Here is a 115,343-nt window from a genome sequence, read left to right on the forward strand (position 1 = left end):
TATTTAGCAGGTGCAACGGTACTTGTCCTGCTTTCAGTCCTTGTCTCTGTTTTGATTACCCCCTCTGCGGGCGTGCTCTTCTTTGCCTTCGGTCTGGTTCCTGGTATTGTGGTTGTCATGGGCCGGCGATTTTCAGAAGGCAGATCTGAGAGCAGGGAAAGTGCGGGACCGGATGACGCAGAGTTCAGATTCCGGATGAAGCAACTGGCTGACGCGGAACGGCTTGATAAAGCAAAACAACAGGCAGCAGAAGAAGCCGGCCATGGACGTGATCAAAGAGAGCGGGAACTTATCGCCTGGCTGAATGACCGGGGATATAAAGGTATTGCCCCTGATTTTGCAGAAGAAGCCGTTCGACTGGAAGGTGAAGCACGGATACTGCTTGACAAGATCCGGACGCTTGAAAAAAGAATCACGGAGAGGCTCGGGGAGCACCGGCTTTTTGAATCTGAGAAATCAGACCTGACCGGACGGCTTGGCCTTCCTGAAGGGGATATTACTTTTCTCGAGCAGATTCTTGACAGGGAAAAGAAAAAGGGCAGTCGTATTGATGAACTGAAACGAAACAGGATGTTATATGTCAAACAGAAAGAGCGCCTGCTTTCCAAGCTGGAAAAACTGACAGCGGCTGCCCATGATCTGTTCGAAAAAGCAGGTGCCGAATCGGAGGAACAGTTCCTTCAGGCAGCGGAGAAGCATGTTCATCACCGTGAATTGCAGAAAGAAAAAGAGAAAAAACATCTGGACATGATCGAAACTGCAGGTTCCGAAGAACAGCTGAGGATTTATATTGACGCTCTTGACAGTGGAAAATGGGCTGATACCTCGGAGGAGAGTTTTCGGGATCAGACGGAAGAAATCGACAGTCGGCTCAAAAAAGCGAGAGCGGATCTGATTGCAGGACAGGCCGAGCGTCAGAGCCTTGTGGCGGATGACACTTACCGGGACACTCTGGACCATTATGAAGCACTGCGTACGGAAGCCGGCGAAAAAGCGCGGAAATGGGCCTCTCTGCGCATGGCACAATGGGCAATCAGGAAAGCAAAAGACCTGTACCGGAAAGAGCGCCTGCCCGGGGTGCTGGATCAGGCAGGCCGGTATTTTAACTATATTACTTCAGGAAAATATAAAGCGCTGCGCCTTGAAGATTCCGACGGATTCATCGCTGTACAGGATGACGGAAGCCCTGTACGCGCAGAACAGCTCAGTCGCGGGGCCGCAGAACAACTGTATCTTTCTCTGCGGTTTGCCCTGACAGATGCCTTTAGCGGGCGGGAAACCCTGCCTCTGATCATCGACGAAGGTTTCGCAGAATTTGATGCCCTGAGAACCAGACGGGTTTACCATCTGATTGAGAAAATGGCACAAAAACGCCAGGTGATTCTGTTTACCTGTCATCAGTCTGCATTTCTGCATGACCATCCGGAATACGTTATTTCGCTCTCTAAAGAGGTCCCGACGATATGAAACAGGGGCGTCCTCATGATATAATTTATGAAAGAAAAGCGTAAATAATGAACGAACAGGGACGGATCAGTAATGGATGAAACGACTTTTAAAATTAATCTGGTAGAAGATGAAGAAACCCTGGCGTCAATTCTTAAAGCCTATATGGAAAAAGAAGGCTGGGAGGTTTCCGTATTTCATACGGCTGAAGAAGCCGTGAAATATATGCATAACGGTGTCCACCTGTGGATACTTGATATTATGCTTCCGGGCATGAATGGTTATGATCTGTTAAAAAAAATTAAAGAGAATCATTCAGAACAGCCGGTAATATTTATTTCAGCGAGGGACCAGGATCTGGATAAAATCATCGGACTCGAGCTCGGAAGTGATGATTATCTGGCGAAGCCTTTTCTGCCCAAGGAACTGGTTATCCGCGCACAAAAATTGTTACATCGTGTATACGGTAACGGCATACATGAGAGTATGCTTGTAATATCCAGATATCAAATTGATGTGGTCAGACGAAAAGTCTTCGATGAAGAAGAACATGTCATCGATCTGACGACCAAAGAATTCGATGTCCTTCTTTATCTGGTGGAAAATGCCAATGTGGCGAAATCGCGGAAAGAAATTCTGAATGAAGTATGGGGAAAAGATTATGTAGGATCTGATCGCGCGGTCGATGATGTGGTACGACGGATCAGAAGAAAACTGAGCAGACTTTCTCTTGAAACAGTTTACGGTTCCGGATACAGGGTTGTGTCCTGATGATTCGGATAAGGTGGACACTGACCAAGCGTATCTGGCTTTCTTTTGCTTTGCTGATCCTGCTGATCGGTGTTGTGACATCCATTGTTTATCCTTTTATGATAAAAAGTGCCTTGCGGGAGGATTCCTTTGATACGATTGAATATGTACAGGAGACGCTGTATCAGGGCAGAGGAAATTATGGAATCGGAGACTCGAAAACGGAACTGGACCGTCAGCAGGCGGCTAAAGCTGTTGGCAATGTGATTATCGACGGATCATATGATCAGCTGTATGGTAATCTGATTCGTCAGCCTTCAGTTTATAAACGGATCAGGCGGGATTTGGTCAGCCAGAATGTGAACGTGAAGCGGTACGAGCTGGAATATCAGGGTGCGACATTGTATTATGTGGTCAGAAAGGTTACTGATAATCTCGGCCATGCTTATCTCGTGTCCTATATGTGGGATACATACCCGAAAGAACTGATGCATGAACTTTGGACACGCATGATTTATATATTTATCGTTGTCGGGATTTTCAGTCTGTTTATTTCCTTCTGGCTGGCAAGATATTTAAAGCGTCCTCTGGATATATTAGGAAGACGTTTCGAAGAAATTTCGCGTCTGAACTGGGAAAAACCATTTGAATGGAAAGGTGATGAAGAATTTGAACGCCTGTCTTCTCAGTTTGAGAAGATGAGACGCAACCTGATCAAATACGATAAATCGCAAAAGGTATTTCTGCAGCAGGCCTCTCATGAACTGAAGACCCCGATTATGGTGGTTCACAGTTATGCCCAGTCTTTAAAAGACAAAATTTATCCCCGGGGAAATCTGGATGATTCTATCGACGTCATCATTAATGAAGCGGAACAGATGGAGACAAAGGTGAAAAAACTGCTTGACTTTACCCGGTTTGATTCTTTAAGCGGTCAGACCATTGATTATCACCTGATTCGGTTCGGTGATCTTGCCGTCCGAATCAGGGAACGTCTGGGGGTTCAGCGTCCGGATATCACCATTGACATTGAAGGTGAAGAAACAGTGGTCTGGGGAGACAGAGAACAGCTTCAGACCGTTTGCGAAAATCTGGTGGAAAATGCGCTGCGCTACGCCAAAAAAAGGATCACGATGAAAGCCGTTGGATCAGGTCATGAGACGCGGATTTCGATTGAAAATGATGGGGAACACATTCCGGAGAACCAGCTGACATCCATGTTCCGCCCCTTTGAAAAAGGAAAAAAAGGTCAGTTTGGGCTCGGACTGGCGATTGTCAGCCGGATTGTCCATTCTCATGGTGGCAGCATCACCGCAAGGAACCTGGCAGAGGGTGTTGCTTTTGTGATCACCCTTCCTGCACCTCCGGACGGGGTATTGCCGGAGGAAGAGCGATAAAATATAACATGCTATTGAAAGGTTAACGAGTGATCGTCTGTTGATCAGAAAGGGATGATTCTATTTGAAAGGTATTGCATTCTATAAGGAGGGCGAGCATGTTCGCGATTTTCTTTTGATCAAATCAGTCAAACGCGGGACGGCTAGTAACGGTAAACCCTTCCTCACGCTAATTCTTCAGGATAAAACAGGGGACATTGAATCGAAACTCTGGGGCTCGACTCCCGAGGATGAAAAAAACTATGTCACCGGAGTGGTCGTTCTGGCAGAAGGCGACATCACGACATTCCGCGGGAGAAATCAATTCAAGATCCGCAATATCCGCATGGCGGATGCGCGTGATGCAATAGATAAATCCGAACTTGTCATGGCTGCACCGGTTTCGGCAGATGAGCTGAAAGACAAAATCACCCAGTTTTTATTCGATATAAAAAATCCGGTGATTCAGAGGCTGACGCGGGCCTTGCTCAAAAAGCATCATCAGTCTTTTTTTGAATATCCGGCAGCGGTACGCATCCATCATAATTTCCTGTCCGGGCTGGCCTATCATGTATGTTGCATGCTGGAGCTGGCCAGATCGGTTGTGAAGTTATATCCGGAAATCAACAGTGATCTTCTGTATGCAGGTATTATCCTGCATGATATGGGGAAATTGAAAGAATTATCCGGAGTGACCGCGACACGTTATACCCTTGAAGGAAACCTGATCGGGCATATCTCAATCATGGTCGATGAGATCGGTGAGGTGGCAAAAGAGCTGGATATCGAGGATAAAGAGGAAGTGCTGCTGCTGCAGCACATGGTGCTCAGTCATCATGAACATCCTGAATGGGGGAGTCCGAAACCGCCGATGTTTAAAGAAGCAGAAATCCTTCATATTCTGGATGACATGGATGCGAAGATTAATATTATGACACGGGCGATTCGAAAGACACGCCCGGGTGAATTCTCAGAACGGATTTTTGCAATGGATAATCGTTCTCTGTACAGACCGTCATTTGATCAGGCTGAAGAAAAAGAACAGGAAAAACTTTCATCGGACTCTGAAAAGCACGACTGAAGACGTCTAATTGTCCAGACTTCCGCATAGAGATAGGGTACAGGCTTCGTGATACGAAACGGTATCCTTATCTATCATTTATGCGGGAGGCGGAAAAATGAAACAGGCAAGACGTTCACTTTATGCTGTTGCCCTGCTTTTTTTACTCTTCATGATGCAACAGTTCGGTATGACTGATCCGGTATTGACCGCAATGGAAAGTGTGGACTGGTGGGTGTATCTGCTACTTGCCGGCATTCTGTTCAGCGGCTACCAGGCCTTTTCCTTTTCCAGACAGGATAAGGAAGTGGATCAGGAATGGGTGGAAACACAGGGAAATGTCTATATGAAACGTATTGAGGCAGAGAAACAACGGCGTCATAAAGGAAAAAATCCCAAAGCCATGTAGATGTGGCTTTGGGATTTTTTTCGGTTTTGGTACTGATTGAAGTGATACTTTATTGAGCTGCCGACGCATTATTGAATAGATCTTTGAAATCTTTATCCTCTACTTTTATATTGGCCTCTTTAATCAGTTTCTGCATGACTTCACTCTGTGATTTCTGTTTGCTTGCCAGATACGCTTCTTTTGCAGACGATTTGAGCGAATTATAATCATCACGCTTACCCTCAAGCTTGATAATATGGTATCCACCGTCCGTCTTAGAGTAGACAGGACTGCTGATCTGGCCGACTTTCAGTTTCATGGCTGCATTGCTGAATTCTGGAACCATGGTGGACTGCTTGAACCAGCCCAGTTCGCCGCCGGCATTTTTTGTGGCTGTATCGATTGTGTTCTTTTTCGCAAGTTCAGCGAAATCGGCACCGCCCTTTAACTGTTTGACCAGGTTATCTGCTGTCTTCTTATCCTGAACCAGGATATGACTGGCTTTCAGCTCAACCAGCTGATTCGCATTCTTATTAAAATAATCCTTTAGATCCTTATCTGAGACTTTGATTCCTTCCTGCTGTGCTTTGGTCATCATCAGAGAATCTTTGATCTGACGTTTAAACTGACTTTTCTTCAGATTGTTTTGAGCAAGTGCCTGTTCAAACTGCTGCTCGCTCGGGAAAGACTTAACGACCTCATTATATTTTTTGTCCACGGCCTTCCCGGACACGTTATACTTGTCTTGAAGCAGTTTCTCAAATACAAGATTCTGAAGGACCTGATCTCCGTATGTTTTTTTCATTTCATTGTAGAAATCCGCTTTGGTAATGTTCCCACTATCTGTTTTTACAACAGCAGCACTGCCCTCACCGTTTCCGCATGCGGAAAGGCTTGCGAGAACGAGCACCGCAGTAAGTACGATAATCAGTTTCTTCACTATGTCCACTCCTATTATGAATTGTTCCATTCTACTTACAGTTTTTCGAAGGAACGCTTTTTTATCCGTCGCACTTATTTTTTCTTAAGAGAAATGACGGATTGAATTAACACTGTCCATTCTAACCGAAAACAGGAGCGGTTGTCGAGAATGGAAAACAGCAGGACCTTTCTGAACGAGAATGAGCGAACAGATTGAAGTAGCGCCTTTTGCCGTGAGATGGAAATAAGCTATAATAAATTAATGCGAAAAGAGTTTTCAAAACACAATGGATGCGTCACTGATATTTAAGCCTGAGAGGGGCATAAAGCGTGTTAACAGGTCTTAGAAAAGCAAGACATCAGAAAAGAGAAAGAAATTTCTGGAAAACAGCTTTTTTTGTACTCTTGCTGCTCATCCTCGCTGCGGTACTTTTTCTGACCATTGCACTTACCGGCGGGTCTTCAGAGAAGGAATTACAGCAGGACAACCTGGATGACAAGAGCAGGAGTGAGGCTATTTTTACTGTACAGGCAAACAGGCAGCAACTGGAATCGCTGATCAACAATCAGATCAGGTCCGCTGAGAATGATCGTCTGACTTATCACGTAACGATCGGAAAACACCTTGTGCTGAAAGGCCATTTTCGGCTTCTCTTCACTGGTATTCCCTTCTCACTGACTTTTGATCCGAAAGTCAGTCATGGAGACATTATATTAAAGGAAGCTGATGTAAAAATTGGAAGTCTGAACCTTCCGGATAAAGAGGTATTAAGCTTTCTGAAAGCCGGTACGGATTTTCCGGAATGGGTCGTCATCAACCCGAATCATCGTGAAATATATATTAACCTCACTCAAGTGAAGATACAGGATGGTCTGTATCTCAGAGCAGAGACGATTAATCTGCCGGATGAGGTATCCTTTACTGTTCATCAGCAGGACAAGGGCAAATGATACAGACTTGTGAACGGACTTGCTATAACATCGGGTATGCGTGATACAATAAGCATTGGAAACGTTTTACCGAACGTCACAACTGGAGGCGAAGAGGATGAAAACATTTTTACAAAAACTAGAAAAATATGCGGAATTAGCGGTCAAAGTCGGTGCGCATGTGCAAAAGGGGCAGGAAGTGATCGTCAAATCTCCCATCGATGCCGGAGAACTGGCGAGAATGGTGACGAGGAAGGCGTATGAGGCAGGAGCGAAACGCGTCTATTTTAACTGGACGGATGATCAATTGGACAGAATGCGTCTGAAATATGCCAATGAAGAAGTGATTCGTGAGTATCCAGTCTGGAAAGCGGATATGCTTGAGTCCCTTGTCAAACGGGGAGCAGCATGTATTGATATCCGTACAACCGGAATCGGCATGACCGACGGCATCGATCCTCATAAAGTAGCACTGAATCAGGAGGCTATGTGGACGGCGCTGAATACGTATTATGATTATCGGATGAATGACCGTGTCAGCTGGACGATTCTGATTTATCCAACTGTAGAGTGGGCGAAGAAGCTCTTCCCGGGGAAAATACGGGAGGTGGCGATGAACGATCTCTGGGATGTGATCTTCCGTATGACCCGTGTTGACCGGGAGGATCCGATTCAGGCGTGGGAAGCCCATTTGGATACACTGGCGAAAAAGCGGGCCGTACTGAATAAGAAAAAATACACGAAACTTCATTATCATGCGCCGGGAACGGACCTTGACATTGCATTTGATCCACTGTATCACTGGGACGGCGGTGCTTCGACAGCAGCTAACGGGGCCAGATTTGTCGCCAACATGCCGACTGAAGAAGTCTATACTCTCCCGGATAAGAACGGTGTGAACGGGACAGTTACGAGCACCAGGCCATTGATTTATGGGGGTACTCTGATTGAGAACCTGTCTCTGACCTTTGAAAAGGGGCGTATCGTAAAGGTACATGCAGAGCAGGGTGAAAAAGTCATCAGGCGTCTGATCGAAACAGACGAAGGTTCGCATTACCTGGGTGAAGTCGCCCTCGTACCTGATGATTCACCGATATCAGCATCGGAAATGGTATTTCATACGACATTATATGACGAAAACGCGTCTTGTCATCTGGCGATCGGAAAAGCGTATCCGACCTGTCTGGATGGAGGGGCGGATATGTCTCGTGATGAATTGAACGCGCACGGTGCAAATGACAGCCTGGTTCATGTCGATTTTATGATTGGATCAGCTGAGCTTGATATTGACGGCCAGACAGCGGACGGAAAATGGGAGCCGGTTTTCCGAAACGGACTTTGGGCTTTCTGATGAAGAAACAACTGGCGCCTGTCCTAGCAGCTTATACTGATGTCGAAATACTGAAGAAACCCCTGGATGGTTAATCATCCAGGGGTTTCCCTATCAAATCAGAGGGAGGGTGGCGTCTGTTCCTCTCCCGGTTTCTTTTCCGGGGAGTGTGCCTGCAGTTTATTGGTCAGTTTCTCTTTTGCAGCTTCAAGCTGGACAACATTATTCTTGATTCTTGTCAGATAAGGCTGAACATCCTCTTTCCATTCTTTGAGCAGACTGCCCAAATCTGAGACCGTTGATTTCAGAACAGGAACACTGTCATCTTTTAAAGCAATCACCCGATCTTTTACAACACCCAGATTGTCTGCGGCATCTTTCAGGGGCTGCTGAATCGATGATGCTTTTTTCTTTATTTCATTTCTCACTTCAGCACCATTTTTAGGCGTTGTCAAAAGCACCACCGTACCGCCGACAGCACCACCGATGATCGCGCCCAGGGTGTATGACAGGAATTTACCCAATATCTGTCACCTCTTTATGAAGTATTCTGTTTATACTATATATATTATACCCTACTTGTGATCTGTTATCACTTCATGTCCCTTGCTCCTGGCTGAACAGGCTCAAAAAAAGCCCCTGCTGATCAGCAGGGACCGACGACACTTTATGAGTTAATGTGTTAACGATTTAGGGTTACTTTGAATCAACTGGCTTCTCCGGGCGATGCGTATAATGATCGGGTAGAGTATAGCGACGCAGACCATATTGAAGGCAGCCGTAGGAAGTACGAGCGCCAGATACAGCGTCGGAAAAGACAGGGGAGCATTCATCAGCAGGATCATCGAGCCAAGGAATATAGCACCGCTTAATGCCGTTCCCAAAAAGCTGATAGCCAAGCAGGTGAAATATTTCGTTTTGCCTGCCATTTTTGATGCAATAAGCTGATAGGCAAAGAATACCGCGACAGTTGTTGTAAATTTATCGATCACTGACGGAATCTGTCCGGCCGGCATCGAAGTCGTCAATGCGCCGAGTATTCCGGCAGCAAGACCAATCGCGAGAAAGGATTTATAATCAGCAAAAAAGTACAGGGCAAGAAAGAGCAGGACCAGCATCAAGTCCGGTTTCATTCCGAAGAAAAACCCGGGAACAATCGCATGCAGAACGGCTCCTATGGCTAAAAATAATCCAACAATAATTAGTTTTTTTAACTCCATTCTAATCTCTCCTCAGCTAAGCTGTTTTTTCCTCCAGCAGTGCCCCACCGGCCTGCTGCAAGGTGTAATCAATAATATACACGTCATGCTCAGAAAATGCAATATTTCTAAACAGGTCTTTTACGGCTTTTCAATGTTTTTCGCGATTTCTTCGGCGATATGAGCGAACTGCTCCTTTGAGTAGTCATCTGTATGCGTCTTAAAGCCGAAGGTAAAGGTGTCGGAATCGCCATAACGCGGAATCAAATGTAAATGATAATGGAAGACACTCTGCCCGGCAATCGATCCGTTATTATTCAGCAGATTGATACCTTCCGGATGGAACGCTTTGTTAATGGCTGCTGCAATCATCGGAACGCGGCGGAAGAGTCCGGCGGCTATATCCGGATTCAGATGAAATATATCTTTCTGATGGACTTTCGGAATGATCAGCGTATGCCCTTTTGTCACCTGACCGAGATCAAGGAAGGCATATACATCCTCATCTTCGTAAACTCTGGCACTTGGGATCTCTCCACGTATGATTTTGCAGAATATGCAATCTGACTCTTCCGTCATGATCTTCATCCTTTCTGTTACCGGCTTTTTATTTCAATAGAATTGACTCTATTTTATCACATCTTTGTGTTCCGTGAAGGGGGAAGGAATATATGATCGTCATTCCGGAATATTCTTGAATGTATCCGCTTCTTCTGATTTAATTAGGATAGTATGCATTTGATAATTGGAGGAATCTCATGATCTATTTACTCAGCCTTCTTGCGTTAACTTTAAATCCTGCAGTCTGGCTGAAATATCGCCGCCGAAAAGCTTTCATACTGACACAGGCAGGAAGGCTCGCCCTTGGCCTCCTGATCGTCTTCGTGCTGTCTTATTTCGGGCTGGTTGATCAGACCTGGCAGGCGTTTCTCAGCTATGGTTCGCTGATCTGGGGTATTTTCCTGGTGGCGGATGTTACCTATTACAGGACGCGGTTCGGCACTATATCCCCTGCTCTGGGCGTGATTTTGATTCTCTTTTTCTGTTATCTTCATTTTCTTTATCCCTTAACCATTACCAGGGCGCAGTATCACTATGTTGCAGAGCGGACAACGGTTGTGGAAAAAGACGATATATCCATGGATGAGCAGCATATCCCGGTTGTCCCGGAAAAATATGCACGTTATAAAAGTGAGAAAGTGCTGGGTGAACTGGATCATGTTTCTTATTATGAGCTTGGCCATACCTCACTGCAGAAAATTGACGGACACCTGTACTGGGTTACACCGATTGAGTATACCGGATTTTTTAAATGGATGAACAGTCATCAGGTTCCGGGTTATATCCGGATGAACGCAGAAAATGAAAATGCCAGTGCTTCTCTTGTAAAGAGCAAGATGAAATATGTACCAACCGCCTATTTTAATGAGGACCTGAAGCGACATGTCAGAAGTTCTCATACCAGTCAGGTTCTGTTCCGTCCCAGTTTTGAACCGGACGAATCCGGAAAGCCTTACTATGTGATGGCTTATGGTTATTACCAGAAGCTGCGTCAGATTCCCGACATACAGGGGGTGTTTGTTATCGATCCGGAAACAGGAAGGATAAAAGATTACAAGATGGACGCCATACCTGCTTTTATCGATCAGGCAATCCCTTCAAATATAGCGGAGGAATGGAATCGGTGGTACGGTGAAAATGTCCACGGGTTCTGGAACAGGCATTTTGCTCAGGAAGATGTGAAAAGCCCGACGGAATGGTCTCAGTCTGATGAGGTGAACGGCGTTTTCAATCATAAACTTGCTCTGAACTGGTTCACGGATTTTACAAGACCAAAATCTGGCAGCGGCGCGATGGTCGGCTATTCCATGCTCGATACACGGACCGGAAAAATGATATACTATTCCGGTGCAAATGGTTTAATCAACGGGAAATCAGCAATGAATGTTGCGGAGAAGACATTTAAGCAGAATAAATATGCAGCAGGCATTCCCAATCTGTACACGATTTATGGGCAGAAGACGTGGGTCGTCCCTTTAATGGACACCAACGATGTGCTTCGTGAGATTATGCTGATTCATGCAAAGAACGAGAATGTCTATAGCGCGGAAACCGATAAACGGACGTTATTTGACAACTATAAATATACCGTTGCGACGCGCGTAGCAAGTGATGATGCCGCTCCGACTGATCAGGCATTATTGAAGGAACTGAGCGCGCCTGTGACCCAGATTTACAGATACCAGGATACTGAGTCGCATCAGACGGTGACACAGTTTATGCTCAAAGGTCAGGAAAAGATCTTTACCGTCTCTTCCCGGCAAAATCCTTATACTGTATTTATGCGTGCGGGAGATCAGGTGTCGATTCAGTATGTCGATACCGATGAAAAGATTTTATCTGTGAAAAAAATCAAATTTACCGGATCCTGAATAAAAGAAAAAGCAGGGATAGAGACAATATGACAAAAGTTTTAACGGTAAACCATCTGAGCGGAGGCTATTCGCGGCAACACCCTGTGCTGAACGATATTTCGTTTGACGTGAAGCCCGGGGAACTGGTTGGCCTTGTCGGCCTGAATGGTGCAGGAAAGAGTACGACGATTAAGCATATACTAGGCCTTCTAGATCCCTTTGACGGGGAAATCCGTGTCGAAGGGATGACGATCCGGGAAAATCTGACGGGTTACAGGCAGAAGATGGCTTATGTACCGGAGATGCCCGAGCTGTATGAACAGATGACGCTGAAGGAACATCTCGAGCTGACGGCGATGGCGTATGATCTGGACAAAACCAGCTTTGAAAAGCGGAGCAAGAGACTCCTTCGCCTGTTTCATCTGGAAAAGAAGCTGAACTGGTTCCCCATCCATTTTTCCAAGGGGATGCGGCAGAAGGTGATGATCATGTGTGCCTTTCTCGTCCGGCCTGATCTGTATATTGTCGATGAACCGTTTGTCGGCCTTGATCCGCTCGGCATTCAATCATTGCTTGACCTGATGGTTGAAATGAAAAAAGAAGGAGCGGCCATCCTGATGTCGACGCACATTCTCTCGACAGCAGAACAGTACTGTGACCGTTTCATCATTCTTCATGAAGGGAAAATTGTCGTTCAGGGGACTCTGGATGAGATTCGTGCCCGTTATGGTGATCCGAATGCTTCGCTGCAGAATATTTATCTGGCAGTGGCAAGGGGCGAGACAAAATGGTTCAGCTGAGCAAACTGTGGGAGAAGCGCTGTTCCGATAACTTTCAGATGCAGCTGAGGTACTGGAATCTGATTGGAAAGAACAGCGGTTTGATGTTCTTCCTTTATGCCATGGTCATTATTGGCAGCTTTTATTATAAAAAATGGCTGGACGGGCTTCCTGCGGAATTTCCGGGCGCACTGCTTCTATGTGCGGTCCTGACCCTTCTTTCAATTCGCTCGCCGGTGCGGACGTTTACCAGACCCGCGGACCAGGTCTTTCTGCTTCCGATGGAGGCACATCTTTCCGGCTATTTCAGGAAAAGCAGAGTATACAGTTTTATCATGCAATGTCTGGTCCTGTTTCTGATCCTTCTCGTGGGGGCGCCGCTGTACATGCATTCAGGCGGAACCATCCGGTCCTGGATCGTTGCGGCTGCGGCAGTATTTGCTGCGAAGGCATGGAATATTGACTGCCACTGGCAGGAGCAGTTCATCCGTTATGTGTTTCCGCTGAAACTGCTGCGCTGGGGACTGACCTTTCTGCTGCTCTCAATGGCTTTTTTTCGCTTCCCGTGGATTGCGGCTTTGTTCTGCCTCCTGGTTATGATTCTGTCTTCAGTCTTCCTGTATCACCGTCAGGCTGACTCCGGACTTCTGAACTGGGGAAGCGTGATTGAGATGGAGGAGAGACAGGCCATGCATTTTCTCCGATTTGCCAATTTGTTTACTGATGTTCCCCGCCTGAGGCATCGGGTGAAGGCAAGAAGACTGCTCAGTGGTCTCTTTCCTGTCCGTTCTTTTAATCGAGCCGCTGTCTATCAGCAGCTGTTTGTGAAGACGTTTATCCGATCAGACGATTATCTGGGGATGTACGTACGTCTGACGCTGATCGGAAGTCTGGCCTGCCTGCTGCCTGTCGGGTACTATACTGCGTTTCTTGTCGGGTCTGTGGTTTATCTGACAGGATTGCAGCTTTTACCCCTTTGGAAGCATCCGTTTCCTCAGGCACTTACCGGCCTGTATCCTGTTCCGGATGCATTCAGACAGCACAGCTTTGTTCGGTTTGTTTTTATTCTCCTGTCGGTACAAAGCCTCTTGCTCAGCATCTTTGCAGCGATCGGTGCCGGATCCCCGGCAGGCTTCCCATTATTTCTCGCTGCAGGACTGGCTGTCAGTCTGATTTTCTCCTCGGTTTACATCAGGCGCAGAGTGAGCAGCGAACGAAACCATTGAAACGCTGAAGAGAAGAGAGAAAAAAGGAACGGTCGCGACCGTTCCTTTTTATACATGCTGCTCAGGCGAAAAGCGGATCTTTCAGCGTCTTTGCCAGCTTTTCGAAATGACTCTGTTCATCGGCGATCATGTCTTCCAGTTTAACCACGAGTTCAATTAAGCCGAGTTCCTGAGCCTGGCTGCGCCGCTGCTTGTAATTCTCAAGCGTATCCGCTTCTGCTTTACGTGCCTCTTCAAGCATGGCTTTAGCTTCGGTGACTTTTTTAACCGGTGCCGGGACCGTTGTCGGCTCACCGCCGAGATTAGCGATTTTTTCCGACAGGTATGCAGCATGCCCAAGTTCGTCCGGAATTTCTGCTTCAAAAAAAGGCTTCAGTATCTGGTAATTCAGGCCCGATACGGTCGTGGCATAATAATTGTACTGAATGACCGCAGAATATTCACCAGCCAAGTCTTTGTTCAGGCCATCGACTAAGGTCTGCAGTTTTTTATCCATAAGAATCATCCTTTCGTTATACTTTTAAATCTTACCCGTTACTTCTTTATCATAAACCAGTCAGGAAAAATTCACCAAGTGTTACAGACGGATGTCGCATAACTGTAACAATATGGACGATCCGTCTCCGGACGGAGGCAAATACCGTTTCGGGCCTATAGAAATGAGACGGGGGAGCAGGTATAGTAAGATTATACAGAATAAATGAGTTCGATCATGGAAGGGCTGGATTTTATGTCTTTTGGGAAAATACTCATCGCATTGATCATCATCGTACTGGGTATATACTGGATGCTGGACAGTTTGAATATTATTTCCCCGGAAATGATGTCGACTTTTGATGATGGCCTGCCCTATTTAGCCATTTTATTTGGTATTTTGCTTCTTATCGTTCCACTCATTCATCGAAAAAGGCCGAATATCTTCTTCGGACTGTTCTTTCTCATTTACGGTGGTTTACTGCTGGCCGATCAGTATGGTTATCTGATCTTTAAATGGCAGGATTTCTGGAAACTGTGGCCTTACCTGATTATTTATTTTGGACTTTCGATGCTTTTTCAGCGGGATTATTCCATAAAATTTAAAAAAGGCTATTCCAATGATAAGCAGAGGAAAAAGCATATCATATTTGACTGGAATACAAAAGGTGAGGGTGAAAAGGACACAAAGCGGGCATTTGTAAACGATGCCGCTTACCAAAAGGAGAACTGGATGGCAAAACCGATGAATGAGCGGGTCAGGATTGGCAGTTATACATTTGACTTCACAAAGGCATTCATTCCGGATGAAACGATCCCGATCAGGCTCTCAGGATGGGTGGGTGACATTAAAATAACCATGCCTGATGATCTGGAATTCAGAGTCGAAGTCAGAGCCAAAGTCGGTGATGTGAAAATAGACGATGCAGAGCAGAGCGGTGTTTTGAGAAATTATTCCTGGCAAACTGCTCATTATGATCAGGCGGTCCGGAAAATCGATTTTACGTTCGATTTTCAGGTCATCGATTTAAGCATTGATCAGGTGTGATGACAGATGTTTCATTATCATATTCAAACCATTAAATATCAGGCCATTTTAAGTGCTGCTTCAGCTGTGGTGCTTTTCATCCTGTTTCGCATTTACTTCTTTTATCGACCGGATCCGGATGCTTTACTGATCAGCAGTCTGACTTCAGGTGCATGCTTTGTCCTGCAGTTCGTTGTTCAAACGGGATTCGCCATCCGGAACTATCGCCTTTTAAGAAATCAGCTCCAGACTATCGACCTGTACATTAAAACGCTCTCTGCAGGCAAATTATCAGCGCGTATACGTACCGGCAGCAGCGGTTCGATGAGCAGAATCGAACAGTCGCTCAACGATCTGGCCGATAAAATGGATCATCAGGTTAAATCACTGCAGCGTCTGGTAGATGAGAATACCGAAATGAATGCCCGAATCAGAAGTGAAGCCGTGACAGAAGAGCGACAGCGCCTTGCCCGGGATCTTCACGATGCGGTCAGCCAGCAGCTCTTTGCCCTGTCAATGCTGGCATCGGCCGCGGTGAAAATGATTCATTCTCACCCGGACAAAGCAGCAGAAAATCTCACCGACATTTCCGATATAGCCAGAAAAGCTCAGGGTGAGATGAGAGCTTTGCTTTTACATCTGCGTCCCGTCCGGCTGAATAATGAATCCATCAGCGACGGTCTCAGTCGTCTGATCCGGGAACTGGACGGGAAAACGCCGATTCATTTTGAAGCCAGCATTGAAAAAGTGAGCGGCATGACGAAAGGTGTGGAGAATAATCTGTTCAGATTGAGCCAGGAGGCGCTTTCTAATGCACTCAGACATTCTGAAGCGACAAAAGTGCAACTGGGTCTCAGGGAGGACGACGGGTCTGTTGTCCTGTCGATCTATGACAATGGCCGGGGCTTTTCTCCGGATCAGGAAAAGATCGCATCATATGGACTCAAGACGATGCGTGAGCGTGCGGAGGAAATCGGCGGTTCCTATCAACTTACAACACATCAGGGAGAAGGCACGTCCATCCACTTACGGGTGCCGATTCACGGGAGGCGGGCAGAATGATAAAGGATAAAATTAAAGTTCTGATTGTTGATGATCATGACATGGTACGAAAAGGGCTGATTGCCTGTCTGGATACAGAGGATGACATCGAAGTTGTCGGAGAAGCTTCGGGAGGTGCCCAGGGTGTTGAACTGAGTGAGCAGCTTGATCCTGAAGTGATTTTAATGGATCTGATTATGGAACGCGGCAACGGAATCGATGCGACGAAAGAGATCCTCGCAAAGCATCCTTCACGTAAAATCATCATACTGACCAGTTATTATGATGATCAGCAGGTCTTCCCGGCAATCAAAGCCGGGGCAACCAGCTATCTATTGAAAACGTCTTCCGCTGAGGAGATTATTGAAGCGATTCATAAGGCACATAACGGTACAACGGTTCTGGATGGCAAGGTCGCTCAGAAAATTGTGGCCGGATATCACAGGCAGCCGGCTCTTTCTGATCAGCTGACAGAAAGAGAGCGGGAGGTACTGAGACTGATCGCCGATGGCAGGAGTAATGCGGAAATCGCAAAGGTTTTATTCATCGGCATAAAGACGGTTAAGACGCATGTCAGCAGTATTCTGGGAAAGCTGAATGTTTCGGATCGTACTCAGGCAGCTGTTTATGCCTATCAGCACCATCTCTTCCCAGATCAGAAAAAGTGATTTATCTTATTGACAGATCCGGAGACTGACTGTATAATTAAATTACTAACTTAATAGCCTCTTTTAAAGGGGAGTAGCCGAAAGAGAAAAGCCGTCATTACGGGAATAATCCCCGGCTTTCTCTGGCAGCCATGTTGCTGCTGGCCAGACCTTTGCCTCGGACGGACGAAAGGGCAAAGGTTTTTTCATGCGCGCAGCCTTTCTGTCGTACGTACGTCGGAGAGACTGTTTTTATTTTGCCCAAAAAAGATTAAAAGTTACAGGAGGATGAGTGAATGGATATTTTTTCTCTCCAGTTTCTGACGGGACTGCTGCAGATCGTTGCTATTGACCTGATTCTGGCCGGCGATAATGCAATCGTCATTGCTCTTGCTGCAGCGCGGCTTCAGGAACATCAGAGGAAACGCGCAATTCTTTACGGGGCACTGGGTGCCGTTGTAATCCGGGCAGTGGCTACACTGGCGGTTGTCTGGCTGCTGATGATCCCCGGGCTGCATCTTGTCGGTGGGCTTCTTCTTGTCTGGATTGCTTATAATTTGCTCAGAGCGCATCAGTCGAGCAAGCATATTGAGGCAAAAGCCAGCCTGGGTGCGGCGATTAAAACGATTATCATGGCCGATGCCCTGATGGGACTGGACAATGTCCTGGCGATTGGCGGTGCAGCCGGAGGTAATTATTTGCTCGTGATTATCGGACTCCTGATCAGTGTTCCACTTGTCATGGGCGGCAGTACGCTTTTCCTGAAGCTTGTGGATCGTTATACCTGGATCACCTATGCCGGGTCAGGCGTTCTTGCTTTTACTGCGAGTAATATGATTTTTTCTGAGCATTTTATCATTGACGGGCTTTCGGCCTTCTCATGGATTAAGTGGCCGATTATCGCTGTCATCATCGCCGGAGTCATCTATTTCGGATGGAAGAGCAGGCATCCCCGTGCAGCTCAGAAAATCGAGCAATCGGAACAGACGGAATCGATTTAACAGTCGGGATGATGTGAAAAAAATGTTATGATTGTCATTGACAGGATTTCCTGCCAATTCTATACTAAACGCTGGTTTACGAGACACGAAATGAACAGCCTCTCCGCAAACACGTTGGAGAGGCATTTTGTTATGACAGTTTTATTTTATTATTGAGGAGGCACTTTTTTTCATGGATATATTTTCTGTTGCATTCTGGTCATCATTTCTGGCTATTATAGGGATAGATCTGTTTCTGGCGGGCGATAACGCAGTCGTCATCGCTATGGCCGCACGTCGCCTGCCGGATGATCAGCGAAAACGGGCCATTCTTTACGGGACAATCGGTGCGGTCATCATCCGTATCCTGTGCACGGTGACCGTTGTTTATCTTCTGATGATTCCCGGGCTTCATTTTATTGGCGGTATCCTTCTCGTCTGGATCGCTTACAGATTGCTGAAACCGGAAGACCACAATCAGGCAAAGGCTGTAAAAGCGGCAGACAGTATCTGGGGCGCCGTCAGAACGATCATTCTTGCCGATGCCCTGATGAGCCTTGACAATATGCTTGCGGTTGCCGGGGCATCGGGTAATCATCCGCTTCTCGTTGTTATCGGACTCCTGGTCAGCGTCCCGCTTCTGATGGGCGGCAGTGCGATCATCATGAAACTGATCGACCGCTATCACTGGCTGATCTATCTTGGTGCGGCAATACTTGGTGTAACTGCCGGCCGTATGCTCTTCTCGGAACCCTTTGTCAAAGAGGCCCTGGGCAGCGCAACGCAGTGGGTAGAATGGCCGGTTGTCGCAGTGATCACTGTTGTTATTCTTGTGGCAGGACGGGCAACCCAGAAAAAAGCAGCGCGGAAAAGGGCACAGCAACATCATGCCGTCTGATTTACGATGATCAGTCCTTTACAAAAAAGACATTCGGAGTATAATAACATGCATCGGTGAAAAAATACTGAATGGCTATATGAGTAGAAATCGCGCCTTTTTTCGCAGGCGCCTTTTTCTTTCTGGTAAAAATCCGGCATGAAATATGTTAGAAAGCGGGTAACTTCTGTGGCACTCCCTCTCTGGAAGAAAAATCTTTATGTATGCTGGTTTGGCGCCTTTGCGACTGCAGCAGGGATGAGTCAGATTATTCCTTTCCTGCCGCTTTATATTAAACAGCTCGGGGTCAGCAGTACATCTGAAATCGAACGCTGGGCAGGGATCATCTTCGGTGCCACATTTCTCGTTTCTGCGATCGTCTCACCGCTCTGGGGTTCGCTTGCCGACAAGTATGGACGCAAGCCGATGCTGCTGCGGGCGAGTCTTGGCATGTGTCTGGTGGTCTTCAGCATGGCTTTTGCCCAGAACGTCTATCAGCTTCTCGTCATGCGACTGATTATGGGGCTGGTTTCCGGATATATTCCGGCATCCATCATTCTGGTCGCGACACAGACACCGAGAAGTCATGCAGGCTGGTCGCTTGGTGTCCTGTCGACGGGCGGGATCAGCGGTTCCCTGATTGGACCGCTGATTGGCGGTGTCCTTTCTGATTTCATGGGTATGCGGCTGGTGTTTGTCAACACGAGCCTGCTTCTGGGCTGCGCGTTCCTTGCTTCACTGTTTCTGATCAGAGAGCAGGCAGTGCCGAAAAAGGAAAAAACGCCTGGTTTCCGGGAAGTTATCCGGATGACCCCCCATATCGGTTTATTCCTTTCGCTGTTCGTTACCACATTCATGGTTCAGCTGGCAAATATGTCCATCCAGCCGATTATCACCGTATATGTCACGATTCTTGCACCCGGTCATGAACATCTGGAGATCATATCGGGCGTTGTTGTGGCTGCCGCCGGTCTGGCAAGCGTGATTGCGGCTCCCTTTCTGGGCAGGATCTCTGACCGGATCGGACCACGCAGAATTCTGATTTTCTCCCTGCTGCTGACAGGACTGATTTTTGTTCCTCAGGCATTTGTGACCAATCCCTGGCAATTGACCTTTCTCCGCTTTCTGCTCGGTCTGGCCACTGCAGGTACCTTGCCTGCGATTAACACGATTGTAAAGAAGATGGCTCCTGCGGCAATAACCGGCCGGCTATTCGGTTACAATCAGTCTGCCCAATTTCTGGGCACCCTTGGCGGATCACTTCTGGGTGGTCACATGGCCGGAAGCTTTGGCATCCGCTATGTCTTCTTCTCAACGAGCGCCCTTCTATTTCTGAACGCCGGCTGGGTGATCATAACGACCCTTCTTTCAAGAATGCGTCATAAGAAAACCGGAGCCAGGGGAAAAAGGCTCCGGTCTAAAAGCTCTGATTAATGGATGCTTCGTTTCTTGAAACGTCCCCCTTTGACGTCGTGGATATCGCTGATGGCCAGAAAGGCAGATTTATCGATTGAATCTACAATGTTTTTCACTTTTGCCTCTTCAAGACGACTGATTACAGTGAAAATAACATTTTTATCGTTCCCCGTGTAGGCACCCTCCCCATTCAGGAAGGTTACACCGCGGCCTAACCGGTCATTCAGCGCATCCCCGATTTCCTGATGCAGGTCGCTGATGATCCAGACCGCCTTTGAAGATTCGAGACCTTCAGTCACAATATCAATCATTTTAAAGGCAATGAAATAAGCAATCAATGAATACATCGCGTTATTCCATCCAAAAACGAAACCGGCAGAACCGAGAATGAAGATATTTACAAACAGAACAATCTCACCGACGGAAAACGGCGTTTTTTCATTGAACATCACAGCAAGAATTTCCGTACCGTCGGAAGATCCGCCATTTCGAATAATCAGGCCCACGCCAATCCCCATGATGATGCCGCCAAAAACGGCTGCCAGAAGCAGATCGTCGGTGAACCGTGGTATATCATGAAACAGCGTGGTTAACAGAGCAAGCAGGGTTACCCCCACGACAGAACTGATGGTAAATGTTTTGCCCATTTGTTTATAGCCGATGATAAAGAAAGGGATATTTATAAGTACAAGAAACAGCCCGAGCGGCCATCTGCTCAAATGTGCCAGCATGATAGAGATACCGACTACACCGCCGTCGATGATCCGATTCGGGACAAGAAAGACGTCAAGGGCGATGGCGTCAAGGGTGACACCGATACATATAAGCAGGATTCTGATAACAAACTGGCGGACAGTCAGCCCTTTATGTCGTTTCGGGATATTTTGTGCCGGTGCAACAGTATTTTGATCCTGATCCATAAATGATAACAACCTTCCATTTTATTAACTTTTCCAGATATAAATTTTTGTTAAGAAAAACCGGCAATGAAGCGCTGGAATGACGCTGAAAATTGCCGGTGGATTCTGACAGCATGAAGCCTGTTATTTACTTTCTTCTGCTTCTTTTCGGGTCGGCGGAGCCATAAATTCCGTACCGATCGGTTCTTTAATATGTTTTGCCAGAATAGCATCAATATCTTTAAGTGTCTCTTCGTCCAGATGAAAATCAGCGACCTCGGTTGCCGCGGCAATCTGGTCCGGATGTCTCGCTCCCCACAGAGCGATACCATCCTTCGTCTGATCAAGAATCCAGCGCACGGCGAGTGCACGAACGGATTTCCCAAAACGATCCTTCGCAAGTTTTGCCAGTTCATCAACTGCCGCCAGATAATGGGCGAAATGCGGTGCCCTGAATTTCGGATCAGACAGGCGAAGGTCGTCTCCACTAAACTTGCGGTCAGCTGTCATTTTCCCGCTCAGCATCCCCCGGCACAGGCTGCCATAACACAGGGCCACAATCCCGTGCTTTTTGCTGAAGGGAAGGACATCCTTTTCAATGTCCCGTTCAAAGAGATTATAGGGCGGCTGCACGGTATGCAGCGGGGCCACCTTATGGAATGCTTCCATCTGGTCAACGGTGAAATTGCTGACCCCGACGGCACGGATTTTTCCAGCCTTGTACAGCTCTCCCATCGCTTCCGCTGTCTCTTCAATCGGAACGAGCGGATCCGGCCAGTGTACCTGATAAATATCGATGTAATCCGTTCCCAGACGTTTTAAGGAGTCGTCAATCTGTCTGTGGATCAGTTCTTTAGATCCGTTACGAAAGACATTGGTTCCCTGCCAGTCCAGACATACTTTTGTCGCCAGAACGATGTCTTCACGATGGCCATATTCTTTTATGGCCTGTCCGACAACTTTTTCGGAATGGCCCTGACCGTAGGCAGGTGCTGTATCAATCGTTGCAATGCCGCTGTCCAGAGCTTTGTGAATCGTTCTGATGGATTCTCTGTCGTCAGAACCTCCCCACATCCATCCGCCGATCGCCCAGGTGCCCAGAGCAATCCGAGTTGGATGGAGATCTGTTCCTTTGATTGTCGTGGTTTCCATAAAAAAATTCGCCTCATTCATATAAGATATTTTAATTATAGGAAAGATCAGGGACATAAATCAAAAATTTCGATTATTTTCTCCTTCCTGTTGTCTTTGACCGGACTGCTGATCTTAGTTTCTGCCTGTTATTCAGCGCAGCGCCTTTTGGATAATGGCAGGAATAAGGACACAGCGCGCAGAAAACGGATACAGGACCGGCATCCATCCACAGGCAATACCGGGATTAGCTATGTCAATCGAAAATTCTCCCTGGATACAATCCTCCGTTATCTTGTAATATGGACGATGAAAGGGTGCGGGAAACATGAAAATATTGGGAATGGGAGGTGTAGCAAGAAAATGCCTTCTGGCGGCAGATCACGGATCAGAATGGCTGAAAACCGTGATTGCAAAAGAAACCCGTATCGACCGTGGTCATATTAACGCTTATGATTTAATTATATTATAAGAAAAAATAAAATGGAAACAGACAGCGTGCCTGGGGCCGGAAGAGCCCTGAAGGAGGAATAAATAAATGCACACATTGATTTGTTTTGGCGACAGTATTACAGCAGGATGGAACGGTTGCGAGGATACCCCGCGGCTGACTGACAGACTAAAAGCGGATCTTGGATGGGAAAGAATCATCAATGCCGGCGTGTCCGGTGACACCACCAGCGGGGCGATCAGAAGGATGGATAAGGATGTGCTCAGCCATGATTTTGAAAAAGCAACCATCCTTTTTGGTGCCAATGATTCTTCTTACCACAAAGGGATTCCCCTTGATCAGTTTACAGACCAGCTGAAGTGCATCGTGCAGGCCATTTCACCGGAACGATGCATTCTGCTGACGCCTTCTCCGATCATCGATGAAAGGCAGACAGGGAAAAGGACGAACAGCCGGATTGCCCTTTATGCTGAGGGAGTAAGAAGGGTTGCATCTGACAGGAAGGTGCCGTTGATTGATCTTCACCATGCGATGCGGGCTTACGGAGATTATACGGACAAGCTTCTCTCTGACGGACTGCATTTCTCAGATCGGGGCTATGATTTCCTTTCGGGATTGATCACGAAGAAAATTAATGAACTTGAGAAAAAAGGCTGAAACGGATGTTTTTCACAGGAAAATGGTGAAAAGACATTCATTTTTTCATCTTTTTTATCAAATTAAACGATTACATCTGCAATTTTACCGATTGCCGATGATTGTCCATACCAGATATGATAAGGATGCAGGAAGGATGAGGCATTCCTGAACTGCAGATACAGTCCGCGGCCGCAGACAGTCCGTTTTTCCTGATTGTGTTTCAGGATCATTCCGTAAAACAATTTAAATTTATTGGTGACTCTGCTGTTTGCTGGAGCAATGCTACTCACCAGAGGCGGGACGGCTTCGTTTTCGGAATTTGAGTGAACATGGGGAAATCACTCACGGGAAACCGGGGGCAGCCGGGAACGGAGCTGACCGCTATTACTGAAAAGGACAGGAATATGATCTGAAATCACTCGGGAGAATGCAGGCTGAAAAGCGGCATGCTGACCGAGAAGCGGGACTGTATATGCAATGAAAGAACGCGCTCAATCTCCTGCAGGATTGCAGGCCACAACACCATCAACGGGTCGGATTTTTCCAACCGGAACGGGGTACAGTTTTATTGCATGATTCTCCTCTCCTCACTTACTCATGAACGCAAAGAGCAGCTGCCTGAGCTGCTTTTTTGCGTTATGATGAACATATATAAATAGAGTGGGGAGGACTCATGATGAATCTTATTGCCGAACGGAGCATTCTTCCGGCTGTGAATCGCGTTAAAGATTTTGAAAAACTCATACATTCAACTGCTCAGACCATCATCGTGCTGGACAGCCATATTTCGCAGATCAGTTCACTTATTCAGATGGGAAAACGAAAAAAGAAACATATTTTCCTCCATGCCGATCTGATTCAGGGACTGAAAAGTGATGCCAGCGGAGCGGAATTCATCTGCCAGAACATCCGTCCTGCCGGTATTATTTCTACCCGTTCAAGCGTGCTTGAAATCGCCAAAAAGCGTGGCTATGTTACGGTCCTTCGTATCTTTCTGCTCGATTCACGATCCGTCGAAACCGGTTATCATCTGATGGAGCAGATTAACCCGGATATGGTCGAAGTTCTGCCGGGACTGGTTCCGGGGATGATCCGGGCGATCAGGGAAAAATTTGGGAAGCCTGTGATTGCCGGCGGACTGATTCGTACCCATGAGGAAGTTGAACAGGCCTTTCATTCCGGTGCTTCAGCCATATCCACATCAAATCAGTCCTTGTGGCCTTTTTTTAATGGCTGATAGTACAGTCTGCAATGATAAAAGTTACAAAAGAAGAATTATTTTGTGTCTTTTTATTGACAACGCTTACATTATCGCTTATGATTCTAAGTATCAAGTTCATGCTTCACGGAATGTTGAATCGGGTCTTCCACTACAAATCTGCTGCAGCCGGTATGCAGCAGAGGATGTTGTGGACTTTTTTTTGGTGTCCGGCCGCTGTGACCGAATAGATTCATTCCGAAACTGATTGATCGTGAGGGGGAAGAATGAATGTCAGGTTTTATGGGTGAACTGATCGGTACCATGATTTTAATTGTTTTAGGTGATGGCGTCTGTGCAGGGGTGAACTTGAAAAAATCATTTGCGAGAAATTCAGGATGGATCGTTATTTCATTCGGCTGGGGATTTGCTGTTGCTATCGGTGCTTACGCAGTCGGACAGTTCAGCGGTGCCCACCTGAATCCCGCGCTGACGCTGGGCCTTGCAGCGGCCGGATCTTTCCCCTGGCAGGAAGTCCCCGCTTACCTTGCCGGACAGATGATTGGCGGATTTCTTGGAGGTTGTATTGTTTTTCTTCATTATCTGCCCCACTGGAAAGAAACAGATGATCCCTCGGTGAAACTGGGCGTCTTCTGCACCGGACCGGCGATCCCGAGTCACTGGAGCAATCTGCTCAGTGAAGTGATCGGTACGTTCATCCTTGTTGTCGGTATTATGGCAATCGGTGCAAATGAGCTGGCCGACGGATTTAATCCGCTCCTGGTCGGTTTTCTGATTGTTGTGATCGGGATGGCTCTCGGCGGAACAACCGGTTATGCCATTAACCCTGCGCGAGATCTTGCACCGCGGCTCGCACATGCCCTGCTGCCCATTCCGGGTAAGGGCGGCTCCAACTGGGGCTATGCCTGGATTCCGGTTGTCGGTCCGATCATTGGCGGTGTATTCGGGGCCCTTTTCTATCAGACATTTTTTACCGGACAGATGACAGCGGCGTTCTGGGTTTTCGCTGCGATTACGCTGGCTGTTGTTATCCTGGCGCTGAAAGGTGAACATCAGCGGAAAGCGGGAAGCGTCCCGGAAGCACAGGAACCGGTTGCCTCCGGGCAAAACTGACCACTATCAGATGAACAGGAGGAGAAAAACAATGGGAAAGTTTATTTTAGCGCTGGACGAAGGAACGACAAGCGTCCGGGCGATGATATTTGATGATAAAGGACGAATTGTTCAAACCTCTCAGAAAGAATTTACGCAGTATTTCCCCAATCCGGGATGGGTTGAGCAGGACGCCAATGAAATCTGGGCATCCATTCTCGCGGTAATCGCCGATGCGCTGTCAACAAGTGAAATTGCTCCAAAAGAAATTGCCGGAATCGGGATCACGAATCAGCGAGAAACAGCAGTTGTCTGGGACCGCCATACCGGTCACCCCATCTATCATGCGATCGTCTGGCAGTCACGCCAGACAGCAGATATCTGCGGAGAACTGAAAGAAAAAGGTTATGAGCAAATGGTGCGTGATAAAACGGGCCTGCTGATTGACCCGTATTTCGCGGGGACGAAAGTAAAGTGGATTCTTGATCATGTCGAAGGATCAAGAGAAAAGGCGAAAAACGGTGACCTGCTTTTCGGTACGATCGATACCTGGCTGATCTGGAAACTGTCGGGCGGCAAAGCCCACGTGACCGACTACACGAATGCGTCACGTACTCTGATGTATAATATTTATGATCTGAAATGGGACGATGAACTGCTTGAAATGCTTGATATTCCGAAGCAAATGCTGCCGGAAGTGCATTCGTCTTCCGAAGTGTATGCACAGACGATCAGTTATCATTTCTTTGGCGAACATGTCCCGATTGCCGGTATCGCCGGAGATCAGCAGTCTGCCCTGTTCGGCCAGAACTGTTTTAAGCCGGGAATGGTCAAGAACACATACGGCACCGGCTGTTTTATGCTGATGAATACCGGAGAAACTGCCGTGAAATCAAAAAGCGGTCTCCTGACAACCATTGCCTGGGGCCTTAACGGTAAAGTCCACTACGCCCTGGAAGGCAGCATTTTCGTTGCAGGATCAGCCATCCAGTGGCTGAGAGACGGGATGAGGATGATCAAATCATCACCTGAAAGTGAAACCTACGCCGCCCGGGTCAGGACAACAGACGGGGTTTATCTTGTGCCTGCCTTTGTCGGACTGGGCACCCCTTACTGGGATTCAGACGCACGCGGAGCCGTATTCGGCCTGACGCGCGGCACGACTAAAGAGCATTTCATCCGGGCGGCACTGGAATCCCTTGCCTATCAGACAAAAGATGTGCTGAATGCGATGCAGGTTGATTCCGGCATCACATTAAACAAACTGCGTGCAGACGGCGGGGCATCGATGAATAATTTACTGATGCAGTTTCAGAGTGATATTCTCGGTGTTCCGGTTGAGCGGCCGACAAGCAGTGAAACAACGGCGCTTGGTGCAGCCTATCTGGCAGGACTCGCAGTGGGTGTCTGGGGCAGTCAGGATGAAATCGCCGACATATGGCAGCTGGGCAGAGATTTTCAGCCACAGATGGACGAAAAAACAAGAAACAGCCTGTATGCCGGGTGGAGCGCAGCTGTAAACGCTACGCGTGCTTTTAAACCGGCCGCTCAAGTGGCAAGTCCGGTAGCAGATTAACAGGAGTCAGTCATGACAAGTTCATAAAATGGCCATGGAGAAGGTGAGGACCGCTGCATGCCTGTGTACCACATACACAGGTGATGCTTGCGGTCCTCTTTTTTTGACGCAGTAGCATGTATGGATCTGATACTGGGATCAAACCGGTAATAATATGAAATATGATGAATCAGGAGGAATGTAACATGTCATTCTCAACTTTTGAAAGAAGTCATGATCTGGAGCAGATGGCGGCACAACCGCTTGATCTGTTCGTTATTGGAGGGGGCATCACAGGTGCTGGTATCGCACTGGATGCAACGGTCCGCGGCCTGCATACCGGTCTTGTGGATATGCAGGACTTTGCAGGAGGGACCTCCAGCCGTTCAACCAAACTGGTTCACGGCGGGTTGCGCTATCTCAAGCAGCTTGAAGTAAAAATTGTTGCTGAAGTGGGGAAGGAGCGCGCCATTGTTTATGAAAATGCACCCCACGTCACCCGTCCGGAAAAAATGCTGCTGCCGATCTATAAAAAAGGGACATTCGGCAGATTTTCAACATCCATGGGGCTGAAATTATATGATCATCTGGCCGGTGTCAAAAAGAGTGAGCGGCGGATCATGCTTGACCGCAACGAGACCCTGGAAAAAGAGCCACTGCTTAAAAAGGAAGGATTGATCGGCGGAGGATATTATGTAGAGTACCGGACAGATGACGCACGTCTGACGATCGAAGTCATGAAGGAAGCCGTCAGCCGCGGAGCGCGTGCCGTCAATTACGCCCGGGTGGAGGATCTGATTTACGATGCAGGCCATAAACTGACCGGCGTTCGCGTAAAGGACAGAATCACTAAAAAAAGCTACGCGATCTATGCAAAAAAAATCGTAAACGCAGCCGGGCCATGGGTGGATACCATCCGCGAGAAGGATCACTCAAAGAAAGGAAAACATCTGCATCTGACTAAAGGGGTGCACATCGTGATCAGTCATCAGCGTTTTCCGATGGATCAGTCGATTTACTTTGATACCACAAACGGGGATAAACGCATGATCTTTGTGATCCCGCGGGATGGAAAGGTCTACGCCGGAACGACTGATACCACTTATTCGGCCCGGCCGATTGATCCGAAACCAACCGCCGCAGACAGAGATTATATTCTTCATGCGATCAATGGGATGTTTCCAACGGTACACCTGACACCGGAAGATGTAGAATCGAGCTGGGCCGGCGTCCGGCCGCTGATTCAGGAAGAGGGCAAGTCACCGTCAGAAATATCGAGAAAAGATGAGATTTTCCTGTCTGATTCAGGTCTGATTTCTATAGCCGGAGGCAAACTGACCGGTTACCGGAAGATGGCAGAACGCGTTGTTGATGAAGTGACTGCTCAGCTTCACCGGGAGAATGGCCGCAACTACCCGGCCTGTGGAACCGTTCATACGCCCCTTTCCGGCGGCCATTTTGGAGGATCTGCTCATTTACCGGCATTTATCCGTGAGAAAACAGCGGAAGGGGTCCGTCTTGGCTTAACCGCCGATACAGCGTCGGAACTCGCGCACCGATACGGAACCAATGTTGATCTCCTCTATACTTTATTTAAGGGAAATGAATCGGAGGCCGAGAAGCGGCACCTGCCCCGGGAAATTCTGGCGATGATTGATTACTCTCTTCAGGATGAAAGGGTCTGCTCACCGGTCGACTTTTTCACGCGAAGAACAGGAAAAACGCTGTTTGATATTAAATGGGCGAAAAAATGGGCAGCCCCGGTGCTCGCCTGCATGGCGGAGAAACTGGACTGGAATGAGAAACAGCAGGACCATTATAAGCAGGAGCTGGAAACTGCGTTTGCAGAAGCAGAAATTCGAACGGAAAATGCCGGTTCGGATGAATTGGTCATCAGCTGAATCACAGACATTGCGCCCGGCCGCAACCGGGCATTTTTTTATGTGAGGCAGAAAAAATTTAAGGATGAGCGTATCCGGGCAACTGAGTTTCTGGCGATGTCAGGGACCTGTCGGAAGGCGAAACGGATTCCGGACCATTATGAAATAACCCGGCCGGCAGCCCGGGAATCATACCGTTTTTTTTTTCGTATACCGAAGAAGTGGTATACGTTTTTTTTGCCCGCTAAGCAAGTATAAAATGCTGTGATCAATGACGCGTGCGGGCAAATAAGGGTCAGCCGGGGTTGCGACTGGCCAGTCAGCAGTTTTTCTTCATGAATTTGCCCTGTATACCCTGCAGGGGTATAATAGCAATGAAAGGGGGAGAAGTATTGACCGACCACAACGATTGCCACTGCGCACCTGGGGATGAAGAACTGCGGATGCAGCCGGATAAATCTCCGGCACAGCCAAGAACCTCAGAAGAAAAGCAGAAAATCATTAACCGTCTGAAAAGAGCGGAAGGTCAGATACGCGGCCTCCAGAAAATGGTTGAAGAAGACAGATATTGTGTTGACATACTGATCCAGCTTTCTGCCGTCCAGGCTGCACTGAAGAAAATTGGCTTTTCAGTACTGGAACGCCATACAAAATCCTGTGTCTATCGGGCGATCGATGAGGGACATGGATCAGAGCAGATTGACGAATTGCTTAAGGTACTGAAACAGTTCTATAAATAGAGTAAAAAGGTGTAGATCATGAAGAAAGAAATGACTATCGGGGTAACCGGAATGACCTGTGCTGCCTGCTCCAGCCGGATCGAGAAAGTACTCAACAGGATGGACGGGATCAATGCCAACGTCAATCTGGCGATGGAAAGTGCAAGGGTGACAGTGGATGAAGACAAAGTCACACTTGATGAAATCATCGAGAAAATTGAAAAACTGGGATACGGTGTCAGAAAGAAACGTCTGGACATGGCGATCAGCGGAATGACCTGTGCCGCCTGCGCTGCGCGGATCGAGAAGGGATTAGCACGTATGCCGGGCGTTACATCTGCACAGGTTAATCTGGCAACAGAGTCGGGAACCGTAAATTATATCCCGGGATTTGCAGAGCCGGACACTATTTTTGAAAAGGTCGGGAAACTGGGTTACAAAGCTGTTCCTGAGGCAGATACGGGCGATGACGACCGGATAAAAGAATTAAAAAAGAAACGGAATAAAGTCATATTATCCACGGTACTCTCTCTCCCGTTATTGTATACCATGGTGGTTCATCTGCCTTTTGCCACAGGCCTGCCGGTACCGGCGCTTCTGATGAACCCATGGTTTCAGTTTCTGCTGGCCAGTATTGTCCAGTTTTATATCGGCTGGCCTTTTTACCGCGGGGCTTATCGTGCACTGGTAAACAAAAGTGCCAATATGGACGTGCTGGTGGCAACAGGGACAAGCGCCGCCTATTTTTACAGTGTGGAGGAGACAATCCTCTATCAGTTTTCCGGGCTGATGCATCCGGCACTGTATTTTGAGACAAGTGCGATTCTGATCACGCTGGTTCATCTGGGAAAGTATTTTGAGGCGCGGGCGAAAAGACGCACTACCGACGCGATCCGTGAATTGACGGGCCTGCAGGCCAAAGAGGCCACGTTGATCAGGAACGGTTCAGAAAAAAAGGTGCCCATTGAACAGGTTATCCCCGGCAATCTGCTGAAAGTCAGACCGGGTGAAAAAATTCCGGTTGACGGCATGGTAACTGAGGGCACTTCGTCTGTTGACGAATCGATGATTACCGGTGAATCGATTCCTGTAACGAAAAGGAATGGTGACCGGGTGATCGGCGCGACCATGAATACGAACGGGGTACTGGTCATGAGGGCAGATAAAGTCGGAAAAGACACCATGCTTGCCGGTATTGTCCGGATTGTGGAGGAAGCTCAGGGTTCGAAAGCGCCGATACAGAGACTGGCGGATAATATTTCCGGCATTTTTGTCCCTGTCGTTTTATCGATTGCCGCACTGGTCTTTGTTGTCTGGATTTCAGTTGTGGGACCGGGAGAACTGGCGCCTGCTCTTTCTGCAGCAATCAGCGTCCTCGTGATTGCCTGCCCATGCGCACTCGGGCTTGCTACACCAACCTCGATCATGGTTGGGACAGGTAAGGGTGCTGAAGCCGGCATTTTGTTTAAAGGCGGAGAATTTCTCGAAACCGCACAGAATCTCCAGTCCGTTATGCTGGATAAAACAGGTACGATAACGAACGGTAAACCCGCGGTGACCGATCTCTTTACTTTTGGCGAGTTGGATCGTCAGTCGATCATCCAAATGGTGGTATGCGCAGAAAGCTCTAGTGAGCATCCTTTGGGCCAGGCCATTGTGGCGTTCGAGAAAGAAAAAGGGATACATGAAATGCCCTCGGTCGAGGACTTTGAAGCCCGGTCAGGTTACGGCATAAGTGCACGGGTGGATGACCGGAAGGTGGTCATCGGAACCCGGCGCCTGATGAAGCAGGAAAAGGTTTCGTTCCGGCCGGCTGCTGAAAAAGCCAGACAGCTTGAAAATGATGGAAAAACCGTCATGTTTGTCTCAATTGACGGCCAGCTCTCAGCGATCATCGCTGTTGCCGATACATTGAAACCCTCATCGAAAAAAGCGATAGCAGAACTGAAAGCACGTGGGACAGGCGTTTACATGATTACGGGAGACAATGAACGGACAGCACTGGCGATTGCCCGGAAGGCGGGGATCGATCATGTTTATGCTGAAGTTCTTCCTGGAGAAAAGGCTGATAAGGTACGAGAACTTCAGAAGCAGGGACTCAAGGTCGCGATGGTAGGGGACGGGATTAATGATGCCCCTGCACTGGCTGTCGCTGATATCGGTATGGCCATTGGAACCGGAACAGACGTTGCGATAGAAGCAGCCGATGTGACCCTTGTCGGAGGCGACCTGACTCATGTGGCCAAAGCGCTTGATCTGAGCAGGAAAACGATGCAGAATATCCGTCAGAATCTGTTCTGGGCACTGTTTTATAATGCGATAGGCATACCCGTTGCTGCCCTCGGTCTTCTCGCACCATGGGTAGCAGGTGCCGCCATGGCCTTCAGTTCTGTATCCGTCGTCGCAAACAGTCTGAGACTGAAAAGCTTGAAGATCTGATCCGTTGTTTTATCCCATGACCCATTAAAGGAGGTGAGTATGATGGCAGAAAGAACACTTGAAGTCAAAGGGATGAGCTGCGGACACTGCAAAAAGGCTGTGTCCGGAGCACTGAAAGATCTCGAAGGCGTTTCATCAGCTAATGTTGATCTGAAATCCGGAAAGGTCTATGTTCAATATGATGATGCCAAAGTTGGTTTTGATCAGATGAAGTCAGCGGTTGAAGATCAGGGCTATGATGTTGTTAAATAAAGGGAAGCTTCAGTCAGTGGGGGTTTTTCAGGCGCGCAGGACGTGCCCGTGCAGGTAAGAATAAATGAAGGTGCAAGACCGGGTCAGTTCAACAGGCCCGGTTTTTTTGTTTCGTTAAGCCATGTTCCTCTTCATATTACTGAAGCGAAAGAGGCGCGACCCTCCATTCGATCGATCATAAGTGTAAACGCGACCATGGATACAGGCTTATTTATGGCGATACCGATCGGTAATTATTATAATAGACCATGAGAAAGCGGAAACAAAAGCTGTGGGAGGAGAGTTTATGGCATCTGCAAAAAGGTTAAAAAAACAGTCACGAATCAGAGAGAGGCTTGCAGAGATTGTCGGTACGGAAAACGTCGACGCATCCACAAGCGGCAGGCTTGTTTATTCTTATGACGCCACACCAAATTATCAGTCGCTTCCGGATTTTGTAGTCTCTCCGAGATCTGCAGAAGAGACGGCACAGGTTCTGAAACTCTGTAATGACACAGGAACGCCTGTTTATTCGAGAGGTTCCGGTACGAACCTGTGTGCGGATACGTGTCCCGCAAAAGGAGGCGTCGTCCTGCTTCTGAAGCACCTGAACAAGATTCTTGAGATTGACAGAGAGAATCTGACGATTACAGTTCAGCCCGGTGTCATCACAAAGACCATCAGTGAAACGGTTGAGAGGGAAGGGCTATTTTATCCGCCGGATCCCAGTTCGATGAAAATCTCAACAATCGGCGGAAATATCAGTGAAAATTCAGGAGGACTTCGCGGCCTGAAATATGGAGTCACAAGGGATTATGTCATGGCTCTGCAGGTTGCACTGCCAAATGGAGAACTGATCCGTACGGGAGGCAAACTGACAAAAGATGTCGCCGGCTACGACCTGACGCGCCTGTTTGTTGGATCGGAGGGCACGCTGGGTGTGATTACTGAAGCCACACTGAAACTGATTCCCAAACCTGAATCCAAAAAGACGATTCTGGCGCTGTATCAGGATATTGAGTCGGCCGGCCGGTCGGTCTCTGCTATTATCGCTCATAAAATGATACCGGTTACACTCGAGTTCCTTGATCAGGATACGCTGCGGGCGGTTGAAGACTTCGCGCACATCGGACTTCCGACAGAAGCCAAAGCGATCCTGTTGATCGTACAGGATGGTCCTGAAGAGATCGTTGAGCGCGATATTCAGAAAATCGCCGAAATTTGCCGCAGTGAACATGCTGTTGATGTACGCCTTGCCGCGTCTGATGAAGAAGCTGAACAACTTGCCACGGCCAGACGTACAGCGCTGAGTGCCCTGGCCCGGCTTAAACCGACGACGATTCTGGAAGATGCAACCGTTCCCAGGTCGGAAATTGCGAAGATGGTGCGTGCGATAACTGATATTGCAGAGAAATATCAGGTGCGTATTTCAACCTTCGGGCATGCCGGGGACGGTAATCTGCATCCTACCTGCCTGACTGACGCGCGGAACCATGAAGAAATGCAGCGCGTGGAAAAGGCTTTTGCAGCGATATTTGAAAAGGCCATTGAACTCGGCGGGACATTAACCGGAGAGCATGGAATCGGCATGACCAAAGCGCCTTATTTAAAGTGGAAACTGGGAGAGACCGGGATCAGCATCATGAAAGGCATAAAAAAGGCGATAGATCCGAACGGCATCATGAATCCAGGGAAAGTATTCGCTGAAAATAGTGTAGAAAGAACGAGTGTAGAAAGAGCGGTGGCTGCAGAATGATGACCACATCTGATAAGAAGAAAATTCAGCAGGATTTTAAAGAAAACATGGACTATGACGAGTTGTTGAACTGCATGCGCTGCGGGTTTTGTCTGCCCTCCTGTCCGACATATATAGAAACCGGTCATCAGGAGAAATACTCACCGCGTGGACGGATTGCTTTGATGAAAGGGATCACGGACGGTGTGGTTGAGCCGGATGAAGATATTGCCCACTCACTTGATCTGTGTCTCGGGTGCCGGGCATGTGAGCCGGTTTGCCCATCTGGTGTTCAGTACGGACATCTGCTGGCGGATGCCCGTACCATTCTCCAGCATCACAAAAAACAATCTGTTCCGGTGAAAATGGTGCGCAAGGGGATATTTAATGGCCTTTTCCCGCATCAGGACCGTGTGGAGAAAGCAACAGGACTGCTTGGCTTCTACCAGCGCAGTGGACTGGAGAAGGTCGGACGAAAGATTGGCTTTATGAACCTTTTCCCGAAGAGTATGGCTGCAATGGAAAAAATCCTGCCTCAGGCTCCGAAGCGCCGTGAGATAAAAGCACGTCCACGATATTTTGCACATGATGGGGAGAAGAAAGCAACCGTGGCCCTGTTTACCGGTTGCCTGATGGATACCATCTTCTTTAAAACCAATAACGCAACGATCAAATTGCTGCAAAAAGCCGGCTGTGATGTGGTCATACCGGAAAATCAGCTGTGCTGTGGGGCTTTGAATGGACACAATGGTGAGATGGAAAAGGCAAGGGAGATGGCAAAACAGAATATTGAGGCATTTGAGAAATCAGATGCAGATTATATTATCACGAATGCAGGAGGATGCAGTGCCTTTCTGATTGAATATGACCATTTACTTAAGGATGAACCGGAATGGGCGAAACGGGCAAAGCACTTTGTCACTAAACTGAAAGATATTTCCGCCATTCTGGTTGATCTTGATTTTCAGAAAACACATCGCCTGCGCCTGCCTGAACAGACCATCACCTATCAGGATTCCTGCCATCTGCGCAATGTCATGCACACATTCCGTGAGCCGAGAATGCTCCTTCAGTCGATTGAAGGCGCACATTTTGTAGAAATGGAGGGTGCGGACACCTGCTGTGGATCAGCCGGTGATTATAATATTGTCCAGCCTGAAATGGCGATGCAAATCCTTGATCATAAAATGGAGAAGGTGGAAAAAACAGCAGCAAAGACCATTGTCACCGCTAATCCGGGCTGCCTGCTTGAGATGAAACTGGGTGTCGACCGTGCGGGGAAAAGCGGAAAAGTCCGTGCTGTTCACATCGCCGACCTGCTGCTGGAAGCTGTAGATTAGAAGCAGATCACTCATATCAATTCCGCTGATAAGGAATGGGAGGTCCTCCCATTCTGTTTTTTTTACCTAAAAAGATAAATGGTACAGGAAAACAAAACCCCTGGCGGCGTCTGCGATTTGCCACCGGGCAGGGTAGCTCATCTGGAATCAGCCAGACTTTGCAGTAGGAGGGCGAACGCTCCCCCGGTTTCAATCCAGGATCCTGCAGTAATCCACGAATTGACTTCATTGAGCGCTGCACCGCTTTCCAGCTGCCTGTTTCGTCCGAGTGCCTGAACAAAATGTCCTGTGGCCAGCATCATGGTTCCGATCCATGAACCGGGGCTTTCCCAGGTGCCCCGGTCCGTAAGAAAAATCAGGGCGCCAACAACATCCCTCAGGTTGCTGGAAAGAGCCTGTCTGATTAATAAGATATTATCCTCAATATCCTGGAGAAGACTGAATGCGAAAACCCCATACCCAATCATGTTCAGCATGAGGACTTCTTCGTATAAAACAGGATTTTCCTGCGCATTCATCTGATCGAGTATCAGGGCGCCCCCGCCTGTCTGAATGAGGCTTCCCGAATAGATCAGCTGATCCTGCGTCGTACTGCTAAAACAAAAGCCGGGTGTTTTGCCGAGTGAACTCATGACTTTCCCAATCGTCAGTGATGCAAATCCGATCTTTCTTTTTATTGCTGCATTCCATTCCTCCACGGTCATCTCCACCTGTATTCTGGCAGTTATAACAGGCTATTCAGCAGTCGTGACAAATGACCGGGCATCACTATATATCATGGGAATGTGGACCGGATTTGCCGGGCAAGTTCAAGATAATAGTCCGGATCTCTTTTGACAAAGGTCTCAAGCTGCCGCGCTGTATGCCAGGCCCGATTATACATAGAGGGCGTGATAATGCCGGACTCAAGGGCTTCATTCAGTTCATTTTCATCTACAAGATAGCATTTATGGTCCGGGAAGAGGATCAGATCCAGGTAAAGGTCATCGAACCACAGGATACCGTCCATCCCCCGCCCGCGGCGATTAATCACATCGAAATAACACTGAACAAGCTGGTGGTGATGATTGAACATCACGGTTAACACAAAGTCAGAGGTTTCATCCGGAAACAGCTGCAGCCACGAATATCCCCGGTCCACTGTTTTCGTCCGAACCCCTTCATATAATACAGACAATGGAGCTTTAACGGCATCAAACTGAATCAATACCGCCTCGCCGTGAAAGTCCGGCCACATAAAGATTTTCCTGTATATCCGGCTCTTGATGATTCTTCTCCAGCCTCGTCGATCTGCGTATTTTCGTTTCATCCTGTCCATCTTCACTCTGCATCACCTTCTGCTCTCCTATTTTACCGTAAATGAACTATATTTAGAAAGAAAGCGGTCAGAAAGAAGGTGACTGACAGACTCAGGTTTCCATCTTGGCGCCCGGTGATAAGGAAATCCCTGCCGCTGGCAAGTTGTGGATCTTTTACTCCGGTCGGCATGAAGCATAAACAATAGCTTAGACAAAAAGAACAGGCCATCCCTGTAAAAAAGGGATCAGGCCCGTTTTCGAAACAGGCGCCTCAGTGTGTCAGAACAGAAGCAGGCGCCTCAATATACGCAATATAATTTTCGGCTTCTTTTTCTAATGTCGCATCATCGTGAAAGGTGGCTTCATACGCGATAAACGGAGGAAGGAAAATCCCTCCGCATTCGAGAACGGCGCCACGGAAGGGGAGTAAGTATTCACCTGCTGTAAAAAAGTTGTCTCCGCCGGCTTGATAAGACTTTTCGGAGCTCCCTGTTGTTACAGCGACAATAAATTCTTTTCCCTTTAATTTATTCCCGCCCGGACCATAGGCCCAGCCAAAGGTCAGCACATCATCCAGCCATTTTTTCAATAACGGCGGGCAACTGTACCAGTAAAATGGAAATTGAAAAACAATGCGATCATTGTTCAGCAGAAGTTCCTGCTCTTTTGATACATCAATCTGCCAGGTCGGATAGGTGCGGTAGAGGAGATGCATATCAATTTCCGGATGTTCTTTAAGCTTTTCGGCAAACATCCGGTTGGCATGAGATTTTTCAAGATCAGGGTGTGCAAGGATAACCAAAGTTTTCAAAACCGGAGACCTCCCTTAGAATGAATGATATCGTTTTCATTCTGAAGGCAGGGACCAACTCTGTCAATGACATGCCCTGAACTTTCCCCATTCGTCATCATATTGTCACAGGAGGCAGGGTGAAGTTCTTTAAAAGAGAGATCATGATCGGGCAGAAATGGGCTGCTCAATCAATGACAGGAAGTATTCGTGTCTCTTTCTTCATTTCGGAGTGGCAAAGAGGGCAGGTCGGATGGCTGTCAAATGAATAGGCCTCTCTCATCCATCCTGAACAAGAATCATTTGTACACGTCCAGACTTCCGTTTCTGCTTCAGGAACCGGTTCCTGAGGGTTTCTGTTAAATCCCATAGAATTAAATCCCCTTTCCTGTTCATTCTTCTATTATACCCCAATAGAGGTCATAGTTAAAAGTAAAACACGTCAGCCGGTGAACGCATCACCTGGAAATCCCTGTTTGTGTGATATTTACTGACACTTTGCAGTGAAACGTGGCATGGGCATACCGCTCGTGCCAGGACTTGCCATCGAAATGATACGTAAAGCTCCTGACTGTATCCCCAATCCGCAGCGGATCAACCCCTTTCTTCTGGAGGCGGGTGAACAGATCTTCAGCCTTTTGCTGCATATGCCGTTCCAGTTTTCTCTCCGTTACATCCGCGCTATGTTTACTGATCGATCCTGGATAGGCCTGTCTGACCTGTCCGATCATTTTCACGTGAGCATAGATGTCAGGTGACCTGCTGTTTCCGTTTCTGACCCGATAACGTACTGTGGTATGCACGTTACGAATGGCAACGTGTTTATCCGGTTCATATTCGAAGTCATAAACGCCCTGGTTAAAGTTCTCATAGAGCATTTTAAAAATAAAGACATCATTTCCGCGTATTTTCATCACATACTTGTCATGATTAAATAACGCCAGGCCGCGCAGCTCCAGATGATCCCCGTTTCTTCTGATAAGTGGAATGACAGGATCCATAAAGGCGCCATAATAACTGTACAGGACCCTATTCATATTAATGTCCGGATAGTTCTGCTGCATATTCTGTAGAATCAGATCCTGCGCATAACGTGAGATCGGGATCTGCGTCTGATAGTTATCATAAGTCAGCAGATCTTTCGTGCTTCCTTCAACAATGGCGACGGTTAAGTCGTGCGGGGCATCCGGATCGCGGTTCAGAAAGTCGAACTGTTTACTCAGGCCGTTTCTGGCTAAGGCCGTATCATAAAGAAAGATCCTGACTTTACTGATTTTAAGCATGCGCTGCCCTTCCGGCTGAAAATGGGACACAAGCGATTTGCCGTCATAGGTCACCCCGGAAATTGAACGCATCATAGAAGCGGTTGTCGGAAGGCCGGCTCCTGCACCTCCGGGATTACCGGGCTCAATATAACTGGGCATGGTGACGGTTCCCATCACCTTTCCACCGCCTAAATAATCTGTTCCTTCTGCTTCAACCATCAGGATATCATCAATAATGTTCGTCGGTATACAGCCGGAAAGGCATATCAGAATGATGAGGATAATGGCGGTGAACTGTATTTTCATGAAGAAGATCGCCTCACTTTTGAAATCAGCCATTGATACAGAAAAAGAAGGGGGATATAAAGGTAAACAATGAAGAAGCCGGTCCGATCATACAGGAGATTCATCCATTTGACCTGCTGGCCGTTGCGAATCATCATGGTGCAGGCCGTCAGGGCAATCAGGACAGGAATCAGGGCATATTTCTGCTTAAATACCGGGATGATCTGTTTTATCCCTCTGGATAAGATCCAGGCGCTCATGCTCACACTCGGAATCAGAAGCCAGACGATAAAAACGATGTGAATCATGTCGACATGTTCGAGCAGGGGAAAAGTGATGCTCTTCCAAAGGGAAACTGTCGGCCAGATGTTGACATCCAGCTGGCCCGGGCTGAAAAAGGCAATACCGACGATCATCAGAATGATATACAGATACAGAGTTGTGAGCAGACTGAAAAAGGCAAATTTTCCAGTGAGTTCCGGCCTTTTGATGAAAGGATAAAAGTAAAGAATGAGTTCATAGCCAAGAAAAATACCGTTCGTATCATAGGCAGACGCAAGGAGGGACATGGGATGATGATCAAAGACCGGCATCAGATTGGAAAAATGAAGCTGAGGCACGGCGAATGCCGTGGACAGATAGACCGGAATCATATAAATAAAGCTCAGAAAACAAACCCCTCCGACTGTCCGGATCCCGCCTTTAACAATGTACCAGATCAGCAGACAGAAAGGAGCGGAAAAGGAAATAAGTGACAACTGAGGGAAAATCCAGACTTGCAGGATTTCAAGATAGCTTCTCAGAAACACCACAGCAAACAGAAAAATATGAGCCATCATCACAATATTCAGCGTATGCCCCAGCCATTTTCCGAAAAGGCGCCTGTGCATGGAAAATAAATCCGCACGTCCGTACTGACGCTCATTCTCCAGCAGGCGGAGTATGAGCCACATCAGGACAAGTGAAGCCAGCCCGCCAATCAGAATGGCGAGCCATGCATCCTGTCCACTGTGATGGGACGCGATCTGCTGATAAGATAAAAGGCCGATGCCGACTTGCATCGTGTGGGGGATAAAAAACCCAGACATCGGGCCAAGCTGATGTGTTTCACTGATTGTACCGCTCATAACAGAGCCTCCATTGCATGACTATCATTCGTCAATATCGGGAATGTTTTTCCCCTTTTTACGGTGTGTCCGGGTACGGTTCATACGCATGGCATCACCGGGACGGAGCAGCATGGGACGAACGTTCTGATGGTTTAACGGCAGCCGGATAAAAGAGTCTTTCAGATCGGTCACGCGAAGTGGATAAATCGGCTCCAGATAAGGTCGTCCCAGTGAGGTCATCCTCAGAAGATGTCCGACACAGACAGAGAAACAGAGGGCAATGCCTAACAGACCGAATATCTGCGCAGATATAATAAACGGGAAGCGGATAAAGCGGATGGTGGTCGCCATCCGGTAATTGGGCGTGATGAACGCGGCAAGCGCCGACATCGCAACAATAATCAACAGAATATTGCTCGTCAGGCCGGCCTGGACGGTAGCAGTTCCGACCACGATACCCCCAACGATACCGATCGTCTGTCCGACCTTGGTCGGCAGTCGGGCTCCGGCTTCCCGCAGCAGTTCAATCATGGTCTCGAGTATCAGGACCTCCACGATCGGGTCAAAAGGCACCGAGCTCCGGGAACTGATCAGTGAACCCAGGAGGTCTTTAGGGATCAGCTGGTAATGGTAGGTCAGAAGGGCCACATACACAGAAGATGAGAGGATGGAAATGGCCACAGCGAACAGACGCAGCAGACGATAGGCAGAGGCAAGCTGCCACGGCAGGTAGTAATCGTCAAAGGCGATAAAAAATTCAACAATCGTTGAAGGAAGGATCAGGGCATTCGGTGAGCCGTCCGCCAGAACGGCAATCTTCCCTTCATATAATGCGGCAGCTGCACGGTCCGGCCGTTCTGTATCGATAAACTGCGGAAAGATGGAGGCATTATTATCCCGAATATTCAATTCGAGAGCGGTTGTGTCTGCTAAATTGGCCACCTCAAGGTCGGCGATCCGCTGTTTCACCGTATTGACATTTTCCTCATTCGCAATTCCCTGAATATAGATAACAGAAACACGGGTCCGTGATAACTTGCCGACACGGATGTGCTGCACCGTCAGCTGCGGAATCGGAACCCTTTTTCTGATCAGGTTGGTATTTTTATCAAGCGATTCGACGAACGATTCCTTCGGTCCGATGATACTCGATTCTATTTGTGATAGTGAAACCTGCCGGCCTTCAACTTTTACTGATGGGATCACCAGACAATCCGAATCCCTTTCACCCGCCTGGATAATGAGATACCCTTCGAGCAGCCTGTTCCGGACGATGGACGGATCTTTTGTCCGGATCATTTTTTCAGCGGGCAGATGTGTCTGTACATCAGTCAGATTTTTAATCTTATCACTGTACAGGTGAGGCAGGATGTCACGGTGGACATTTTCCACGTCAATAAGTGTGTCAAAAAAAGAAATCCAGCAGCTGAACTGCATGCCTTTATGCTGAAAACGGATAAAATCAGGCTGATCCTTCAGTTGCCTGAACAGATCGGAGACGGTTTTTGCCTGATATTCACTGTCTGTTTCCGCCATTCGTTTTTTTCCCCACTTCCTGAACATACGCATCACCTTGATTCAACCTTTTTTTCCTTTTTTCTTTGACTTCTTTTCTTTCTCTTTCATTTCGTAGCGACTGGATTCGATATAGATCACAATGAGTGGAACAATGGCGAACCAGGCAAACAGGGCGTACATCATCATCTCAGAAAAAAGCTGGATTCTGAAGAATACACTGACAAAGAAAACAAACAGTAAAACAAAAAAACTGAGAAACAGCCATACACTGAGCATTGGGATACCCTCAATATGTATAAAAGTTTAAAACAGGTCGCGCTCTGAATGATTTCAAGGGTAGCGTGCCCGGGAACAGGAAAAATATTCAGGCGGGGACAGACTTTCCATTTTCCCCTCAGCTGTGGTAAAGTGGAATTTGGAAACTGGCGGTCTGTGGCCGCCATAAACTTCATGTAAATGCAGAACTGGAAGGAATCTGACATGAAATCGGCGTGGAAAGTGATTAAAGAGCAGATCAGCAGTGTTTATCTGATCAGCAGGCTCTCGCTTTATGAATTAAAAAGCGAAAATAATAATAACTATTTAGGCATGCTCTGGATCGTCATTAATCCGATGATACAGATTTTTATTTACTGGCTTGTGTTCGGTGTCATTTTGAATCGCGGGGGGATCGTCGAAAACGGGGTAGAAATGCCTTATGTGATCTGGCTGATGAGCGGTATCCTGGTCTGGTTTTTCCTGCAGCCATCAGTCATTCAGGGGTCCCGTTCGATTTATTCGCGGATTCGCTTCATCGCAAAGATGAATTTTCCCATGAGTACCATTCCCAGTTACGTGATTTTTGAAAAATTTTATCAGCACCTGATTCTGACGGTAATTATTATTGCAATTTTGCAGTTCACTCCGTATAAGATCAGCCTGTACCTGATCCAGTTGCCCTATTTCATGGTCGCGTCACTGATACTGCTGTTTTCAATTTCTCTTGTGACATCGACGATCTCAACCATTGTCCGTGATTTTCATCAAATACTGATTTCGCTGATGCGTATGATGTTTTATCTGACGCCTATTCTCTGGGAACCGGCGTTGCTTTCGGGGGTACCGGAATTTCTGAAAAACATCCTGCTGCTGAATCCGATGTATTACCTCGTACAGGGGTACCGGGCTTCTCTTCTCGGACTGTCGTGGTACGGTGCAGAGCATTACCTGTACACTCTGTACTTCTGGGGATTCGTCTTCATTGTGTTCCTGATCGGTTCGGCTATCCATGTGAAATTCAGAGATCATTTTGTAGACTATTTGTAAGGTGGAACGAATATGGGTAAATCGGTGATTGTCAGCCATGTCTCAAAAAAATATAAAATGTTCAAAAGAAATTCGGAAAAAATCCTTGATCTGCTGCTGCCAAAAGGATATGGTCCGTCATTCTATGCTTTGCAGGACATCAGCTTCGACGCGAATGATGGGGATGTCGTCGGAATCATTGGTGTGAACGGGTCAGGGAAATCAACACTTTCAAATATTATCGCCGGAGTCATCCCCCCCACTGAAGGGACGGTCACGGTGAATGGTGAAGCAGCACTGATTGCTATCCAGTCGGGATTAAAGGGTGAGCTGACCGGCAGAGAAAATATAGAGCTTAAATGTCTGATGCTGGGGTTCAACAAAAAAGAAATAAAAGAGCTTACTCCCCGGATCATTGAGTTTGCCGATATAGGAGATTTTATTGAACAGCCGGTGAAAACTTACTCCAGCGGGATGCGATCCCGTCTCGGATTTGCCATTTCCATTCATATTGATCCTGATATTCTGGTCATCGATGAAGCTCTGTCTGTCGGCGATCAGACCTTTGCTGACAAATGCCTGAAAAAGATGAACGAGTTTAAGCAAAAGGGAAAGACGATCTTTTTTATCAGTCATTCGATTGGACAGATGAAAAGGTTCTGTGAAAAGGCACTCTGGGTTCAATATGGACAAGTTCAGGATTACGGTCTGATGAAAGACGTGATGCCGAAATATGAACAGTTTATCCGCGATTACAAAAAGATGTCTGAAGAGGAAAGACGGGCTTTCCAGGAAAAAGTGAGGATGAGAAGGATGAGCCCCGTCTGAGGCGGGTGATAGCCGGAGAAGTTTTTTTCTGAACCTTTTTCCGAAAAGATTTTATATTTTCTTACACGGTCAGTATCGTGTACGTACAACCAGGGCCGGCGATGTGGCTTACGGGTCGCCCGCAACAGGCGGACGTCCTGAAGTAAAAAAACAGACAGGATTAACCGCGCCAGAAATAAAAGAAAAGACCGCGTTGTCGCACGCGGCTTTAAATAAAAGTATTTGGGGGATTAGTACTCTTATCATACCCTCTCATACAAGAGTGAAAACCACATTTCAATGATAAATGTCTCTTTTTTTACAAAAGCACATCTTTTTTCCCGGTTTTGTTGTATAGTATAAATGTAAGCGTTTTAATTCGTTTAAAATATATCTCGGCTGGCTAAAATAGAGAGAATGAAAGCCCAGGCATGTCAGATTGAAGGAGGAGAAAAGCCGGTCAGGTAGAGGGTCAACGCTTGCTTACGACCGGTGTAAGAAAATGAATCAAATAAATTTATTAAGGACGGCAGTAGAAACGCGGAAGAAACATCTGATCAGGCTGCTCGAGCAGCATCATGTGACAAAGGAATCCGGGAAGCTGGACCAGTGGACCCTGTCCGAACTGGAGAATGAATGGAAAAGCTATCTGGAACTGCAGAAAAAAGATACTGGCTGACAAACGCGCCGTACCCGAATCATACCGGGTTACGGCGCGTGTTTCCTTGTTCATGATTTTGTATGCTGTTATCGACTGACGGGTCCGGCAGAACGGATGCTGTCTGATGCTTCCGGAAAATGGCGGAAATTTTCATTGAATTTTCCGGCGAGCTCCCGAGCCGTCTGATCATAAGCGGCCGGATCTTCCCAGGTGTTTTTCGGCATCAGAATCTCATCCGGAACACCGGGGCAATGGGCAGGGACATGCAGACCGAATACAGGATCCGTGACTGTTTCCGCGCTGGCAAATGTACCTGCCAGTGCAGCTTCGATCATTTTTCGTGTATAGGCAAGTTTCATGCGGCTGCCTGTTTTATAGGGGCCGCCCGTCCAGCCGGTGTTGACAAGATAAGCGCTTACATTGTGCTGCTTAATTAATTTGCCGAGAAGTTCAGCATACACGGAGGCGGGAAGCGGCATGAACGGTGCACCGAAGCAGGTGGAGAAGGTCGCTTCAGGGTCTGTTATCCCTCTTTCTGTTCCGGCAAGTTTACTTGTGTAACCGGACAGAAACTGGTACATCGCCTGTTCAGGAGTCAGCAGGCTGATTGGCGGGAGAACGCCGAAAGCATCTGCTGTCAGAAAGATAATCGCACTCGGGTGACCGCCGATACTGGGGAACAGAGCGTGGTCCACATGGTGCAGATCATAGGCTGCACGAGTGTTCTCTGTTAAGGAGTTATCATCATAATCAGGCACTCGCCGATCGTCAAGAATGACATTTTCAAGTACGGTTCCAAATTGAATGCTGTTAAAGATCTGCGGCTCTTTTTCTTTTGACAGATGAATGGTTTTGGCGTAGCAGCCGCCTTCAATATTAAATACACCCTGTTCCGACCAACCGTGCTCGTCATCGCCAATCAGAGCACGTCCGGAAACATTTGATAAAGTGGTTTTGCCTGTTCCCGAGAGGCCGAAGAAGAGGGCGACTCTGCCGTCTGAGCCCTGATTGGCAGAGCAATGCATCGACATGATCCCGTGCTGTGGGAGCAAATAGTTCATGACTGTGAAAATGGATTTCTTGATTTCTCCGCCGTATTCGGTACCGCCAATCAGGACGATGCGGTGTGTAAAAGAAATAATAATGAAGGCCTCAGAACGCGTGCCATCAGTGGCAGGATCCGCTTTACATCCTGGAGCTGAGAATATCGTGAATCCTGGATGAAAGTCCTGCAGCTCTTCCTGTGACGGGGTAATAAATAATTGCCGGCTGAACAGATTCTGCCAGGCATATTCGTTAACCACCTGAATGGGCAGTCTGTTCTTTGGATCAGCCCCGGCAAATCCATGAAAAACAAAACGTTCTGGTTGTTTGTTCAAATAGGTAACGATTTTTTTGTACAGTCCGAGAAAAACAGATTCGCTGATTTCCTGATTTCGCTTCCAGTCAATTTTATTCACTGTTGTCTTATCTTTGACAAAAAATTTGTCTTTAGGTGAGCGACCGGTGTATTTTCCAGTGGTTACAGCGAATGCCCCCTTGTCCGTTAAAGCGCCTTCATTTCTGGCAAGCGCTTTCTCCATAAGCTCAGGTGCGGAAAGGTCTACAAAGGTTTTTCCCGATGTGAATAATTTAGTGATGGACGTTTTCAAAACGGTGGCATTCATCACAAACATCCCTTTCATTTATGAATTTCTTTCGACGAATCAAGTATATCACACTGACATTTAATAAAATATTGTTTTCACAAATTATGGGCCATAAATCGTGAAAAATTTCTCTAATAGCCAAAAGAATTGCCATTTATGAAAACAGATGAGGCTTTGTTACCCTGCAGGTACGTTCTGCCGATTCACTGATGACTGGAGACCGCTTTTTCAATATTGACACATGTTATTTCCGGCGGTATTATAATAGTTATACTATGGCTGCTCTTATTCCGAGCAGGCGGAGGGACAGGCCCGATGAAGCCCGGCAACCGGCCGCGTACGGCACGGTGCTAACCTGCAGGAAGTTCTCCTGATCAATAAGAGGCAAGTTAAAGAGTCGCCTAATCCTTTATACAGGACCGGGCTTTTTTCATGCCTTGAAAACAAAAAGCAAACGGGATCGGGTACCGTAAATACAATATGGGATATAATGTTGAAAAGGCAGGGTGAATGAAATGAAGAAGAAGGATTCTCGAAGGCTGTTCACTTCCGAATCGGTGACAGAAGGACATCCGGACAAAATCTGCGATCAGATCTCAGATGCCATCCTTGATGAATTGCTGCGCGGAGATCCAAATGCGCGGGTGGCCTGCGAAACAGTGGTTAATACGGGTCTGGTCCTGGTGACGGGAGAAATTTCAACTTCAACTTATGTAGATATACCTAAAGTAGTTCGCAGGACGATACAGGATATTGGCTATACGGATGCGAAGTATGGATTTGATGCCTCAAATTGTGCCATCCTGACTTCAATTGAAGAGCAGTCTGCCGACATTGCTCAGGGCGTTAACCGGGCACTGGAAGCGCGGGAGGGAAAGATGACGGACGACGAAATTGAGGCGATCGGGGCAGGTGATCAGGGCATGATGTTCGGCTTTGCAGTCAATGAAACACCGGAACTGATGCCGCTGCCGATATCTATTGCTCATAAACTGGCGAAAAGGCTGGCGGATGTGCGCAAGAGCGGAGAAGTGCCTTATTTACGTCCTGACGGAAAAACTCAGGTGACGGTTGAATACGATGAAGCGGGTCACCCTGCACGAGTCGATACGATTGTCGTCTCGACGCAGCATGATCCCGAAGCCACGGAGGAACAGATTAAAAAGGATGTACAGGAACATGTGATCCGTCCTGTTGTTCCGGCCGGACTGATAGACGAACAAACCAGATTCTTAATTAACCCGACCGGGCGATTCGTCATTGGCGGTCCCCAGGGTGACGCGGGATTAACCGGACGTAAAATCATCGTCGACACGTATGGCGGATACGCGCACCACGGAGGGGGCGCTTTTTCAGGAAAAGACGCAACAAAAGTGGATCGTTCAGCCTCTTATGCCGCCCGATATGTGGCTAAAAATATTGTGGCGGCGGGACTTGCGGGCAAATGCGAAGTGCAGCTTGCTTATGCGATCGGAGTCGCTGAACCGGTTTCCATTTCCGTGGATACGTTCGGGACAGGTGTGACCTCAGAAGCAAGTCTTGTGGATCTGATCCGCAGGAACTTTGATCTCAGACCGGCCGGCATTATTAAGATGCTCGACCTCCGCCGGCCGATTTATCTTCAGACGGCTGCATACGGACACTTTGGACGTACTGATATAGATCTGCCGTGGGAGAAAACGGATAAAGCTGCCTTACTGAAGCAGCAGATTTTTTCCGGCGATCCGGCAAACGGGAAATAAATCAGCTTAGTTACCAGGAAAACCGTTCCTGTTATCCGGCAGGAACGGTTTTTGTCTTGCTGTCACGTGATATACCGGGTTGATGTCGCGTATAATAGGTCATAAGATCATGTCGCAGGATTGTCAGATTCTGATTTGTTTTTTCGACAGGCACAGCATGGACATGCCGAAAGATATGAGTGAAAGAACGAAACCGGGTATCGTGAAGGAGGCAGTGTGATATGGCTGTTCCGGCAGGGCCCTTAACATTGATGTCACAAATTTACAGGAAAGTACTTCCTGACGTTCACCGGGAGCTGGAACGATGGAAAAAGAAAGCAGATCAGATTCCTGATCCGGAATTGCGAAGACAGGCGCACGCAAGTATGGAGACGAAGGCTTTTCACTGCGAAGGGGGAGCCATTTACAGTCTGCTTGCAGGAGACAAAAGGAGAGAAATCATCTCTTTCATTGTTGCCTATCAGACCATCAGCGACTATCTGGATAACCTTTGTGATCGAAGTACATCACTTGATCCCGAGGATTTTCGCTGCCTGCACCAATCCATGCTGGACGCGCTGACACCAGGTGCCGTTCATTCGGACTACTATCGCTTTCGTGGTTCCTGTTCGGACGGAAGGTATCTGAGCGAACTCGTCGCAACGTGCCAGCATATCCTGCGCAGGATGGACGCGTGGAAAACCATCCATCCCAGTCTTCTCGAACTGGCCGGTTTTTACTGCGACCTTCAGGTGCATAAACATGTTGAAAAGGATCAGCGTGTTCCCCGGTTAATTGCATGGTTTAAAAAATACAGGGACAGACTTCCGGAAATGAGCTGGTATGAGTTTGCCGCGTGTTCAGGTTCGACTCTCGGTATTTTTTGTATCGTCTCCTACGCAGCCGCACGTGGAGATGAAATGCGTACGCTTACCGGGACAATCAGAAACAGTTATTTTCCCTGGGTACAGGGTCTGCACATCCTCATGGACTACTTCGTCGATCAGGAGGAAGACAGAAGAGAAGGTGATCTCAACTTCTGCAATTATTACGGCAGCGAGGAAGAGATGATGAAACGATTCAATTATTTTATCGAAGAAGCTGATGATGCGATTGATAACATGCCGGACCGACGATTTCATAAAATGATCAATCGCGGACTGCTTGGCATCTATCTTGCTGATAAAAAAGTAGCCAGGCAGAAGAACGTACGTATTCTTGCACGAAAGCTGATCCGAAGAGCAGGAGGAAGCGGGATGTTCTTCTTTATAAATGGCTGGGTTTATCGCAGACTGAGGCAGAGTATCTGACATAACAGAAAAAACGAGGCGAATTTCTGCCTCGTTTTTCTTTGTGCTATTAAGAAAATTTAAAATTCGGGTGCAAAGGGCAACCAGGCTTTGCCGAAGCCGGATTTTTCTTCACCGGGATGCCGCGTTCCGGGAGGACGAATAAAATTTTCCCTGCCAGCTGTCCCGGCGTTCTAATTCATCGTCAATGGCATCCAGAACCTCCCATTTGTTCAGACTCCACATCGGACCGATCAACAGGTTTGCGGGTCCGTCCCCGGTCAGCCGGTGAATGACCATCTGCGGAGGCAGGATTTCCAGCTGATCACAGACAAGATTGACATAGGTATGAAAATCAAGGAATTGGAGCATGCCTTTTTCATACTGTTTCACCATAGCTGTTTTTTTCAGCAGATGAAGCAGGTGGATTTTTATACCCTGGACATCCAGATGCGCAACAGAACGGGCTGTTTCCATCATCATCTGCGGGGTTTCCCGTGGTAATCCGTCAATGATGTGCACACAGATGCGAATCCCTCTGTTCCTGAGTTTGTTGACGCCTTCAACAAAACAGGCATAGTCATGAGCGCGATTGATCAGTTTTCCGGTTTCATCATGAACAGTCTGCAGACCAAGCTCTATCCAGAGATAAGTACGCTGATTCAGGTCTGCAAGGTAGTCAACCACATCATCCGGCAGACAGTCCGGACGAGTCGCAATGGAGAGGCCTGCGACACCTTCCTGTTCGAGTATGACTTCAAATCGCTCGCGCAGCACATCAACCGGTGCATATGTATTGGTAAAGGCCTGAAAAAAGCCAATATATTTTCTGGCATGCGGCCATTTTTTCAGCATTCTCTTCTTTACTGTCTGAAACTGAGTGGCAAGATCATCCCGCCGGTCTCCCGCAAAATCTCCGGATCCTTTCTGACTGCAAAATGTACAGCCACCGTAAGCGACTTTTCCGTCCCGGTTCGGGCAGTCAAAACCGCCATCCAGCGGCACCTTAAACACCTTTTCACCAAACCTCTGTCTGAGGTAAGTATTCCATGAAAAGTAGCGCTTGTCCGAGCCAAAAAAATCCGGACACCTGTTTTCAGACATTTATCTGATCCTCCTTGTCTTCTTAACGTGCATTCTAACAAAGTTTATAACATACGTGAAGTGGAGGTATAAAAACAGGAACAAAAGGGGAAAATTTTTGTAACTTTCAATTTGCATATTGACAGACTAAAATGGATTACATAGAATGAAAGACACAAGCTGAATCAGTGGAAAGCGATGAAAGGGAACAGTAGATGCCGATCTGATTACAGAGAGCCGGCGGATGGTGCAAGCCGGTACAGAAAAGCAGCGAACTCGCCCCGGAGCAGCAGATTTTCCTGATCATGTTTTTAGATGGAGGGTTTTGCCGTACACCCGCGTTAAGGGAATAAGCGAGTATCAGTCTGATTCTGCAGGCTGCATACTAATGTGGGTGGTACCGCGGGAATAACATTGTGATCAACCTCTCGTCCCTGACAACAAGTTAAGGGCGGGGGGTTTTTATATTGTTACATGATGAAAGAAGGAGGGTTGCGCCATGGGGCTGACTTTTGATCATAGAAAAATTGAAGCGAAATGGCAGAAATACTGGGATGATCACCATACGTTTAGAACAAATGAGGATTCGGGTAAACCGAAATATTACGTGCTTGATATGTTTCCTTATCCGTCCGGGAAGGGACTTCACGTCGGACATCCTGAAGGATATACGGCCACGGACATACTTGCGCGGATGAAACGGATGCAGGGATTTGAAGTCCTTCATCCGATGGGATGGGACGCCTTTGGACTGCCGGCTGAACAGTACGCGCTCGATACCGGCCACGACCCTGCTGAATTTACCAAACAGAATATCCAAACGTTTAAAAGGCAGATTAAATCACTGGGCTTTTCTTATGACTGGGATCGGGAAATTAATACGACTGACCCGGAATACTATAAATGGACACAGTGGATTTTTCTTCAGCTTTATAAGAAAGGGCTCGCTTACGAGGCAGAAGTGCCGGTCAACTGGTGCCCGGCTCTGGGAACCGTTCTGGCTAATGAGGAAGTGATTGACGGAAAAAGTGAGCGCGGCGGTTTCCCCGTTATCCGGAAGCCGATGAAACAGTGGATGCTCCGGATCACTGCCTATGCCGACAGGCTGCTCAAGGATCTGGATGATCTGGACTGGCCGGACAGCATTAAAGAGATGCAGCGGAACTGGATCGGACGCTCGGAAGGAGCCGAAGTTGTATTCCAGGTGGACGGACATCCGGATGAAAAGGTGACTGTCTTTACAACGCGTCCTGATACGCTGTTCGGTGCAACCTACATGGTTCTTGCACCAGAGCACAAACTGGTTGACAAGATCGTCACACCGGAACAAAAAGAAGCAGTTGACAGCTATCGCAGGAAGGTTGCAGTTAAGAGTGATCTTGAGCGTACAGATCTCAACAAAACAAAAACCGGTACGTTTACCGGGGCGTATGCCATCAATCCGGTTAACGGACGGAAAGTGCCGATCTGGATTGCTGATTATGTCCTGATCACCTATGGCACCGGTGCAATCATGGCGGTACCCGGACATGATGATCGTGATTATGAATTTGCAAAGAAATTCGGACTGCCCATTATTGAGGTCGTTTCCGGCGGTGATCTGTCAAAAGAAGCCTACACCGGGGAAGGTAAACATGTAAATTCCGGCTTCCTGGATGGATTAGGAAAGCAGGATGCCATCACGAAAATGATTGCGTGGCTGGAAGAACACAAGGCCGGTAAACGGAAAATTACCTACAGGTTACGCGACTGGCTGTTCAGCAGGCAGCGTTACTGGGGGGAGCCGATCCCCGTCATTCATATGGAAGATGGGACCACAAAACCAGTTCCGGAAGATGAACTGCCGCTGCGCCTGCCGAAGACAAAGAATATTAAGCCTTCCGGTACAGGTGAATCTCCGCTTGCCAACGATACGGACTGGATTAACGTAGTGGACCCAAAGACCGGAATGAAGGGCAGACGGGAAACCAATACGATGCCGCAATGGGCAGGAAGCAGCTGGTATTTTCTCCGGTATGTCGATCCGCATAATAAAAAGCAGCTGGCCAACCCGGAAAAACTGAAACACTGGATGCCTGTCGATCTTTATGTCGGCGGTGCCGAACATGCTGTTCTGCATTTGCTGTATGCCCGTTTCTGGCACAAGGTGCTTTATGATCTTGGCATCGTGCCGACCAAAGAGCCTTTTCAGAAACTGGTGAATCAGGGAATGATTCTCGGCGGCAATCATGAGAAGATGAGTAAATCCAAGGGCAATGTGGTGAATCCGGATGACATCGTTGCTTCACATGGTGCCGATACACTTCGTCTCTACGAAATGTTCATGGGCCCTATTGATGCGGCAGTGGCCTGGTCTGAAAAAGGCATAGACGGATCACGCAGATTTCTTGATCGTGTCTGGAGACTGTTTGTTTCAGCTGATGGAAAAATCTCCGACGGGGTTTCAGACAGTTTCACCGCGGATGCTGAATTTGAGAAGGTCTATCATCAGACCGTAAAAAAAGTGACGGAAGACTTTGAGATCATGCATTATAATACCGGTATTGCCCAGCTGATGACCTTCATTAATGAAGCATACAAACAGGAGAAGATACCAAAGTCGATGGCGGAAGGCTTTATTCAGCTGCTGTCGCCGGTCGCTCCGCACATCAGTGAGGAAATCTGGTCGCTGCTCGGTCATCAGGAGTCTATTGAAAAATCTGCCTGGCCGACTTATGATGAATCGAAACTCTCTGAAAAGAGGATTGAAATTGTCGTCCAGGTAAACGGTAAAATCCGTTCAAGGCTGATGATTGATAAAGGAGCAAAGAAGGAAACGCTTGAAAAAGCAGCGCTGAATGACCAGCGTGTCGCTGAAAATCTTGAAGGCAAAACCGTGAAAAAAGTGATTGCCGTCCCGGATAAGTTGGTGAATATTGTTGCCAGGTGATCGGGAGGTCATTCATCTGGTCGAAATACGAAGCGCAGGTCCGAATGGACGGCGCCGAAGACTTGAGCGTGGTGATGAGATAAAGGTGATTGATGTCCGAAGATGAGGAAGTCGCAGCGGGGAAAATACCGCAGGCGGTGCATGTTCGAATTTTTCGATCTTCCTTTATATATCGATAAGATGGACCGTTTTGCAGGATATGTGAGGGCCTGTCGTGCCGGGCGTCGCAGCACTCCTGCTGCTGAATTTCTTCAGGAACAGGGGGGTTCAAGGGTTCAACGTCATGAATGGGACAGGCGGAATGTTTGAGTGGTGCGGAAGCCATGGCCCGACATCAGCAGATTTTTACCAGAGCTTTATGGAATCCTTTTTCCGTAAAGCTTTGTTTTTTGACAAATACAAAAAGTTGCCATATGGCAAAACTTAATCACGGCATCAGTTGTGGTAAAATAGAAAAAGTTGCGGACATTTGTCCGATAAAAGTACTGCTTAGGAGCGTTTCCGCATGGCTACGTCCAAGATGATCAGAGGGACGATGATTCTTACTGTCGCCACCTTTTTTTCTCGTTTTCTCGGGATCCTGTTTGTCATTCCTTATTATTGGCTGACTGGAGAAGAAGGATCTTTTCTTTATCAATATGCATATACACCGTACGCGATCATGCTGAGTATTTCAACGATGGGGCTTCCACTGGCCGTCTCGAAATTTGTGTCAAAATATAATGCGCTCGGAGACTATGAAGCAGGGAGAAGACTGCTCAAGTCCGGCATTTTCATCATGCTGGGAACCGGTCTGATCGGATTTCTGCTCATGTTTTTCGGAGCGCCGAAAATAGCTGATCTCTTTGATATTCCATCGAGCTACTTCGACTCTGTTGTGCTGGTTATCCGTGTGGTCAGTATTGCCATTCTGATTGTTCCGATGATGAGTCTTCTACGCGGTTACTTTCAGGGCTTTCAGTCGATGGGACCAACTGCGGTGTCACAGGTTGTCGAACAGATTGTCCGTGTCGCTTTTATCCTGATTGGCGCGTTTGTTGTTGTTAAGGTCTTCGGAGGATCTGTTGTTATCGCGGCGGCGCTCGCAACTTTTGCCGCGTTTGTCGGTGCGGTAGCGGGTCTTTATGTCATGATGCATTACTGGGTGTCCAGAAGAAATAAGATCAGCCGGATGAATCAGGGCCCATCTTCGCGACGCAGGCTGTCCCTCTTTTCGATGTACAAGGAACTGATTACTTATGCCATTCCATTTGTGGCGGTCGGCATTGCCATGCAGCTGTATCAGCTGATTGATCAGTCCATGGCTTTCCATTATTTACATTACAGCCGTGAAGTCACTCGCGCCGTAATTGCCGATCTGACGATGAATGATCAGAAGCTTGTCATGATCCCCGTCACCCTGGCGACCTCTCTGGCCGTCAGCGCGGTCCCGGCAATTGTTGCCTCTTACGCCAGAGGGAAGATGAAAGATGTTCGTGAGAAAATCACTCAGGCCCTTCAGCTCGTTCTGTTTCTGACGGTTCCCGCCGCCTTTGGCCTGTCCGTTCTCGGAAATATGGTCCATGTCGTGCTTTATTATAATCCCGGCCAGGTCGAACTGATGCAGATTGGTGGTAAAATTCTCACCTGGTATGCACCAACGGCCATTTTATTCGCTCTGTTTCAGGTTCTGGCTTCAATTGTTCAGGGGATTAACCGGCAAAAGGTGACACTGATTGCTCTTGGAGCCGGTGTGGTCGTCAAAATACTTCTGAATCCGGTATGTATGAAATTTTTTGGCATGATCGGTCCGGTCATCGCCACGAACGCAGGCTATGCGCTTTCCATTATGATCATTGCTGCTGCTGTTCGAAAAGCTACAGCGTATACTTTCTCGCTGATTGCTCAGCAGGTCATTCATATCGTTGTCTACACGACGATTATGATTCTGTTGATCCGGCTGATCTTCTTCTTTTTCGGAGGATCATTTACAGCAAGCAGATTTATGGCATTTCTTATTCTCATCATAAGCGTTCTTGCGGGTGCTGCAGTCTATCTGCTTCTCGCCAGATATACCGGTTTACTGAGAAAAGTATTGGGAAAATCACACAAAGCAGGATCACAATCAAGACACAGTAAAGGATAAAACGGACAGAAATCGTTCTCTGTCCGTTTTATCCCGCATGAACGGGCAGTAACCCCCCCACCTCAGGGCCATGAGGGGAAACGGAGATGTCCGGGTGGGAGATAAACTGCCCGCAGCAGCCTGATGACACAATCAGTGGAGGATAAAGATTCCCCCACTGATTGAAATTTTAATTTTTTTGAGCCAGACTTCCTTATGGTCGACCCGGACCACTGATTGGCGGCACGGGGACACCCAGTCGTCGTTCAATAATCCGCAGCCTGCGATCCAGACTGTTCAGTTCCCGGTTAAAGCGTTCCTGCTGTCTCTGGATTCGGTTGATTTCACGTTCCGTATGTTCCTGCCGTTGTTCGAGCTGGCGTAATCTTCTTTCAAAGGGACCTTCTCCCGGCCCCGGCGGCTGCCTGTCATAAATGCTGCCCGGTCTGCCGGTCCAGGTATCAGCGAGGTCAGGAAAGGCTGATGCTGTGCTGCTTTCCATGCCTGCAGGATCTGGCTCCTGATACGGAAACATCCCATTGCTGTCTTGTGCAGGATGTGATGGATAGGGGAAAAACGGATATTCTGCCTGACTGAATTCATTTTTTGATGGAAACATCGATACCATCCTCCCTGTCAGCGGTTATTTGTACTTGACGTTACATTAGTCTATGACAGGGCAGGGCGTTTGGCGATAACAGTTGAAATTCCTGATCCTGTAAAAAGGCAAATAAAAAGAGCTGTGATATACAGCTCACCAGATTATGAAACTTTAACTTTTTTTTCAGTGACCATCCATTGCCCTCTGCGCGGGCTTCTGACTAAATTGTTATACGTCAGAATATTTAAATCTCTCTGCATTGTTCGTTGTGTCATGTCAAATTCTTCAACCAGTTCTTTCGTTGTGACAACACCTTGTCTGCGAATGTAAAGATATACAGACTTTACGCGGTTCAGCATACGATCAGTTGAAGGACTCAAATCACCACTCCCTAAATTTATTGTCAATAGAAGAATATGGCTTCCATTGAATCGAATATGCAAGGTGCGGGAAAATACAGAAGATTCAGCATGCAGGAAGTCACTCTCCAAGACTCCTGATTTCATTTTTAATATAACTCTTTTTCAGAAAATGTCAAACCTTTTATTTTTTTTACGACGGTGACCTTGATTTCAGCCGGCGAAGCTGGACTTCTGGTGGCTGAGCCCACGTTGTGCTTGATCATCCATAGCACAGGATCATTTTTTTCGTGTGAATGGAAAAACTGCCTTTCTCCGGGTGTGAAGGGTAGTTTTTATGTTGAAGGAATATACAGTTTTACCGGGGAAAGATGTCTCCTGAAAGGTAACGTTCCCCTGTATCGTTGATCATACAAACAATGACATCGCCCGGAGTAAAGCGTCTGGCCACCTGAAGAGCAACAAAAACAGAAGCCCCTGATGACGGACCGCACAAGATGCCTTCCTCAGTTGCCAGACGACGGGTAATCTCATAAGCATCGTGGTCACTGACCTTGATAATTTCGTCAACTAATGAAAGATCAAGTGTCTCCGGTATAAAACCCGGACTCGTTCCGACAATCTTGTGTCTGCCGGGTTTTCCACCACTCAGGACAGGCGATCCGGATGGTTCACAGATATGGATGGTCAACTCCGGAAAGGCTTTTTTTAAGGCTTTTCCGGTGCCTGTAATGGTTCCACCGGTGCCTGCTGCCCCAACAAATGCCCGCAAAGGTTTGCCCAGTGTGTTCATATCCTCGATAATCTCCGGTGCGGTGGACAAAAGATGAGCCTGCGGATTTGCCGGATTTGAGAACTGCATCGGCATGAAACTGTCCGGTATGGTTCGATTCAGTTCTTCTGCTTTCCGGATGGCTCCGGGCATTTTGTCACGCCCGGGTGTCAGGACGACTTTCGCACCGAAAGCTTTAAGGAGGTTCTTGCGCTCTCTGGTCATCGTATCCGGCATCACGATCATGGCTTTATAGCCCCGGGCAACAGCATTCATCGCCAGACCGATGCCCATATTTCCTGATGTAGGTTCAATAATTGTCGCGCCTTTCTTCAATTTTCCCTCTTGTTCAGCGGCCAGAATCATATGCCGTGCAGCGCGGTCTTTGACACTTTTGGTTGGATTGAAATATTCAAGTTTTGCATAAATGGATGCGCCATTCGGGTCAGGCAGTCGGTTCAGACGTACCATCGGTGTATGGCCAACCAGCTCATCAATGGATTTAACTACTTTCAACGTGTACGACATCTCACTTTCTCGGACTTAACATGCCCCGGTTATGTATCAGAACAGTGATCCATCAACATCATGCGAAGGTCCTGCTTCCTCATTTTATCATAATCTCAGTGAGCATACTCGCCACTTCAGTGGTGGGATGAATCACTGAGCCTGGACTTTATTTTGATTGACCATGGGGAACATTTGTTCTATAATAAACGGAAGAATCTTTTAAAAAGCTTAGAAAGGAGGTCTCTTTCATGCAAAGTAAAAAGAAAAAAACGAAAAGCAAAAAAACAGTAACAAAAAACGTCTTTCTTTACGGTCACCCGACAAAGGTGAAACAAGACCTTTTACAAACCACGCAAAAAGCGTATGTTCATCAAATCAACCACTTCATCAACGTTTTGATGGCTGATCTGCCCAAGTATCTCCTTATTCTTTTAATCAATGATAAAAAGAATGCGAAGATTGGACAGCTTGAAAAAGAACATCGCACGTCTTTAGGCTCAGCCTATGGGCAAAATGCGGTGCGACACGCCATTACTGAACTGCACAATCATTTGATCCGGCAAAAGAATAAACTCTATGGCTGGATGCAAAGTCATGAGCCGGATCTTTTGCCTTATGCCTGTTTCATTTCATTACTGCATGCATCTGTCCTTGACGAAGATGAGCTCACTATTCTCAAAACCCTCATTCAAAGAGAGCAGGGCAAAGGCAAGCCAGACGCGGAGAAACTCGCTGCTTATACGGACTTTTTCAATGAACTTTCTACTGTAACCAGCGAGCAGCGGGCAGAGAATCGGGCCATCGTGCATGCTCTATATCTTGAACGCTTAGAAAACACGCGCCTGCCTTTTGTGAAAAAAGCACCGCTGCAGCTGGATGCACGGCTTGCCACCTTAGAAGAGGCGAAAAATATCAGATCGTCTTATGTCTTATCTGTTAAACTTACAGGAAGTAAACATCGCGTACTTTTCCCAGTCAACACGAGTCGAAACGGGAGGCGTCGCCTCGCTCAATATAAAACAGGTGGCATGACAGTTAGCTGGGAGCAGGGAAAAATCCGTGTCGGCGTCCCCATAAAAAAGAACATCACGAAGCAAAAATGGACAGAAAAAGTGGGTGCGGATGCCGGGATTAACGATTTGTTTCATTCCAGCATCGGCCACGCCTATGGCAGCTTTTCCGGGAGGGTCAAACAGTTCGAAGAACTTTTGGAAACCAGGACCGGGCATCGGTCATCCCTGCGCAACGTGATGAAACGCTATCAAAAAGAGCTCAAAAAGACCGATGACTTGTGGCAACAATCCTTCCTGCGTACCAAAATTGCACACATAGCGAAAACCTTAAATGGCAGGAAGTCGCTTCAAAAAGTTCAGCGTCGTTACAGACACCAGAGAGATTTAGCAATGCACGAGGCGGTGAATCAGCTTTTTGAAGAGGTCAGGCAAGACCATCTCGTTTTGGTTCTTGAAGATCTGGAGCTCACAAACTTTGACCGAGGCAAAAAAGCTAATAAAAGAAACAGTTCCTGGATCCGAGGTCAGTTGTTTCAGAAGATCACTGAACGTCTCAACTGGTACGGCATGCCTTATGTCACGGTGGATCCGGCTTATACCTCACAGATGTGCCATGCCTGCGGTCATCTGGATAAAACGAGTCGAAGCGGCAAATCGTTTGTCTGTACCGTGTGCGGACACAGCGATGATGCCGATCATAACGCAGCCTTGAACATTAAAGACCGTGCGGATGACGCTGAGATTAAAGAGATCGCAGAAAAGTATCCATACAACACAAAGAAGCGTCATCAAGCTATAAAAGAACACATTGAAGAACGTTACCGCAGTCAGCATCCTCAAGTCGCTCCGGCGGTCTAAAGGTGTTGGCCATAGGAACCTCTAACCTCGCTGTTTAAGTGAGGGACAAGCTTCGAGTTGATGATCTCTCAAATGAGAGATCCGCTCGCCGAAGGTGCTTTCCATCCTGATCGGAGACGCCTGTTCCGTAAAAAGGAACTTGGTTTTTGAGTAAGGAAAAGAAGCCTGCCACTTTAGTGGTGGGAGGTTCACAGTCGGTTTTCCTAATCTTGCGATATAATAGAGGAAGAAGTGCTTCGGGTGTCATCCCGAAGAGTTTTTAAAGGTGGCATCAAGATGGCACAGCTGATAAAAATCGGGCAATGTGTATCGCGTTACCAGATTCATCTTATGCGGTATGCTCATCGGTTCATCCTGCTAAAAAAGCGGCGACAGGAACAATGGATGCATCGTGAAAACAGGGAACAGCCATCCGGGTCTGCCCGGAAACATGAGAAGGACCTGTTTGAGGAATGGATCTATGACATGCAGACTGAATGGGCGACGCGGACGGCAGTAGAGCAGTCCCGGTTCCCTGAAGCATGGGCCAGTCAGTCCTGGGTTAAACGTCTTTTAACAGAAGTGAATGATCTTTCATTCTTTATGTTTCGACCGGTACTGAAGGCAGGCGAAGCGACCATACAGCTGGATTCGCTCCTTTTGACAGCAGACGCCGTGTGGTGTCTCACGGCTCTCGAAGGCGAGAGGGGCAGTGTGTTTCAGGGGATTTCCAGACGAAAGTGGCGGGAAATCCGGTCTGATGATGTCCGTGAACTGCTGAATCCGCTGATTGCACTGAAACGGACGCGGAGGATTGTTTCCGGATATCTGGGAAAGTTCGGACTTAGTGTGCCGGTTCTGGCTGCAGTGTATGTACCGAACGGTTTTATTGAATTTGTTCAGGAAGAATCAGGGTTAAGTCTCGTGGATTTAAGGAACGAATCAGCGTGGCTGCGCCTGATTTCCAGACACTCGATGATGATGAAGCGGGATCAGATTGCTGCAACGGAGGCCCTGCTTTCCGGCTGTGTAACGGTCGCTTCCGACCGCTGGCGAGATTGAACCGGCATGATTGTTCAATCTACCGGAAAGTGGTATATTCTAAAACATAGTCTTTTTAGAACGAAGCCTCGTTATTTTTGTAAAAAGGTGGCACTTTTGATGAAGTTTTTTGACAGCGATGATTGGGTGCTCTCATCCGCCGGAGGGTTAACCGGGGAAGCCTACATGGCCATGTCCGGGGATCACAAATTGTTTATCAAACGGAACACATCGCCATTTCTGGCCGTTCTGTCAGCTGAAGGGATTGTTCCCAAACTGCTGTGGGCGCGCCGTACAGGGAGTGGTGATGTTCTGACTGCCCAGAAGTGGATGAACGGAAGGGTGCTCAAACCGGAGGAAATGGGATCGAAGAAAGTCGCCGCACTCTTAAAAAAAATTCATACTTCCGACCCGCTGTTATTTATGTTAAAGCGTCTCGGCAAGAAGCCTGTCACGACTTCAGTCATATTTGACCGGCTGGTTCATCGCGCCTCAGGGCGAAAGAATTCACCCGCGCTGAACTGCGCGCTTGACTTTCTGCGGAAAACGAGCGGAAGAGCCGAGTACTATGAGAAAAAAGTATGCCATTCCGATATCAATCATAACAACTGGCTGATTAATGAAGGAGAGAAAAAGCTTTACCTGGTCGATTGGGATCAGGCTGTGATAGCGGACCCGGCAATGGATCTGGCCATGCTTTTATACTGGTACATTTCTGAAGATAAGTGGCTCGACTGGCTGAAAATGTATGGCTGGGAAATGAATAATTCTTTACATCTCCGCCTGATCTGGCATATGATTGCATCAACCATTCGTTTCATGTTCTGGCATCAGGAGCACGGCGATGCCAGAAAGTTCATCCTGTTTGAAAAAGATTTACTGTGGCTGAATGATTATGCCGCGCGGTTCTGCAACTGAATATCATCTATATTTTAGCACCAGAACGTGGTATGATATCTCAGGCCGGTTACGCCGTGCACGTTTTCTTCACTGATTTGATTATAAGGAGAATTTTAAATGAGGGTGCGCCATAAACCCTGGGCAAGGGAAAAACTCGACCGCCATACAGAAATAGTTATTCAATCACCAAAGTATTATTACGGAGAATGGTACGAAGCATTTAACCGCGAAGCCCCTCTTTGCGTGGAAATAGGTACGGGGAAGGGCAGATTTATTACCGGAATGGCTGAAAAGTATCCGGAAAAAAATTTTGTCGGTATTGAACTCCATGAGAGTATTATTGTGACGGCTCTTGAACGATGCCTGGAAAATAAATTAAGAAATGTCCGCCTGGTGAATGCAGATGCCCGTGGTCTGACTGAGTTCTTTGCCGAAGATGAAGTGGACGATATCTATTTGAATTTTTGTGATCCCTGGCCGAAAAAGCGCCACGAGAAACGAAGGCTTACTTATTCGTCTTTTCTCGCGCAGTATGAATATGTCCTGAAAAAACAGGGGATCATCCACTTTAAAACGGACAATCAGGGATTATTTGAATATTCTCTGGAAAGTTTTTCAAAGTACGGTTTTGTTCTGCAGAATATCAGTCTTGATCTGCATCACTCCGGTGACAGAGACAATATCATGACAGAATTCGAAGAGAAGTTTTCGTCAAAGGGCCAGCCGATTTACCGTTGTGAGGCCATATCCGGTTATTAAAGCGGCAGCGGAGACGCTACTCCTGCAGTTTCAGCTTCAGAAGGGAGCCGGTGCAGGCATCGGCAATAAAGTCATAATGTTTCACGGCATGCCCGTCCTTAACAGTTAGTCCGCCCTGATACACGTTACTTGTCAGGGCGTCTTTTGTCTGTGTGAGCGGCGTAAGGCCTATCCATGCCCCGTTAATGGGCAGCTCTTTCTTCACTTTATTTTTCACGTAGCCCATGACCTTCTCGGGACTGAGCAGATGATTTGTGTACCGCTGCATCTTTCCTGCCGCTATACCCGCAGCAAATCCTGCAGTTGCTGCAATCAGGATGGAAATACCTGTTTTCATGTTCATGCTGATGCCAACTTTCTGTTTTTTCTATAGTATAAAGGGAAAAAGAAAATAAACCAAATTTCTCCTCGGACGACTTATCAGCGGGGATATGATATGAATAAAGGACGGTTGTCTTATGATTATCGGGATCGGAACAAAGAATCCGGCAAAAATCAAAGCTCTGACAGAATTGCTTGATCAACTCGGACGAAAGGATGATGTGAAAAGTTTTGATGTGCCTTCCGGTGTATCCGCCATGCCCATGTCGGATTCTGAGACCCGGCAGGGAGCAATCAATCGGGCGCGTGCCGTCATCCGTTCGGACCGCTCGGTGACGATCGGCATCGGTCTTGAAGGGGGCGTGTCCGACCTTGACGGCGAGATGTTTCTCTGTAACTGGGGCGCCGCAGCAGACCGAAACGGACAGGTCATCACGGCCGGCGGTGCCCGGATCCTGCTACCGGACCAGCTGGCGGACGGCGTTCGCTCAGGGCATGAACTCGGTCAGGTCGCAGAAAGATATACCGGAGAGAAGAATGTCAGTCAGCATGGCGGAACCATCGGATTTCTGACTGAGGGAATGGTGTCAAGAACGGAAATGTTCCAACATGTTCTGAAACTGATTGACGGGCTTTATCAACATATCAACAGGAAGAACCATTCGCCAGCCGGCCAGTCGCAGACGGAAGAGGATTAGTTTCTCTGATCGCTTTTTCCGCAATCTGTTTTCTTAAAGGACAGGATGAGGGCCGGCCCATGTCAGGCTATGGTAAAATGATTTTGATATCCTGAAAGGGAGGATCCTGTCACATGAATCTCGTGGAATTAAGAAAGGAATTGACAAAGCGCTTAGCCTCTGATGAACGGACTGTCCGCTTTGACAGACAGTCGGACAAACTCAGAATTGAAAATAAGGATGGCGGACGCGGCGTGACCGTTTCTCTGCCTGAACTTTTAAAGAAATATCAGGAGAAAGGTCCTGATATGATCCCTCTTTTCGTCTCTGAAATTGACAGAGGTCTTAAGGCCATGACCCGCCCGTTTGCGATCAAGGGGCATGTTGACAGGATCTTTCCTGTCATCCGTGCGGCATCCTTTCCGGTCACAACGAAAGACGGAAAAGAACTGCTGACGGAAAAGCACACGGCGGAAACCAGCATCTATTATGCTTTGGATATGGACGGCTCATACCGACTGATTGACAAGGATGCGCTGAGAAATGAAGGCATAGACAGCGAAACAATTGTCAGAGCAGCAAGTGCCAACCTGCAGTCACTTCCGACAGGTATGAAAAAAGACATGGTGAAACATAATGCCTTCTATTTTTTGAATTATAATGATGGCTATGATGCAAGCAGGATCCTGAACCAGCAGCTTCTAAAGCACATGAAGGCGAAGGCAAAGGGCGATCTGACTGTTGCCGTCCCTCATCAGGATGTCCTGATCTTTGGCGATATCGTCAATCCGGAGGGATATGATATTCTCGCACAGATGGTGATGAAATTCTATTCAGAGGGCAGAGTGCCGATTACGATTCTCCCGTTCATTTTTGAAAACGGGGCACTTGAACCCATCTTCATCATGGCAAACAGACGACCGAATTGAATGTTGGAAGGAGAAAAATAAATGATTGTCTACTACAGTAAAGAGGGCATCGGTGATGTCCTGATGATTTATCTGAAAGAAGGGGAGTCCGAAACGTTTGAAAGGAAGGGTGATGTAGCCAGAATTTTTGATAAGAAATCAGGCGAAGCGATCGGCTTTAATTTCTTTCATGCATCGGAGGATCTGCCCAGTCTGAATACCGGTGAAGTCAGGCAGGATGAGGAACTGATCCGCACCCTGAACCACAAACTGGCCAGGTCAGGTTTTTCGGACCGGCTGACAGCAGACAGAACCCCTTCGATTGTCACAGCCTATGTGGAAAAGTGTGAGAAACACCCGGATTCGGATCATATGCACGTCTGCCTGGTCGATGTCGGCGACAGAGAACTTCAGATCGTCTGCGGTGCTCCGAACATTAAGCAAGGTCAGAAGGTGGTTGTAGCCAGGCCGGGCGCTCTGATGCCGGGTGGACTGATCATACGTCCGACGGTATTAAGAGGGGTTGCTTCTGATGGCATGATCTGTTCAGCACGTGAACTGGCTTTGCCCCATGCCCCTCAGAAACGAGGCATACTGGTTCTGGATGATGCTGCAGCAGTGGGAGAAGATTTTCTGGCCGGAGTACATAAATAGAGAGCGTATGCGGATTATTCAAGGGAGGTGAATCCGACGTGACAGAAAAATGGTGGCGGCGTTTATTTGGTCTGGAAGACGAAGAGCCGAAAGAGGAGCCAGGACCGGATCATCCGCACAGCCCAACCGGAACAAACCGTTCCATCGGTCGTTTTGAAGATAGCCGGCGTTCTGTCAAAGTGCGGATGATGTCGCAATATCCTGCAGAACAGGCGGTCAGTCATTCACCGCATGCTTCCTCATCATCAGCTTCTTCCCCTGACTCCGGCAAGTCGGAAAAGCCGGCATCAGACGTTCCTCCTCAGGAAAGCAGAAAGCCGGAAAAACGGCCCTTCCGGCTGACACAGATTCCTTCGCCGGTGTACGGTTTCAAAAAACCGCCGGAAGATTTTTACAGAAGGAACCGGGAAGAAAAGGCGCAGCTTGACAGGCATAAAGAAGAGCAGGAAAGAAAGCGGGTTGCAGAGAGAAAATCGGATGCTTTGCGGAGAACCGGCGCCGTCGTTCCGCCGCATAAAGAACAGCCGGTTATTGATCAGACTGTAATGAATCAGCCGTCCCTCCAGAGAAAGGAAAAAGAAACAGATGAAGAAAACCACGCTGATCCAGTGCCGGAGAGAACGCCTGCGCGACAGGAAGAGAAAGAGCCGGAACGTTTACCTGAGCAAAAGGAACATACGGCTGCCCGGAACAGGCTGAAGAGATCTCCTCACAGGCCGGCAGGTGAATCAAAAGTGCCATTCAATGTTTTAATGTTCGGATCAGATCACCACGCTGCACGCCGAATGGAAGCTGCCCGTCGTCATCATGATCATGAACGGGCGGAAAAAAACATATCCGGAGAAAACGGCCTCAGGCTGCCTCTGTCGCTTCTGGATGATCCGGATCGGGCAGAAGGAAACAGCGACGGCTGGATAGCCGAAAAAGAGAAAACCCTGGCAGATACACTGAAAAATTTCCATGTCTCTGCCGATATCATCGGCCATGTGCACGGACCGAGTGTCACTCGTTTCGATATTCACCTGCATCCCGGTGTCAAAATTAATAAAGTCATGAGACTTTCTGAAGATATTAAACTGAGTCTTGCCGTCAGACAGGTCAGGATTGCGACTGTACCCGGCAGGAGTGCCGTTGGTATTGAAATCCCCAACAAAGACCGGCGCCCGGTCCTCCTGAAACAGATCCTTGAATCAAAAGCGTTTATCGACAGTCGTGCGCCACTGACGGCCGCTCTTGGTATAGATGTATCCGGTAACCGTATTGTGACGGATCTGGCGAAAATGCCGCATGGCTTAATTGCCGGAGCAACCGGTTCGGGAAAGAGTGTTTGTATCCATTCACTTATTCTGAGTCTGATATACAGGAACCCGCCGGAGCGGTTGCGCCTGCTTCTAGTTGATCCGAAGGTGGTGGAACTGGCTCCTTATCAAAGTCTTCCCCATCTGGCGGCACCTGTCATTACTGAACCGAAAGAAGCGGCTCTGGCGCTGAAATGGGTCGTTGAAGAGATGGAGAAACGCTACAGGGCGTTTGCTGCATCCGGAGTCCGTGATATCGACGGATATAACAGGAAAATATCAGGGACCGGAGAACACATTCTCCCCTATATCGTGATCATTATCGATGAACTTTCAGATCTGATGATGGTTGCCCCTCAGGAGGTAGAAGAGTCCGTGTGCCGGATCGCGCAGAAAGCCCGTGCGGCCGGTATTCACCTTCTTCTCGCCACACAGCGCCCGTCTGTGGATGTGATCACCGGGCTGATTAAATCCAATATTCCGGCCCGCATCGCGTTCAGTGTCTCTTCTCAGACAGATTCGCGGACAATTATTGACAGCGGCGGGGCTGAGCGCCTCCTTGGCAGAGGGGATATGCTGTATGCAGAAAATGGATCACGCACGTTAAAACGTATTCAGGGCTGCTTTGTTTCGGATGAGGAGATACGCCGTGTTACGGGTGCATTTCATGGCAGCAGTCATCAGGAATTTCTTTTCTCTGAAGAATCATTTCGAAAAATGGACACCGAAGCATCTGAAGAAGATGATTTACTGGAGGATGCAGCAGCGTTTGTGGTCGATCAGGGACAGGCTTCTGTATCAAGTATCCAGCGCCATTTCCGAATCGGCTATAATCGGGCGGCAAGGCTGGTCGATGCACTGGAAAGCCGCAATATCATCTCAGGAGCAAATGGCAGCAAACCACGTCAGGTTCTGATGACAAGAGAACGGCTTGAAGAACAGATGGCAGGTGATGGGCCATTCTGAGCAGGCGTAAAATAGCTTTTACAACCTTGCTGATAAAGGTTAAAATATATGCCAGGTGACTGCCAGATGAGGGCCAGTCAGCAGATGAATCATGTAAAAATTTTTTAATTGAAATGACATGGGGCGGACACCCACAGTGATCCGGCAGAGTATACTATGGCTATGGGTGTAAAAAGCACGGATGAACGAGTTTATGGAGGTCAATTATGTCGAAATATCATTTTGTCGGAATCAAAGGTACCGGAATGAGCGCACTTGCCCAGATTTTACAGGATTTACATGTTGAGGTACAGGGGTCTGACGTTGAAAAACGTTTTTTTACACAGAAAGCTCTTGAAGACAGAAATATTCCTGTTTTCCCGTTCAATAAAGATAATATTTCACCAGGTGAAATTATCATTGCCGGAAATGCCTTTCCGGATACACATGAAGAAATTGTACGGGCTAAAGAATTAGGACTGCCGGTATATCGCTACTACGACTTTCTTGGTGATCTCGCCAAAAAATATACGAGTATTGCTGTTACCGGAACGCACGGGAAAACATCAACGACGGGGCTTCTGTCCTATGTTTTCGAATCTTTTGCGCCAACGTCCTTCCTGATCGGGGATGGAACGGGATCCGGCAATGATAAAGGCAAATATTTTATCTGGGAGTCCTGCGAGTATAAACGTCATTTTCTGCACAGTACCCCGGACTACTGTATTATCACAAATATTGAATTTGATCATTCAGATTATTATAAAGACCTGGACGACGTGTTTAGTGCCTTTCAGGAACTGGCAATGAAAGTCAATAAAGCCATATTCGCCTGTGGGGATAACGAGAAACTGCAGATGATCCAGTCACACGTCCCAATCGTTTATTATGGATTCAACGAAGAGAATGATTTTCAGGCACGCCATGTCACTTTCCTGAAGGACGACTCCGGTACAGAATTCGACGTCTATATCCGAAATGAATTTTACGGCCATTTTAAAATCCGTGGATACGGGAATCATAATGTACTGAACGCTCTTGCCGTCATTGCGTTCTGTAATTATATGAATGTCCCTGAGAAACTGGTCAGGGAGCGTCTTGCTGCATTCCGTGGTGTGAAGCGGAGATTTTCTGAATCGAAACTGCCCGGAGTCGATCAGATCATGATTGATGATTACGCGCATCATCCGACAGAAGTTCGCGTTACGATTCAGGCTGCAAGAGAAAAGTATCCTGACCGGAACATTGTCGCCATTTTCCAGCCACATACGTATTCGCGGACAATGACCTTCATGGATGAGTTCGCTGCCTCTCTGGAAACAGCCGACCATGTTTTTCTCTGTGATATTTTTGGATCGGCGAGAGAAAAGAGCGGGAAACTGTCTATTCATGATCTGCAGGATCGCATTGCAGGATCACGGATTCTGCATAACAGCAATATTGATGATCTCAGGCAGTTTGACCATAGCGTTTTGCTGTTTATGGGTGCCGGTGATATTCAAAAGTACCAGAATGAGTACAAAAAGGCATTGAAATCCTGAAACAGCGGGACTAAACTTTTTTTCAGCACTCGGGCATGATAAGATATAGAAGAAGTTTCCATACAGGTTCTTCAGAGTCATAACTTTATTTTTCAGGTATAGAAAATCATTAATTCATTAAACTAACATCGATTATCGAAAGGAGGAATTTACAATGGTCATTATTCTTTATCTGGCTGTAGCCGTCATTGCTGTAGCCTTTGCTGTTCTCGTCTATTTTCTGGCAAAAACGCTGCAGTCCGCCCAGAAAACGATGGACGATGTGGCCTCTACACTTGAAGATGTTCAGGATCAGATGAAAGGACTGAACGAGGAAACAACGGAACTGCTGCACCGGACAAATTTACTCGCGGGAGATATTCAGCAGAAATCTCAAAGCCTGAGCAGTATTTTTAATGCAGTTGAAAATTTTGGCGAATCCCTCAACAGTGTCAATGCTTCAGTTAAGAAAGTAGCAACCAGTATTGAAAACGGCGGTGAAGAAAATGCCGGCAAGGTGGCCAATGCCCTGCAGTGGGGACGAGCCGCCATTGATCTGATTCATCGCTGGAAGGATAAACGGGCGGATAAATAGAAAAGAGGTGGACAGGCAGTGCGTGATACTGATAAACATTCTGGAAAGAAAGTCGCTTTTTTCTCGGGTGTGCTGCTTGGAAGTGTAGCCGGTGCTGCTGCCGTCTATTTTACGGCAGTCTCCTCCGGCAGAAAAAGCTTCATCCGAATTCAGGATACGGGTCGTACCATGATTAATAAAGCTGCCGGACTGTATAAGAAAGCCAGGAAGAGACCCATTAACCTGAAGGGTGAATCGGAGCATCAGGAACAGGTTCAGGGCATCCCGATTCCGAGAGATTATGTCTGATTGTTGAAGAAATGCAGTTGTTCCTGCCATACATATGGCTTAATATGGGCTGATTTGTTACTATGTAAACAGATGAATGAAATCGGGCGTCAAGCGTATTGATGCGTTTTTTGCCTGCCATAAAATGAAAACGTTACTAGATCTGGCACCCCGGGCAGGATCGATTACTGAGGAGGAATGGACAAAGTGAGTGCAACTATTTATGATGTGGCAAGGGAAGCGGGCGTTTCAATGGCAACCGTTTCACGGGTTGTGAACGGCAACCCGAATGTAAAACCGACAACAAGAAAAAAGGTTTCTGAGGCAATAAAACGACTGGGTTACAGACCCAATGCTGTCGCAAGAGGGCTCGCAAGTAAGAAGACAACAACTGTAGGCGTTATTATTCCTGATATTTCGAGTGTATTTTTCTCCGAACTGGCCCGTGGCATTGAAGACATTGCAACCATGTATAAGTACAATATTATCTTGTGCAATTCCGATCAGAATAAGGATAAGGAAATCCGGCTGATTCAGACCCTTTTAGGGAAACAGGTAGACGGTATTGTCTTCATGGGTGGTAAAGTTACTGATGAACATATTGAGGAATTTACACAGTCTACTGTTCCTGTTGTTCTGGCTGCTACAGTTGATATAAATAATAAAATTCCCTCAGTAAACATCGATTATGAAAAAGCTGTTTATGATGCCGTTTCGCATCTTATTGAGTCCGGACACAAAAGGGTTGGCTTCATCAGCGGTTTGCTTGAGGTTCCAATCAGTGGCGTCTATAAACTGAATGGATACAAAAAAGCCCTTGCCGACCATGAGATCACCTTTGATGAAAGTCTCCTGACCGTAGGCGACTATACGTATGAATCAGGGAAAGAGGCAATGGCACAATTCCTGGCGCATGGAAATCCACCGACAGCTGTTTTTGTCGATTCAGACGAAATGGCGATTGGCGCGATTCATGAGATTCAGGATCAGGGTAAAAAGGTTCCTGAAAATATTGCGGTGATCAGCAGTGAAAATACACGTCTGGTTCAGATGGTCCGTCCGACGCTGTCCAGCATTGGCGAACCGACCTATGATATTGGAGCCGTTGCTATGCGACTGCTGACAAAATTGATGAATCATGAAAAAGTGGACAATGCCAATGTGGTCCTGCCGCATCGGATTGAATACCGTCAGTCCGCCGAATAAATTTCAGTATAAAAGGCGCTTTCCGTTAATGGAGAGCGCCTTTTTTATGGAATTTGATCCGTTGAGCAGGCCTGGCATGTGAGACATAAACCCCCTGAGGTTGTATTTCTGTTGCCTTACTTCAGGGGGTCTGTTCATTTCGTGGGGGGTATCATCCATCATTTAATGATTACAGTGCTTCCGGCACAGTGACATTCAATTCCTGACCAATGCGTTCCAGGTCACCGGCCGTTTTGTCGTCCACGGCAACTCCGTTCTTGCTGTTGTCGGCGTATCGTCTGTATTCCCGGTCACCCGGAATCTTAATCTCAGTATTTGGCAGGTGCTCCAGGTTCCTGATCCGATTAAACATACTGGTGGCATGATCTTTCAATGTATCCAAATCGCCAAAGAACGACGGATTAATGGTCATCAGAAACTGACTAAAGTCATGTTTACCGACACTTGTATCGGCAGAGATAGACCCTTGCGCCAGGATACCGGTCAGTAATTCGACAACCAGCGAATTTCCTAATCCTTTGTAATTTGAATTATTTTCTTCAACGCCGCCAAGCGTCAGGACGCCGCCCCCTTTTTGATGTGGTGTAAAGGCTGCCGTCGAAAGAATATCTTCAGCTTTTCGGGCGTTCTTCACAATTTTACGGTCCTTATCAACGGCCCATTCACCCGGAATATCCTGATTGTTTTTGTCCAAAACCTGAATTTTACCACTGGATACGACGGACGTTGCTCCGTCAAACACGAACGGATGCGGTTCTGCCGGGAAGGTGAAGGCAAACGCGTTTGATCCCAAAAAGGCTTGCGTTGCATTGGTTGGTACAACCAGCGGTCGCGTATTCGTATTGGCAATGCCGATCAGCCCTTCTTTAACAGCCATGCGCGCCCAGTATCCGGCGGTACCGAAGTGGTTGGAATTTCGAATGACGGCGATTGAAACAACTGACTCTTTTGTTTTTTCAATCAATTTATGCATGGCAAGTGCACAGGCGACCTGGCCCATATTTTTATTGGCATCGATCAGTAAACTTGTTGGCGTTTCTTTCAAAACTTTGACTTCATTTTTCGGCTCAATGGTGTGTTCTTTGACCATATTCAGATACCACGCCAATCGCTGAATCCCGTGAGATGAAATGCCACGTAAATCAGCATCCACCAGTGTATCAGCTAGCAGGTTACTGTTTTCTTTTGAAAAGCCGGTTGCAGCAAATACCCTTTGCAAATACGTTCGTTCAGATTCTGCACTAATTCTCATGATGATGCCCCTTTTCTAATTCTGTAATTGATTTCCCGCGTCGCATTTTGCTTGCTAAAAAACGTCCTTGTTCAGTACCTGTATTCAATATCAAACAAGGAAGATTTTAACCGCAGTGCCCCCTGTTTCGCACGTTTATGTAAGCCGGCGAGGTATCGATTAACGATCGTGGATGTAACCTCGACCCATCCAGAAACTTCGATTCAGCTTCACCAATCTATGTCGCGCGCCATCCCAATCAGACACTTTCTGAAAATGGTCACATTGGCTATTCCAACCATTAACATAAACTTAAGGTCAAATAACGCGTTTGTCAAATAGATTTATTGACTTATTCCTTGCAGTTGATAGGCAAAAATTTTACCGAATCGCCTCCAATTTAATACCAGCTGTTTGCTTTACCCTCCCTGTCCGGCCACTTTAAACTGATCCATCCGCTAAATGGCTTCCCAAAGCAAATTACTTTGCAGGGTAATGATGTTCAACTATGATAATTATGTCACATGAAATGTACCGGTCACGCTTAAACTAAAAAACAGCACCAAAACGGGTGGTTAAGGATCATCATTCATTAATCAGAGGAGGAGAGAATCATGAGAGCAGTTGTTATCAATGAATATGGACCTGCAGAAAATTTACATGTTGAAGAACGGCCGGTACCTGAGATCACAGATGATGAGGTATTAATCGAAAACTATGCAACAAGTATCAATCCCATCGACTGGAAGGCACGTCTGGGCCTGCTTAAACCGATGTTTGACTGGAATTTTCCGGTGGTATTAGGATGGGATGCTGCAGGCGTGGTGACTAAGGCAGGTGCCAGGGTAACCAAATTTAAAGCGGGCGATAAGGTCTTTGCGCGTCCTGATATTGATAAAGACGGCAAGCGAGGGACCTACGCCGAATATGTTGCAGCTAAAGAAGATAAGGTAGCCTTAAAGCCTGAGGAACTTTCATTTGAAACCGCGGCAGCCATTCCGCTCGCGGGTCTGACAGCATGGCAAGTCGTTCAGGATCGTCTGCACGTGAAGTCCGGTGAAAAAGTTCTGGTGCAGGCAGGTGCCGGTGGCGTCGGCCTGTTTGCGATCCAGATCGCTAAATATCTCGGGGCGTATGTCGCTACAACCGCCAGTGCAGACAGCAGGGATCTGCTGCTTCACCTCGGTGCCGATGAGGTCATTGATTACCACACCACAAAAATTGAAGACGTTCTTCATGATTATGATGCGGTATTTGATACAGTTGACGCGATAGATGCGGGCTTAAAAGTTCTCAAGCCTTCCGGACGTCTGGTCACGATCGCCGGGCATCCGACCGCTGAACAAAAAAAGGCACCACAGGACGTTTCTGACTGGTGGTTACAGCCCAATGGTAAGCAGCTGAGTGAACTGGGTACTTTGGTTGCACAGGAGAAAATCAAAGTGATCATTGACAGTACATTTGATTTAACTACATCGGGTTTACAGTCAGCGCATAAACGCAGTGAAAGCCGTCATGCACATGGGAAAATAGTGATCAAAATTAAATGAAACCGGAACTGATCCGGTAGCAGAAAGCCGCCCTCCCTTGTCGGAGGGCGGCTTTTTTGTTGCGCCCGACATGGGCGGCAGCCGGGCGGCGTGCGTTTTTGCCGGTCTCCGGCTCAGTCAAAGTAATACAGGTACAGATCTTCGAGATTCGGGGCTGCCACGATGGCGGCTCGTTGCGGCTTTTCATCGGAAATGACCCGAATTTCTATGCCGTTTTCTCTCCGAATGATGTTGCCCACCTTATATTGTTCCTGGTAAAAAGCCAATTGCGCGTCAGAGATCGTTACGAGCCAGACTTTCCCATCCAGCCGGGCGAGCAGTTTTTGAGGGTTGTCTTTTTTAATCAACCGGCCGTCTTTCATGATCACGATTTCTCTGGCGATGTATTCAAGGTCGGAGACGATGTGCGTGGACAGCACGACAATTCGATTGGCGGCAATCGATGACATGAGATTACGGAAACGGATTCGTTCTTTTGGATCCAGCCCGGCGGTTGGCTCATCCACAATCAGGATCTTCGGGTCGTTTAACAGGGCCTGGGCGATCCCGACGCGCTGTTTCATGCCTCCGGAGAATTTGCCGACTTTTTCCCTGCGATGCGCCTCCAGGCCAACCCACCGGAGCATCTGGTCAACTTTCTGCTTCGCCTGCTCCTTCCCAAGTCCTTTCAATGCTGCAATATAGAGCAGAAATTTTTCGGCGGTAAAATTTTTATAGAGCCCGACCTGCTGCGGAAGGTAACCGACGAGATCCCGATAGGCATCATCAAGCTGGAAAATATCTTTGCCGTCCAGCAGCAGTTGGCCGGACGTCGGGTGCATCACGGTGGCCAGCATCCGCATCAGGGTGGTTTTCCCCGAGCCGTTGGCGCCGAGAATGCCATACACGCCTTCGTTCAGTTCCAGATTCATGTCGTTCACGGCGACTTTATCACCGAATTTTTTCGTAACCTGATTAAGGGTTAAAATCAATGCAGACACCTCTTTAAATAAATGATTGTTGAATCGCCTTTAGCTGATCTGTTTTCTTGCCATGAACCGGTAGAGTAAAGTCAGGACCAGTACGGAAGCGATCACCAGGATGAACAGGGAAAAAACAGGATACAGAACCGGCCAGCCAAATACGTTGACCGTCTGGAATTCAGCGATCAGGGGATCGACCATCATCCCGTTCGACCAGGTGAACCGGAAGAGCCGCAGCAGCCAGTCCGGGACGGTGACGAATAATTCGGCGGCCACCGGAAAACCGAACGCAAAGCCACTCATCAGAAAGGAAATCAGCGGATTCTTGTTCCATGCAGAGACTATTGAACCGCCGGTTACGGAACCGTACGTACGGTGGTGTAAGACAACGGAAGCAGAAGTTTTCTTCTTACTCGATTTTGACAACGGATAGATTGGTGCACCCATCACCTGTCTTGTCACGTGTATTGACAATAGGTGCTTTTCATTTATACTGGAATAGTAAAATTGATAGGAACGAAGAATGAGGGATCAGTCAGAGGCAGCGTTCAACCTGATTGAAAATTCTATCAGGTTGAACAAATAACGAATCCGGACGGGTCGGTCTGGTTGAAAAATACCAGACAGTGGCGGCATCTATACACAGACGAGGAAGCGTAACTCTATGATAAAAGATCGAGTACTCGGCGCTTTATATGGACAGGCCATCGGGGACGCCATGGGTATGCCGTCAGAACTTTGGCCGGTACAAAAGATCCGGGCATGTTTTGCAGGCAGAATGACAACATTTCAGGATGGCCCGAAGTCGAATCCTGTCGCCAGAAATTATACGAAAGGCCAATATACTGATGATACGAACCAGGCCTTTGCGATACTGGATGCACTGATTGAGAACCACTGGATACCGGACCGGCAAATAATCGTGAAGCATTTGATGAAATGGGCATACGCTGCCGACGCGTTTAACAGAAACATTCTGGGACCGAGTTCCAAAGCGGCGCTTCTGGCCATTCAAGACGGAAGGGATCCGAAATCGGTGACCGATCAGGCATTAACCAACGGCTCTGGCATGCGGATTGCACCCATCGGAACCTTATTTGATCCAGGGCACACGGATGAATTGATCGCAATGGTAGACAGCGTCACTCGGGTGACCCATTCGTCGGACGTTGCGATTTCAGGGGCGGCGCTCATTGCCGGAGCGGTGTGTGCCGCTCTGGCATTTGAGCATTGGGACGATGTTATTGATTACGCGATTGATGTTCAGAACAGAGCGTTCAAACTGGGGTCACCGACATGGGCGGCATCCGTCCGCGAACGCCTGTTCATTGGTCTTGACCTGGCGCATAAATACGTAGATGATCAGTCAGCGTTCGAGAAAGCTATTTATGAAACAGTCGGGACCGGAACACTGGCCAGTGAATCCATCCCGGCTGCAGTGGCCATTGCTTATTACGCACGGGACGTCAGGAGGTGTGCGCTGCTCGCGGCCAATCTCGGCGGCGACACGGATACGATCGGTGCGATGGCGACAGCGATATGCGGCGCTAAAGCAGGGTTCGGCAGCATCGATCCTGACTGGACAGGTTTAATTGATTCAGAAAACAGACAACATTGTATTCCAAATTACGCGGAAGCCATTATGAAATTCAGAGAAGGAAACAACGAATCATAAAAAAGTTGGGTTTTGTTCGCGCGTGGTAAAAAAGAAGGGGGAAAGTGGGCAATGAACAACGATGAAGAAATTTTAGTTCCTGAAAAGGACAGGACGATCAGCGGGCGTGATTTATTTTTCAACTGGTTCGCTGCAAATATCGGCATTATGGGCATTGTTTTCGGTGCGATGGTCGTCAGCTATCGCCTGAGTTTCTTACAGGCTGTGCTTGCATCACTTGTCGGCGCGCTGTCTTTTCTCATCGTTGGCTGGGTCGCTGTGATTGGTGATAAGGCGGGAATTACGACGTTCAAAATGTCCCGTGCCGCTTTCGGTTTGGAGGGAAACAAAATTCCCAATGGTGTCGCGTGGATCAACATGGTCGGCTGGCTCGCCATTAATATCGTCACCGGGACGCTGCTGCTTGTCGCCTTGTTTGACGTGCTGCATATACCCCGGGCCCCGTTTTCTACAGCGGTCGCACTGGCTGTGTTTTCAGCCTGTGTTCTTCTGTCCGGACTGGTAAAAGAACGTGTCATCGCAACGATCCAGACCTTTCTTTCTTATCTTTTCGGCATACTGACTTTGTTTATCCTCATCTTACTTGTTATGAAGACACAATGGAACGAAGTATGGACGATGGAATCAGGCAGCTGGATGGGTGGATTTTTACCCGCTGTTTCGATTGTCGCCGCCGGTTCGGGCATCAGCTGGTCGATGAACGCCGCCGACTGGGGAGCTTATGTTAAACCGGAGACTTCGCCGCACAGTACGTTCTGGAACACGACACTGGGCGGCGCGGTTCCACTGTTTCTCCTGATGGTTGCCGGTGTACTGCTCAGCACAGCAGAACCAGGACTTGCCTCAGCGGATAATCCATTTGAAGTCATGTACCGGATGCTCCCGTCCTGGATCGCTGTGATTTATTTTCTCGTGGCGGCAGGCGGTCTGATTCCTCAGTGCATCATCAGTCTTCGATCGGCGCGGATCAATTTATTGACATTAGGAATCCATGTCTCGCAAAGGACTTCACTCGTCGTTCATGGCCTGATCGTCGTCCTGATTCCGGTGTTTGTGTTATTTATCAGCGGACGTTTCTTAGCTAATTTTCAATTGTTTCTCGGTTTGCTTGGGATCTGTTTAGTGGCCTGGGTGGCTGTGTTTCTGACGGACAGCGTGCTTAACCGTCAAAACGGGAAAGGATATCGTGTGTCTCTGCTCGTTCCAGAGACCGGTCGTCGGGTCAATTGGCGTGCAATCGTTTCCTGGCTGGTCGCCGTTATCGTCGGTTTCCTGTTTACGAACAACGCGCTGTTTACCGGTCCCTTTGCCCGTGGGATATTCAGAGATAACAGCCTTGGTGTTCTGCTCAGCGGCGTCGTTGCTGCAGTCTGCCTTTGGCTCATAAACGGCAAAGGAGAAAAAGATTTTGATCATGGAAAAAATGAAAGCCAATAAACAGACGTTAATCATCGGAGCCGCTGTCCTCGATATTCTTGTCAAAGTGGACAACTTGCCGAGAACGGGCGAGGATGCAACAGGCGATCTGCAGAAAATCGCTGTCGGTGGGTGTGCCTATAACGTCAGTCGGGTGATGAGTGCCCTTGGCGGCGGCCATGTGCTACTTGCCCCGATCGGGAAGGGCCTGTACGCGGATATCATTAAAGCCGACTTTGCAAAGCATGGCATTGAGAAAACGATTGAAGAGGATTCCGGAGACAATGGGTGGGATGTATCATTTATCGAGAAATCGGGTGAACGGACCTTCCTGACGATTCCGGGGATTGAAAAGCAATGGAAGGCTTCATGGTTCGATCAGATTGATGTTGAAATTTATGATTACATCTATGTGTCGGGCTACGAGTTGGAAGGGGATTCCGGCCCGGTGATTCTGGAAGCATTAAAGAAAAGGAAACCCGACAGCAGGTTGCTTTTTGATGCAAGTCCGAGAGTTTCGTACATTGACCGCGAGCTCCTGGATGAGATAATGGCTCCCGGAACGTTGATCCACTGCAATCGGGATGAAATGAATGCATTGGCACCGTCGGCAGATTCCGTCGAAAATGCCGCAGAAACCCTGTATGCCCGGACACACAATCCGGTAGTGATTACACTTGGCGATAAGGGCTGCTATTTTCGGGACAGTAAGGATAAAGGGTTTGTTCCCGGCAATAAGGTTAACGTCGCAGATACGATCGGAGCCGGAGACGCCCATTGCGCCGGATTGATCTGTGCATTGTCAGCAGGCAGCGGTACTCGCGAAGCGGCACGGTTTGCCAATGGGGTTGCCGCGAAAGTCGCAGGAAAGCATGGTGGCGCGTGATGATGTAGGTTCTGAAATTATTTTATGGCAAATCTGAAGTCGTATGGTCAAAAATCAGGGACAATTTTCCCCAGTATGAAAAATAAGGGTGGATTAAAAAAATGACAAAAGTAAACCAGGGAGGTGACCTGGGATCCGCTCTTATCGGGGGGGATCCGGCTAAGCACAGCATCAGATGAATAGACGGAAAAATTCCGCTTACTTAGTAAAATGAAATGAAAAACAATTAAAATAGACGGAGAGATCCCGTCTATTGAATCAAAAAAAGGGAAAATGGAGCTTTTCCCCTGGCATAATCGGAAAATCTCCGCTTACTTCTCCTCTGAAAAGTGTGCCGCTCTGCTTCTAACCGAAAAATCTCCGCTTATTTTACTTTATGCTCGTGACTCCATTAAGGACAAAACACCTTATTTACAAGTAAATGGGGTGAAAGCCCTTGCAAGGTGGGTTAATTGTTGAAAAAATACAGGAGAACCTCATTTTGCTGCGTTACGGTGAACCGTATCGTAAGTGATTGAGGATGTTTCCCGGGTAAAAATTCCAATGGTATCATACACCGGGCAAACGGTTGTCAAATCAAAGGTAGCAGCCGCGGGACAGGTGACCTGACCCTTGATTGACACGGTTTCGGGCCTGCTACGGGCCCGAAACAGCCGGTGCGCAGCACCGTGCTACCGTGCTTGCCTCACTCGAGCTGCTGGTAGATAAACGCTCATCCTGCCGGAACCTTGAAAAACAGGATCTGGCAGGATGAGCGTCTGTAAGTATATAAATGAAAGGAATTACCGTATACGGAAACCGTAAGCACGGTAATATGAGAGAAAGAAAATCAAAGATTTTTTCCAGTTCGATGGGTCGGTGCCTGATCTATGGCCGAATTTTCCCCAGCAATTTCGGATTGGCTGATTTCAAATCAGTGTAAGGGAACCGGTCACTCATGATTTCCGGTTTGATTCTGAATACATTCCCTTTTTCCGGATTTGTTTCTTTCTGATCCTTCTCCTCCTGTTTTTGCCCTTCCTCCTTGCCTTCCTGTTGCTCGTCTGGTTTTGGCTGAGGAGCATTTGCCGGTATCAGTGGTTCAACATCTTCTGCAGGCAGGTATTTTTTATTCATAAGATCAGTCGTGACAAAGCCCGCAGCCTGGCACAGGCCCGTTGGTTTCTGACCGGTCAGGCCACATGCTGTCGCCCGGACGACTCCTCCGGGCTGACTGAATTTTTCTTTCGGTGCCATGAGATCCGGATCCACATGGTAAGCGCTGTTGGCAAATCCGGTAAACAGGGACCGGGTCTGATCGGAATAGGTGTAGCGGTTTAATTGCTGATTATGTGCATAACCGTTCCATACTCCCAATGTAATATTCGGGTTAGAGGCAACCAGCCAGGAGTCACGCCAGTTCTGCGATGTTCCTGTTTTCCCGGCCCAGTCCGCTGTAAATTCCAGTCCACCCGGCATTCGGGCACCGGTTCCGTATTTAAAGACATCGCGCATCATATCAAGCATGAGGTAATTGGTCTGTTCAGAGAAAACCCGGACCGGCTTTGACTCGTGTTGATAGATGACTTTCCCCGACGCGTCTGTGATTTTGTCAATCATATAGGCATCGATGAACTGTCCGTTATTGGCAAAGGTTGTATAGGCATTCGTGTTTTCTTCAACAGTCAGCCCCCGTGTGATCCCGCCCAGAGCTGCAGAAACATTGTGCCCGTCTGTACCGACCAGTGATGTCACGCCCATTTTTTTCAGAAAATCAGGGGCCTTGTCCGTAGCCTTGCTGAGGCGGGTGAATACACTTACGGCTGGTACGTTGTGAGAAGCTGCCAGAGCCTTTCTGGCCGTTTCGAACCCGTGAAAAACGCTGCTTGTTGACGTCGAGCCATAATCTGTCGGTGCGTAAATCTTTCCATTAATGGTCCTTCTATAGGGAAGATCGGCAACCACAGACCCGGGCTGGATCAGTCCCATTTCCATGGCCGGCGCGTAGACCAGCAGGGGCTTCATTGTTGAGCCGTTCTGACGGGTAACGCTCGTTGCAAAGTTATACTGGGATGTGCCAAAATCACGTCCTCCGACGAAACTGATGATCTTACCGGTTTTATTATCAATCATGATGGATCCGACCTGCATGGGATCCGTGACCTTTTCATCCTTACCTGTTTTAGCGTTCCTGACGGTGATGATTTCTCCATTGGGTTTGCGGGCATACTTTTCAGGACCGTAACGAGAATAACCGCGGGCTATAGCCTGCATGCCGTCATAGATTGGTTTATTGATGGTGGTGGATATTCTGAATCCGCCGTTTCCAAGCTGTTTTCCGGCATTATCCAGCATTTCAGTGAACAGCTTATAGTGGTTTTCAACGGTTTCGTAATCCAGCCCGTCTTTCTTTGCGATCTCCTGCAGTGAAAGGCGAGTGTAGCCTGTCACGTGGTTTTTTTCATATGTGATCCTTTCATAGTTTAAATAGTCCTGATAGAGCGTGCTGCCACTGTAACCCTGTTGTTGTGCAGACTTTTTGGCAAGGATCACTGCGGCCCGATGCTCAACTTCTTTGGAGAGATAAGGGTAATCGGTATAAACAGATTTAGCCGGTTGTGCAAAGTGCTTCCTGTAGTCATAAGCCAGTGCTGATTTCAGCTGTTTACTGTCAATATAACCTTCTGAATGCATCCGCCTCAGAACGGTGTGCGCCCGGTTGATCCCGGCAGAAAGATCTTTTTTTAATCCGCCCTGATTCAGAAACGGCGAATAAGTAAACGGGTTCTTCGGCAGACCGGCAACAAATGCAGCCTGAGGGATGTTCAGTCTGTCGGCTTTAACATTGAAGATTCCTTCAGATGCTGCCGCCACGCCTGCGATATTTTTTCCGGAAGCGTCCCGTCCGAAAGGGGCCATATTCAGGTAAGCATTCAGAATTTCGTCCTTGGAAAAGAACTTTTCCAGACGCAGGGCTAATAATATTTCTTTGAATTTTCTGTCAATAGAAACTTCATTGGTGAGCATTTGATTTTTTACAAGCTGCTGTGTAATGGAACTGCCGCCGGTCACCTGAGGCTGATTCAGCAGTTCCTCGGTGCTTGCCCGTATCACAGCCCGCGGGACCACGCCATGATGCTGATAAAACAGTTCATCTTCAGTTGCAATGACAGCGTGAATCAGATTTGGGGAAATGTCCTGGAGATCCGTTTTCGTTCGTACCAGATCACTGTTCAGTTTTCCGATTGGAATATTTCCCGCGAAATAAGCGATGCTGCTTTCACTGTAATTACTGATTTTCTGCTGCATCGTATCATAGCTGGGTAACGCCTGGTTATGGACAACTTTTGCAAAATAACCGGAAACCGTACCGGCAGCAAAGAAACAGCCAATAATGGCCAGACTTAATGTCATGAGAAAGGAGTGCCAAATGACGCTCCTGATCGATTCCAGCGTTTGTATGACGCGGTTTGTTGACCATATTTCTGCGAGCCGGTCAAAGTAGCGGGAAAATCTTTTGAGTTTGAAGCGCATACTGTCTCTCCTTCTGGAATGATTCATAAATATGATGAAAGCTTCTTATATATTAGCCTAAAACAGGGGAGTTGAAAAGGAAAATCAAGGAAACAGGAAAACAGGCGAAATTCAGATAAAGTGAAACGTTAATCAGTGGGGGGTTTCTTCATCCTCTACTGATTGTGAGTGGAATCCATTGGGTGCTGCGGGCAGTTATTCCCCGGATGGTCCTGTTCGTTACCCTCCCCTGAAGGGAGGCTGTCCGTTCATGCGAGATAAAAAAATAAAGCTCCCGACCGGAGTGATCCGGACGGAAGCAGGACAGACACATTATCTGGAATAGAATTCGACGATCATGGCTTCAGTAATTTCAGCCGGGAGTTCTGAGCGCTCCGGAAGACGGGTATAGGTGCCTTCCAGATTCTTTTCGCCAAAGGACAGATATTCAGGAACAAAGTTATTCGTTTCCAGAGCATCCTTGATGACAGTAAGATTACGGGATTTTTCCCGGACGCCGATCGTATCACCGGGCTTTACACGATAGGAAGGGATATCGACGCGATGTCCATTTACTGTGATGTGCCCGTGATTGACAAGCTGACGTGACTGTCTGCGCGTACGCGCGAGTCCCAGGCGATAAACCAGATTGTCCAGCCGGGATTCAAGCAGAATCATGAAGTTTTCGCCATGAACACCCTTCATCTTTGCTGCGTCGTTGAATACACGATGGAACTGCCGTTCATTGAGACCGTACATAAAACGCAGTTTCTGCTTTTCCTTCTGCTGAAGTCCGTATTCTGAAAGTTTCACGCGCTGAGAAGGACCGTGTTCCCCGGGTGCATACGGACGCCTTTCGAGTTCTTTGCCTGTACCGCTGAGTGAAATGCCCAGTCGGCGTGACTTTTTCCAGACCGGACCAGTATATCGAGCCATTGAATTGACTCCTCCTTTGTCATTTTATTGGGTTCCGGATCGTGACGGTCACCGGATCCCGACGGTATAAAATGACACCTCCGGAAGCACTGACAGAGCTATTTTGCCATCTTGCACATTCGCCCAGGCAGCCTAGGTTACACAGTGCACCTCCGCTATATGGGAGGAACAAAATAAAAAGAACTCTGACCGCTTTCCGTAACTGCCTCATTTTACACGAGAGGTATTATAACTCAATTGTATTCCGAAAGTCAAGAAATGATGGCGGATACCTGTGAATCAGATGTAGCGGACGAGCGTTTCGGCCACCGCTTCAAGAAATTGCTGATCTTCATCAGAGAACCGGTTAAGATTCGGGCTGTCAATATCGATAACGCCGATTAGTTCGTCTTCTTTAATCAGTGGTACTACAATTTCTGAGCGGGATACGGCATCGCAGGCAATATGTCCGGGAAATTTATGGACATCGGCGACACGTATGATTTCCCGCTTTGCTGCAGCTGTACCGCAAACGCCTTTACCTGGCTGGATTCGTATACAGGCCGGTTTTCCCTGAAAAGGACCAAGGACCAGCTCTCCATCTTTAAACAGATAGAAGCCTGCCCAGTTGATCTGCTCAAAACTCTCGTTTAGCCAGGCAGAGCAGTTGGCAAGATTTGCCGTTTGATCCGTTTCATTTTTTATCAGGGACTCGAGCACCTGAATTCTATTGTTACTGACAGAATTCATTATATTTCCCCTCAGCTTTCTGCTATAGTACACCCATTTTATCAGATCATGGCGAAAGTTTCAGCCGGATTGTCGAACAGTATGAGCAGGATAGACGTGGTGAATGGAGAAAGTTTATTATTAAGGGAGTAACATTTCTCAGGCGGGAAGGGACGATGCACATGCCGGGAAAAAGTATTTTACCTGAAGGCGGCCGGACATCAAAAGAGGCAGTCATTCATTCTGCATTAAAATTATTTAATATGAGCGGATACGACGGGACATCTGTGCGGGCTATAGCCGCAGATGCACGTGTAAATATTGCTCTGGTCTCCTATTATTTCGGAGGTAAGCAGGGCCTTCTGGAACATCTTATGTCCTCTTTTTTTGAAGGATATCTCGACTGTCTGGAGAACGCCGCAAAACAGGATAACATTCAGCCGAATGGGCAGGCTGAGGACCTGATCGTCACGGTTGCCGATGCGCTGATCACCTATCAGCAAAAATATTTTTATCTGTCCCGCTTTGTTCACCGGGAGATGACCCTTGATAATCAGCTGGTCAGAGAACTTATGGCCAGCTATCTGATGAAGGAAAAGTTTCTGCTTACTCAATTATTAGAAAAGGCAGTGCCCGGATTTGGTAAAGATCCGCTTCAGGCGGATTTTACCCTTCTGCAGTTCCGTGACCTGATTATTATGCCGTTTCTGCAGCCGCAGTTGCTCAGAAAAGTGTATTACATGAAACCGAGCGAGTCTTCATTTCGACCCGGTTATTTACGCTATATTGCCGGATGGGCAGACCGGTTGCTGGAGGAAAACCGCCGTTTTAAGCGACGTCAGCGGGTGAGCCAGGTGAGATAATCCACGATATTTTTCCCGATAAGTAATGTCGTAACCGCAAGAAACAGGATCCTTACATAGGATGATCCGCTTTTTATGGCAACTTTTGCTCCGCACCAGGAACCTGCGATCAGGGCTGCGGCCATAATGGCCCCCATGCGATAATTGACATAGCCGAGAGCAGCAAAGGTGATCAGAGCTGCAATGTTGCTGCCGAAGTTCAGTACTTTGGCATTTCCTGCAGAATGGATGAAATCGAAACCAAGCATGAGAAATGAAAAAATCAGAAAGGATCCGGTACCGGCACCGAGGAAACCGTCATAAAATCCAATGGCGAGTACCAGCGGGAGAAACCACATGCACGTCTTGCCTGTCAGTCCCCGGAAATGGCTGGCTGCCCCCCATTTTTTCCGTAACAGGGTATATATCGTGACAGCGACCAGCAGAATTAGAATCAAAGGGCGCAGAAGCTGCGAAGGGAGAAAATGAACGAGAAACACGCCGAAGGCTGATCCTGTAAAAGACAGGGGAAATAATTTTGCCGTCAGACGAAGATTCACTTTTCCCGATCGGAGAAAGGTCAGCGTACTGGTCAGAGATCCCATGGAACTGGCGAGTTTATTTGTCCCCAGCGCTATTTGAGGGGGCAGACCGATTGACAGCAATGCCGGCGTTGAAATCACGCCGCCCCCGCCAACTACCGAGTCGATAAACCCCGATCCAAATCCTGCAACGATCAGAAAGATGTATATCCAGATTTCATCCACAGTGTATCATCCCACTCGTTTGATGTCATTTCGTTTCTGTGAATATAAGTATAAAATAAAATTGATCGTATTGTCGCTTTTTTTATCTTTATGTGTCTTTTTTTGATACAATAGAGAATAATTGAAAGTACGTGTTACATGCGAGAATGGGGGAAATTCCGTATGCTCTATGTGGTGATCGGCCTGATCCTGATCATTGTTTTTGTCATCTCATACGGCGCGTGGATGAGAAAAAAAACGTATGGCCGGATTGATCAGGCGGAGACGCGTCGTGTGGATATGATGAACCGGCCGGTGGCAAAGGAACTGGCTAAAGTCAAACAACTCAGGATGGTCGGAGATACAGAAAAAAAATTTGAAAAATGGCGCTCCGGATGGGATGATATTGTAACACGAGAACTTCCAGCTGTCGGAGAGTCTCTTTTTAAGGCTGAAGGGCTTACAGATAAATATCGCTTTAAAGCAGCACAGGCTCTTGTCGGTCAGCTTCAGAAACAAATGGATACCATTGAAGCTGAGATTGACGGAATCCTGAAGGAATTGAATGCTGTTGTCGACAGCGAGAGCAAGAACAGGAAGGACGTTACACCTGTTAAAGAGTCATATCACCAGATCAAAAAGCTGATGATCACAAGGCGAAGCCAGTTTCGAAAAGCGCTGCCGCTGCTGGAGAAGTCGGTAAAAGCCATCGATGAACAATACAGCAAGTATGGTGAGCAAACCGCATCGGGTAATTATATAGAAGCACGAAGGATCCTGCTTGGCGTAAAAACGGGCATTGATGACGTGCAGGAAAAAATAGATCAGGTTCCGGCTTTATATGAAGATATCGGTCATTCCATACCTGACCAGATCCGCGAACTGCGGCAGGGAAGCGAGGAAATGGTGGAGGAAGGCTATGCCTTGCAGCACCTGCAGATCGGTACGCAGCTTGAAGAAGCGGAGCGCCAGCTTCATGTCGTTGAGGCCTCTGTCGGCCGTCTGGAGCTGACTGAAGCTTCAGAGGGTCTGCAGGGAATACACGATCAGCTTGACTGGCTTTATAATCAGCTGGAAAAAGAAGCCCTGAGCAGACAGGAAATCAGGGAAGTGGCACCGAAGATCGAGGCAAGACTGGATTCAGCCGGCCGGAAAATTAATGAACTGAATGAAGAAACTGAGATGGTCCGGGACAGTTACCATATTGATACGGACGATATCAAAGTTCAGCGGGAAATCAGCAAGAGTTATTATAAACTGGAAAAAACCTATGCTGAAACGGGCGAAATGATTAAAAATCATTCGGAAGCTTTCAGTACGGTGCTGGAAAAACTGAAAAAAATCGGTGCCGATATCGGTGAGATCGATTCACTGGCTGACAGCTACAGCAAGAAGATTAAAGCGCTCAGGAAAGATGAACTCGCGGCAAGACAATCCATTCATGAACTCAGGCACATCCTTTTTGAAGCCAGACAAATGCTGTTAAAAAGCAATATCCCCGGAGTCCCGGAGTCCTTTAGTCATGTGCTGAGCGAGGCAGAGCAGCAGCTCAAGTCGGCGGGCGGCCATCTTGATGATAAACCGCTTAATATGACTGAGGTACAAGAGGCACTTGACGCCGCAAAGGCAAAAGCGGATGACGTTCACAGTCAGGCAAAGACCATTGTTGAAACAGCGGCATTTGCTGAAGAGATGATTCGCTACGGGAACAGATACCGCACGGATGATCCGGAAATCGACGGGAAGCTTCAGACAGCTGAACAGCTGTTCAGAAACTATGACTATCAGGCTTCGGCAGAGACAGCCGTTCGAGCCATTGAGAAAAAGGAACCGAAGATCCTGAAAAGAGTTAACCTGTACCAGCAGCATCAGGCATGATCCCCGATGTTCATGTGAACGTTGGATCCTGCCCGGTCTATCTTCACATTTTCTGAAAGGAGTTATACGTTAATCCATGATTTATCTTGATAATAGTGCAACAACAAAGCCTTATACTGAAGCAATGAAAACGTATCTGACCGTCTCTGAACAATTTTTTGCCAACCCTTCTTCCATCCATTCGCTTGGAGGAAAAAGCGAAGCGCTGCTTACCCGGTCACGTGACCAGGCGGCATCGCTTCTCGGCGTTTCTCCGGATGAGATTGTTTTTACGTCGGGAGGAACGGAAGGAAATAATCTGGCGATAAAAGGTGCAGCGTTTGCCTATCGATCCCGCGGAAAACACCTGATCACAACGGCTGTCGAACATGCATCATCGCTTAATGCATTCAGACAACTTGAAAAACTTGGTTTTGACGTGACTTATCTGCCGGTAGACCGTAACTGCCGGGTGTCCGTTGATGACTTTAAAAAGGCATACCGGAAAGATACCATTCTTGTTTCGATCATGCATGTGAATAACGAAGTGGGTACCATACAGCCGGTCAGGGAGATCGCTGAGATCCTCAAAAACAAACCGACAACGCTCTTTCATGTAGATCATGTACAGGGCTTTTCCAAGGTTCCGCTGCAGTTAAAAAACAGCGGGATTGACTTGTGCACGATATCCGGCCATAAATTTCATGGTCCTGAAGGGACCGGTATCCTTTTTGTCAGGAAGGGCACCTTACTGTCTCCACTGCTCTCCGGAGGGGGTCAGGAAGGCGAACGCCGGTCCGGTACCGAGAATCTCCCGGGGATATGTGGTATGGTTCGTGCACTGCGCATGACCATTGAAAAAGAACCGGAAGGAATCCGTCATCTTCAGGCGCTGCAAAAGCAGCTTCGCAAGGGACTTTCTCAGATTCCGGATGCTGTGATCCACACGCCTGTGTCAGGAGCAGCCCCGAGCATCATAAATGTGTCATTGAAGGGAATCAAGTCCGAAGTCCTGGTCCATGCGCTTGAGGAAAAAGGAATCTATGTCTCCACGAAATCTGCATGCTCTTCAAAGGACAGCGGAGCAAGCGGTATTCTTCTTGCCATGGGTGTTCCTGAAACGGAAGCCGGGCAGGCCATCCGGATCAGTACAGCATTTGAAAATACCGCTGAGCAGATCAGTACTTTTTTAAATGTACTGTCTGATGCGGCAGACAGATTGAAAATGGTAATGAGGTGAAAGACGTGATTTACGATTTTTTAATTATCCGATTTGGGGAGATTGCTTTAAAAGGGAAAAATAAGAAAAGATTTGTTCTCAGGCTTGAAGATGATGTACGGGATAAATTGAGCCGTTTCCCGAAAGCGGATATTAAAAGGCATTTTGATGATATAGAAATACAATTGAATGGTGAGGATGCCGGACGGATCCTGCCGATCCTTCAGAAAATTTTCGGAATCCAGAACATATCTTCAGCTATTAAAGTAGATAATAATCTGGAAGCAATGAAAAAGGGTGTACTTCGGATAGCAAATGAGGAGACATCAGCGCGTACATTTAAGATTGCTGCACGGAGAAAGGATAAAAGATTTCCAATTCATGGCAGTGAGCTGAACCAGGAGCTTGGCTCTTTCGTATTAAAAAATTGCGACAGGATGACCGTTGATGTACATCATCCGGATCTGACACTGAGAGTTGAAGTCGGGTATCATGAAACACGGATTTACGGACATGAGTATGAAGGTGCCGGCGGTCTGCCGGTCGGCACCAGCGGGAAAGTGCTGCTGCTGCTCTCAGGAGGTATTGACAGTCCTGTTGCCGGATATCTGCTTGCCAGACGCGGTGCATCCATTGAAGCCATCTATTTTCAGAGCCCGCCTTACACAAGCGACCGTGCGAAACAGAAGGTTATCGATCTGTCGAAGAAAATCCAGTCTTTTGGAGGCACATTCAGACTGCATCTTGTGCCTTTTACTCATGCCCAGATCGCAATCCGGGACACGGTTCCCGAGGATTACCGGATTACCATTATGCGCCGGATGATGTTCCGTATTGCTGAAAAGGCAGCAGACCGCTTCGGCTGTCTGGCTCTTTCGACAGGGGAAAGCCTGGGTCAGGTGGCAAGTCAGACACTGGAGAGTATGAACACCATTAATCAGGTGACTGCATTGCCTGTCCTCAGGCCGCTCATAGCGATGGATAAGATTGATATTGCCCGGATCGCGAAACAAATTGATACTTATGACATATCGATCCGTCCCTATGAAGACTGCTGTACCCTTTTTCTTCCGAAAGCACCAAAAACACGTCCGGACCGGATCCATGCGGCCCGTTTTGAAAAATACCTTGGAGTGGATCAGCTGGTACAGGAAGCAGTCGGCGGAATCGAAACACTGACGATCACTCAGGATGAAACAGAGGATGCGTTCAGCGGCTTACTCTGATCTATAGACGAACGATACAAATGCAGAAATTACCAGATGTTTCTGCGCATCAGGTTATCACCTCCCGCTCATAATAAGGGCTAAGGAGGTGAGAAACATGGCTGAAAACAATCAACTTCTCGTTCCGGGTGCTGAACAGGCGCTCGAACAGATGAAAACTGAAATTGCTTCGGAGTTTGGTGTCCACCTTGGACCGGATACGACTTCACGTGCCAATGGTTCTGTTGGTGGTGAAATTACGAAGCGCCTGGTTGCCACTGCACTGGGGAGTAAGTTTTAATGACGGATTATTTTAGAAGGGCGGCATAGCCGCCCTTTTTGTCGTATCAGGACAGTGACGAGCTCATTGCGATGTGGGGAACCCCTTGTGTAAGAAGGGATGATAAGGAATTCCCCCAAAACTGGGGCAAATCTGAAGTCGCAGGGTCAAAAATTTACCCCCATATGAAAAATACGAAAGGGAGGAGAGTACCTGGTGTCCACTCTTGTCGGTTGGGGGATCAGGTTTGCGCATGATCAGATGAATAGGCGGAAAAATTTCGCTTACTTAAGTCATTCAATTTAGAAATAACTAAAATAGACGGAGAGATTCCGCCTATTAACTCAGAAAACGGGAAATGGAGCTTTTTGCCTGGCATAATCGGAAAAATTTCGCTTATATACCCCCCGAAAAGATTTCCGTTCTGCCCCTAACCGGAAAATATCCGCTTATTTTACTTTTTGCTCTCAGGACAAAACATCTTATGACAAGTAAGTGAGATGAAAGCCCTGCCAGATGGGAGATGGCCTGTGGCGACTTTGAAAAGGATCATAAACCGCTGGTGACGGATTCCCCTTGACGGATGAGGGTTAATCCTTTAAAATACAGTTTACATACTTTATCGTACTAGTGAATTAAAGTAATGAGAAAATCACAGAAAAAGATGGCTGCCATGAAGGAGAAACCCAATGACACAACCTTATATGTTTGAAAAACCGTTAGGATTGAGAGATATATTGCCGTCTGCCGAGCGGGCTATTGCCAGACTGGAGAAAGTCTTCAGAGAGGAACTGACCAGATGGGGATACGACTTTATTCAGACGCCGGCACTCGAGTATGCAGAAACGATTGGAAGAGCATCTGCCATCGCCGACAGCAGATTATTTAAATTTTTGGACGCAGAAGGGCATCCTGTCGTTCTGCGTCCGGATATGACCACACCTATAGCGAGAATCGCTGCGTCAAGTCTAAGTCACGAACCGCTGCCGCTGAGGCTCGCTTATACGGCCGCTCTGTACCGCAGTCAGAGGCGGGAAGGGGGCCATCCAAGCGAATTTGAGCAGGCCGGTGCCGAACTGATCGGTGACGCCACACCTTATGCCGATGTTGAAATGATCTCGCTGATGCTCGCCTTGCTTCAGAAGACAGGCTTGAAATCGATTCGGCTGGTCATTGGACATGTCGGGTTTGTTAATGCTTTTTTCTACGATATGGTAAAGGATAAGGAAATTGCCGGTCATCTGAGAAATCTGCTTTATAATAAGAACGATGTGGGCTTCCATAAATTGATTCATACCCTTGACCTGAACCAGTCAGATGCCGGCAAGCTGCACACGTTTATCGATTCAAGACGAATGAATAACAGCGAGACACTGGAATTCCTGAAAACACTCGCAGACAGTTCTTCAAGCCCCGTTCATTCATACTACCGGAATATCGTTGAATTGATCGAATTGCTCAAAATTGATCAGCTTGAAGACGTCATAGACCTGGATATTACCCTTGTCCCTCATCTGAATTACTATACGGGATTCGTCTTTCAGGGATTCGGCGGAGGTCTTGGATTTCCGGTCGCAAGCGGCGGACGCTACGATGGATTACTTGCCCAGTTCAGGCGCCCCGCCCCTGCGACGGGATTCGGCATTCGCATGGACCGGCTGATGAGTGCTGTCGGATCAGGAAAACTGCATGTTGAAAGCCGGAAGGAAGCCGTGATTTATGACCGTGAACATGCAAAAGAAGCCCTGCGCTATGCCGCAAAGGAACGGGAAAAGGGACGTGCCGTTGTTTTGCAGTATAGGGACGGGATCGGCAGCCTTGAAGCTTATTCAAAACAATTTGTGACAATCAGACGATTTTTATCAACAGAAGGAACGGAGACGGGACGATGAATGATTCACTGATTACAGTAGCCATGCCGAAAGGCCGGATATTCGGGGATGCGTGCCGGCTTTTGACCAGGGCCGGATTTGATCTTCCTGAAAGTTTTGAACTGGAGCGTAAATTAATCATTGATCTTAAGTCTGAGCCATTCCGGTTTATTCTGGCTAAACCGGTCGATGTACCGACTTATGTTGAATACGGAGCTGCGGATATCGGTATTGCGGGAAAAGACGTCCTGCTTGAAAGCGGGCGTGATGTGTACGAGATGGTAGATCTCGGCATCAGTAAATGTCACATGGCCGTAGCCGGATTGCCGGGTCACCGGACTAGTCAGCCCTATCTCAAAATTGCGACTAAATATCCGAATATTGCTTCGGATTATTATCGAAGAAGAGGGGAACAGATTGATCTGATCGCTCTGAATGGATCGATCGAACTCGCCCCGATTGTCGGTCTGGCAGATGCTATTGTAGATATTGTATCAACCGGGAAAACGCTCAGAGATAATGGTCTGGTGGAATTTGACAGACTGATAGAGATCAGTTCAAGACTGATCGTGAATCCGGTCAGCTATCGACTGAAGAAAGCAACAATAGACAGGATTATTGAGAAAATGATTCAGGCTACGGAGGCGACTGAAGTTGGAATGGATTAAAAACGGTCATCTTGATTTTCTGAAAAAAAGGAAAGTCGAAGCAAAAGAAGAAGCACGGAAGTCTGTCCAGGCCATCATCGAAGAAGTCAGGGAAAACGGCGATGAAGCGCTCCGTTCACTGACCAGAAAATTTGATGGAGTAGACAGAAAAGATCTGCAGGTTCATATTGATGAAGCGGATGAGGCGGCATCACGAGTTTCTGAAAAGGTACGTCAGGCCATCCGTGAGGCGGCGGGGAATATCCGTGCGTTCCATGAAAAGCATAAACCGGAATCATGGACTGAGACCGTTTCTGACCAGGTCAGACTGGGCCAGAAAGTCACGCCGCTCGATTCTGTCGGTGTTTATGTACCGGGAGGAACCGCCTGCTACCCTTCATCTGTTCTGATGGGGGCGATTCCCGCACTGGTCGCCGGCGTTCCGCGTGTGGTTCTGATGTCACCTCCTCAGAAGAATGGGCTGATTGCCGATGGTGTCCTTGCTGCTGCACGCGAAATTGGTATAACGGAGATTTACCAGGCAGGCGGGGCGCAGGCTATTGCAGCACTGGCTTACGGAACGGAAACCATCCGACCTGTGGATAAAATTGTCGGTCCGGGAAACCTTTACGTCATGCTGGCCAAGAAAGAGGTTTTTGGTGATGTTGCCATTGACAGTCTGGCTGGACCCAGTGAAATCGCCGTTATCGCCGATCAGACAGCGCATCCCGAGTGGGTGGCAGCTGATCTGCTCTCCCAGGCGGAACATGATAAAATGTCCATGCCCGTCCTTGTGACGACCTCTCAGGAATTTGGTGAAAAGGTGGACAGGGAAGTTGAACGGCAGCTTGCGGAATTGCCACGGAAAGAAATAGCGGAACCGGCTGTTGAATCTGTGGGTAAAATCATTCTAGTAAATGATCTGAAGAAAGCTGCCGAAGCTGTGAATCAGATCGCTCCTGAGCATTTGGAGCTTGCCGTAGCAGATCCTGATGCCCTGCTTCCCCGGATTCGCCATGCGGGTGCGATCTTTCTTGGTCACTACAGTTCCGAACCGGTCGGTGACTATTTCGCCGGGCCCAACCATATCATTCCGACAAATGGCGCTGCCCGCTACGCTTCTCCCCTGAGTGTTGAGAGCTTTGTAAAAAGGTCAAGCCTGATCCGCTATACGGAAGAAGCGCTCCGCAGGAATGGGGCTGCTATTGCCGTTCTGGCGCGGTATGAAGGTCTTGAAGGACACGCCCGGGCGGTGGAAAAACGGTTGAAAGGAGCAACAGTTCATGACTGAACGAACCGGTTTCATTGAAAGAAATACATTTGAAACGCAGATCAAACTTCGCTTTTCCCTTGATGGAGATGGCGCCTCGCAGCTGGTGACCGGTGTGCCGTTTCTGACACATATGCTCACACTTTTTACAAAACATGGACTTTTTAACCTGAAGATAGATGCCACTGGCGACACGGATGTCGACGATCATCATACAACCGAGGATATAGCCATCTGCCTTGGGAGAGCGATTCATCAGGCTGCCGGTGACAAAAAAGGGATAAATCGTTACGGGTATGCAATTGTACCGATGGATGAGTCACTCTCTGAAGTGGTCATTGATCTGAGTGACCGGCCTTATTTTGTCTTTCACGGGTCCATTCCTGCTCAGAAGGTCGGTACTTTTGATACAGAACTGGTGACTGAATTTCTGGATAAGCTTGCCACCGAAGCGCGGATGAACCTTCACGTCACCGTTCGATATGGCGAAAATTCTCATCATATTATTGAATCTGTTTTCAAGGCACTGGGACGCGCCCTTGACGCGGCTACCCGACAAAATCCGAGGATTCAAGGGGTCCTGTCAACGAAAGGAACGTTGGGATGATCGGAATAGTTGATTATGGAATGGGTAATTTGTACAGTCTCGGCCAGGCACTGAAACGGATTGGCACACCATTTTTCATCAGTGACAATGAGCAAAAGCTGGAAGAAGCAGACGGCCTGATCCTGCCGGGCGTCGGTGCATTCAAAGATGCCATGGCGCTGCTGAATCGAAAGAGGCTGACGCCTTTCTTACAGGATGTGGCACAGAGGAAACCGCTTCTTGGCATCTGTCTCGGCATGCAGCTTCTCTTCGAAGAGAGCGAAGAAGGCGGAACCCACAAAGGACTCGGACTGCTCCCGGGACGAGTGGTGCGCTTCAGCGGAATGGACGAGGGTCTCCGTTATAAAGTGCCGCATATGGGGTGGAACACACTCAGCTTTAAGCAGCCGGAATCGCCGCTTCTTCACGGTCTGAGTGAGGATTACGCCTATTTTGTACACTCGTATTATGCGGTGACTGATGCGCCCGTCCTGATTGCCGTAACGTCCTATCATGTGGATGTTCCTGCCATCGTTGGACACGGATTCGTTTCCGGCACCCAGTTCCATCCGGAAAAAAGCGGGGCATTCGGTCAGACTTTGTTGAAAAATTATCTTCAGTTTGTTCAGCATTCAGTCTCTGCTCAGAAACGTCTCAGCCGGGAGGGAATCTGATGTTTACGGTTTATCCTGCTATTGACCTGCTGGGCGGGAAATGTGTCCGTCTCTTTCAGGGGGATTATAAGCAGTCTACTGTTTTTGATGATTCACCTGTATCCGTTGCGCGTTCCTTTTATAACCAGGGGGCGAAGTGGCTGCATGTTGTGGACCTGGACGGTGCCAAAGCGGGTCATCCGGTCAATCGGGAAGTGATCGCTCAGATTGCAGCACAGGTACCGGTTCATATTGAGACAGGCGGCGGGATCCGTTCTATGGCGTGTGTTTCCTGGTACCTGGAACATGGAATCCGCCGTGTGATTCTTGGCAGCTCCGCGATTTCAGATCCTGCTTTCACCAGACAGGCATTAAAACAGTACCCCGGAAAGGTGGCTGTCGGACTCGATGTCAGACAGGGGAAAATAGCGGTTAACGGGTGGCTCCAGGTTTCCGATATACGTGCGGCGGACCTGGCAAAAAAGCTGATCGAATACGGGGCCACTCATTTCATTTATACCGATATTTCCCGGGACGGTGCGATGCAGGGCGCAAACATAGAAGGGGCTGCACGGCTGGCAGAAGAAATCGGGCGTCCGGTTGTTCTGTCCGGAGGGGTGTCATCTCTTGATGAAATCAAAGAAATTCTGAAAAAACGGAACGGAGAAATCAGCGGAGCAATCATCGGCAAAGCGCTTTATACGAAACAGATTTCTATTCCGGACGTGGTAAGGTTGGTGACAGCAGATGCTGGCAAAACGGATTATCCCCTGTCTTGATGTCAAGGACGGGCGCGTTGTCAAAGGGACACAGTTTATTCACCTCCGTGACGCAGGTGATCCCGTTGAACTGGCGATGTATTACAACCGCGAAGGAGCAGATGAACTGGTTTTCCTGGACATAACGGCATCGAATGAAAAGCGCCACACGATGATTGATGTAGTCAAAGCTGTTGCAGCCCGGCTCGCCATTCCGTTTACTGTTGGCGGCGGGATCCATTCACTGGAAAATATAAAGGAACTGCTGCGGGCCGGGGCGGATAAAGTGTCGCTGAACAGTGCGGCGGTGGCACGCCCTGAACTGATTACAGCAGGTGCTGATTTTTTCGGGTGCCAATGCATTGTCTGTGCGATTGATGCCAGATGGGATCCTGAATTAGACATGTATCGGGTCTATACACATGGCGGAACACGAAAGACAGATCTTGATGCCATCGAATGGGCAAAAACGGCTGTTTCGCTTGGAGCAGGTGAGATCCTGTTGACCAGTATGGACTGTGACGGCAGAAAAAACGGCTTTGAACTGAACCTGACTCGTAATATCAGCGATGCGGTGGATGTACCGGTTATTGCTTCAGGAGGAGCAGGGAAAACGGCTGACTTTTATGATGTTTTTGCGAAGGGCAGGGCGGATGCAGCACTGGCCGCTTCCATTTTTCACTATAAAGAAACGTCAATTAACAAGGTAAAGACGTTTTTAAAAGATAAAGGGGTTGTCATACGATGAAAGCAGAAGATGTGACATTTAATGAAAATGGCCTGATACCGGCTATTGTGCAGGATGCCCAGAGTAAAGAGATTCTGATGCTTGCTTATATGAATAAAGAATCACTGGAAAAATCGTTGGAAACAGGAGAAACCTGGTTCTTCAGCCGGTCAAGACAGAAACTTTGGCACAAAGGGGAGACCTCGGGAAATACACAGAAAATCATCGACTGGGGACGCGACTGTGACTCGGATACACTGCTTGTCAAGGTCATTCCGTCGGGTCCTGCCTGTCATACTGGCAGTTACAGCTGCTTCAAAATGGAAGAAAGCGACAAAAAAGAGGCGACAGAGAGTGGAAATGATCGCTATGGCATACTCGCGGAACTGGAACATGTCATCGCCGAACGAGAAGCGGAACGGCCGGAAGGTACATATACAACCTATTTGTTTCATGAAGGCATTGATAAAATACTGAAAAAAATCGGAGAAGAAACGTCTGAAGTCATCATTGCGGCAAAAAATCGCTCGGCTGCTGAACTGGAATGGGAAGTTTCAGATGTGATCTATCACACACTGGTGATGCTTCGTGAACAAGGTGTCGGTTTTGACCGTGTCCTCCACGTATTAGAGAAGCGTCACCGCGAAAAAAGTGAATTTCAGCGTGAAAAAGCAAAAAAACTCGATTGAAATAAGGATAAATAAGGCAAACCGGAATCCCGCCATCTGACAGGTTTCCGGTTTTTTGTACACTATTCATGCCTGTAAACATTAAGCTGTTTTATGTTTATAGGCGAGCATTGCGAAAAGATAGGCAACGATAAGGATTCCAAGACACCATGCGAGCGCAATCCAGATATCGTTACCAACAGGCTGCCGCGCGAGCAGAGAACGTATCGCATCGACGATGGAGGTCACCGGCTGGTGTTCGGCGAAGGCGCGGACCGGTCCGGGCATGGATGAAGTAGGAACAAAGGCTGAACTGATAAACGGCAAAAAAATAAGCGGATAGGCGAAAGCACTTGCGCCGTCTGCCGATTTTGCCGTCAATCCGGGAATCACCGCGATCCAGGTCAGAGCCAGTGTCACCAGCGCGAGGATACCGGCCACGGCAAGCCATGAAGCTATCCCTGCTGATGAACGAAAGCCCATAATCAGCGCTACAAGAATGATGATGACGACCGAAATCGCGTTGGAAACCATTGAGGTCAGCACATGCCCCCACAGCACGGAGGAACGCGCAATCGGCATCGAGTGGAACCGTTCAAAGATACCGCTCTGCATATCCATGAACAGGCGGAAAGCGGTATAGGCGATGCCGCTCGCAATCGCCATCAGCAGGACGCCGGGCAGCAGATAATTGACATAATTGTCCGTACTGACTTGAATCGCGCCGCCCAATACGTAGACGAACAGCAGCATCATCGCAATCGGAGTGATGCAGACCGTCATGATCGTGTCCATGCTGCGGGTAATATGGCGCATTGAGCGCCCAAACATCACGATCAGGTCGCTGAAAAAGTATCTCTTCATTATCGTTTTTCCTCCTTTCTCGCGACGAGCGCGAGAAAAATTTCTTCCAGTGTCGGCTGTTTTTCTACATACTCTTTCTTTGCAGGCGGGAACAGGTTTTTCAGTTCCGCGAGTGTACCGCATACGATGATCTTTCCTTCATGGAGAATGGCGATTCGGTCGGCAAGTTTCTCGGCTTCCTCCAGATACTGCGTGGTCAGGAACACTGTCGTACCGCTCCCGGAAAGTGCTTTGACCGCCTTCCAGACCCCGAGGCGCGCCTCGGGATCAAGCCCGGTGGTTGGCTCGTCCAGAAAAATAAGCGGCGGTTTTCCAATCAGACTCATGGCGATGTCCAGTTTGCGGCGCATACCGCCCGAATAGGTTGCAACCCTGCGGTCGGCGGCGTCGGCCAGACCGAAATGGTTCAGAGAATCGTCCGCTAATTGACGCGGATTTTTAAGGTGTCGCAGTCTGGCAATCATGATGAGGTTTTCCCGCCCGGTCAAAATCTCATCTACGGCAGCAAACTGCCCGGTCAGACTGATCGACTGCCGTACAGGGTCAGGCTTTGCTGTCACATCGTAGCCGTTGACGCTCACAGTCCCGCCGTCTGGCTTCAGCAGCGTGGTGAGGATTCTGACGACCGTTGTCTTGCCCGCGCCATTAGAACCGAGCAGGGCGAAAATCTCACCTCGCTTCACTTCAAAATTGATGCCTTTCAGGACTGCCGCGCTCTTGAAAGACTTTTGCAGATCTTTTACTTCAATTGCTTTTTCCATCTTGATCGCCTCTTTTTTTATCCGAAACCTTTTTCATGGCCTTGTTCACTTTCCGGTTAACAGCTTCTTGATAGACGTCGGCGTAAGTTTTTGAATCTTTGATGAGATCGTCGCAGAAAGCCGCTACATCACTGCCCGTCACTTCGAGCACTCCTTTTCCCGAGGCCGCGCCCTCTTCAAAAAGGTCGACAATACCTGAGAGTAAACCGATCCCGCTTGTTAGCTCAACTGGGCCGACTTTAAAGAAGTATTTTTGAATCTCTTTATAAACAATCTGATAATCTTGCGGGAGGGCTTTGACACGAGCCATGTGCGCCCGCCACTCTTTTTTGCTCTTGATGATATCTCGTAAGCTCATTTTATCCTCCTATTTACCTGATTTGCCTAATTTTTTTGCAATATTATTATTGAGTTGCCTGCGCCACTTGTCGCGAAAAGACTTTGCCCCTTCTTCGCCGGCAAGTGCTGAACAGAAGCCCTTGATATCGTCACCTAAAACGTCCTGGACACGCTGACCGTCCGCTGCTGTTTCTTCGAGCAGGCCAAGTACATCGTCAAGAATGGGCATGAGGTTGCGTCCGGTAAAATCTGAGTGCGGCCAAAGATTGAATTTGATTTTTTCCCATGCCACCTGATAATCGGCCGGCAGCTTTTTAGCTCGTGATTCAAAAGTTTTCAATTCTTTAGTCATGTCACTGCCCGTGATTTTTTCCCAGAAATTCATTCTTTTCTCTCCTTTAACTCGTTCATTTTTGATGACAGGAAAGCCCATCTTTCCCAGAACTTTCGCAGTTCCTCGCGTCCCGCGTCGTTGAGAGCAAAAAACTTTCGCGGCGGCCCCATGCTGGAGGGCTTTTTGGCGACTTTTACCAGTTTGTTTCTTTCAAGCCGGACCAGGATGGTATACACTGTTCCCTCCACAACATCTGTAAATCCGAGGGCGTTCAGACGCCGCGTGATTTCGTAGCCGTAGGTTTCTTTGCGGCTTATCAATTCAAGGACACAGCCCTCAAGTACGCCCTTGAGCATTTCTGTCAGGTTTTTCAGCATAATCCCTCCTCACTACTTTGTATGACCGGTATGCTGTATCACTTATTACAGCTATATAGTAACACGCAATAGATGGTTTGTTAATAGTCGGAAATTCTGCCTGATGCAAAGCATAATACAGCATTTATCAGCATCGGGCAAACCTGCCCGATGCCGGAATACCTGAGTTGAGCATCACCTGTTTAATATGTCACCTTAAAAAGGTGAGTTTGATTCAAACCGGCAGATATTTGCTCTCCGTCATGAAGGATAAGAAGAAAGAAAGCAGCACATAATAAAGCGAAACTTCAATCAGTGGGGGGTCCTTACCCACCGCTGATTGTTAGTTGAACCCATCGGGCTGCTGCGGGCAGTTACCCCCACCCGGGTCTGTTCATTTCCCCTCATAATTTTGAGGTGGGGGTCTTACTGCCCGTTAATGCGGGATAAAAAACGACTTTCCAAGCGGTCATCCTGGTCTGGAGGATGGGCTTATGTTACTCCTTTTTTTACTGACAGGCCTTCTTTTATTTTTCGTCCTTGCACTTATTCTCATTTTAGGAAGCACCCTCTCTGTTCTCCTTAATGCTGAATTCAGCAATGGCAGGCTTGATGCTTCGGCGCAGCTCATGTTATGGAAGAAAACAATCTGGCAGGGCCGGATCAGCGAAACGAATCTGGAAGAGATGCTGCTGCACGCTCTTGCAGAATCAGATGAGTGGAAGGAGAGCGCCCGGGGCAGGCGATCCGCACAAGACGTGTTCAGCCGCAGGAAGAGCTGGATGCGCGTTTTCCGTTCGATTCATTGGTCTGATCAAATGCATGTCAGGCATTTTCAATGGCAGACGGTCTGTGGTACGGGTGATGCCCCTCTGACCGCTTTGTGCTGCGGTTTTATCTGGGCAATGAAGTCAGCTGTTCTGCCACTGATCGGCCAGATGACGAATCAGAATCTGCATGTCACCGTTCATCCGTTATTCCGGCAAATGACATTCCGTTCCCGCCTGTCATGCATGGTAACAATCAAAACAGGAAAAGCTATCGGTATAGTCAGGCAGATAGTAAAGCAAATGAAAGGGGGAGAAAAGCGTGGCAGATCATCCAATTCAGGGGCTAATGAAAACAGCGCTGGAAAGTATCCAGTCAATGATTGATGTCCGCACGATTATCGGGGATCCGATCGAGACAGAAGACGGCCATTTGATCATTACGATTTCAAAAGTGGGGTTCGGTTTTGTTGCCGGCGGCAGTGAATTTAGTACAAAAAACGAAAATCCTGATGAACAGCAGGGTGAGGAAGAGGAAGCCTATCTGCCGTTCGGAGGCGGAACGGGCGGGGGTGTGTCCATCACTCCGATTGCTTTTCTTATTATCGGACCTCATGGTGTGAAAACCATCCATCTGGATCATCAGACACACCTCTATGAAAGGTTGATCGATTTAGCTCCGAGAACGGTAGAAAAAATCAAGGAAATCATGGATGAAACCGCAGTGGGGCAGGGTGTCCGCCCGAAAAAGAAAAAAAAGCCGGACGAATGGTCGAAGGATACGGAATGGGAATAAGACGGGCAGATCAGGCGCCGTCTTCTGTTCTTTTGAAACAGGACCGGTTTATTCGACGTACATGGATACGGTAATTATTTTTGATTTTTAAGTGGATAGATGGCAATCCACTTGTTTTCTATTGCCCTGCCACTAAAATTAATTTATAGTGTACATAGGAGCGTTGCAGATATGAACCATGGAACATCTAACGGAACTTACCAGGTGAAGCATGCGCTGCGCCCGGATTCAGGTAAACGGGAGACCGAACTGTTTTCCGGTGGCGGGTTCAGCAGCAGGACTGCGTCCACGGCGGCTCATTCTGATGGAGAATCAGACACACTTCGGGATGCAGAAAAATAATGTCAAATTTTTTGCTGTGTGTTTTGTGTTGAAAGCGCTTTATGGATGGTTTATGGATTATGGGGGAAGACATCTTGGAAACGACAATAGTGACCGATTTATTTTCGGTACTTGATCAGGCTGCACTTATAATTATGAAAAAGCACAAAATATCCTATTTAGAGGGCCTGTGTGCCGCAGGTGAGGATATTTTCAAAGACAGGGTGACCGACCATGACCTTAAAGAGAAGCTGGAACCGCTGTATGCGGCCTTTTTTCATAAGGGAATGACAGCTGAAGATGTACGGCGTGCGTTCCAGCTTGCTGTACTTAAGGGTATGAAAAAGGACTCGGCGGCCGGTGATGACATGACACCTGATGCGCTGGTTATCTTAATGGGGCATATTGCCAGTCAGCTGATGGGAAAGTATTCGTCATTTTCAGTTCTTGATCCTGCTACAGGAACAGCCAATCTCCTTACAGGCATCATGAATCAGTCCAGTCAGGGTCATATCCTTGCCTGTGGAGCAGACACGAACGATCTGATGATCCGGCTTGCCTGGACGAATGCCAATTTGCAGCAGAATGAGATTCATCTCTTACATCAGGATGGTCTCAAACCGATCCTGACTGAACCGGCAGACCTTGTCGTATGTGATGTTCCGGTGGGTTTCTATCCAGATCAGGAAAACGCCAAACAATTCGAGTTAAACGGAACGGATGGAAAAGCGTATACCCATTTTCTTTTCATTGAACAGGGGTTAAAACAGCTGAAGGCAGGCGGATATCTGCTCTATCTGATTCCTAATCGACTCTTTTCAGATGACCATGACCATCATTTTCACCGTTTTATGCAGAAGCATGCCATCGTGCTGGCTCTGCTTCAGCTGCCTCTGACCCTTTTCAGGAAACCGGAGGCCGCAAAGAGTATCATGCTTCTGCGAAAAAAGGGTGGAAGTGCGGCAGTGCCCGGGGAAACGCTTCTGGCAGAACTGCCTGATTTTCTTAATGAAAACGCCATGCGAAAAGTTTTGCAGCGGATTGATCAATGGTTTACCGATCAGTCTGTTTAGTAGATTTGGGGGTGAAGGATATGGCATTAATACTTGCTATTAATGCAGGCAGTTCATCACTGAAATTCCAGCTTCTCGATATGCCTGCTGAAAAACTGGTGACCAAAGGCGCGGTAGAACGTATTGGACTTTCTGATTCTATTTTCACCATCAGTGTAAAAGGAGAGAAAAAGAAGGAAGTCACATCAATACCCGATCATGAAGAGGCGGTAAGGAAACTCCTGGAAAAGCTGACATCCCTTCATATTATTCAGTCACTGAAGGAGATTGAAGGGGTCGGTCATCGTGTTGTTCATGGTGGTGAAGACTTTGACGATTCCGCTCTGGTAACTGACGAAGTGATTAAAAAAATTGAGAATCTTTCAGATCTTGCTCCGTTACATAACCCCGCGAACCTTGTCGGCATCCGGGCATTCCGTGAAGTGCTGCCTGATGTTCCGGAGGTTGTTGTATTCGATACCGCTTTTCATCAGAGTATGGGAAGTGAAGCGTTTCTTTATAGTGTGCCTTATCAATACTACACGGATTACGGTGTCCGGAAATATGGTTTTCATGGAACAAGTCATAAATATGTCACCATGAGGGCTGCAGATATACTGAATCGGCCGCTGAAGGATTTGCGCATGATCTCATGCCATTTAGGAAACGGTGCCAGTATTACAGCAGTCAGAGATGGAAAATCTATTGATACGTCCATGGGTTTTACTCCTCTTGCCGGGGTGACGATGGGAACACGTTCCGGAGATCTTGATCCGGCACTCATTCCCTACATTATGGACAAAACCGGGATGAATGCGACTGAAGTAATCAATGTACTGAATAAAAAAAGCGGGTTACTGGGTATTTCCGGCTTCTCAAATGATTTGCGGGACCTTGAAAAGGAAGCCAGAAGAGGGAATAAGAGAGCGAAGCTGGCTATTGATGTGTTTGTTGAGCGGATTCAGAAATATATCGGGTCGTATGCTGCGAAGATGGCTGGTGTTGATGCCATTATCTTTACCGCAGGGATTGGTGAGCACAGTTCGCTGGTCCGGGAACGTGTTCTTGATGGACTGCAGTTTATGGGCGTGTTTGTGGATCCTGAAAGAAATAAGATCAACGGTAAGGAGACTTTTATCAGTGCAGAGCATTCGCCTGTAAAAGTACTGGTTATTCCAACGAATGAAGAGGTCATGATTGCCAGGGATACGGTTCGGCTCTCAAAACTGTGGCAGAAGATCTGATCTGTCACATACATTCCTCTGCCCTCCATTTAATCCGGTCAGCTCTATTATTTGTGGAAAGCAGAGGTGTTGCTGATTGAATATACTTGTCGCACTAAACGCGAATTATCTGTATCCGTTGAAGGTGATGCTGAAGTCACTGTTTATGAATAATCGCGGCTGTACCATCACGGTATACATGATGTATTCCAAATTGAATGAAAATGAAATTAAAGATATACAAGAATTTGTATCCGGTGAAGGCCACCGGCTGGTGCCCGTTTTTATTCATCCCGGACTATTTGATGATGCGTTGGTTTACAGGCACTTTTCATCAGAAATGTATTACAGGCTGATTGCTTTTCGTTATCTTCCCGAATCAGTGGATCGAATTCTTTATCTGGATCCGGATATCATTAACCTGAATCCTGTATTTGATCTGTACAGGAAACCTTTCGGGAACGCATTTTTTATGGCCTGTGAACATGCCTATTCTGCCAGAATGGCCGGTCCGTTCAATAAAATGCGCCTGAAAACACCAAAGGCAAAAGGGTATTTTAACACCGGTGTACTGATGATGAATATCAAAGCACTGAGAAAAAGCAATTCATTAAAGAAAATTATGCAGTTTACGGAGAAACACAAGCATCTGCTTCTGCCGGATCAGGATATTTTCAATGCCCTTTACTGGGACAAAATCATTTCGATTCCCGGTATGTACTATAATTACGATGCCCGCTATTATAATCTGACTCGAATTTTTCCGACGAACAAAGATCAGGCTAATCCCAAATGGATTAAAGCACATACTGTTTTTATCCATTATTGTGGCGGGCAGAAGCCCTGGCGGCCCGGGTATAAAGGGAACCTCGGTTTCTTTTTCAACTTTTATGCACGAAGATATGCTGAAGATGAAGCGGAACGCAGGGAAAGACGGACACCTGTGCATGAAACTGAGGGTCATTGAGGAGAATCCGGATCACGGCCGGGTCGCAGCAGCACCAAAGGCTTCGTTTTTCTGCCGTTTTTTCCGTAAGGGTTCTGTACTTTCTTTGAAATATAGGAAAACCTGGCACAGACAGATTCTTTTAAAATACATAGAAAACCCCGTATGACAGCGACTAGGGTCGAATCATACGGGGTATTTATGCTTTTCACAGGGGATTATTCGATAATCTGCAGCTCTTTTGGATAGTGGGTCAGGGTCTCCGGACCGTTTTCACTCATGTACACATCATCTTCAATGCGCACGCCGGCCACACCGGGGACATAAATTCCCGGCTCGACGGTGAATACCATGCCTGTTTCCAGAAGATTGTCATTATCTGCGCTCATCGAAGGTTCTTCATGCTCGCCAAGGCCAAGTCCGTGACCGATGCGGTGTGTGAAATAGGCACCATAACCTGCATCAGAGATCACCTTCCGGGCTACTCCGTCGAGGTCGCCGATTCTCATTCCGGCATGAGCCGCCTGGATCGCGGCAAGGTTTGCCTGCAGGGTGGTATTGTAAATTTTACGCTGCTCATCAGATACATACTTATATCCGACCGTTCGGGTTATATCCGAGCAGTATCCATCTATCACTACGCCCAGATCGAACAGGACCATATCGCCTTCTTTGATTTGCCGGTTTCCGGGATAGCCGTGGGGCTTTGCAGTGTTTTCACCGGTGAGAACCATGGTATCAAATGCCATTTCTGAATAGCCCTGTTTTGCCAGTTCGTATTCGATGTCAGAAATAATGGCTGTTTCGGTCCGTCCTTTTTTAATTGCGTTAACGCCGAGTTTAACGGCATAATCGGCAATCTCACCGGCTTTCTTCATTGCCGCAAGTTCCGCCGGGGATTTTATCCTGCGCATCGAAGCCAGAAAGCCCTCAATAGATCCAAAGGATGCATCAAAAAGGGACTGGACCGCTTCGGCTTTTTTATAAGGAAGGGTTCTCGGCTCGATATAGACCTTGCCGGATCCGGCTTTTCGGGAATGAATCGCTTTGGAGACGAATGTCCAGGGATCCTGATCATCCCGGTAACCGATCACTTCATGGCCGAAAGCGGACGATTTAGCCTGCCCTTCTTCCAGTGCCGGGCAGATCAGAAAGGGTTCCGCGTCGGGGAAGACAAAAAGGCCAAGAAAACGTTCATGCGGATCACACTTAAAATGTGTGAGATAATAAACATTGGATGGTTCAGCGATATAAGCGAATCGTCCGTTATGGCTTTTCAGCCAGTCTTCAATCTTTCTGATTTTGTTTGTCACATGAGTCACTCCAGTATCATCTTGTTACCCTTTAATTTATCACAATCAGTTTGAGATAACAGGGAGAACATCCGTTTTTCTGCAAAAAACATGAAAACAGCAGCTTTCCTCTGATTTTAAGAATAGGTAGTGTATAATAAATAACAGGTATATATGAGATGATCAAATTGTTTCAACAGATGAGGGGGTACTCGGATGCAACTCACATTTATCGGCCATTCGACCGTACTTATTGAAACGTCGAACGGTAATCTCGTGATCGATCCTTTTATCACTGGAAACAGCCTGGCCTCTGTGACACTGGACGATTTGCCTGAAATTGATTACATTCTGCTGACCCACGGACATGGGGATCATACGGCTGATACACTGCCTATTGCTGAAAGGGATGGATCCCTTATCATCGGCATAGCGGAACTTGCAACTTATTATGGCTGGAAAGGTTTGAAAACACATGGCATGTCGATTGGCGGAAGCTATACGTTCCCCTTTGGACGTGTCAAGCTGACCCAGGCTTTTCACGGATCCAGCATAACAGAGCCTGGCAACCGTATCGTCTATACGGGCATGCCGGCCGGACTGCTTCTTTATATTGATGGAAAAACCATTTATCATGCGGGAGACACGGGACTTTTTACGGATATGAAACTGATCGGCGAACAAAATAATATCGACCTGGCCTTTCTGCCGATTGGAGACAATTTCACAATGGGTCCTGATGATGCACTGATCGCCGCAGACTGGCTGAAGGCGAAGACCGTCATTCCTATTCATTATGATACCTTCCCTGTAATCCGGCAGGACGCCGGGCGCTTTGTGGATCGACTGGGGACGCGCGGACGCCTTCTCAGACCGGGAGATTCCATAACACTTTAATGCATGAACGGGCTTCCGGGAAAGACGGGTGAGGACAATCGAAACCAAACATGAACTGATTATGAAATATATTGAGAAACTTGAAATCGGCAGTAAAATATCTGTCAGACAGACGGCCCGCGATCTGGGCGTCAGTGAGGGAACCGCATACCGTGCGATCAAAGATGCTGAAAATCAGGGCTTTGTCTCTACTGTAGAACGTGTCGGTACGATCCGTATTGAGAAAAAAAGTAAACAGAGCATTGAGAAACTGACATTCGATTCCATTGTTAAAATTGTTGATGGTGTGGTTCTTGGCGGACGGGAAGGCCTGTCAAAGACACTGCACCACTTCGTTATCGGTGCGATGGAACTGGATGCGATCAAGCGCTACATTGGTGCGAACGATCTGATGATTGTCGGCAACCGGGAATCTGTTCACCGCTACGCTCTTCGGGAAGGTGCAGCCGTGATGGTGACCGGGGGCTTCGGTACAAGTGACGAGGTCAGGCGACTGGCAGATCAAACCGGTATGCCGGTAATTTCAACTTCCTATGATACCTTTACGGTTGCAGCAAAAATCAACCGGGCAATATATGATCAGTTGATAAAGAAAGAAATTGCCCACGTTTCTGATATTTTGATTCCTCTGTCGGATACACAGTTTCTTCTCGAAAGCGACCGGCCCGAAAAATGGACGGAGCTGAACAGCATGACTTCTCACAGCCGATTTCCGGTTGTTGATGAAAAGATGCAGGTTACAGGAATTGTCACCATGAAGGATGTGATGGGGCACCCGGAAGCGCATGTTATCAGTGATCTGATGACTGCTCATCCGCATACCGTCAATCCGTCAACATCTGTTGCAGCAGCAGCACACCGCATGATCTGGGAAGGAATTGAATGTCTTCCGGTTACTGACAGGACGCAGCATCTTTTGGGCATCATTACCCGGCGCGACGTCCTTAAAGCCTTACAGATGGTTCAGCAGCAGCCGCAGATGGGAGAGACAATTGAAGATCTGATCTCTGCCAGTCTGTCAGATCAGTCTGATGACAGACATTATGCCTTTCAGTTCGATGTCACACCGCAGATGACCGACTATCTCGGGTTCCTGTCTTACGGGATTATGACCTCCATGGTCGCTACCGCCGGCAGACGGGTTCTCAATCATTTGAAAAAAGGTGATCTGGTCATTGACAATTTTTCATTTTACTTCTTTAAACCGGTGCAGATTGATCAGACAGTCAGCGTTTTCCCGAAAATTCTTGAGATGACACGAAGAAACGGTAAACTGGATGTTGAATTGTTTGTCGAAGGGCAGATTTGCGGTAAAGCTCTGATCACGGCTCAGTTCATTGATCGTTTCTGACCGGCACAACGAATATCAGCTGGAGGACTTCATGTGATAGAGAAAATATTGGAGTACATTAGAAAGTATGAGACCATTATTATTCACCGCCACGTCCGACCGGATCCGGACGCCATGGGTTCCCAGGGTGGACTTGCCTGCCTGATCCGGGATAATTTTCCGGATAAGAAGGTTTATACGGTCGGTGAGGAAGTGGATTCTCTTCGTTTTCTGCGCTCGATGGATCAAATTGCAGATGACGTTTATGATGGAGCACTGGTAATTGTCTGTGATACAGCCAACCGTGAACGGGTTTCAGATCAACGGTTTGACAGGGGCGCACACCTGATAAAGATTGATCATCATCCCATTGTGGATTCTTACGGGGACCCCGAATGGGTGGATCCGTCCGCCAGTTCAACAAGTGAGATGATCACCTCTATAGTAAGGAAGCACAGAGAACTGGTATTGACTGACGAAGCGGCACGGCTGCTGTTCGCCGGTATCGTCGGCGATACAGGCAGGTTTCAGTTCAGCAATGTGACAGAGCAGACGTTTCTTGCAGCAGCCGAACTGGTCCGGCATCCTTTTGACCGACAGGCCTTTTTTGATCAGCTCTATATAAGAAAGCTGGATGTGGTCCGCTTAAACGGTTATGTTCTGCAGCACTTCACACTGACAGACGAGGGAGTCGGTTTCATCAAGCTGCCGCTGGAACTGGTTCATTCCTACCATCTTGAATCTTCTGATGCCTCATCGCTTGTCAACAGTTTTGCAAATGTGGAAGGCATCAAGGCATGGGTGCTGTTTTCGGAAGAAGACGGACAGATCCGGGCCCGGATCCGTTCCAAAGGACCAGTGATTAACGAACTGGCGGCAAATTTTAATGGCGGGGGTCACCCGCTGGCCTCTGGAGCGACTGTTTACAGCTGGGGAGAAGCCGATCAGCTGATAGAGGGACTTAAAGAGCTGTGCCGATCCTGGAAATGATTGTAAAAACGCCGTGAGACGCAAGGGAAAATGCGTTTCGCGGCGCTTATGGTTATGGCAGAATTCACCGGCTTTTATCCTCACTGCCTGAGATGTCAATCTCTATCGACAGGGAAGAGTAGATCACGATGTGCCGGACATGAAAATGATAGACAATATCGGCAAAGGTAAACGGCTTTTTTTCGATTGCTTTAACGATCAGTTCTCTGTTGTCTGCAACAGAAGCAATACTTTGATTAATCAGCGAATGCAGTTCCTCAGCGACCTGGTGTTCCAGTTCCGTTCGTGTCGCCTTGTCAGGTTTCCGGCCCGAAATCGAAATGCGAATTTCCTGAACGGTCAGTTTCTTTTCCAGTTCCGTATTTTTTCGCTCTTCAGCGTCGATCAGCGCTTTCTTTTGCTCTTCCAGCAGATGGATCCCGGCCTGAAGTTCGCGGATTTTGTTGATTTGTTTTTCCTGCGTCTCTCCGTAAAAAAACAGAAAAGCGGCAAAACCGGCCAGCATACCAATGATACAGCCGGCGATAAATTTCCGCTGTCCCTCTTTTATAGGTGTACGGCTCATTAGTCGACCCTTGTCAGCAGGTGTACCGTCATTCCCGCCATATGCGCACCGGCCATGGCGGCGCCAATCAGAAGAATCTGTTTCAGCACTTCCACCAGACTGCCGCTCAGAAAACCGCGTTCCAGATTTTCGATGGTGTCAAAGGTCCCTCCGATGGCTGTAACAACGGCCCATATCTTCATTGTTGAGGCCAGCCGTTCCATTTCTGAAAATGGCGGGCGGCCAATGATACTGGCACTGATCCCGCCGACAATACATCCGCCGATGATCACGCCGAATGCGATACTGTAATTCATGATTGCATTTGAAAAAAAGGTCTGCATTGACAGGTGCCCCCCCGAGTAACCGTCCAATACAATCTATGGGACTTGCCTGCACGTTATACCATTTTTCAATCGATACAGCTTATATTATAATTATTTGAAGAGATTAACCAGTAAAGGAGCAGCGGTCATATGACATTTGTACATCTTCATGTTCACAGTGCGTACAGCCTGCTCGCCGGCACATGTACAGTGACTCAACTTGCTGAACGTGCAAAATCAGAAGGTCAGACTGCACTTGCACTGACGGACAGAAATGTTCTGTACGGAGCCGTTCCTTTTTATCATGCCTGTAAAGATGCGGGCATCCATCCCGTTATCGGTATGGAGTTAAGCATCCGTACTGATGATCGGGATAGGCCGCATCCTGACCGGGACAGTAATCCGGGAATTCTGGTCCTTCTTGCAAAAAATCATGCGGGCTATGTGCATCTTGTTAAGCTGTCCACGCTGGTTCAGTTCAATAAAGAGGGCCGGCTTGACTTAAGAACAGTAGCGAAGTATGCGGAAGGGCTTATCGCTCTGTCAGGGGGGCCGGATGGTGACATCGACCGACTGCTTGCCGCAGGAAATGTGCCCGCAGCTGAAAAATTATCACGAGAACTTAAGCAAATATTCAACGGGCGGTTTTATCTTGAGTGCTGCAGAGCGTATCCATATGAAGGCACGCTGACTGATCTGGGCCGTTCACTTCATATTCCATTAGTAGCCGCAAGTGATATTCGCTATCTTGATCCGAAAGATGAACGGGCTTATGCCTGTCTGAGGTGTATCGATAAAGGGACTGTTCTGACGGAATATGCGCCCGAAAGCGGTCCTGGGAAAAGTTACCTGTCTGCAGAAGAAATGGAACACCGTTTTTCTGATTTACCTGAAGCGCTTAAAAACAGCGGTTTGATTGCAGCAGCATGCCAGGTGGATTTTTCGTTTGGACAGGTTCGGGTTCCAAGGTTCCCCGTACCAGGAGGTCTCAGTTCAGATGAATATCTCCGCAGTTTGTGCGAACAGGCGCTGAATAAATACAGCGCACCGGTTACCCTGGAAATCAGGAAGCGACTGGACAAAGAACTGAGCGTAATCGTTCGAATGGGGTTCAGTGATTATTTTCTGATTGTTGCCGACCTGGTGAATCATGCAAGGGTGTCCGGATTTATGCCGGGTCCGGGTCGTGGCTCCGCAGCCGGATCACTGGTTGCGTTTCTGCTGAAAATAACGGAAGTCGATCCAATCAAATATCACCTGCTTTTTGAGCGTTTCTTGAATCCTGAACGGATCAACATGCCGGATATCGATATGGATTTCCCCGATGTGGACAGGGATAAGATGATTGACTATGCCTATGAAAAATATGGAAAAGAGCACGTGGCGCAGATTATTACCTTTGGGACCCTGGCTGCCAAAGCAGCGATTCGCGACACCGGAAGAGTGATGGGAGGGGATCAGTGGATCGCCGATCGTCTGGCGCGTCTGATTCCTTCGGCGCCGAAAATGACTCTTGAGAAAGCATTTAATGAGTCGGCAAAACTGCGACGCCTGCTCAGGGAATCTCCGCAAGCTTCTTCTATTTTTACCCTGGCGAGACAGATAGAAGGTCTGCCACGCCATTCCTCGATTCATGCGGCCGGCGTTGTCCTCAGCGACCGGCCTCTGACAGAGCTGGTTCCACTCCAGAGGGGGCACGGAGGGATCCCGGTAACGCAATATCCTATGGAGGTTCTTGAGCCGCTGGGGCTGCTGAAAATGGATTTCCTCGGATTGCGCAATCTGACTTTTATGCGGGAAGTGATCCGGCGGGTCTCAAAGAAAAGAGGCACTCAGCTGACACCTGAGGATATCCCTGCAAATGATACAGAAACCTTCAGGATGCTCGGACGCGGGGATACCACCGGCGTGTTCCAGCTGGAATCAGACGGGATGCGTCAGGTCCTGAGAAAGCTCAGACCCACTGAATTTGAGGACATTGTGGCTGTTATTGCTCTGTATCGCCCCGGTCCTGTGCAGTTTATAGATCGCTATGTCAGAAGAAAGCATGGCGAGGAAGAGATCCGTTATCCGCATCCTGATCTGGCTCCAATTCTTCGCCCGACCTGGGGCGTGCTGGTTTATCAGGAACAAATCATGCAGATTGCCGTACAGATGGCCGGGTATTCCCTTGGACAGGCGGATATTCTGCGTCGGGCGGTAGGGAAAAAGAAACGTGATTTGCTTGAGAATCAGAAAAACGACTTTATATCCGGATGCCTGAAGAAGGGCTATGAAAGAGCAACAGCTGAGCAGGTGTTTGATCTGATCGTCCGTTTTGCCGATTACGGTTTCAATCGCGCGCACGCGGTTGCCTATGGAATGATTTCTTATCGTCTGGCCTATCTTAAGGCGCATGATCCGGAAGTGTTTATGGCCGCGCATTTGACCAGTGTTGCCGGTAATGCAGAAAAGCTGACAACAGCAGTGAATGAAATGAGAAAAGCAGGCCTCCCTTTATTTCCGCCATCTGTTAATAAGAGCCTGATGAGTTTTGAACCATCAGGTCAGGGCATCCGTTTTGGTCTCTCATCTATAAAAAACCTCGGTGTCGGGGCAATCAGGGAAATCGTCGGGGAACGCGAAGCATCTGGTCCCTACAGGAACCTGTTCGATCTTTGCCGCCGCATTTCACTGCGGAAAGTCAATAGAAAAAGTCTGGAATACCTGATCTTCTCCGGGGCACTGGATGAATTTGGTACGGACCGTGCTGTTCTGCTGGCAACGCTTGACCGTGCCATACAGGCAGGTGAAGATGAACAGAAAAGTGCAACGGGTCAGACCGCACTTGAATTTTCGGATTCTTCAGGTGAAGACTATACGGAGGTACCCCCTCTGACCGGACAGGAAAAGCTCCATTATGAAAAGGAAGCGCTTGGCTTTTATTTGTCCGGGCATCCTCTGGAGCGGTTCCGCGATCGACTGTACGGATTGACAACAATCGGACAGGCGGCGGATGAACCCACCGGCACACGCTGCGTACTGGCTGCTCTGATTCAGGATATGAAGATCATCCGAACCCGAACCGGTCGGCCCATGGCCTTTTTAACCCTTAGTGACGAAACCCGGCGAATGGATGCTGTCTGCTTTTCATCGTATTATGAAAAGCTGCGACCAATCCTGCAAAGCGACCGGTTAGTGATCGTTGAAGCAAAATGCTCTGAAGGAAGAGGAGGAGCCGGTCAGCTGAACATTACCCGTGCTGTAGCGTTGAAAGACTATCTTTCCCGGTATCAGAAGATCTTATTGCTGAACATTGATCAGGCACATTATCGGCCGGATATACTCAGGGGCCTTAAAGAGATTATCCGGAAGAACAGAGGATCCCACAGAATCATCCTTCATTATGAAAACAAAGGAAAAACGCTGGCGCTTGCACCCGAATATGCGGTTTCCCTTGAACAGGCGGGATTAGAAACAATCCGAAAGCTAATCGGACCGAAAAATGTTATGATTAAATCCAGCAGAATTTTTTCCCGGGCAAAATGAAATATGCCATATCTCAAGGTAAAGTTGGAAATCTTCTGCTTCACTTCACCCGTTATTTATCCTGCATGAACGGGCCGGCCTGCCTCAGGGTAATGGGGGAAACGAACGTGCCCGAATGAAGAATAACTGCCCGCTGCAGCCCGATGGATTTAACGAACAATCAGCGAAGATGAAGCACCCACTGATTGACATCTTACTTTATCATCTGTGCGCCGCTCTGTTATAATGGTAAGGTTTGAGCTGAACCTGATCAGATTTGAAAAAAGTTTCATATAATCAACGATTCAATGAAAAATAAGTGAATAAATATTGAATTGTTCGCCTTTATATTTGAATATAGGCTTTGATAAAGAGTGAGGGTGATATACTTGATAAAGGATTTTTTTGTTAAAAAGAAAAAGTATGCAACGGTTCCTTCTTCACGAGTCAGGCAGGAAGTGCAGGTTCCCGAAGGCATTGTGATGAAATGCCCGAAATGCAGGAAAATTATGTATGTCAAGGAACTGAAGAAGCATCTGTTCGTCTGCCAGTCATGCGGATATCATTATCCAATTGGTGCCCGTGAACGCTCCGAGATGCTTTTTGACGAAGGATCCTTTACAGAGTTTGATCAGGAGATGATTTCAAAAAATCCGCTTCAATTTCCTGACTACATGAACAAGCTGGAAAAAGACAGGCAAAAAACCAGACTGAATGAAGCTGTCCTGACAGGTAAAGGAAAGATAGATGGCCTGGATGCGGCTGTTGCCATAATGGACAAGGGCTTCCGTATGGGGAGTATGGGTTCGGTTGTCGGCGAAAAAATTACGAGGGTGATTGAATATGCCGACAGAGAGCATCTGCCGTTGATCATTTTCTCTGCGTCAGGCGGCGCACGAATGCAGGAAGGCATGCTAAGCCTGATGCAAATGGCCAAAACAAGCGCTGCATTGAAGCAGTTCAGTCAAAATGGAGGCCTGTATATCTCCGTCATGACGCACCCGACAACAGGTGGTGTTTCAGCAAGCTTTGCTTCCCTGGGGGATTACAATTTCGCTGAGCCCGGAGCACTGATCGGCTTTGCCGGACGACGAATTATTGAGCAGACGATAGGTGAAAAGCTTCCGGATGATTTTCAGACTGCCGAATTTTTACTGAAACACGGGCAGCTGGATCAGGTCATTCCTCGTGCTAAGCTGAAAAAAACGCTGTTTACGGTACTCTCGATTCATGCGGAAGGAGGGCGGCCAGATGGGACCAGGACTGGAATTTGAGAGACCGATTGTTGAATTGAAGGATAAAATCTCAGAACTCAAGCAATTTATGGATGAGAAGGATATTGATCTGTCCGGAGAACTGGAACGGCTTCAGAAGCGTCTGACCGAACTGGAGAAGAAGACGTACAGCACCCTTTCTCCATGGGAAAGGGTACAGATTGCCAGGGACCTGAAACGTCCGACCACATTAGATTATATCCCCCTTTTGTTCACCGATTTTCTTGAATGCCATGGAGATCGTCTCTACGGTGACGATGAGGCAATTGTTGCCGGCATTGCGAGGTTTCGTGGCCGCCCGGTGACGATCATCGGAGAGCAGCGCGGACGCGATACGAAAGAAAATATCCGGCGAAATTTCGGCATGCCCCATCCGGAGGGCTATCGAAAAGCGCTTCGACTGATGAAACAGGCAGACAGGTTCGGCCGTCCGATTATTACCTTTATCGATACGAAGGGTGCCTTTCCGGGGAAAGCTGCTGAAGAACGCGGACAGAGCGAAGCCATCGCCAGAAATCTCTTTGAAATGTCCGGTCTGTCTGTCCCCATTATCAGTGTTGTCATTGGTGAAGGTGCAAGCGGAGGGGCACTCGCCATTGGAGTCGGAAACAGAATATTGATGCTGGAAAACTCCTGGTACTCCGTTATTTCAC

General features: G+C 47.8%; 112 protein-coding genes, 1 riboswitch and 1 other annotated feature (2 of these 114 cut by a window edge). Of the genes, 76 read left to right on the forward strand and 36 right to left on the reverse strand.

From position 1 onward, the window contains the following. From EWH91_RS00485 to EWH91_RS00505, 5 genes are all read left to right on the forward strand, one after another. A protein-coding gene (locus tag EWH91_RS00485; protein WP_129928022.1) for an ATP-binding protein crosses the window boundary here: on the forward strand, nt 1-1,467 show its 3' portion. Its footprint begins 1,320 nt before the window's first position; the window shows 1,467 of its 2,787 coding nt (coding positions 1,321-2,787); its start codon lies off the left edge, out of view; its stop codon occupies nt 1,465-1,467. 72 nt (nt 1,468-1,539) lie between these two features. After that, nucleotides 1,540-2,217, forward strand: a complete 678-nt coding sequence (locus EWH91_RS00490; RefSeq protein ID WP_129928023.1) for a response regulator transcription factor — start codon at nt 1,540-1,542, stop codon at nt 2,215-2,217. Next, entirely contained in the window at nt 2,217-3,593 is a 1,377-nt protein-coding gene (locus EWH91_RS00495; protein WP_129928024.1) for a sensor histidine kinase, read from the forward strand. Before EWH91_RS00490 ends, EWH91_RS00495 begins: the two co-directional genes overlap by 1 nt. Nucleotides 3,594-3,657: 64 nt before the next feature. Then, nucleotides 3,658-4,653 (forward strand): 3'-5' exoribonuclease YhaM, encoded by a 996-nt coding sequence (yhaM, locus tag EWH91_RS00500; RefSeq protein WP_129928025.1) that lies wholly within the window; start codon nt 3,658-3,660, stop codon nt 4,651-4,653. A gap of 97 nt (nt 4,654-4,750) precedes the next feature. Continuing rightward, the gene (locus EWH91_RS00505) at nt 4,751-5,041 is read left to right on the forward strand and encodes a sporulation YhaL family protein (protein WP_129928026.1); all 291 of its coding nucleotides are present in this window, start codon (nt 4,751-4,753) and stop codon (nt 5,039-5,041) included. A 49-nt stretch (nt 5,042-5,090) separates the two neighbouring features. On the opposite strand, the gene EWH91_RS00510 is transcribed toward EWH91_RS00505, so the two are convergent. Next, a complete protein-coding gene (locus EWH91_RS00510; protein WP_129928027.1) occupies nt 5,091-5,960 on the reverse strand; it encodes a peptidylprolyl isomerase in 870 nt (289 codons plus the stop codon). Nucleotides 5,961-6,271: 311 nt separating this feature from the next. On the opposite strand from EWH91_RS00510, the gene EWH91_RS00515 reads away from it, so the two are divergent. Together EWH91_RS00515 and EWH91_RS00520 are read left to right on the forward strand one after the other, a co-directional pair. Continuing rightward, the gene (locus tag EWH91_RS00515) at nt 6,272-6,892 is read left to right on the forward strand and encodes a YpmS family protein (protein WP_129928028.1); all 621 of its coding nucleotides are present in this window, start codon (nt 6,272-6,274) and stop codon (nt 6,890-6,892) included. A gap of 97 nt (nt 6,893-6,989) precedes the next feature. Further along, entirely contained in the window at nt 6,990-8,222 is a 1,233-nt protein-coding gene (locus EWH91_RS00520; protein WP_129928029.1) for an aminopeptidase, read from the forward strand. A gap of 98 nt (nt 8,223-8,320) precedes the next feature. Here the strand turns inward: EWH91_RS00520 and EWH91_RS00525 are convergent, their stop codons facing one another. The 3 genes from EWH91_RS00525 to EWH91_RS00535 all read right to left on the reverse strand — a co-directional run bounded on the left by EWH91_RS00525 (nt 8,321) and on the right by EWH91_RS00535 (nt 9,979). Further along, a complete protein-coding gene (locus EWH91_RS00525; protein ID WP_129928030.1) occupies nt 8,321-8,725 on the reverse strand; it encodes a YtxH domain-containing protein in 405 nt (134 codons plus the stop codon). Nucleotides 8,726-8,875: 150 nt separating this feature from the next. Then, nucleotides 8,876-9,421 (reverse strand): tryptophan transporter, encoded by a 546-nt coding sequence (locus tag EWH91_RS00530; protein WP_129928031.1) that lies wholly within the window; start codon nt 9,419-9,421, stop codon nt 8,876-8,878. 120 nt (nt 9,422-9,541) lie between these two features. Beyond that, nucleotides 9,542-9,979, reverse strand: a complete 438-nt coding sequence (locus EWH91_RS00535; RefSeq protein WP_129928032.1) for an HIT family protein — start codon at nt 9,977-9,979, stop codon at nt 9,542-9,544. Nucleotides 9,980-10,158: 179 nt separating this feature from the next. On the opposite strand from EWH91_RS00535, the gene EWH91_RS00540 reads away from it, so the two are divergent. The 3 genes from EWH91_RS00540 to EWH91_RS00550 are packed head-to-tail and all read left to right on the forward strand — an operon-like array spanning nt 10,159 to nt 13,819. Then, complete coding sequence (locus tag EWH91_RS00540; RefSeq protein WP_129928033.1) at nt 10,159-11,832, forward strand: hypothetical protein; 1,674 nt, start codon at nt 10,159-10,161, stop codon at nt 11,830-11,832. 29 nt (nt 11,833-11,861) lie between these two features. Beyond that, a complete protein-coding gene (locus EWH91_RS00545) occupies nt 11,862-12,614 on the forward strand; it encodes an ABC transporter ATP-binding protein (protein ID WP_129928034.1) in 753 nt (250 codons plus the stop codon). After that, the gene (locus EWH91_RS00550; protein WP_129928035.1) at nt 12,602-13,819 is read left to right on the forward strand and encodes an ABC transporter permease; all 1,218 of its coding nucleotides are present in this window, start codon (nt 12,602-12,604) and stop codon (nt 13,817-13,819) included. The genes EWH91_RS00545 and EWH91_RS00550 overlap by 13 nt, the downstream gene beginning before the upstream one ends. A gap of 61 nt (nt 13,820-13,880) precedes the next feature. Here the strand turns inward: EWH91_RS00550 and EWH91_RS00555 are convergent, their stop codons facing one another. Continuing rightward, entirely contained in the window at nt 13,881-14,315 is a 435-nt protein-coding gene (locus EWH91_RS00555; RefSeq protein WP_129928036.1) for a ferritin-like domain-containing protein, read from the reverse strand. Between the two features lie 234 nt (nt 14,316-14,549). Between EWH91_RS00555 and liaF the strand changes: the two genes are divergently transcribed. From liaF to EWH91_RS00585, 6 genes are all read left to right on the forward strand, one after another. Beyond that, the gene (liaF, locus tag EWH91_RS00560) at nt 14,550-15,341 is read left to right on the forward strand and encodes a cell wall-active antibiotics response protein LiaF (protein ID WP_165364199.1); all 792 of its coding nucleotides are present in this window, start codon (nt 14,550-14,552) and stop codon (nt 15,339-15,341) included. A gap of 6 nt (nt 15,342-15,347) precedes the next feature. Further along, nucleotides 15,348-16,382: a sensor histidine kinase gene (locus tag EWH91_RS00565; protein ID WP_129928038.1), complete on the forward strand. Its 1,035-nt coding sequence runs from the start codon at nt 15,348-15,350 to the stop codon at nt 16,380-16,382. Further along, complete coding sequence (locus EWH91_RS00570) at nt 16,379-17,029, forward strand: response regulator (protein WP_129928039.1); 651 nt, start codon at nt 16,379-16,381, stop codon at nt 17,027-17,029. Before EWH91_RS00565 ends, EWH91_RS00570 begins: the two co-directional genes overlap by 4 nt. A 275-nt stretch (nt 17,030-17,304) precedes the next feature. Beyond that, nucleotides 17,305-18,009, forward strand: a complete 705-nt coding sequence (locus tag EWH91_RS00575) for a TerC family protein (RefSeq protein ID WP_129928040.1) — start codon at nt 17,305-17,307, stop codon at nt 18,007-18,009. A 172-nt stretch (nt 18,010-18,181) separates the two neighbouring features. Further along, on the forward strand, nt 18,182-18,886 hold the full coding sequence (locus tag EWH91_RS00580) for a TerC family protein (protein ID WP_129928041.1): 705 nt from the start codon (nt 18,182-18,184) through the stop codon (nt 18,884-18,886). 168 nt (nt 18,887-19,054) lie between these two features. Then, nucleotides 19,055-20,299, forward strand: coding sequence for a multidrug efflux MFS transporter (locus EWH91_RS00585; RefSeq protein WP_129928042.1), 1,245 nt, complete (start codon nt 19,055-19,057; stop codon nt 20,297-20,299). Here EWH91_RS00585 and EWH91_RS00590 read toward each other — a convergent pair. Both EWH91_RS00590 and EWH91_RS00595 read right to left on the reverse strand, forming a co-directional pair. Continuing rightward, nucleotides 20,296-21,201 carry a YitT family protein gene (locus EWH91_RS00590; protein ID WP_129928043.1) on the reverse strand — a complete coding sequence of 302 codons (906 nt, stop codon included), beginning with the start codon at nt 21,199-21,201 and terminating at the stop codon, nt 20,296-20,298. The two genes, EWH91_RS00585 and EWH91_RS00590, sit on opposite strands and share 4 nt — an antisense overlap. Before the next feature lie 123 nt (nt 21,202-21,324). After that, nucleotides 21,325-22,332, reverse strand: a complete 1,008-nt coding sequence (locus tag EWH91_RS00595) for an aldo/keto reductase (RefSeq protein ID WP_129928044.1) — start codon at nt 22,330-22,332, stop codon at nt 21,325-21,327. Between the two features lie 307 nt (nt 22,333-22,639). Here EWH91_RS00595 and EWH91_RS14375 point away from each other — a divergent pair, with 307 nt between their 5' ends. The 11 genes from EWH91_RS14375 (at nt 22,640) to EWH91_RS00645 (ending at nt 35,611) form a co-directional block, all read left to right on the forward strand. Further along, entirely contained in the window at nt 22,640-22,783 is a 144-nt protein-coding gene (locus EWH91_RS14375; RefSeq protein ID WP_165364200.1) for a hypothetical protein, read from the forward strand. A 66-nt stretch (nt 22,784-22,849) separates the two neighbouring features. After that, a complete protein-coding gene (locus EWH91_RS00600; protein ID WP_129928045.1) occupies nt 22,850-23,419 on the forward strand; it encodes a GDSL-type esterase/lipase family protein in 570 nt (189 codons plus the stop codon). 658 nt (nt 23,420-24,077) lie between these two features. Next, nucleotides 24,078-24,638, forward strand: a complete 561-nt coding sequence (locus EWH91_RS00605) for a glycerol-3-phosphate responsive antiterminator (protein WP_129928046.1) — start codon at nt 24,078-24,080, stop codon at nt 24,636-24,638. A 252-nt stretch (nt 24,639-24,890) separates the two neighbouring features. Further along, on the forward strand, nt 24,891-25,733 hold the full coding sequence (locus EWH91_RS00610) for an MIP/aquaporin family protein (protein WP_129928047.1): 843 nt from the start codon (nt 24,891-24,893) through the stop codon (nt 25,731-25,733). Between the two features lie 31 nt (nt 25,734-25,764). Beyond that, complete coding sequence (glpK, locus tag EWH91_RS00615) at nt 25,765-27,288, forward strand: glycerol kinase GlpK (protein ID WP_129928048.1); 1,524 nt, start codon at nt 25,765-25,767, stop codon at nt 27,286-27,288. A 185-nt stretch (nt 27,289-27,473) separates the two neighbouring features. Beyond that, nucleotides 27,474-29,168 (forward strand): glycerol-3-phosphate dehydrogenase/oxidase, encoded by a 1,695-nt coding sequence (locus EWH91_RS00620; protein WP_129928049.1) that lies wholly within the window; start codon nt 27,474-27,476, stop codon nt 29,166-29,168. A 422-nt stretch (nt 29,169-29,590) separates the two neighbouring features. After that, entirely contained in the window at nt 29,591-29,887 is a 297-nt protein-coding gene (locus EWH91_RS00625; protein WP_206184246.1) for a metal-sensitive transcriptional regulator, read from the forward strand. A gap of 18 nt (nt 29,888-29,905) precedes the next feature. Beyond that, the gene (locus EWH91_RS00630) at nt 29,906-32,305 is read left to right on the forward strand and encodes a heavy metal translocating P-type ATPase (RefSeq protein WP_129928050.1); all 2,400 of its coding nucleotides are present in this window, start codon (nt 29,906-29,908) and stop codon (nt 32,303-32,305) included. Between the two features lie 42 nt (nt 32,306-32,347). Next, on the forward strand, nt 32,348-32,557 hold the full coding sequence (gene copZ / locus EWH91_RS00635) for a copper chaperone CopZ (protein ID WP_129928051.1): 210 nt from the start codon (nt 32,348-32,350) through the stop codon (nt 32,555-32,557). Between the two features lie 286 nt (nt 32,558-32,843). Next, nucleotides 32,844-34,292, forward strand: a complete 1,449-nt coding sequence (gene glcD, locus EWH91_RS00640; RefSeq protein WP_129928052.1) for a glycolate oxidase subunit GlcD — start codon at nt 32,844-32,846, stop codon at nt 34,290-34,292. After that, a complete protein-coding gene (locus tag EWH91_RS00645) occupies nt 34,292-35,611 on the forward strand; it encodes a (Fe-S)-binding protein (protein ID WP_165364209.1) in 1,320 nt (439 codons plus the stop codon). The genes glcD and EWH91_RS00645 overlap by 1 nt, the downstream gene beginning before the upstream one ends. A 137-nt stretch (nt 35,612-35,748) precedes the next feature. On the opposite strand, the gene EWH91_RS00650 is transcribed toward EWH91_RS00645, so the two are convergent. The 8 genes from EWH91_RS00650 to EWH91_RS00685 all read right to left on the reverse strand — a co-directional run bounded on the left by EWH91_RS00650 (nt 35,749) and on the right by EWH91_RS00685 (nt 42,152). Next, on the reverse strand, nt 35,749-36,309 hold the full coding sequence (locus tag EWH91_RS00650) for a DUF6944 family repetitive protein (RefSeq protein ID WP_129928054.1): 561 nt from the start codon (nt 36,307-36,309) through the stop codon (nt 35,749-35,751). Nucleotides 36,310-36,386: 77 nt separating this feature from the next. Then, nucleotides 36,387-36,929: a ribonuclease FAU-1 family protein gene (locus tag EWH91_RS00655; RefSeq protein ID WP_240697225.1), complete on the reverse strand. Its 543-nt coding sequence runs from the start codon at nt 36,927-36,929 to the stop codon at nt 36,387-36,389. 251 nt (nt 36,930-37,180) lie between these two features. Then, on the reverse strand, nt 37,181-37,720 hold the full coding sequence (locus EWH91_RS00660; RefSeq protein ID WP_129928056.1) for an NAD(P)H-dependent oxidoreductase: 540 nt from the start codon (nt 37,718-37,720) through the stop codon (nt 37,181-37,183). Nucleotides 37,721-37,886: 166 nt separating this feature from the next. After that, nucleotides 37,887-38,069 (reverse strand): cold-shock protein, encoded by a 183-nt coding sequence (locus tag EWH91_RS00665; protein WP_129928057.1) that lies wholly within the window; start codon nt 38,067-38,069, stop codon nt 37,887-37,889. An 88-nt stretch (nt 38,070-38,157) separates the two neighbouring features. Continuing rightward, the gene (locus EWH91_RS00670; protein WP_129928058.1) at nt 38,158-39,270 is read right to left on the reverse strand and encodes a Ger(x)C family spore germination protein; all 1,113 of its coding nucleotides are present in this window, start codon (nt 39,268-39,270) and stop codon (nt 38,158-38,160) included. After that, nucleotides 39,267-40,376 (reverse strand): GerAB/ArcD/ProY family transporter, encoded by a 1,110-nt coding sequence (locus EWH91_RS00675; RefSeq protein WP_129928059.1) that lies wholly within the window; start codon nt 40,374-40,376, stop codon nt 39,267-39,269. Before EWH91_RS00675 ends, EWH91_RS00670 begins: the two co-directional genes overlap by 4 nt. A gap of 24 nt (nt 40,377-40,400) precedes the next feature. Then, complete coding sequence (locus EWH91_RS00680) at nt 40,401-41,894, reverse strand: spore germination protein (RefSeq protein WP_240697215.1); 1,494 nt, start codon at nt 41,892-41,894, stop codon at nt 40,401-40,403. A 42-nt stretch (nt 41,895-41,936) separates the two neighbouring features. Continuing rightward, complete coding sequence (locus tag EWH91_RS00685) at nt 41,937-42,152, reverse strand: hypothetical protein (RefSeq protein WP_129928060.1); 216 nt, start codon at nt 42,150-42,152, stop codon at nt 41,937-41,939. A 204-nt stretch (nt 42,153-42,356) separates the two neighbouring features. Between EWH91_RS00685 and EWH91_RS00690 the strand changes: the two genes are divergently transcribed. The 3 genes from EWH91_RS00690 (at nt 42,357) to EWH91_RS00700 (ending at nt 44,646) form a co-directional block, all read left to right on the forward strand. Continuing rightward, nucleotides 42,357-43,181, forward strand: a complete 825-nt coding sequence (locus tag EWH91_RS00690; RefSeq protein WP_129928061.1) for an ABC transporter permease — start codon at nt 42,357-42,359, stop codon at nt 43,179-43,181. Between the two features lie 12 nt (nt 43,182-43,193). Further along, nucleotides 43,194-43,988 (forward strand): teichoic acids export ABC transporter ATP-binding subunit TagH, encoded by a 795-nt coding sequence (gene tagH, locus EWH91_RS00695; RefSeq protein ID WP_129928062.1) that lies wholly within the window; start codon nt 43,194-43,196, stop codon nt 43,986-43,988. 481 nt (nt 43,989-44,469) lie between these two features. Then, nucleotides 44,470-44,646 carry a Fur-regulated basic protein FbpA gene (locus EWH91_RS00700; RefSeq protein ID WP_129928063.1) on the forward strand — a complete coding sequence of 59 codons (177 nt, stop codon included), beginning with the start codon at nt 44,470-44,472 and terminating at the stop codon, nt 44,644-44,646. Between the two features lie 68 nt (nt 44,647-44,714). Here EWH91_RS00700 and pckA read toward each other — a convergent pair whose 3' ends face one another. Next, a complete protein-coding gene (gene pckA, locus EWH91_RS00705) occupies nt 44,715-46,295 on the reverse strand; it encodes a phosphoenolpyruvate carboxykinase (ATP) (RefSeq protein ID WP_129928064.1) in 1,581 nt (526 codons plus the stop codon). Nucleotides 46,296-46,559: 264 nt separating this feature from the next. Then, nucleotides 46,560-46,661, forward strand: a riboswitch (SAM riboswitch). Between the two features lie 131 nt (nt 46,662-46,792). Between pckA and metK the strand changes: the two genes are divergently transcribed. After that, nucleotides 46,793-48,019 (forward strand): methionine adenosyltransferase, encoded by a 1,227-nt coding sequence (gene metK, locus EWH91_RS00710; RefSeq protein WP_129928065.1) that lies wholly within the window; start codon nt 46,793-46,795, stop codon nt 48,017-48,019. 221 nt (nt 48,020-48,240) lie between these two features. Further along, nucleotides 48,241-49,308, forward strand: coding sequence for a tetraprenyl-beta-curcumene synthase family protein (locus tag EWH91_RS00715; RefSeq protein WP_129928066.1), 1,068 nt, complete (start codon nt 48,241-48,243; stop codon nt 49,306-49,308). Nucleotides 49,309-49,419: 111 nt separating this feature from the next. Here the strand turns inward: EWH91_RS00715 and mnmL are convergent, their stop codons facing one another. Further along, entirely contained in the window at nt 49,420-50,391 is a 972-nt protein-coding gene (mnmL, locus tag EWH91_RS00720; RefSeq protein WP_129928067.1) for a tRNA modification radical SAM protein MnmL/YtqA, read from the reverse strand. A 168-nt stretch (nt 50,392-50,559) separates the two neighbouring features. After that, nucleotides 50,560-50,809 (forward strand) — a binding site (T-box leader). A 66-nt stretch (nt 50,810-50,875) separates the two neighbouring features. Here mnmL and leuS point away from each other — a divergent pair. Beyond that, on the forward strand, nt 50,876-53,299 hold the full coding sequence (leuS, locus tag EWH91_RS00725; RefSeq protein ID WP_129928315.1) for a leucine--tRNA ligase: 2,424 nt from the start codon (nt 50,876-50,878) through the stop codon (nt 53,297-53,299). 505 nt (nt 53,300-53,804) lie between these two features. Next, complete coding sequence (locus tag EWH91_RS00730) at nt 53,805-55,424, forward strand: putative polysaccharide biosynthesis protein (protein ID WP_129928068.1); 1,620 nt, start codon at nt 53,805-53,807, stop codon at nt 55,422-55,424. Nucleotides 55,425-55,617: 193 nt separating this feature from the next. On the opposite strand, the gene EWH91_RS00735 is transcribed toward EWH91_RS00730, so the two are convergent. The 3 genes from EWH91_RS00735 to cysK form a co-directional block, all read right to left on the reverse strand. After that, entirely contained in the window at nt 55,618-56,022 is a 405-nt protein-coding gene (locus EWH91_RS00735) for a hypothetical protein (protein WP_129928069.1), read from the reverse strand. 143 nt (nt 56,023-56,165) lie between these two features. Next, nucleotides 56,166-56,384 carry a DeoR family transcriptional regulator gene (locus EWH91_RS00740; protein ID WP_206184235.1) on the reverse strand — a complete coding sequence of 73 codons (219 nt, stop codon included), beginning with the start codon at nt 56,382-56,384 and terminating at the stop codon, nt 56,166-56,168. A 337-nt stretch (nt 56,385-56,721) separates the two neighbouring features. Continuing rightward, complete coding sequence (gene cysK, locus EWH91_RS00745) at nt 56,722-57,651, reverse strand: cysteine synthase A (protein WP_206184236.1); 930 nt, start codon at nt 57,649-57,651, stop codon at nt 56,722-56,724. Between the two features lie 242 nt (nt 57,652-57,893). Between cysK and EWH91_RS00750 the strand changes: the two genes are divergently transcribed. The 4 genes from EWH91_RS00750 (at nt 57,894) to trmB (ending at nt 62,195) form a co-directional block, all read left to right on the forward strand. Further along, entirely contained in the window at nt 57,894-59,516 is a 1,623-nt protein-coding gene (locus EWH91_RS00750; protein ID WP_129928071.1) for an RNA-guided endonuclease TnpB family protein, read from the forward strand. Between the two features lie 276 nt (nt 59,517-59,792). After that, complete coding sequence (locus EWH91_RS00755) at nt 59,793-60,557, forward strand: nuclease-related domain-containing protein (protein WP_129928072.1); 765 nt, start codon at nt 59,793-59,795, stop codon at nt 60,555-60,557. A gap of 99 nt (nt 60,558-60,656) precedes the next feature. Then, nucleotides 60,657-61,454 (forward strand): phosphotransferase family protein, encoded by a 798-nt coding sequence (locus EWH91_RS00760; protein ID WP_129928073.1) that lies wholly within the window; start codon nt 60,657-60,659, stop codon nt 61,452-61,454. A gap of 99 nt (nt 61,455-61,553) precedes the next feature. Then, nucleotides 61,554-62,195: a tRNA (guanosine(46)-N7)-methyltransferase TrmB gene (gene trmB, locus EWH91_RS00765; RefSeq protein ID WP_129928074.1), complete on the forward strand. Its 642-nt coding sequence runs from the start codon at nt 61,554-61,556 to the stop codon at nt 62,193-62,195. Nucleotides 62,196-62,211: 16 nt separating this feature from the next. Here the strand turns inward: trmB and EWH91_RS00770 are convergent, their stop codons facing one another. Then, nucleotides 62,212-62,538, reverse strand: a complete 327-nt coding sequence (locus EWH91_RS00770; protein ID WP_129928075.1) for a hypothetical protein — start codon at nt 62,536-62,538, stop codon at nt 62,212-62,214. A gap of 115 nt (nt 62,539-62,653) precedes the next feature. On the opposite strand from EWH91_RS00770, the gene EWH91_RS00775 reads away from it, so the two are divergent. The 8 genes from EWH91_RS00775 to ccpA all read left to right on the forward strand — a co-directional run bounded on the left by EWH91_RS00775 (nt 62,654) and on the right by ccpA (nt 70,586). After that, the gene (locus tag EWH91_RS00775) at nt 62,654-63,214 is read left to right on the forward strand and encodes a DUF84 family protein (RefSeq protein ID WP_129928076.1); all 561 of its coding nucleotides are present in this window, start codon (nt 62,654-62,656) and stop codon (nt 63,212-63,214) included. 113 nt (nt 63,215-63,327) lie between these two features. Beyond that, nucleotides 63,328-64,122, forward strand: coding sequence for a DUF1444 family protein (locus tag EWH91_RS00780; protein WP_129928077.1), 795 nt, complete (start codon nt 63,328-63,330; stop codon nt 64,120-64,122). A 21-nt stretch (nt 64,123-64,143) separates the two neighbouring features. After that, the gene (ytpR, locus tag EWH91_RS00785; RefSeq protein ID WP_129928078.1) at nt 64,144-64,755 is read left to right on the forward strand and encodes a YtpR family tRNA-binding protein; all 612 of its coding nucleotides are present in this window, start codon (nt 64,144-64,146) and stop codon (nt 64,753-64,755) included. Nucleotides 64,756-64,793: 38 nt separating this feature from the next. Beyond that, nucleotides 64,794-67,019, forward strand: coding sequence for a DNA translocase FtsK (locus EWH91_RS00790; protein ID WP_129928079.1), 2,226 nt, complete (start codon nt 64,794-64,796; stop codon nt 67,017-67,019). Nucleotides 67,020-67,225: 206 nt separating this feature from the next. Then, nucleotides 67,226-68,539 carry a UDP-N-acetylmuramate--L-alanine ligase gene (gene murC / locus EWH91_RS00795; protein ID WP_129928080.1) on the forward strand — a complete coding sequence of 438 codons (1,314 nt, stop codon included), beginning with the start codon at nt 67,226-67,228 and terminating at the stop codon, nt 68,537-68,539. A 154-nt stretch (nt 68,540-68,693) separates the two neighbouring features. Beyond that, on the forward strand, nt 68,694-69,113 hold the full coding sequence (locus EWH91_RS00800; RefSeq protein ID WP_129928081.1) for a DUF948 domain-containing protein: 420 nt from the start codon (nt 68,694-68,696) through the stop codon (nt 69,111-69,113). 18 nt (nt 69,114-69,131) lie between these two features. Beyond that, nucleotides 69,132-69,401 (forward strand): YtxH domain-containing protein, encoded by a 270-nt coding sequence (locus EWH91_RS00805; protein WP_129928082.1) that lies wholly within the window; start codon nt 69,132-69,134, stop codon nt 69,399-69,401. 186 nt (nt 69,402-69,587) lie between these two features. Next, complete coding sequence (gene ccpA / locus EWH91_RS00810; RefSeq protein WP_129928083.1) at nt 69,588-70,586, forward strand: catabolite control protein A; 999 nt, start codon at nt 69,588-69,590, stop codon at nt 70,584-70,586. Between the two features lie 169 nt (nt 70,587-70,755). Here the strand turns inward: ccpA and EWH91_RS00815 are convergent, their stop codons facing one another. Beyond that, the gene (locus EWH91_RS00815) at nt 70,756-71,838 is read right to left on the reverse strand and encodes an Ldh family oxidoreductase (RefSeq protein ID WP_129928084.1); all 1,083 of its coding nucleotides are present in this window, start codon (nt 71,836-71,838) and stop codon (nt 70,756-70,758) included. Nucleotides 71,839-72,431: 593 nt separating this feature from the next. Here EWH91_RS00815 and EWH91_RS00820 point away from each other — a divergent pair. Beyond that, entirely contained in the window at nt 72,432-73,367 is a 936-nt protein-coding gene (locus tag EWH91_RS00820; RefSeq protein ID WP_129928085.1) for an NADP-dependent oxidoreductase, read from the forward strand. A gap of 113 nt (nt 73,368-73,480) precedes the next feature. Here EWH91_RS00820 and EWH91_RS00825 read toward each other — a convergent pair whose 3' ends face one another. Both EWH91_RS00825 and EWH91_RS00830 read right to left on the reverse strand, forming a co-directional pair. Next, on the reverse strand, nt 73,481-74,347 hold the full coding sequence (locus EWH91_RS00825) for an ABC transporter ATP-binding protein (protein ID WP_326407505.1): 867 nt from the start codon (nt 74,345-74,347) through the stop codon (nt 73,481-73,483). 30 nt (nt 74,348-74,377) lie between these two features. Then, on the reverse strand, nt 74,378-74,776 hold the full coding sequence (locus tag EWH91_RS00830; protein ID WP_206184238.1) for a hypothetical protein: 399 nt from the start codon (nt 74,774-74,776) through the stop codon (nt 74,378-74,380). Nucleotides 74,777-74,993: 217 nt separating this feature from the next. On the opposite strand from EWH91_RS00830, the gene EWH91_RS00835 reads away from it, so the two are divergent. The 4 genes from EWH91_RS00835 (at nt 74,994) to EWH91_RS14380 (ending at nt 79,060) form a co-directional block, all read left to right on the forward strand. Beyond that, a complete protein-coding gene (locus EWH91_RS00835) occupies nt 74,994-76,004 on the forward strand; it encodes an ADP-ribosylglycohydrolase family protein (RefSeq protein ID WP_129928088.1) in 1,011 nt (336 codons plus the stop codon). Between the two features lie 51 nt (nt 76,005-76,055). Beyond that, on the forward strand, nt 76,056-77,441 hold the full coding sequence (locus EWH91_RS00840; RefSeq protein ID WP_129928089.1) for a purine-cytosine permease family protein: 1,386 nt from the start codon (nt 76,056-76,058) through the stop codon (nt 77,439-77,441). After that, a complete protein-coding gene (locus EWH91_RS00845; protein ID WP_240697226.1) occupies nt 77,419-78,306 on the forward strand; it encodes a PfkB family carbohydrate kinase in 888 nt (295 codons plus the stop codon). The genes EWH91_RS00840 and EWH91_RS00845 overlap by 23 nt, the downstream gene beginning before the upstream one ends. 616 nt (nt 78,307-78,922) lie before the next feature. Further along, nucleotides 78,923-79,060, forward strand: coding sequence for a hypothetical protein (locus EWH91_RS14380; protein ID WP_165364201.1), 138 nt, complete (start codon nt 78,923-78,925; stop codon nt 79,058-79,060). 113 nt (nt 79,061-79,173) lie between these two features. On the opposite strand, the gene EWH91_RS00850 is transcribed toward EWH91_RS14380, so the two are convergent. The 3 genes from EWH91_RS00850 to EWH91_RS00860 all read right to left on the reverse strand — a co-directional run bounded on the left by EWH91_RS00850 (nt 79,174) and on the right by EWH91_RS00860 (nt 83,463). Further along, a complete protein-coding gene (locus tag EWH91_RS00850; protein WP_129928091.1) occupies nt 79,174-81,819 on the reverse strand; it encodes a transglycosylase domain-containing protein in 2,646 nt (881 codons plus the stop codon). Between the two features lie 312 nt (nt 81,820-82,131). Beyond that, nucleotides 82,132-82,734 carry a 30S ribosomal protein S4 gene (gene rpsD / locus EWH91_RS00855; protein WP_129928092.1) on the reverse strand — a complete coding sequence of 201 codons (603 nt, stop codon included), beginning with the start codon at nt 82,732-82,734 and terminating at the stop codon, nt 82,132-82,134. A gap of 279 nt (nt 82,735-83,013) precedes the next feature. Then, a complete protein-coding gene (locus tag EWH91_RS00860; protein ID WP_129928093.1) occupies nt 83,014-83,463 on the reverse strand; it encodes a GAF domain-containing protein in 450 nt (149 codons plus the stop codon). 161 nt (nt 83,464-83,624) lie between these two features. On the opposite strand from EWH91_RS00860, the gene refZ reads away from it, so the two are divergent. Further along, nucleotides 83,625-84,305, forward strand: a complete 681-nt coding sequence (gene refZ, locus EWH91_RS00865; protein ID WP_129928094.1) for a forespore capture DNA-binding protein RefZ — start codon at nt 83,625-83,627, stop codon at nt 84,303-84,305. Here refZ and EWH91_RS00870 read toward each other — a convergent pair. Further along, the gene (locus EWH91_RS00870) at nt 84,281-85,051 is read right to left on the reverse strand and encodes a sulfite exporter TauE/SafE family protein (protein WP_129928095.1); all 771 of its coding nucleotides are present in this window, start codon (nt 85,049-85,051) and stop codon (nt 84,281-84,283) included. The genes refZ and EWH91_RS00870 overlap by 25 nt on opposite strands. 162 nt (nt 85,052-85,213) lie before the next feature. On the opposite strand from EWH91_RS00870, the gene ezrA reads away from it, so the two are divergent. The 12 genes from ezrA (at nt 85,214) to hisIE (ending at nt 96,792) form a co-directional block, all read left to right on the forward strand. After that, the gene (gene ezrA / locus EWH91_RS00875; protein ID WP_129928096.1) at nt 85,214-86,908 is read left to right on the forward strand and encodes a septation ring formation regulator EzrA; all 1,695 of its coding nucleotides are present in this window, start codon (nt 85,214-85,216) and stop codon (nt 86,906-86,908) included. A gap of 76 nt (nt 86,909-86,984) precedes the next feature. Next, nucleotides 86,985-88,127: a cysteine desulfurase family protein gene (locus tag EWH91_RS00880; RefSeq protein WP_129928097.1), complete on the forward strand. Its 1,143-nt coding sequence runs from the start codon at nt 86,985-86,987 to the stop codon at nt 88,125-88,127. 5 nt (nt 88,128-88,132) lie between these two features. After that, entirely contained in the window at nt 88,133-89,332 is a 1,200-nt protein-coding gene (thiI, locus tag EWH91_RS00885) for a tRNA uracil 4-sulfurtransferase ThiI (protein WP_129928098.1), read from the forward strand. A 97-nt stretch (nt 89,333-89,429) separates the two neighbouring features. After that, nucleotides 89,430-89,612, forward strand: coding sequence for an alpha/beta-type small acid-soluble spore protein (locus tag EWH91_RS00890; protein WP_129928099.1), 183 nt, complete (start codon nt 89,430-89,432; stop codon nt 89,610-89,612). A 668-nt stretch (nt 89,613-90,280) separates the two neighbouring features. Then, the gene (locus tag EWH91_RS00895) at nt 90,281-91,483 is read left to right on the forward strand and encodes an ATP phosphoribosyltransferase regulatory subunit (RefSeq protein WP_129928100.1); all 1,203 of its coding nucleotides are present in this window, start codon (nt 90,281-90,283) and stop codon (nt 91,481-91,483) included. Next, a complete protein-coding gene (gene hisG / locus EWH91_RS00900; protein WP_129928101.1) occupies nt 91,480-92,130 on the forward strand; it encodes an ATP phosphoribosyltransferase in 651 nt (216 codons plus the stop codon). Before EWH91_RS00895 ends, hisG begins: the two co-directional genes overlap by 4 nt. Continuing rightward, nucleotides 92,111-93,400, forward strand: coding sequence for a histidinol dehydrogenase (gene hisD / locus EWH91_RS00905; RefSeq protein ID WP_206184248.1), 1,290 nt, complete (start codon nt 92,111-92,113; stop codon nt 93,398-93,400). Before hisG ends, hisD begins: the two co-directional genes overlap by 20 nt. After that, nucleotides 93,393-93,986 carry an imidazoleglycerol-phosphate dehydratase HisB gene (gene hisB, locus EWH91_RS00910; protein ID WP_129928103.1) on the forward strand — a complete coding sequence of 198 codons (594 nt, stop codon included), beginning with the start codon at nt 93,393-93,395 and terminating at the stop codon, nt 93,984-93,986. Before hisD ends, hisB begins: the two co-directional genes overlap by 8 nt. Continuing rightward, nucleotides 93,983-94,639, forward strand: a complete 657-nt coding sequence (hisH, locus tag EWH91_RS00915) for an imidazole glycerol phosphate synthase subunit HisH (RefSeq protein WP_129928104.1) — start codon at nt 93,983-93,985, stop codon at nt 94,637-94,639. The genes hisB and hisH overlap by 4 nt, the downstream gene beginning before the upstream one ends. Then, nucleotides 94,639-95,397, forward strand: coding sequence for a 1-(5-phosphoribosyl)-5-[(5-phosphoribosylamino)methylideneamino]imidazole-4-carboxamide isomerase (gene hisA, locus EWH91_RS00920; protein WP_129928105.1), 759 nt, complete (start codon nt 94,639-94,641; stop codon nt 95,395-95,397). The genes hisH and hisA overlap by 1 nt, the downstream gene beginning before the upstream one ends. Further along, complete coding sequence (gene hisF, locus EWH91_RS00925; protein ID WP_129928106.1) at nt 95,366-96,124, forward strand: imidazole glycerol phosphate synthase subunit HisF; 759 nt, start codon at nt 95,366-95,368, stop codon at nt 96,122-96,124. The genes hisA and hisF overlap by 32 nt, the downstream gene beginning before the upstream one ends. Beyond that, on the forward strand, nt 96,121-96,792 hold the full coding sequence (gene hisIE, locus EWH91_RS00930) for a bifunctional phosphoribosyl-AMP cyclohydrolase/phosphoribosyl-ATP diphosphatase HisIE (RefSeq protein WP_129928107.1): 672 nt from the start codon (nt 96,121-96,123) through the stop codon (nt 96,790-96,792). The genes hisF and hisIE overlap by 4 nt, the downstream gene beginning before the upstream one ends. A gap of 81 nt (nt 96,793-96,873) precedes the next feature. Here the strand turns inward: hisIE and EWH91_RS00935 are convergent, their stop codons facing one another. Genes EWH91_RS00935 through EWH91_RS00955 form a run of 5 tightly spaced genes read right to left on the reverse strand, consistent with a single transcriptional unit; the run spans nt 96,874 to nt 99,446 of the window. Beyond that, the gene (locus EWH91_RS00935; RefSeq protein ID WP_129928108.1) at nt 96,874-97,635 is read right to left on the reverse strand and encodes an ABC transporter permease; all 762 of its coding nucleotides are present in this window, start codon (nt 97,633-97,635) and stop codon (nt 96,874-96,876) included. Further along, nucleotides 97,635-98,396 (reverse strand): ABC transporter ATP-binding protein, encoded by a 762-nt coding sequence (locus tag EWH91_RS00940; protein ID WP_129928109.1) that lies wholly within the window; start codon nt 98,394-98,396, stop codon nt 97,635-97,637. Before EWH91_RS00940 ends, EWH91_RS00935 begins: the two co-directional genes overlap by 1 nt. Then, the gene (locus EWH91_RS00945) at nt 98,380-98,754 is read right to left on the reverse strand and encodes a DUF1048 domain-containing protein (protein WP_129928110.1); all 375 of its coding nucleotides are present in this window, start codon (nt 98,752-98,754) and stop codon (nt 98,380-98,382) included. Before EWH91_RS00945 ends, EWH91_RS00940 begins: the two co-directional genes overlap by 17 nt. Nucleotides 98,755-98,763: 9 nt before the next feature. After that, entirely contained in the window at nt 98,764-99,120 is a 357-nt protein-coding gene (locus EWH91_RS00950) for a DUF1048 domain-containing protein (protein WP_129928111.1), read from the reverse strand. Next, nucleotides 99,117-99,446: a PadR family transcriptional regulator gene (locus EWH91_RS00955; RefSeq protein ID WP_129928112.1), complete on the reverse strand. Its 330-nt coding sequence runs from the start codon at nt 99,444-99,446 to the stop codon at nt 99,117-99,119. The genes EWH91_RS00950 and EWH91_RS00955 overlap by 4 nt, the downstream gene beginning before the upstream one ends. Before the next feature lie 473 nt (nt 99,447-99,919). Here EWH91_RS00955 and EWH91_RS00960 point away from each other — a divergent pair, with 473 nt between their 5' ends. The 6 genes from EWH91_RS00960 to EWH91_RS00980 all read left to right on the forward strand — a co-directional run bounded on the left by EWH91_RS00960 (nt 99,920) and on the right by EWH91_RS00980 (nt 104,551). Further along, nucleotides 99,920-100,579 (forward strand): DUF2953 domain-containing protein, encoded by a 660-nt coding sequence (locus tag EWH91_RS00960; RefSeq protein WP_129928113.1) that lies wholly within the window; start codon nt 99,920-99,922, stop codon nt 100,577-100,579. Next, nucleotides 100,515-100,988: a GerW family sporulation protein gene (gene ytfJ, locus EWH91_RS00965; protein ID WP_129928114.1), complete on the forward strand. Its 474-nt coding sequence runs from the start codon at nt 100,515-100,517 to the stop codon at nt 100,986-100,988. Before EWH91_RS00960 ends, ytfJ begins: the two co-directional genes overlap by 65 nt. A 171-nt stretch (nt 100,989-101,159) precedes the next feature. After that, nucleotides 101,160-101,330 carry a hypothetical protein gene (locus tag EWH91_RS14385; RefSeq protein ID WP_165364202.1) on the forward strand — a complete coding sequence of 57 codons (171 nt, stop codon included), beginning with the start codon at nt 101,160-101,162 and terminating at the stop codon, nt 101,328-101,330. A 74-nt stretch (nt 101,331-101,404) separates the two neighbouring features. Further along, a complete protein-coding gene (locus EWH91_RS00970; protein WP_129928115.1) occupies nt 101,405-102,382 on the forward strand; it encodes a class I SAM-dependent methyltransferase in 978 nt (325 codons plus the stop codon). Nucleotides 102,383-102,402: 20 nt separating this feature from the next. Then, nucleotides 102,403-103,605: an acetate kinase gene (locus EWH91_RS00975; RefSeq protein WP_129928116.1), complete on the forward strand. Its 1,203-nt coding sequence runs from the start codon at nt 102,403-102,405 to the stop codon at nt 103,603-103,605. 76 nt (nt 103,606-103,681) lie between these two features. After that, nucleotides 103,682-104,551, forward strand: coding sequence for a glycosyltransferase family 8 protein (locus tag EWH91_RS00980; RefSeq protein WP_129928117.1), 870 nt, complete (start codon nt 103,682-103,684; stop codon nt 104,549-104,551). Nucleotides 104,552-104,748: 197 nt separating this feature from the next. Here the strand turns inward: EWH91_RS00980 and EWH91_RS00985 are convergent, their stop codons facing one another. After that, nucleotides 104,749-105,843 carry a M24 family metallopeptidase gene (locus EWH91_RS00985; RefSeq protein ID WP_129928118.1) on the reverse strand — a complete coding sequence of 365 codons (1,095 nt, stop codon included), beginning with the start codon at nt 105,841-105,843 and terminating at the stop codon, nt 104,749-104,751. Between the two features lie 195 nt (nt 105,844-106,038). Here EWH91_RS00985 and EWH91_RS00990 point away from each other — a divergent pair, with 195 nt between their 5' ends. Genes EWH91_RS00990 through EWH91_RS01000 form a run of 3 tightly spaced genes read left to right on the forward strand, consistent with a single transcriptional unit; the run spans nt 106,039 to nt 109,039 of the window. Then, the gene (locus tag EWH91_RS00990) at nt 106,039-106,719 is read left to right on the forward strand and encodes a metal-dependent hydrolase (protein ID WP_129928119.1); all 681 of its coding nucleotides are present in this window, start codon (nt 106,039-106,041) and stop codon (nt 106,717-106,719) included. A 37-nt stretch (nt 106,720-106,756) separates the two neighbouring features. Further along, the gene (locus tag EWH91_RS00995) at nt 106,757-108,070 is read left to right on the forward strand and encodes a DRTGG domain-containing protein (RefSeq protein WP_206184259.1); all 1,314 of its coding nucleotides are present in this window, start codon (nt 106,757-106,759) and stop codon (nt 108,068-108,070) included. A gap of 33 nt (nt 108,071-108,103) precedes the next feature. Continuing rightward, nucleotides 108,104-109,039, forward strand: coding sequence for a DHH family phosphoesterase (locus tag EWH91_RS01000; protein ID WP_129928120.1), 936 nt, complete (start codon nt 108,104-108,106; stop codon nt 109,037-109,039). A 64-nt stretch (nt 109,040-109,103) separates the two neighbouring features. Here EWH91_RS01000 and ytrI read toward each other — a convergent pair whose 3' ends face one another. Together ytrI and EWH91_RS01010 are read right to left on the reverse strand one after the other, a co-directional pair. Beyond that, nucleotides 109,104-109,604, reverse strand: coding sequence for a sporulation membrane protein YtrI (ytrI, locus tag EWH91_RS01005; RefSeq protein ID WP_129928121.1), 501 nt, complete (start codon nt 109,602-109,604; stop codon nt 109,104-109,106). Beyond that, nucleotides 109,604-109,927 (reverse strand): YtrH family sporulation protein, encoded by a 324-nt coding sequence (locus EWH91_RS01010; RefSeq protein WP_129928122.1) that lies wholly within the window; start codon nt 109,925-109,927, stop codon nt 109,604-109,606. The genes ytrI and EWH91_RS01010 overlap by 1 nt, the downstream gene beginning before the upstream one ends. A gap of 132 nt (nt 109,928-110,059) precedes the next feature. Between EWH91_RS01010 and dnaE the strand changes: the two genes are divergently transcribed. From dnaE to EWH91_RS01025, 3 genes are all read left to right on the forward strand, one after another. Continuing rightward, nucleotides 110,060-113,437 carry a DNA polymerase III subunit alpha gene (gene dnaE, locus EWH91_RS01015; RefSeq protein WP_129928123.1) on the forward strand — a complete coding sequence of 1,126 codons (3,378 nt, stop codon included), beginning with the start codon at nt 110,060-110,062 and terminating at the stop codon, nt 113,435-113,437. A gap of 368 nt (nt 113,438-113,805) precedes the next feature. Continuing rightward, nucleotides 113,806-114,690 (forward strand): acetyl-CoA carboxylase, carboxyltransferase subunit beta, encoded by an 885-nt coding sequence (accD, locus tag EWH91_RS01020; RefSeq protein ID WP_129928124.1) that lies wholly within the window; start codon nt 113,806-113,808, stop codon nt 114,688-114,690. After that, a protein-coding gene (locus EWH91_RS01025) for an acetyl-CoA carboxylase carboxyltransferase subunit alpha (protein ID WP_129928125.1) crosses the window boundary here: on the forward strand, nt 114,668-115,343 show its 5' portion. It continues 332 nt past the right edge of the window; only the first 676 of its 1,008 coding nucleotides appear in the window; its start codon is at nt 114,668-114,670; its stop codon lies off the right edge, out of view. Before accD ends, EWH91_RS01025 begins: the two co-directional genes overlap by 23 nt.

Source organism: Sporolactobacillus sp. THM19-2 (assembly GCF_004153195.1).
Classification (GTDB): domain Bacteria; phylum Bacillota; class Bacilli; order Bacillales; family Sporolactobacillaceae; genus Sporolactobacillus.

Coding starts and splice junctions, on each gene's coding strand:
- EWH91_RS00490 (WP_129928023.1), top strand. CDS start 1,540: ATGGATGAAACGACTTTTAAAATTAATCTGGTAGAAGATGAAGAAACC.
- EWH91_RS00495 (WP_129928024.1), top strand. CDS start 2,217: ATGATTCGGATAAGGTGGACACTGACCAAGCGTATCTGGCTTTCTTTT.
- EWH91_RS00505 (WP_129928026.1), top strand. CDS start 4,751: ATGAAACAGGCAAGACGTTCACTTTATGCTGTTGCCCTGCTTTTTTTA.
- EWH91_RS00520 (WP_129928029.1), top strand. CDS start 6,990: ATGAAAACATTTTTACAAAAACTAGAAAAATATGCGGAATTAGCGGTC.
- EWH91_RS00530 (WP_129928031.1), bottom strand. CDS start 9,421: ATGGAGTTAAAAAAACTAATTATTGTTGGATTATTTTTAGCCATAGGA.
- EWH91_RS00535 (WP_129928032.1), bottom strand. CDS start 9,979: ATGACGGAAGAGTCAGATTGCATATTCTGCAAAATCATACGTGGAGAG.
- EWH91_RS00540 (WP_129928033.1), top strand. CDS start 10,159: ATGATCTATTTACTCAGCCTTCTTGCGTTAACTTTAAATCCTGCAGTC.
- EWH91_RS00545 (WP_129928034.1), top strand. CDS start 11,862: ATGACAAAAGTTTTAACGGTAAACCATCTGAGCGGAGGCTATTCGCGG.
- EWH91_RS00550 (WP_129928035.1), top strand. CDS start 12,602: ATGGTTCAGCTGAGCAAACTGTGGGAGAAGCGCTGTTCCGATAACTTT.
- EWH91_RS00555 (WP_129928036.1), bottom strand. CDS start 14,315: ATGGATAAAAAACTGCAGACCTTAGTCGATGGCCTGAACAAAGACTTG.
- liaF (WP_165364199.1), top strand. CDS start 14,550: ATGTCTTTTGGGAAAATACTCATCGCATTGATCATCATCGTACTGGGT.
- EWH91_RS00565 (WP_129928038.1), top strand. CDS start 15,348: ATGTTTCATTATCATATTCAAACCATTAAATATCAGGCCATTTTAAGT.
- EWH91_RS00570 (WP_129928039.1), top strand. CDS start 16,379: ATGATAAAGGATAAAATTAAAGTTCTGATTGTTGATGATCATGACATG.
- EWH91_RS00575 (WP_129928040.1), top strand. CDS start 17,305: ATGGATATTTTTTCTCTCCAGTTTCTGACGGGACTGCTGCAGATCGTT.
- EWH91_RS00580 (WP_129928041.1), top strand. CDS start 18,182: ATGGATATATTTTCTGTTGCATTCTGGTCATCATTTCTGGCTATTATA.
- EWH91_RS00590 (WP_129928043.1), bottom strand. CDS start 21,201: ATGGATCAGGATCAAAATACTGTTGCACCGGCACAAAATATCCCGAAA.
- EWH91_RS00595 (WP_129928044.1), bottom strand. CDS start 22,332: ATGGAAACCACGACAATCAAAGGAACAGATCTCCATCCAACTCGGATT.
- EWH91_RS14375 (WP_165364200.1), top strand. CDS start 22,640: ATGAAAATATTGGGAATGGGAGGTGTAGCAAGAAAATGCCTTCTGGCG.
- EWH91_RS00600 (WP_129928045.1), top strand. CDS start 22,850: ATGCACACATTGATTTGTTTTGGCGACAGTATTACAGCAGGATGGAAC.
- EWH91_RS00605 (WP_129928046.1), top strand. CDS start 24,078: ATGAATCTTATTGCCGAACGGAGCATTCTTCCGGCTGTGAATCGCGTT.
- EWH91_RS00610 (WP_129928047.1), top strand. CDS start 24,891: ATGTCAGGTTTTATGGGTGAACTGATCGGTACCATGATTTTAATTGTT.
- glpK (WP_129928048.1), top strand. CDS start 25,765: ATGGGAAAGTTTATTTTAGCGCTGGACGAAGGAACGACAAGCGTCCGG.
- EWH91_RS00620 (WP_129928049.1), top strand. CDS start 27,474: ATGTCATTCTCAACTTTTGAAAGAAGTCATGATCTGGAGCAGATGGCG.
- EWH91_RS00625 (WP_206184246.1), top strand. CDS start 29,591: ATGCAGCCGGATAAATCTCCGGCACAGCCAAGAACCTCAGAAGAAAAG.
- EWH91_RS00630 (WP_129928050.1), top strand. CDS start 29,906: ATGAAGAAAGAAATGACTATCGGGGTAACCGGAATGACCTGTGCTGCC.
- copZ (WP_129928051.1), top strand. CDS start 32,348: ATGGCAGAAAGAACACTTGAAGTCAAAGGGATGAGCTGCGGACACTGC.
- glcD (WP_129928052.1), top strand. CDS start 32,844: ATGGCATCTGCAAAAAGGTTAAAAAAACAGTCACGAATCAGAGAGAGG.
- EWH91_RS00645 (WP_165364209.1), top strand. CDS start 34,292: ATGACCACATCTGATAAGAAGAAAATTCAGCAGGATTTTAAAGAAAAC.
- EWH91_RS00655 (WP_240697225.1), bottom strand. CDS start 36,929: ATGGACAGGATGAAACGAAAATACGCAGATCGACGAGGCTGGAGAAGA.
- EWH91_RS00665 (WP_129928057.1), bottom strand. CDS start 38,069: ATGGGATTTAACAGAAACCCTCAGGAACCGGTTCCTGAAGCAGAAACG.
- EWH91_RS00670 (WP_129928058.1), bottom strand. CDS start 39,270: ATGAAAATACAGTTCACCGCCATTATCCTCATCATTCTGATATGCCTT.
- EWH91_RS00675 (WP_129928059.1), bottom strand. CDS start 40,376: ATGAGCGGTACAATCAGTGAAACACATCAGCTTGGCCCGATGTCTGGG.
- EWH91_RS00680 (WP_240697215.1), bottom strand. CDS start 41,894: ATGGCGGAAACAGACAGTGAATATCAGGCAAAAACCGTCTCCGATCTG.
- EWH91_RS00685 (WP_129928060.1), bottom strand. CDS start 42,152: ATGCTCAGTGTATGGCTGTTTCTCAGTTTTTTTGTTTTACTGTTTGTT.
- EWH91_RS00690 (WP_129928061.1), top strand. CDS start 42,357: ATGAAATCGGCGTGGAAAGTGATTAAAGAGCAGATCAGCAGTGTTTAT.
- tagH (WP_129928062.1), top strand. CDS start 43,194: ATGGGTAAATCGGTGATTGTCAGCCATGTCTCAAAAAAATATAAAATG.
- EWH91_RS00700 (WP_129928063.1), top strand. CDS start 44,470: ATGAATCAAATAAATTTATTAAGGACGGCAGTAGAAACGCGGAAGAAA.
- pckA (WP_129928064.1), bottom strand. CDS start 46,295: ATGAATGCCACCGTTTTGAAAACGTCCATCACTAAATTATTCACATCG.
- metK (WP_129928065.1), top strand. CDS start 46,793: ATGAAGAAGAAGGATTCTCGAAGGCTGTTCACTTCCGAATCGGTGACA.
- EWH91_RS00715 (WP_129928066.1), top strand. CDS start 48,241: ATGGCTGTTCCGGCAGGGCCCTTAACATTGATGTCACAAATTTACAGG.
- mnmL (WP_129928067.1), bottom strand. CDS start 50,391: ATGTCTGAAAACAGGTGTCCGGATTTTTTTGGCTCGGACAAGCGCTAC.
- EWH91_RS00730 (WP_129928068.1), top strand. CDS start 53,805: ATGGCTACGTCCAAGATGATCAGAGGGACGATGATTCTTACTGTCGCC.
- EWH91_RS00735 (WP_129928069.1), bottom strand. CDS start 56,022: ATGTTTCCATCAAAAAATGAATTCAGTCAGGCAGAATATCCGTTTTTC.
- EWH91_RS00750 (WP_129928071.1), top strand. CDS start 57,894: ATGCAAAGTAAAAAGAAAAAAACGAAAAGCAAAAAAACAGTAACAAAA.
- EWH91_RS00755 (WP_129928072.1), top strand. CDS start 59,793: ATGGCACAGCTGATAAAAATCGGGCAATGTGTATCGCGTTACCAGATT.
- EWH91_RS00760 (WP_129928073.1), top strand. CDS start 60,657: ATGAAGTTTTTTGACAGCGATGATTGGGTGCTCTCATCCGCCGGAGGG.
- trmB (WP_129928074.1), top strand. CDS start 61,554: ATGAGGGTGCGCCATAAACCCTGGGCAAGGGAAAAACTCGACCGCCAT.
- EWH91_RS00770 (WP_129928075.1), bottom strand. CDS start 62,538: ATGAACATGAAAACAGGTATTTCCATCCTGATTGCAGCAACTGCAGGA.
- EWH91_RS00775 (WP_129928076.1), top strand. CDS start 62,654: ATGATTATCGGGATCGGAACAAAGAATCCGGCAAAAATCAAAGCTCTG.
- EWH91_RS00780 (WP_129928077.1), top strand. CDS start 63,328: ATGAATCTCGTGGAATTAAGAAAGGAATTGACAAAGCGCTTAGCCTCT.
- ytpR (WP_129928078.1), top strand. CDS start 64,144: ATGATTGTCTACTACAGTAAAGAGGGCATCGGTGATGTCCTGATGATT.
- murC (WP_129928080.1), top strand. CDS start 67,226: ATGTCGAAATATCATTTTGTCGGAATCAAAGGTACCGGAATGAGCGCA.
- EWH91_RS00800 (WP_129928081.1), top strand. CDS start 68,694: ATGGTCATTATTCTTTATCTGGCTGTAGCCGTCATTGCTGTAGCCTTT.
- EWH91_RS00815 (WP_129928084.1), bottom strand. CDS start 71,838: ATGAGAATTAGTGCAGAATCTGAACGAACGTATTTGCAAAGGGTATTT.
- EWH91_RS00820 (WP_129928085.1), top strand. CDS start 72,432: ATGAGAGCAGTTGTTATCAATGAATATGGACCTGCAGAAAATTTACAT.
- EWH91_RS00830 (WP_206184238.1), bottom strand. CDS start 74,776: ATGGGTGCACCAATCTATCCGTTGTCAAAATCGAGTAAGAAGAAAACT.
- EWH91_RS00835 (WP_129928088.1), top strand. CDS start 74,994: ATGATAAAAGATCGAGTACTCGGCGCTTTATATGGACAGGCCATCGGG.
- EWH91_RS00840 (WP_129928089.1), top strand. CDS start 76,056: ATGAACAACGATGAAGAAATTTTAGTTCCTGAAAAGGACAGGACGATC.
- EWH91_RS00845 (WP_240697226.1), top strand. CDS start 77,419: ATGGAAAAAATGAAAGCCAATAAACAGACGTTAATCATCGGAGCCGCT.
- EWH91_RS00850 (WP_129928091.1), bottom strand. CDS start 81,819: ATGCGCTTCAAACTCAAAAGATTTTCCCGCTACTTTGACCGGCTCGCA.
- rpsD (WP_129928092.1), bottom strand. CDS start 82,734: ATGGCTCGATATACTGGTCCGGTCTGGAAAAAGTCACGCCGACTGGGC.
- EWH91_RS00860 (WP_129928093.1), bottom strand. CDS start 83,463: ATGAATTCTGTCAGTAACAATAGAATTCAGGTGCTCGAGTCCCTGATA.
- refZ (WP_129928094.1), top strand. CDS start 83,625: ATGCCGGGAAAAAGTATTTTACCTGAAGGCGGCCGGACATCAAAAGAG.
- ezrA (WP_129928096.1), top strand. CDS start 85,214: ATGCTCTATGTGGTGATCGGCCTGATCCTGATCATTGTTTTTGTCATC.
- EWH91_RS00880 (WP_129928097.1), top strand. CDS start 86,985: ATGATTTATCTTGATAATAGTGCAACAACAAAGCCTTATACTGAAGCA.
- EWH91_RS00890 (WP_129928099.1), top strand. CDS start 89,430: ATGGCTGAAAACAATCAACTTCTCGTTCCGGGTGCTGAACAGGCGCTC.
- EWH91_RS00895 (WP_129928100.1), top strand. CDS start 90,281: ATGACACAACCTTATATGTTTGAAAAACCGTTAGGATTGAGAGATATA.
- hisG (WP_129928101.1), top strand. CDS start 91,480: ATGAATGATTCACTGATTACAGTAGCCATGCCGAAAGGCCGGATATTC.
- hisB (WP_129928103.1), top strand. CDS start 93,393: ATGACTGAACGAACCGGTTTCATTGAAAGAAATACATTTGAAACGCAG.
- hisH (WP_129928104.1), top strand. CDS start 93,983: ATGATCGGAATAGTTGATTATGGAATGGGTAATTTGTACAGTCTCGGC.
- hisA (WP_129928105.1), top strand. CDS start 94,639: ATGTTTACGGTTTATCCTGCTATTGACCTGCTGGGCGGGAAATGTGTC.
- hisF (WP_129928106.1), top strand. CDS start 95,366: ATGCTGGCAAAACGGATTATCCCCTGTCTTGATGTCAAGGACGGGCGC.
- hisIE (WP_129928107.1), top strand. CDS start 96,121: ATGAAAGCAGAAGATGTGACATTTAATGAAAATGGCCTGATACCGGCT.
- EWH91_RS00935 (WP_129928108.1), bottom strand. CDS start 97,635: ATGAAGAGATACTTTTTCAGCGACCTGATCGTGATGTTTGGGCGCTCA.
- EWH91_RS00940 (WP_129928109.1), bottom strand. CDS start 98,396: ATGGAAAAAGCAATTGAAGTAAAAGATCTGCAAAAGTCTTTCAAGAGC.
- EWH91_RS00945 (WP_129928110.1), bottom strand. CDS start 98,754: ATGAGCTTACGAGATATCATCAAGAGCAAAAAAGAGTGGCGGGCGCAC.
- EWH91_RS00950 (WP_129928111.1), bottom strand. CDS start 99,120: ATGAATTTCTGGGAAAAAATCACGGGCAGTGACATGACTAAAGAATTG.
- EWH91_RS00955 (WP_129928112.1), bottom strand. CDS start 99,446: ATGCTGAAAAACCTGACAGAAATGCTCAAGGGCGTACTTGAGGGCTGT.
- EWH91_RS00960 (WP_129928113.1), top strand. CDS start 99,920: ATGTTACTCCTTTTTTTACTGACAGGCCTTCTTTTATTTTTCGTCCTT.
- EWH91_RS14385 (WP_165364202.1), top strand. CDS start 101,160: ATGAACCATGGAACATCTAACGGAACTTACCAGGTGAAGCATGCGCTG.
- EWH91_RS00975 (WP_129928116.1), top strand. CDS start 102,403: ATGGCATTAATACTTGCTATTAATGCAGGCAGTTCATCACTGAAATTC.
- EWH91_RS00990 (WP_129928119.1), top strand. CDS start 106,039: ATGCAACTCACATTTATCGGCCATTCGACCGTACTTATTGAAACGTCG.
- ytrI (WP_129928121.1), bottom strand. CDS start 109,604: ATGAGCCGTACACCTATAAAAGAGGGACAGCGGAAATTTATCGCCGGC.
- EWH91_RS01010 (WP_129928122.1), bottom strand. CDS start 109,927: ATGCAGACCTTTTTTTCAAATGCAATCATGAATTACAGTATCGCATTC.
- dnaE (WP_129928123.1), top strand. CDS start 110,060: ATGACATTTGTACATCTTCATGTTCACAGTGCGTACAGCCTGCTCGCC.